At 57.0% G+C, this 106,526-nt stretch carries 99 protein-coding genes, 9 tRNA genes and 2 pseudogenes; 63 read left to right on the top strand and 47 right to left on the bottom strand.

Features of this window, described 5'->3' with window-relative positions:
- Positions 1-25: 25 nt before the first annotated feature.
- The 21 genes from KHQ26_RS24540 to sdhC form a co-directional block, all read right to left on the bottom strand.
- Positions 26-101, bottom strand: a tRNA-Val gene (locus KHQ26_RS24540).
- A 125-nt stretch (positions 102-226) separates the two neighbouring features.
- Positions 227-302, bottom strand: a tRNA-Lys gene (locus tag KHQ26_RS24535).
- Positions 303-463: 161 nt separating this feature from the next.
- On the bottom strand, positions 464-1,258 hold the full coding sequence (cpoB, locus tag KHQ26_RS24530; protein WP_020803665.1) for a cell division protein CpoB: 795 nt from the start codon (positions 1,256-1,258) through the stop codon (positions 464-466).
- Positions 1,259-1,267: 9 nt separating this feature from the next.
- Positions 1,268-1,792, bottom strand: a complete 525-nt coding sequence (pal, locus tag KHQ26_RS24525) for a peptidoglycan-associated lipoprotein Pal (RefSeq protein WP_002895068.1) — start codon at positions 1,790-1,792, stop codon at positions 1,268-1,270.
- Between the two features lie 34 nt (positions 1,793-1,826).
- Positions 1,827-3,119, bottom strand: a complete 1,293-nt coding sequence (gene tolB, locus KHQ26_RS24520) for a Tol-Pal system beta propeller repeat protein TolB (RefSeq protein ID WP_002895066.1) — start codon at positions 3,117-3,119, stop codon at positions 1,827-1,829.
- A gap of 129 nt (positions 3,120-3,248) precedes the next feature.
- Complete coding sequence (gene tolA, locus KHQ26_RS24515; RefSeq protein ID WP_029496982.1) at positions 3,249-4,586, bottom strand: cell envelope integrity protein TolA; 1,338 nt, start codon at positions 4,584-4,586, stop codon at positions 3,249-3,251.
- A gap of 99 nt (positions 4,587-4,685) precedes the next feature.
- Positions 4,686-5,114, bottom strand: a complete 429-nt coding sequence (tolR, locus tag KHQ26_RS24510) for a colicin uptake protein TolR (protein WP_002895061.1) — start codon at positions 5,112-5,114, stop codon at positions 4,686-4,688.
- A gap of 3 nt (positions 5,115-5,117) precedes the next feature.
- Positions 5,118-5,810, bottom strand: coding sequence for a Tol-Pal system protein TolQ (tolQ, locus tag KHQ26_RS24505; RefSeq protein ID WP_004152221.1), 693 nt, complete (start codon positions 5,808-5,810; stop codon positions 5,118-5,120).
- On the bottom strand, positions 5,807-6,211 hold the full coding sequence (gene ybgC, locus KHQ26_RS24500; protein ID WP_002895056.1) for a tol-pal system-associated acyl-CoA thioesterase: 405 nt from the start codon (positions 6,209-6,211) through the stop codon (positions 5,807-5,809). The genes tolQ and ybgC overlap by 4 nt, the downstream gene beginning before the upstream one ends.
- Before the next feature lie 149 nt (positions 6,212-6,360).
- On the bottom strand, positions 6,361-6,651 hold the full coding sequence (gene ybgE, locus KHQ26_RS24495; protein ID WP_002895053.1) for a cyd operon protein YbgE: 291 nt from the start codon (positions 6,649-6,651) through the stop codon (positions 6,361-6,363).
- On the bottom strand, positions 6,651-6,767 hold the full coding sequence (cydX, locus tag KHQ26_RS24490; RefSeq protein ID WP_002895051.1) for a cytochrome bd-I oxidase subunit CydX: 117 nt from the start codon (positions 6,765-6,767) through the stop codon (positions 6,651-6,653). The genes ybgE and cydX overlap by 1 nt, the downstream gene beginning before the upstream one ends.
- A 15-nt stretch (positions 6,768-6,782) precedes the next feature.
- On the bottom strand, positions 6,783-7,922 hold the full coding sequence (cydB, locus tag KHQ26_RS24485; protein WP_002895049.1) for a cytochrome d ubiquinol oxidase subunit II: 1,140 nt from the start codon (positions 7,920-7,922) through the stop codon (positions 6,783-6,785).
- A gap of 15 nt (positions 7,923-7,937) precedes the next feature.
- Positions 7,938-9,506 carry a cytochrome ubiquinol oxidase subunit I gene (gene cydA, locus KHQ26_RS24480; protein ID WP_002895047.1) on the bottom strand — a complete coding sequence of 523 codons (1,569 nt, stop codon included), beginning with the start codon at positions 9,504-9,506 and terminating at the stop codon, positions 7,938-7,940.
- An 825-nt stretch (positions 9,507-10,331) separates the two neighbouring features.
- Positions 10,332-11,201, bottom strand: coding sequence for a succinate--CoA ligase subunit alpha (gene sucD / locus KHQ26_RS24475; protein WP_002895043.1), 870 nt, complete (start codon positions 11,199-11,201; stop codon positions 10,332-10,334).
- Positions 11,201-12,367 (bottom strand): ADP-forming succinate--CoA ligase subunit beta, encoded by a 1,167-nt coding sequence (gene sucC / locus KHQ26_RS24470; RefSeq protein WP_002895039.1) that lies wholly within the window; start codon positions 12,365-12,367, stop codon positions 11,201-11,203. Before sucC ends, sucD begins: the two co-directional genes overlap by 1 nt.
- Before the next feature lie 103 nt (positions 12,368-12,470).
- Positions 12,471-13,697, bottom strand: coding sequence for a 2-oxoglutarate dehydrogenase complex dihydrolipoyllysine-residue succinyltransferase (odhB, locus tag KHQ26_RS24465; protein ID WP_004142209.1), 1,227 nt, complete (start codon positions 13,695-13,697; stop codon positions 12,471-12,473).
- A 14-nt stretch (positions 13,698-13,711) separates the two neighbouring features.
- Positions 13,712-16,519: a 2-oxoglutarate dehydrogenase E1 component gene (gene sucA, locus KHQ26_RS24460; protein ID WP_004147623.1), complete on the bottom strand. Its 2,808-nt coding sequence runs from the start codon at positions 16,517-16,519 to the stop codon at positions 13,712-13,714.
- A 381-nt stretch (positions 16,520-16,900) separates the two neighbouring features.
- Positions 16,901-17,617, bottom strand: coding sequence for a succinate dehydrogenase iron-sulfur subunit SdhB (gene sdhB, locus KHQ26_RS24455; protein WP_002894954.1), 717 nt, complete (start codon positions 17,615-17,617; stop codon positions 16,901-16,903).
- Positions 17,618-17,632: 15 nt separating this feature from the next.
- Positions 17,633-19,399 carry a succinate dehydrogenase flavoprotein subunit gene (sdhA, locus tag KHQ26_RS24450; protein ID WP_004179067.1) on the bottom strand — a complete coding sequence of 589 codons (1,767 nt, stop codon included), beginning with the start codon at positions 19,397-19,399 and terminating at the stop codon, positions 17,633-17,635.
- Positions 19,399-19,746, bottom strand: a complete 348-nt coding sequence (gene sdhD / locus KHQ26_RS24445) for a succinate dehydrogenase membrane anchor subunit (RefSeq protein WP_002894949.1) — start codon at positions 19,744-19,746, stop codon at positions 19,399-19,401. Before sdhD ends, sdhA begins: the two co-directional genes overlap by 1 nt.
- Entirely contained in the window at positions 19,740-20,144 is a 405-nt protein-coding gene (sdhC, locus tag KHQ26_RS24440) for a succinate dehydrogenase cytochrome b556 subunit (protein WP_004142216.1), read from the bottom strand. Before sdhC ends, sdhD begins: the two co-directional genes overlap by 7 nt.
- Positions 20,145-20,784: 640 nt before the next feature.
- On the opposite strand from sdhC, the gene gltA reads away from it, so the two are divergent.
- On the top strand, positions 20,785-22,068 hold the full coding sequence (gene gltA, locus KHQ26_RS24435) for a citrate synthase (RefSeq protein WP_002894943.1): 1,284 nt from the start codon (positions 20,785-20,787) through the stop codon (positions 22,066-22,068).
- A 90-nt stretch (positions 22,069-22,158) separates the two neighbouring features.
- Here gltA and nei read toward each other — a convergent pair whose 3' ends face one another.
- The 8 genes from nei to KHQ26_RS24395 form a co-directional block, all read right to left on the bottom strand.
- Entirely contained in the window at positions 22,159-22,950 is a 792-nt protein-coding gene (gene nei / locus KHQ26_RS24430; protein WP_020803670.1) for an endonuclease VIII, read from the bottom strand.
- A gap of 15 nt (positions 22,951-22,965) precedes the next feature.
- Positions 22,966-23,610 (bottom strand): pyroglutamyl-peptidase I, encoded by a 645-nt coding sequence (gene pcp, locus KHQ26_RS24425; protein WP_020803664.1) that lies wholly within the window; start codon positions 23,608-23,610, stop codon positions 22,966-22,968.
- Between the two features lie 9 nt (positions 23,611-23,619).
- Entirely contained in the window at positions 23,620-24,615 is a 996-nt protein-coding gene (locus tag KHQ26_RS24420; protein ID WP_004176855.1) for a DUF979 domain-containing protein, read from the bottom strand.
- Positions 24,612-25,337: a DUF969 domain-containing protein gene (locus KHQ26_RS24415; RefSeq protein ID WP_002894928.1), complete on the bottom strand. Its 726-nt coding sequence runs from the start codon at positions 25,335-25,337 to the stop codon at positions 24,612-24,614. The genes KHQ26_RS24420 and KHQ26_RS24415 overlap by 4 nt, the downstream gene beginning before the upstream one ends.
- An 81-nt stretch (positions 25,338-25,418) precedes the next feature.
- Positions 25,419-26,162 carry a 5-oxoprolinase subunit PxpA gene (gene pxpA, locus KHQ26_RS24410; RefSeq protein WP_004176856.1) on the bottom strand — a complete coding sequence of 248 codons (744 nt, stop codon included), beginning with the start codon at positions 26,160-26,162 and terminating at the stop codon, positions 25,419-25,421.
- The gene (gene pxpC / locus KHQ26_RS24405) at positions 26,152-27,084 is read right to left on the bottom strand and encodes a 5-oxoprolinase subunit PxpC (RefSeq protein WP_004214455.1); all 933 of its coding nucleotides are present in this window, start codon (positions 27,082-27,084) and stop codon (positions 26,152-26,154) included. Before pxpC ends, pxpA begins: the two co-directional genes overlap by 11 nt.
- Complete coding sequence (gene pxpB, locus KHQ26_RS24400) at positions 27,078-27,734, bottom strand: 5-oxoprolinase subunit PxpB (protein ID WP_004176857.1); 657 nt, start codon at positions 27,732-27,734, stop codon at positions 27,078-27,080. The genes pxpC and pxpB overlap by 7 nt, the downstream gene beginning before the upstream one ends.
- A 14-nt stretch (positions 27,735-27,748) precedes the next feature.
- The gene (locus tag KHQ26_RS24395; RefSeq protein ID WP_004176858.1) at positions 27,749-28,492 is read right to left on the bottom strand and encodes a type 2 GTP cyclohydrolase I; all 744 of its coding nucleotides are present in this window, start codon (positions 28,490-28,492) and stop codon (positions 27,749-27,751) included.
- 267 nt (positions 28,493-28,759) lie between these two features.
- Between KHQ26_RS24395 and dtpD the strand changes: the two genes are divergently transcribed.
- Positions 28,760-30,238 (top strand): dipeptide permease DtpD, encoded by a 1,479-nt coding sequence (dtpD, locus tag KHQ26_RS24390; protein WP_020803673.1) that lies wholly within the window; start codon positions 28,760-28,762, stop codon positions 30,236-30,238.
- On the opposite strand, the gene phrB is transcribed toward dtpD, so the two are convergent.
- Both phrB and KHQ26_RS24380 read right to left on the bottom strand, forming a co-directional pair.
- A complete protein-coding gene (gene phrB / locus KHQ26_RS24385; RefSeq protein ID WP_020803675.1) occupies positions 30,210-31,652 on the bottom strand; it encodes a deoxyribodipyrimidine photo-lyase in 1,443 nt (480 codons plus the stop codon). The two genes, dtpD and phrB, sit on opposite strands and share 29 nt — an antisense overlap.
- Before the next feature lie 183 nt (positions 31,653-31,835).
- Complete coding sequence (locus KHQ26_RS24380; RefSeq protein ID WP_004142243.1) at positions 31,836-32,045, bottom strand: DUF2517 family protein; 210 nt, start codon at positions 32,043-32,045, stop codon at positions 31,836-31,838.
- Positions 32,046-32,351: 306 nt separating this feature from the next.
- Between KHQ26_RS24380 and kdpF the strand changes: the two genes are divergently transcribed.
- From kdpF to kdpE, 6 genes are read left to right on the top strand one after another with little or no spacing between them, the layout of a single operon-like run.
- On the top strand, positions 32,352-32,441 hold the full coding sequence (kdpF, locus tag KHQ26_RS26255) for a K(+)-transporting ATPase subunit F (protein ID WP_020323459.1): 90 nt from the start codon (positions 32,352-32,354) through the stop codon (positions 32,439-32,441).
- The gene (gene kdpA / locus KHQ26_RS24370) at positions 32,441-34,120 is read left to right on the top strand and encodes a potassium-transporting ATPase subunit KdpA (RefSeq protein WP_029496978.1); all 1,680 of its coding nucleotides are present in this window, start codon (positions 32,441-32,443) and stop codon (positions 34,118-34,120) included. Before kdpF ends, kdpA begins: the two co-directional genes overlap by 1 nt.
- 20 nt (positions 34,121-34,140) lie before the next feature.
- Positions 34,141-36,189 carry a potassium-transporting ATPase subunit KdpB gene (gene kdpB, locus KHQ26_RS24365; protein WP_004147607.1) on the top strand — a complete coding sequence of 683 codons (2,049 nt, stop codon included), beginning with the start codon at positions 34,141-34,143 and terminating at the stop codon, positions 36,187-36,189.
- A gap of 10 nt (positions 36,190-36,199) precedes the next feature.
- A complete protein-coding gene (gene kdpC / locus KHQ26_RS24360) occupies positions 36,200-36,775 on the top strand; it encodes a potassium-transporting ATPase subunit KdpC (RefSeq protein ID WP_020803667.1) in 576 nt (191 codons plus the stop codon).
- Complete coding sequence (gene kdpD, locus KHQ26_RS24355; RefSeq protein WP_004176863.1) at positions 36,776-39,463, top strand: two-component system sensor histidine kinase KdpD; 2,688 nt, start codon at positions 36,776-36,778, stop codon at positions 39,461-39,463.
- Positions 39,460-40,137 carry a two-component system response regulator KdpE gene (gene kdpE / locus KHQ26_RS24350; protein WP_002894776.1) on the top strand — a complete coding sequence of 226 codons (678 nt, stop codon included), beginning with the start codon at positions 39,460-39,462 and terminating at the stop codon, positions 40,135-40,137. Before kdpD ends, kdpE begins: the two co-directional genes overlap by 4 nt.
- Here the strand turns inward: kdpE and KHQ26_RS24345 are convergent.
- Genes KHQ26_RS24345 through seqA form a run of 3 tightly spaced genes read right to left on the bottom strand, consistent with a single transcriptional unit; the run spans position 40,119 to position 42,832 of the window.
- A complete protein-coding gene (locus KHQ26_RS24345) occupies positions 40,119-40,556 on the bottom strand; it encodes a hypothetical protein (protein WP_004223677.1) in 438 nt (145 codons plus the stop codon). The genes kdpE and KHQ26_RS24345 overlap by 19 nt on opposite strands.
- 54 nt (positions 40,557-40,610) lie before the next feature.
- Positions 40,611-42,251, bottom strand: a complete 1,641-nt coding sequence (gene pgm / locus KHQ26_RS24340) for a phosphoglucomutase (alpha-D-glucose-1,6-bisphosphate-dependent) (RefSeq protein WP_020803672.1) — start codon at positions 42,249-42,251, stop codon at positions 40,611-40,613.
- 32 nt (positions 42,252-42,283) lie between these two features.
- Positions 42,284-42,832, bottom strand: coding sequence for a replication initiation negative regulator SeqA (gene seqA / locus KHQ26_RS24335; protein WP_002894771.1), 549 nt, complete (start codon positions 42,830-42,832; stop codon positions 42,284-42,286).
- A 183-nt stretch (positions 42,833-43,015) separates the two neighbouring features.
- On the opposite strand from seqA, the gene ybfF reads away from it, so the two are divergent.
- The 5 genes and pseudogenes from ybfF to KHQ26_RS24310 form a co-directional block, all read left to right on the top strand.
- On the top strand, positions 43,016-43,789 hold the full coding sequence (ybfF, locus tag KHQ26_RS24330; RefSeq protein ID WP_020803666.1) for an esterase: 774 nt from the start codon (positions 43,016-43,018) through the stop codon (positions 43,787-43,789).
- A 133-nt stretch (positions 43,790-43,922) separates the two neighbouring features.
- Positions 43,923-44,216, top strand: coding sequence for a LexA regulated protein (gene ybfE / locus KHQ26_RS24325; protein ID WP_002894767.1), 294 nt, complete (start codon positions 43,923-43,925; stop codon positions 44,214-44,216).
- Positions 44,217-44,367: 151 nt separating this feature from the next.
- Positions 44,368-44,898, top strand: a complete 531-nt coding sequence (gene fldA, locus KHQ26_RS24320; protein ID WP_002894765.1) for a flavodoxin FldA — start codon at positions 44,368-44,370, stop codon at positions 44,896-44,898.
- Positions 44,899-45,189: 291 nt separating this feature from the next.
- Positions 45,190-45,642 (top strand): ferric iron uptake transcriptional regulator, encoded by a 453-nt coding sequence (gene fur / locus KHQ26_RS24315; RefSeq protein WP_002894761.1) that lies wholly within the window; start codon positions 45,190-45,192, stop codon positions 45,640-45,642.
- A 133-nt stretch (positions 45,643-45,775) separates the two neighbouring features.
- Positions 45,776-46,201 (top strand): annotated as a pseudogene (locus tag KHQ26_RS24310) (MFS transporter); the annotation flags it as partial.
- Between the two features lie 57 nt (positions 46,202-46,258).
- Here the strand turns inward: KHQ26_RS24310 and chiQ are convergent.
- Positions 46,259-46,591 carry a ChiQ/YbfN family lipoprotein gene (gene chiQ, locus KHQ26_RS24305; protein WP_002894759.1) on the bottom strand — a complete coding sequence of 111 codons (333 nt, stop codon included), beginning with the start codon at positions 46,589-46,591 and terminating at the stop codon, positions 46,259-46,261.
- A gap of 47 nt (positions 46,592-46,638) precedes the next feature.
- A complete protein-coding gene (gene chiP, locus KHQ26_RS24300; RefSeq protein ID WP_004152230.1) occupies positions 46,639-48,042 on the bottom strand; it encodes a chitoporin ChiP in 1,404 nt (467 codons plus the stop codon).
- A 229-nt stretch (positions 48,043-48,271) separates the two neighbouring features.
- Here chiP and KHQ26_RS26360 point away from each other — a divergent pair, with 229 nt between their 5' ends.
- Positions 48,272-48,424 carry a hypothetical protein gene (locus KHQ26_RS26360; protein ID WP_410404544.1) on the top strand — a complete coding sequence of 51 codons (153 nt, stop codon included), beginning with the start codon at positions 48,272-48,274 and terminating at the stop codon, positions 48,422-48,424.
- Positions 48,425-48,477: 53 nt separating this feature from the next.
- Here KHQ26_RS26360 and glnS read toward each other — a convergent pair whose 3' ends face one another.
- Positions 48,478-50,145 (bottom strand): glutamine--tRNA ligase, encoded by a 1,668-nt coding sequence (gene glnS / locus KHQ26_RS24290; RefSeq protein WP_016529783.1) that lies wholly within the window; start codon positions 50,143-50,145, stop codon positions 48,478-48,480.
- A gap of 178 nt (positions 50,146-50,323) precedes the next feature.
- Positions 50,324-52,279: a PTS N-acetyl glucosamine transporter subunit IIABC gene (nagE, locus tag KHQ26_RS24285; RefSeq protein ID WP_029496977.1), complete on the bottom strand. Its 1,956-nt coding sequence runs from the start codon at positions 52,277-52,279 to the stop codon at positions 50,324-50,326.
- Between the two features lie 314 nt (positions 52,280-52,593).
- Here nagE and nagB point away from each other — a divergent pair, with 314 nt between their 5' ends.
- The 12 genes from nagB to KHQ26_RS24225 all read left to right on the top strand — a co-directional run bounded on the left by nagB (position 52,594) and on the right by KHQ26_RS24225 (position 59,685).
- Positions 52,594-53,394 carry a glucosamine-6-phosphate deaminase gene (gene nagB / locus KHQ26_RS24280; RefSeq protein ID WP_002894749.1) on the top strand — a complete coding sequence of 267 codons (801 nt, stop codon included), beginning with the start codon at positions 52,594-52,596 and terminating at the stop codon, positions 53,392-53,394.
- A 113-nt stretch (positions 53,395-53,507) separates the two neighbouring features.
- Positions 53,508-54,656, top strand: coding sequence for an N-acetylglucosamine-6-phosphate deacetylase (gene nagA / locus KHQ26_RS24275; protein ID WP_004223668.1), 1,149 nt, complete (start codon positions 53,508-53,510; stop codon positions 54,654-54,656).
- Between the two features lie 8 nt (positions 54,657-54,664).
- Positions 54,665-55,885 (top strand): DNA-binding transcriptional regulator NagC, encoded by a 1,221-nt coding sequence (nagC, locus tag KHQ26_RS24270; protein WP_002894742.1) that lies wholly within the window; start codon positions 54,665-54,667, stop codon positions 55,883-55,885.
- A 116-nt stretch (positions 55,886-56,001) separates the two neighbouring features.
- Positions 56,002-56,754 carry an HAD-IIA family hydrolase gene (locus tag KHQ26_RS24265; protein ID WP_002894738.1) on the top strand — a complete coding sequence of 251 codons (753 nt, stop codon included), beginning with the start codon at positions 56,002-56,004 and terminating at the stop codon, positions 56,752-56,754.
- Positions 56,755-57,032: 278 nt separating this feature from the next.
- The gene (asnB, locus tag KHQ26_RS24260; protein ID WP_002894734.1) at positions 57,033-58,697 is read left to right on the top strand and encodes an asparagine synthase B; all 1,665 of its coding nucleotides are present in this window, start codon (positions 57,033-57,035) and stop codon (positions 58,695-58,697) included.
- Between the two features lie 237 nt (positions 58,698-58,934).
- Positions 58,935-59,011, top strand: a tRNA-Met gene (locus tag KHQ26_RS24255).
- Between the two features lie 8 nt (positions 59,012-59,019).
- Positions 59,020-59,104 (top strand) — tRNA-Leu (locus KHQ26_RS24250).
- A gap of 23 nt (positions 59,105-59,127) precedes the next feature.
- Positions 59,128-59,202: transfer RNA gene (locus tag KHQ26_RS24245), tRNA-Gln, on the top strand.
- A gap of 36 nt (positions 59,203-59,238) precedes the next feature.
- A tRNA-Gln gene (locus tag KHQ26_RS24240) sits at positions 59,239-59,313 on the top strand.
- A gap of 23 nt (positions 59,314-59,336) precedes the next feature.
- Positions 59,337-59,413: transfer RNA gene (locus KHQ26_RS24235), tRNA-Met, on the top strand.
- Between the two features lie 47 nt (positions 59,414-59,460).
- Positions 59,461-59,535, top strand: a tRNA-Gln gene (locus KHQ26_RS24230).
- A gap of 75 nt (positions 59,536-59,610) precedes the next feature.
- Positions 59,611-59,685: transfer RNA gene (locus KHQ26_RS24225), tRNA-Gln, on the top strand.
- Between the two features lie 119 nt (positions 59,686-59,804).
- Here the strand turns inward: KHQ26_RS24225 and ubiF are convergent.
- Positions 59,805-60,980: a 3-demethoxyubiquinol 3-hydroxylase gene (gene ubiF, locus KHQ26_RS24220; protein WP_009308186.1), complete on the bottom strand. Its 1,176-nt coding sequence runs from the start codon at positions 60,978-60,980 to the stop codon at positions 59,805-59,807.
- 179 nt (positions 60,981-61,159) lie between these two features.
- Between ubiF and miaB the strand changes: the two genes are divergently transcribed.
- The 11 genes from miaB (at position 61,160) to KHQ26_RS24165 (ending at position 74,417) form a co-directional block, all read left to right on the top strand.
- Positions 61,160-62,584: a tRNA (N6-isopentenyl adenosine(37)-C2)-methylthiotransferase MiaB gene (gene miaB / locus KHQ26_RS24215; protein WP_002894730.1), complete on the top strand. Its 1,425-nt coding sequence runs from the start codon at positions 61,160-61,162 to the stop codon at positions 62,582-62,584.
- Positions 62,585-62,737: 153 nt separating this feature from the next.
- Positions 62,738-63,784, top strand: a complete 1,047-nt coding sequence (locus KHQ26_RS24210) for a PhoH family protein (RefSeq protein ID WP_004176871.1) — start codon at positions 62,738-62,740, stop codon at positions 63,782-63,784.
- The gene (gene ybeY, locus KHQ26_RS24205) at positions 63,781-64,254 is read left to right on the top strand and encodes an rRNA maturation RNase YbeY (protein WP_002894722.1); all 474 of its coding nucleotides are present in this window, start codon (positions 63,781-63,783) and stop codon (positions 64,252-64,254) included. The genes KHQ26_RS24210 and ybeY overlap by 4 nt, the downstream gene beginning before the upstream one ends.
- Positions 64,255-64,401: 147 nt before the next feature.
- Positions 64,402-65,280, top strand: a complete 879-nt coding sequence (corC, locus tag KHQ26_RS24200; protein ID WP_004197606.1) for a CNNM family magnesium/cobalt transport protein CorC — start codon at positions 64,402-64,404, stop codon at positions 65,278-65,280.
- A 125-nt stretch (positions 65,281-65,405) separates the two neighbouring features.
- Positions 65,406-66,944 (top strand): apolipoprotein N-acyltransferase, encoded by a 1,539-nt coding sequence (gene lnt, locus KHQ26_RS24195; protein ID WP_004179036.1) that lies wholly within the window; start codon positions 65,406-65,408, stop codon positions 66,942-66,944.
- Between the two features lie 354 nt (positions 66,945-67,298).
- Positions 67,299-68,210 carry an amino acid ABC transporter substrate-binding protein gene (locus KHQ26_RS24190; RefSeq protein ID WP_002894712.1) on the top strand — a complete coding sequence of 304 codons (912 nt, stop codon included), beginning with the start codon at positions 67,299-67,301 and terminating at the stop codon, positions 68,208-68,210.
- 164 nt (positions 68,211-68,374) lie between these two features.
- Entirely contained in the window at positions 68,375-69,115 is a 741-nt protein-coding gene (locus tag KHQ26_RS24185; RefSeq protein ID WP_002894709.1) for an amino acid ABC transporter permease, read from the top strand.
- The gene (gltK, locus tag KHQ26_RS24180) at positions 69,115-69,789 is read left to right on the top strand and encodes a glutamate/aspartate ABC transporter permease GltK (RefSeq protein ID WP_002894707.1); all 675 of its coding nucleotides are present in this window, start codon (positions 69,115-69,117) and stop codon (positions 69,787-69,789) included. Before KHQ26_RS24185 ends, gltK begins: the two co-directional genes overlap by 1 nt.
- Positions 69,789-70,514: an amino acid ABC transporter ATP-binding protein gene (locus tag KHQ26_RS24175; protein ID WP_002894706.1), complete on the top strand. Its 726-nt coding sequence runs from the start codon at positions 69,789-69,791 to the stop codon at positions 70,512-70,514. The genes gltK and KHQ26_RS24175 overlap by 1 nt, the downstream gene beginning before the upstream one ends.
- Positions 70,515-70,887: 373 nt before the next feature.
- Positions 70,888-72,558, top strand: coding sequence for a ShlB/FhaC/HecB family hemolysin secretion/activation protein (locus KHQ26_RS24170; protein ID WP_004176875.1), 1,671 nt, complete (start codon positions 70,888-70,890; stop codon positions 72,556-72,558).
- A gap of 65 nt (positions 72,559-72,623) precedes the next feature.
- Entirely contained in the window at positions 72,624-74,417 is a 1,794-nt protein-coding gene (locus tag KHQ26_RS24165; RefSeq protein ID WP_020803598.1) for a filamentous hemagglutinin N-terminal domain-containing protein, read from the top strand.
- Between the two features lie 45 nt (positions 74,418-74,462).
- Here KHQ26_RS24165 and KHQ26_RS24160 read toward each other — a convergent pair whose 3' ends face one another.
- The gene (locus tag KHQ26_RS24160; protein ID WP_002894699.1) at positions 74,463-74,945 is read right to left on the bottom strand and encodes a zinc ribbon-containing protein; all 483 of its coding nucleotides are present in this window, start codon (positions 74,943-74,945) and stop codon (positions 74,463-74,465) included.
- A 226-nt stretch (positions 74,946-75,171) separates the two neighbouring features.
- Here KHQ26_RS24160 and leuS point away from each other — a divergent pair, with 226 nt between their 5' ends.
- The 15 genes from leuS (at position 75,172) to lipA (ending at position 90,646) form a co-directional block, all read left to right on the top strand.
- Positions 75,172-77,754 (top strand): leucine--tRNA ligase, encoded by a 2,583-nt coding sequence (leuS, locus tag KHQ26_RS24155; RefSeq protein WP_020803600.1) that lies wholly within the window; start codon positions 75,172-75,174, stop codon positions 77,752-77,754.
- 14 nt (positions 77,755-77,768) lie between these two features.
- Entirely contained in the window at positions 77,769-78,359 is a 591-nt protein-coding gene (gene lptE, locus KHQ26_RS24150; protein WP_009308182.1) for an LPS assembly lipoprotein LptE, read from the top strand.
- The gene (gene holA, locus KHQ26_RS24145) at positions 78,359-79,390 is read left to right on the top strand and encodes a DNA polymerase III subunit delta (RefSeq protein ID WP_024264526.1); all 1,032 of its coding nucleotides are present in this window, start codon (positions 78,359-78,361) and stop codon (positions 79,388-79,390) included. The genes lptE and holA overlap by 1 nt, the downstream gene beginning before the upstream one ends.
- Entirely contained in the window at positions 79,383-80,033 is a 651-nt protein-coding gene (gene nadD, locus KHQ26_RS24140; RefSeq protein ID WP_004176879.1) for a nicotinate-nucleotide adenylyltransferase, read from the top strand. Before holA ends, nadD begins: the two co-directional genes overlap by 8 nt.
- Before the next feature lie 72 nt (positions 80,034-80,105).
- Complete coding sequence (locus KHQ26_RS24135) at positions 80,106-80,735, top strand: adenosylcobalamin/alpha-ribazole phosphatase (RefSeq protein ID WP_004151650.1); 630 nt, start codon at positions 80,106-80,108, stop codon at positions 80,733-80,735.
- 222 nt (positions 80,736-80,957) lie between these two features.
- A complete protein-coding gene (gene rsfS, locus KHQ26_RS24130; RefSeq protein ID WP_002894623.1) occupies positions 80,958-81,275 on the top strand; it encodes a ribosome silencing factor in 318 nt (105 codons plus the stop codon).
- 3 nt (positions 81,276-81,278) lie between these two features.
- The gene (gene rlmH / locus KHQ26_RS24125; protein ID WP_002894620.1) at positions 81,279-81,746 is read left to right on the top strand and encodes a 23S rRNA (pseudouridine(1915)-N(3))-methyltransferase RlmH; all 468 of its coding nucleotides are present in this window, start codon (positions 81,279-81,281) and stop codon (positions 81,744-81,746) included.
- A 27-nt stretch (positions 81,747-81,773) separates the two neighbouring features.
- Positions 81,774-83,675 carry a peptidoglycan DD-transpeptidase MrdA gene (gene mrdA, locus KHQ26_RS24120; RefSeq protein ID WP_002894617.1) on the top strand — a complete coding sequence of 634 codons (1,902 nt, stop codon included), beginning with the start codon at positions 81,774-81,776 and terminating at the stop codon, positions 83,673-83,675.
- A complete protein-coding gene (mrdB, locus tag KHQ26_RS24115) occupies positions 83,675-84,787 on the top strand; it encodes a peptidoglycan glycosyltransferase MrdB (RefSeq protein ID WP_002894613.1) in 1,113 nt (370 codons plus the stop codon). The genes mrdA and mrdB overlap by 1 nt, the downstream gene beginning before the upstream one ends.
- Positions 84,788-84,798: 11 nt before the next feature.
- The gene (rlpA, locus tag KHQ26_RS24110) at positions 84,799-85,947 is read left to right on the top strand and encodes an endolytic peptidoglycan transglycosylase RlpA (protein ID WP_004147579.1); all 1,149 of its coding nucleotides are present in this window, start codon (positions 84,799-84,801) and stop codon (positions 85,945-85,947) included.
- A gap of 138 nt (positions 85,948-86,085) precedes the next feature.
- Entirely contained in the window at positions 86,086-87,285 is a 1,200-nt protein-coding gene (gene dacA / locus KHQ26_RS24105; RefSeq protein ID WP_002894539.1) for a D-alanyl-D-alanine carboxypeptidase DacA, read from the top strand.
- Positions 87,286-87,397: 112 nt separating this feature from the next.
- Positions 87,398-87,661 carry a DUF493 family protein YbeD gene (gene ybeD / locus KHQ26_RS24100; RefSeq protein WP_002894474.1) on the top strand — a complete coding sequence of 88 codons (264 nt, stop codon included), beginning with the start codon at positions 87,398-87,400 and terminating at the stop codon, positions 87,659-87,661.
- 104 nt (positions 87,662-87,765) lie between these two features.
- Positions 87,766-88,410, top strand: coding sequence for a lipoyl(octanoyl) transferase LipB (gene lipB, locus KHQ26_RS24095; RefSeq protein WP_002894472.1), 645 nt, complete (start codon positions 87,766-87,768; stop codon positions 88,408-88,410).
- A gap of 130 nt (positions 88,411-88,540) precedes the next feature.
- The gene (locus KHQ26_RS24090) at positions 88,541-89,500 is read left to right on the top strand and encodes a YbeF family transcriptional regulator (protein ID WP_075204420.1); all 960 of its coding nucleotides are present in this window, start codon (positions 88,541-88,543) and stop codon (positions 89,498-89,500) included.
- A 180-nt stretch (positions 89,501-89,680) separates the two neighbouring features.
- On the top strand, positions 89,681-90,646 hold the full coding sequence (gene lipA / locus KHQ26_RS24085) for a lipoyl synthase (RefSeq protein WP_002894467.1): 966 nt from the start codon (positions 89,681-89,683) through the stop codon (positions 90,644-90,646).
- Between the two features lie 190 nt (positions 90,647-90,836).
- On the opposite strand, the gene tatE is transcribed toward lipA, so the two are convergent.
- The gene (gene tatE / locus KHQ26_RS24080; RefSeq protein ID WP_002894464.1) at positions 90,837-91,043 is read right to left on the bottom strand and encodes a twin-arginine translocase subunit TatE; all 207 of its coding nucleotides are present in this window, start codon (positions 91,041-91,043) and stop codon (positions 90,837-90,839) included.
- Between the two features lie 242 nt (positions 91,044-91,285).
- A complete protein-coding gene (locus KHQ26_RS24075; protein ID WP_020803596.1) occupies positions 91,286-92,074 on the bottom strand; it encodes a deaminated glutathione amidase in 789 nt (262 codons plus the stop codon).
- A gap of 89 nt (positions 92,075-92,163) precedes the next feature.
- Between KHQ26_RS24075 and crcB the strand changes: the two genes are divergently transcribed.
- Positions 92,164-92,547, top strand: coding sequence for a fluoride efflux transporter CrcB (gene crcB, locus KHQ26_RS24070; RefSeq protein ID WP_004223642.1), 384 nt, complete (start codon positions 92,164-92,166; stop codon positions 92,545-92,547).
- A gap of 67 nt (positions 92,548-92,614) precedes the next feature.
- Here the strand turns inward: crcB and cspE are convergent, their stop codons facing one another.
- The gene (gene cspE / locus KHQ26_RS24065; RefSeq protein WP_002439184.1) at positions 92,615-92,824 is read right to left on the bottom strand and encodes a transcription antiterminator/RNA stability regulator CspE; all 210 of its coding nucleotides are present in this window, start codon (positions 92,822-92,824) and stop codon (positions 92,615-92,617) included.
- A gap of 194 nt (positions 92,825-93,018) precedes the next feature.
- A complete protein-coding gene (pagP, locus tag KHQ26_RS24060) occupies positions 93,019-93,537 on the bottom strand; it encodes a lipid IV(A) palmitoyltransferase PagP (RefSeq protein WP_004183399.1) in 519 nt (172 codons plus the stop codon).
- Positions 93,538-93,875: 338 nt separating this feature from the next.
- On the opposite strand from pagP, the gene dcuC reads away from it, so the two are divergent.
- The 4 genes from dcuC to uspG all read left to right on the top strand — a co-directional run bounded on the left by dcuC (position 93,876) and on the right by uspG (position 97,343).
- On the top strand, positions 93,876-95,249 hold the full coding sequence (gene dcuC / locus KHQ26_RS24055; protein WP_004147571.1) for an anaerobic C4-dicarboxylate transporter DcuC: 1,374 nt from the start codon (positions 93,876-93,878) through the stop codon (positions 95,247-95,249).
- A gap of 92 nt (positions 95,250-95,341) precedes the next feature.
- Entirely contained in the window at positions 95,342-96,139 is a 798-nt protein-coding gene (gene rna / locus KHQ26_RS24050) for a ribonuclease I (RefSeq protein ID WP_020803599.1), read from the top strand.
- A 178-nt stretch (positions 96,140-96,317) separates the two neighbouring features.
- Positions 96,318-96,728: a nucleoside diphosphate kinase regulator gene (rnk, locus tag KHQ26_RS24045; RefSeq protein ID WP_002894404.1), complete on the top strand. Its 411-nt coding sequence runs from the start codon at positions 96,318-96,320 to the stop codon at positions 96,726-96,728.
- A 186-nt stretch (positions 96,729-96,914) separates the two neighbouring features.
- Complete coding sequence (uspG, locus tag KHQ26_RS24040; protein WP_002894401.1) at positions 96,915-97,343, top strand: universal stress protein UspG; 429 nt, start codon at positions 96,915-96,917, stop codon at positions 97,341-97,343.
- A 76-nt stretch (positions 97,344-97,419) separates the two neighbouring features.
- On the opposite strand, the gene ahpF is transcribed toward uspG, so the two are convergent.
- Together ahpF and ahpC are read right to left on the bottom strand one after the other, a co-directional pair.
- The gene (ahpF, locus tag KHQ26_RS24035) at positions 97,420-98,985 is read right to left on the bottom strand and encodes an alkyl hydroperoxide reductase subunit F (RefSeq protein ID WP_004142378.1); all 1,566 of its coding nucleotides are present in this window, start codon (positions 98,983-98,985) and stop codon (positions 97,420-97,422) included.
- Positions 98,986-99,172: 187 nt separating this feature from the next.
- Positions 99,173-99,736, bottom strand: coding sequence for an alkyl hydroperoxide reductase subunit C (gene ahpC, locus KHQ26_RS24030; protein WP_002894394.1), 564 nt, complete (start codon positions 99,734-99,736; stop codon positions 99,173-99,175).
- A 411-nt stretch (positions 99,737-100,147) separates the two neighbouring features.
- On the opposite strand from ahpC, the gene dsbG reads away from it, so the two are divergent.
- The 4 genes and pseudogenes from dsbG to KHQ26_RS24010 all read left to right on the top strand — a co-directional run bounded on the left by dsbG (position 100,148) and on the right by KHQ26_RS24010 (position 103,955).
- Complete coding sequence (gene dsbG / locus KHQ26_RS24025; protein ID WP_009485194.1) at positions 100,148-100,897, top strand: thiol:disulfide interchange protein DsbG; 750 nt, start codon at positions 100,148-100,150, stop codon at positions 100,895-100,897.
- Between the two features lie 180 nt (positions 100,898-101,077).
- A complete protein-coding gene (citR, locus tag KHQ26_RS24020) occupies positions 101,078-102,010 on the top strand; it encodes a DNA-binding transcriptional repressor CitR (protein WP_020802197.1) in 933 nt (310 codons plus the stop codon).
- Between the two features lie 110 nt (positions 102,011-102,120).
- Entirely contained in the window at positions 102,121-103,344 is a 1,224-nt protein-coding gene (locus tag KHQ26_RS24015; protein WP_002894369.1) for a phosphoadenosine phosphosulfate reductase, read from the top strand.
- Positions 103,329-103,955: pseudogene (locus tag KHQ26_RS24010) on the top strand (IbrB-like domain-containing protein). Before KHQ26_RS24015 ends, KHQ26_RS24010 begins: the two are co-directional and overlap by 16 nt.
- Here KHQ26_RS24010 and KHQ26_RS24005 read toward each other — a convergent pair.
- Positions 103,956-105,101, bottom strand: coding sequence for a pyridoxal phosphate-dependent aminotransferase (locus KHQ26_RS24005; protein ID WP_020802207.1), 1,146 nt, complete (start codon positions 105,099-105,101; stop codon positions 103,956-103,958).
- Positions 105,102-105,242: 141 nt separating this feature from the next.
- Between KHQ26_RS24005 and mtnC the strand changes: the two genes are divergently transcribed.
- Complete coding sequence (gene mtnC / locus KHQ26_RS24000) at positions 105,243-105,932, top strand: acireductone synthase (RefSeq protein WP_004179015.1); 690 nt, start codon at positions 105,243-105,245, stop codon at positions 105,930-105,932.
- On the top strand, positions 105,929-106,471 hold the full coding sequence (locus KHQ26_RS23995) for a 1,2-dihydroxy-3-keto-5-methylthiopentene dioxygenase (RefSeq protein WP_002894357.1): 543 nt from the start codon (positions 105,929-105,931) through the stop codon (positions 106,469-106,471). Before mtnC ends, KHQ26_RS23995 begins: the two co-directional genes overlap by 4 nt.
- The last annotated feature ends 55 nt before the right edge of the window (positions 106,472-106,526 follow it).

The following is a 106,526-nucleotide window of genomic DNA, read 5'->3' as shown; positions in this document are numbered from 1 at the left end:
TCTACCAACTGAGCTAACGACCCGGTGGTGGGTGATGACGGGATCGAACCGCCGACCCCCTCCTTGTAAGGGAGGTGCTCTCCCAGCTGAGCTAATCACCCGATACTACGCTGGATACTACTAAGCGGTGGGTCGTGCAGGATGACTCGGCTTCGCCTCGCCCTACGGGCCGTTGCTGACGCAACGTTATCCTTCACGTTTTACTATCGCGTTCCACCAGAACGATTGGTGGGTCGTGCAGGATTCGAACCTGCGACCAATTGATTAAAAGTCAACTGCTCTACCAACTGAGCTAACGACCCACTCTGGCATTGCTTTGGGCTTGTTTGATATCCCTTGGCAACGGCGGCATATATTACTGATTTCAGAATTCAGCGCAACTAAAATTTCGATAAAGATCACTTAACTGCTGGCGATTCAGGCGACAAGACCAGAAATAACGCGATTTCTGGTCATGCCGTAATCAACCAAGAGCATTAAGTCGTTTTTGCGCTTGTTTCGCACCGTCGGTGCCGGGGAATTTATTGATCACCTGCTGGTAAACCGCTTTCGCTTTCGCGGTATCACCTTTGTCCTGCATGATCACGCCGACTTTAAACATCGCGTCAGGCGCTTTTGGCGATTTCGGGTAGTTCTTCACCACCGAAGCGAAGTAAAACGCCGCGTCGTCTTTTCTCCCCTTATTGTAGTTCAACTGCCCGAGCCAGTAGTTAGCGTTTGGCTGGTAGGTTGAATCCGGGTACTTTTTGACGAAGTTTTGAAACGCCACCATCGCGTCATCCTGGCGTGAGGCATCCTTCACCAGGGCAATAGCGGCATTATAATCGGTGTTCGCATCGCCGGTCATCGCCGGGGCGCCTGAGGTGGCCGCTGGCGCTGCGCTGGTGGCAGCCGCGCTCTGATCGCCAGAAGACGACGGAGCCTGCGCACTTGATGCTGCGCCGCCACCGCTGCTTAGACTATCTATCTGCAGCAGAATCTGTTTCTGGCGCTCAACGATCTGATTCAGCTGGTACTGGTTCTCCTGGATCTGTCCGCGGAGAGAATCAATGTCAGTCTGGTTATCAGAGAGTTGTTGCTGGAGTTGGGTTAAAAGCTGGCTGTGAGCATTGGAAATACGCTCGAGTTGAGTGACGCGGTCTTCGACCGAGCCTGAGCCGACACTACTGATTGGCGCCTGAGCAAAAGCGGCCCAGGGGGCCGCTATGCCAACCAGTAACGACAGACTCAATAAATGATGTCTGAAGTTACTGCTCATGCAATTCTCTTAGTAAACCAGTACGGCGCGACGGTTTTTGGCATATGCCGCTTCGTCATGACCCAGTACTGCTGGTTTTTCTTTACCGTAAGAAACGATGGAGATCTGATCGGCAGAAACACCTTTGCCCTGCAGATACATCTTAACGGCGTTAGCACGACGCTCACCCAGAGCGATGTTGTATTCCGGCGTACCGCGCTCATCCGCGTGACCTTCTACAGTCACTTTGTAGGACGGGTTGCTGCGCAGGAAGTTAGCGTGCGCGTCCAGCATAGCAGCGAAGTCAGAACGGATATCGTACTTGTCGAGATCGAAGTAAACGATGTTGTTCTGCTGCAGCTGCTGCATCTGCAGACGAGCTTGCTCTTCAGAAGACATGTTGCCGCCGTTACCGTTAGCGTCCATACCAGTGCCGGCACCCAGCATGCCTTCACCGCTCTGGTCGTTGCTGGCGTTCTTGTTAGAAGAACATGCCGCGATTGCCATAACCGGCAGAGCGATCATCAGCCCTTTCAGCACTTTGTTCAGTTGCATTTCTTTGATTCCTTTAATAATCAATTATTTATTATCACAGATACGGCGACCAGGCAGGCGATTTTACCTGTCCATCAGTTGCCGGAAGACGCGCTTTGAAACGCCCATCTGTAGAAACCAGATTCAGCACGGATCCCATCCCCTGAGAAGAGCTGTAGATTACCATAGTGCCGTTAGGTGCCAGACTTGGCGTTTCGTCTAAAAACGTTGATGACAGAACCTGTACACCACCCGTTTCCAGATCTTGTTTGGCAATGTGCTGCTGACCGCCGGCCGAGCTGACCATTACCATGGTTTTACCATCCGCGCTCACGTCGGCGTCCTGGTTCTGAGAACCTTCCCAGGTGATACGCTGCGGCGTGCCGCCATTAATGTTGACTTTATATACCTGCGGACGACCTGCCTGGTCAGAAGTGAAGGCCAGATTCTGGCTGTCCGGGAACCAGCTTGGTTCGGTGTTGTTGCTGCGACCGTTGGTCACCTGACGAATCTGACCCGATCCCAGATCCATTACGTACAGGTTCAGGCTACCGGTTTTCGACAGCGCGAACGCCAGTTTAGAACCATCCGGTGAGAACGCCGGGGCGCCGTTGTGCTGCGGGAAGGAGGCGATCTGACGCACAGAGGCGTTCGCCAGGGTCTGAACCACCAGCGCAGAACGACCGCTTTCAAAGGTAACGTAGGCCAGTTTAGAACCGTCCGGAGACCAGGCCGGGGACATCAGCGGCTGGGAGGAACGGTGAACCAGGAACTGGTTGTAACCATCGTAGTCGGACACGCGCAGTTCGTAAGGGTACTGGCCGCCGTTTTTCTGCACCACGTAGGCGATACGGGTACGGAAGGCGCCCTTGATGCCGGTCAGCTTCTCAAATACCGCGTCGCTGGCCGCGTGCGCCGCATAGCGCAGGTACTGCTTAGTGACTTTAAAAGAACCTTGCGCCAGCGTTGTGCCCGGCGCTCCGCCGGTGTCCACCAGTTGATACGCAACCTGATAAGAACCATCCGGATTTTGCGTGACCTGGCCGACGACTACGGCGTCAATACCCAGCGCAGACCAGGCAGCAGGCTGCACTTCCTGGGCACTGGTCGGCTGCTGCGGCAGACGAGAGCGATCCAGCGGATTGAATTTACCGCTGTTGCGCAGGTCAGCTGCCACGATACCACCGACATCTTCCGGCGCAGCGCCCTGGCCGGCCCACTGGAACGGTACCACGCCGATAGGGCGCGCCGAGTCCACCCCCTGGGTGATCTCGATACGTACTTCTGCGTGCAGCACCGCCGCCCACAGCATTAAAAAACCAAATGCTACTCGTAATGCCTGCTTCATCATATCTCCCTTATCCGGGCGGAAAGCCCACGATAATTTAGCAGAATGTTAACAAACTCAAATATACAAAACTACCAAAACCCTGTGACTACCATAGATTGTTTTTCCCCGTTTGCACGGGGAAAAATGTCACTGAGGTTTGAAGTCCAGTGGCGCATTTTTGAAGACTTCATATACTGCCTGGCTAGGTGGTTTCGGAAACTTAGCCTGTCGGGCTGCGGCAAGAGCGGCCTGGCACAGAGCAGGATCACCACCTTCGGACTGTATATTTAACAACAGGCCGTCAGGAGCAAGTTTGATACGCAAGGTACATGTTTTGCCCGCATAGGACGATGCGTCATAAAACTTACTTTCAATCGCCGATTTTATCTGTCCGGCATAGTTGTTGATATCAGCCCCTGAGGCACTGTTTTTAGTATTACCACTCCCGGCAGCGGAGGCATTGTTTCCTTTGGCCCCACCGCCTGTTTTAGGCGCATTCTTACCAGAACTCAGATCGCCGAGCAGGTTGTCTACGCCGTCCGCTTCTTTCGCAGCCGCCGCTTTCTTCGCCGCCGCGGCTTTTGCTGCTGCCGCCTTGGCCGCTTTATCAGCTGCAGCCTTCTCTGCTGCAGCCGCTTTCGCTGCCGCCGCTTTTTCAGCGGCTGCGGCTTTCTCGGCGGCGGCCTTCTCAGCGGCCGCTTTTTGCGCGGCAGCTTTCTCAGCAGCCGCTTTTTCAGCTGCCGCCTGCTTAGCCGCTTCCTGCTGGGCTTTTTTCTCCGCTTCCTGTTGCGCTTTCTTCGCAGCCGCCGCTTCCGCTTTCTTCTGCGCCTCGGCCGCAGCTTTCGCCGCTTCAGCTTCCGCCTGTTTCTTCGCCTCGGCAGCGGCTTTCGCTGCAGCGGCTTCGGCCTGCTTCTTCGCGTCAGCAGCCGCCTTGGCCGCCGCCTGTTCTGCCGCTTTCGCCTGGGCATCCGCCTTCGCTTTCGCCTCGGCGGCCGCTTTGGCAGCGGCTTCCTGCGCTTCTTTTGCCTGTGCGTCCGCTTTGGCTTTTGCCTGTGCGTCCGCTTTGGCTTTTGCCGCCGCGGCGGCCTTGGCAGCCGCTTCTTCAGCCTGCTTCTGCTGCTCCTTCGCTTCTTTCGCCGCTTCCTGCGCCTGCAGCCGCTCCTGTTCGAGCTGTTTCAGCCGTTCCTGTTCCGCCGCCTGTTTCTCACGTAACTCTTCCGCCTGCTGCTGCGCCTGTTTTTCACGCTGTTCAGCGGCGCGACGTGCGCTGGCCTGCTGCTGTTGCTGACGGTTATAGTTATTTACCACCGCCCCCGGATCGACCATGACGGCATCAATCGACGATCCGCCGCCGCCGCCGGCAGAGGCATCCAGATGCTCGTCAAACGAACTCCAGATCAGCAGCGCGATCAGAATGATGTGCAGCGCGACTGAAATGATGATCGCTCGTTTAAGCTTGTCGTTTTGTTCGGTTGCCTTTGACACTATCGGTTCCCAAAAACTGTTCGCCTGTATCCGCGATGCGCACCGACGGCGAGCGATACCCGCCACCGGACGCCGCGCGGACGCACCTACCTGAAGCGATTAAATAGGTTTGGTCATCAAGCCGACCGATTTAACCCCTGCACTATGCAACAGGTTCAGCGCTTTAATAATTTCATCGTAAGGGACGTCTTTCGCACCGCCGATCAGGAATACCGTTTTTTCATTGGCTTCAAGACGACGCTTCGCTTCGGCAATCACCTGCTCCGGCGGCAGCTGGGACAGCGTCTCCTGCCCCACCTTCACGCTGTACTGCCCTACCCCGGAGACTTCCACAATCACCGGCGGATCGTCATTGCTTTTCACCGCTTGCGATTCCGTGGCGTCCGGCAGATCGACTTCCACGCTCTGCGTAATGATCGGCGCCGTTGCCATAAAGATCAGCAGCAGCACCAGCAGGACATCCAGCAGCGGAACGATGTTGATCTCGGACTTCAGTTCGCGACGTCCGCGTCCACGTGCTCTGGCCATGGCTTACCCCTTATTGCTTTCGCTGGTGGTAAAGGCCTGACGGTGCAGAATAGCGGTGAACTCTTCCATAAAGTTGTCGTAATTCAGTTCAAGCTTGTTCACGCGCTGGTTCAGGCGGTTATACGCCATGACCGCCGGGATCGCGGCGAACAGACCAATCGCGGTGGCGATCAGCGCTTCGGCGATACCTGGCGCCACCATCTGCAGGGTGGCCTGCTTCACCGCGCCAAGGGCGATAAAGGCGTGCATAATCCCCCAGACGGTACCAAACAGACCGATATACGGGCTGATCGAGCCTACGGTGCCGAGGAACGGAATATGGGTCTCCAGCGTTTCCAGTTCGCGGTTCATCGAAATACGCATCGCGCGCGATGCCCCTTCGACAATCGCTTCCGGCGCATGGCTGTTGGCGCGATGCAGGCGCGCAAACTCTTTGAAACCGCTGTAGAAGATTTGTTCCGAACCGGTCAGGTTATCGCGACGCCCCTGGCTCTCCTGGTACAGACGAGAGAGCTCGATCCCGGACCAGAATTTGTCCTCGAACGCTTCAGCTTCACGCGCGGCCGAGTTAAGGATACGCGTTCTCTGAATAATGATAGCCCAGGAAGCGATAGAAAAACCAATCAAAATCAACATGATAAGTTTTACCAGAAGGCTCGCCTTCAGGAACAAATCAAGGATATTCATGTCAGTCACTGCTTAAACTCCGCGACAATAGACTTGGGAAGCGCACGTGGCTTCATTAAGAGTGGATCAACGCACACAATGAGAACCTCAGCTTCGTTTAACACTGTATTCTCGGCGTTGACGATTCGCTGCGTGAAAACCAAAGAGGTGCCGCGCATCGAGGTAATTTCCGTCTGGACTTCGAGCATGTCGTCGAGTCTGGCGGGGGCAAAATACTCCAGCGTCATTTTGCGAACCACGAAGGCAACGCGTTCAGCCAACAGCACCTGTTGACTAAAGTGATGGTGGCGCAGCATCTCTGTGCGTGCTCTTTCATAAAAAGCGACGTAACTGGCGTGGTAAACCACACCACCGGCATCGGTATCTTCGTAGTAGACCCGAACCGGCCATCGAAACAGCGTTGTATTCACTTTACATCCCGGTAATGCAAAAAAAGGTTAGAGCTTTCAAACTTCGCTACTATACGCGCGGGAAAGGTGGTTTGGAATGGGGGAAAGTAAACGGGGCGTAAATTTTTATGGGCTTATGCAAGCCCATAGCATTAACAGAGATCTCTTATTCAAAAGAAGAAAAAGAAGAGACCTAAAGCGAGCACGATATCAGCGATAAGCGGACAAAAAATCCCCTGCCAGTGAACGGCACGCGGGCGAAAGCCCACGCCGTGAATAACGCCGCTGCAAACCGCCCACATCAGCAAGAAACCATGCCAGATTTCCAGCTCGCTGGTCTTCGCCGCAAAGCGCGACGGATCCCAGAAAATGCAGCCAGCCAGCAGCAGCGCCATCAATAAGGAAAGCGCCCGGAGCGGGCGCTTGTCCATTATCGCGTACAGAGTAGCGATAAATTTCATCAGATTTCTTCTTTCTTCCCGGCTTTGGTGGCTTCCACGTGCTCAAGCGCCAGCGCGGTAATGACCCCAAAAGCACAGGCAAGAAGCGTTCCCAAAATCCATGCGAAGTACCACATATATAGCTCCTTACCTTAGTACAGCGAGTGGGTATTCTTTTCGATGTCTTCGCGCGTGATGCGGCCAAACATCTTCCAGTAACACCAGCTGGTGTAGGCCAGAATGATCGGCACGAAAACAATCGCCACGTAGGTCATCAGGTTCAGCGTCCGCTGACTGGAGGTCGCGTCCCACATCGTCAGGCTGGCGTTCAGCATGGTGCTGGACGGCATGATGAACGGGAACATCGCGATACCGGCAGTCAGAATGATGCAGGCCAGGGTCAGCGAGGAGAACAGGAATGCCCAGGCACCTTTATCCGCTTTGGTCGAAACGACGGTCAGCAGCGGCAACACCACGCCCAGGGCAGGCACCGCCCACAGCGCTGGCATATTGTTAAAGTTCACCATCCACGCGCCAGCTTCCCGCACCACTTCCTTGGTCAGCGGGTTAGACGGGCCGGTATGGTCAATCACCGATTTCACCACATAGCCGTCGATGCCGTAGTAGACCCACACGCCCGCCAGCGCGAAGCAGACCAGCGTCACCAGCGCCGCCACCATGGAAACGGTGCGAGTACGCAGGTGCAGTTCGCCTACGGTACGCATCTGCAGGTAGGTGGCGCCCTGAGTCAGGATCATCGCCACGCTGACGATACCGGCCAGCAGACCAAACGGGTTCAGCAACTGGAAGAAGTTACCGGTATAGAACAGACGCAGGTATTCATCGACGTGGAACGGCACGCCCTGCAGCAGGTTGCCAAAGGCCACGCCAATCACCAGCGGCGGCACAAAGCTACCGATGAAGATGCCCCAGTCCCACATGTTGCGCCAGCGGGTGTCCTCGATCTTGGAACGGTAGTCAAAACCGACCGGACGGAAGAACAGCGAGGCCAGCACCAGAATCATCGCCACATAGAAGCCAGAGAACGCCGCGGCGTAAACCATCGGCCAGGCAGCGAACAGCGCGCCGCCGGCGGTGATAAGCCACACCTGGTTACCGTCCCAGTGCGGGGCGATGGCGTTGATCATAATCCGACGCTCGGTGTCGTTGCGGCCGAGGAAGCGGGTGAGCATGCCCACCCCCATGTCGAACCCGTCGGCGACGGCAAAACCAATCAGCAGAATGCCAATCAGCAGCCACCAGATAAAACGCAATACTTCATAATCGATCATTTGACGACTCCTGTCTTAGCGTGCCGACTGAATAGCCGCAGAGGACTGTTCAAAGTGATAGCGGCCGGTTTTCAGGCTGCTAGGTCCTTTGCGGGCAAACTTGAACATCAGGAACAGTTCAGCCACCAGGAACAGCGTGTACAGACCGCAGATCAGCAACATTGAGAAGATCAGATCGCCCGCGGTTAATGATGAGTTAGCCACCGCCGTCGGCAGGACCTCACCAATCGCCCACGGCTGACGGCCGTATTCGGCAACAAACCAGCCCGACTCCACGGCAATCCACGGCAGCGGCAGGCCGTAGAATGCGGCGCGCAGCAGCCATTTTTTCTCGCCGATGCGGTTACGGATCACGCTCCAGAAGGAGGCGCCTATAATCAGCAGCATCAGGATGCCGCACGCCACCATGATACGGAAGGCGAAGTACAGCGGTGCGACGCTTGGAATGGAGTCTTTGGTCGCTTTGGCGATCTGCTCTTCCGTGGCGTCAGCGACGTTCGGGGTATAGCGCTTCAACAGCAGGCCATAACCGAGGTCCTTCTTCACGTTATTGAACTGGTCACGCACGGCCTGATCGGTTGAACCGGCGCGCAGCTGTTCCAGCAGCGCGTAGGCTTTCATGCCGTTACGGATACGCTCTTCGTGCTGAACCATCAGATCCTTGAGGCCGATAACCGGCTTGTCCACCGAGCGGGTAGCAATGATGCCCAGCGCGTAGGGGATCTGGATCGCAAAGTGGTTGGTCTGCGCATTCTGATCGGGAATACCAAACAGGGTGAAGGCCGCTGGCGCAGGCTGGGTTTCCCACTCTGCTTCGATAGCCGCCAGTTTGGTTTTCTGCACGTCACCCATTTCGTAACCGGATTCGTCACCCAGCACAATAACGGAGAGGATCGCCGCCATACCGAAGCTGGCTGCGATGGCAAAGGAGCGCTTGGCAAAGGCGAAGTCGCGACCTTTCAGCATGTACCAGGAGCTAATCGCCAGGATGAACATCGCGCCGGTGACATAGCCCGACGCCACAGTGTGAACGAATTTCACCTGGGCGACCGGGTTGAGCACCAGTTCAGAGAAGCTGACCATCTCCATACGCATGGTTTCGAAGTTGAAGTCCGATGCGATAGGGTTCTGCATCCAGCCGTTGGCGACAAGGATCCACAGCGCGGAGAGGTTGGAACCCAGCGCAACCAGCCAGGTGACGGCCATGTGCTGAACTTTGCCCAGACGATCCCAACCGAAGAAGAACAGACCTACAAAGGTGGATTCGAGGAAGAAGGCCATCAGACCTTCAATGGCCAGCGGCGCACCAAAGATATCGCCCACGTAGTGTGAGTAATACGACCAGTTAGTCCCGAACTGGAACTCCATGGTCAGACCGGTCGCCACACCCAGCGCGAAGTTGATACCAAACAACTTGCCCCAGAATTTGGTCATATCTTTATAAATCTGTTTGCCGGAAAGGACGTAGACCGTTTCCATGATGGCCAGCAGGAACGCCATACCGAGCGTTAGCGGCACAAACAGGAAGTGGTACATCGCGGTCAAGGCAAACTGTAAGCGCGACAGTTCGACTATATCTAACATCATGACTCCTTGCTCATCGCATGAAGACTCCGAAAATGAACCGAGAAGCTCTGGCTCATACGCATGCCCCAATACAAATTTATTTGTCGCCCGTCCACAGCAGGTTTCAATCGAAGGTAAAACCATGCCAGGGTAAGGTTACAAATACGTTAACGAAAAACCCAATTGATTCCCCAATATATTACGCCGCAATAACCTTACAATAAATATGTTTTTATTGTTCCAGTTTTACATTTTTCGACGGTGATCAATATATAGTGAAGATGGCTGAATTCAGCCAATTTGACTTGAGACAATTTAACGTTTTTTGAGGGATTTTTCCAAGGATTAAGTATTGATATAAATCAATTTTTACTCTATGTGTTAATTATGTAGCCCAATAAAGAATATTGGTGAACTTAATGTTAATTAAGTGTTTAAACTATGGCTTTTCCAGTTACTAAAAAGAGAGATATGAGAATCATAGGTAATATTATTTAACGTCGTGGAAAAAAAACAAAAAAAAGGAACCGATCCGAATAATGTTAGACCGCTCACAGTATTTTATCTGCTTCCTTATCCCCTGCCCCACGCTTTTTCGCTGCCGCTTTTGTTTCCCTACGGTACACCCGGGGTATATTTTTTTAGCCACTACAGCGCATCGAAAATACTTATTAAATAATAAATTAAATCAATATGATAGATAGGGCTTTTCGCAGAAAATCAATTCGTTGTTGGCGCTGCGGTTCTGACGAGACGGGATAACGGTCACAAAAAAGGCCACCTGACGGTGGCCAACCATGTCGAAATCGGACAGATTTCTGCTTGCGGACAAGCAGAGAGGGTTTACTTGATAATAGCTTTCAGCGCTTCGCCGATGTCGGCCAGGCTGCGAACAGTTTTCACACCCGCCGCTTCCAGCGCTGCGAATTTCTCATCCGCTGTACCTTTACCGCCGGCGATGATAGCGCCCGCGTGGCCCATACGCTTGCCTTTCGGCGCGGTAACGCCCGCGATGTAGCCGACAACCGGCTTAGTGACATGATCTTTAATATAAGCAGCCGCTTCTTCTTCCGCGCTGCCGCCGATCTCACCGATCATGACGATCGCTTCGGTCTGCGGATCTTCCTCGAACATCTTCAGGATATCGATGAAGTTGGAGCCCGGGATCGGGTCGCCGCCGATACCGACGCAGGTAGACTGGCCGAAGCCGTAGTCGGTGGTCTGCTTAACCGCTTCATAGGTCAGGGTGCCGGAACGGGAAACGATGCCCACTTTACCCGGCTTGTGAATGTGACCCGGCATGATGCCGATTTTGCACTCGCCCGGAGTGATAACGCCCGGGCAGTTCGGGCCGATCATACGCACGCCCGCTTCGTCCAGCTTCACCTTCACGGTCAGCATATCCAGCGTTGGGATACCTTCGGTGATGGTGATGATAAGCTTAATGCCCGCGTCGATCGCTTCCAGGATGGAATCTTTGCAGAACGGCGCCGGAACGTAGATCACGGTCGCGGTCGCGCCGGTCGCTTCAACGGCTTCGCGCACGGTGTTGAACACCGGCAGGCCCAGGTGAGTGGTGCCGCCTTTGCCTGGCGTCACGCCGCCAACCATTTGCGTACCGTAAGCGATCGCTTGTTCAGAGTGGAAGGTCCCCTGGCTACCGGTGAAGCCCTGGCAGATAACCTTGGTATCTTTATTAATTAAAACTGACATTATTTCCCCTCCACTGCGGCAACAACCTGCTGTGCTGCGTCCGTCAGACTTTTCGCTGCAATAATATTCAGGCCGCTGTCAGCCAGTTTTTTCGCGCCCAGTTCGGCGTTGTTACCTTCCAGACGAACCACAACCGGAACGTTAACCCCTACTTCCGCTACCGCGCCGATGATGCCGTCAGCGATCAGGTCGCAACGCACGATGCCGCCGAAGATATTAACCAGCACCGCTTTAACGTTGTCGTCAGAGAGGATGATTTTGAACGCTTCGGTCACGCGCTCTTTGGTCGCGCCGCCGCCTACGTCGAGGAAGTTAGCCGGTTCGCCGCCGTGCAGCTTAACGATGTCCATGGTACCCATCGCCAGGCCTGCGCCGTTAACCATGCAGCCGATGTTGCCGTCCAGCGCGACGTAGTTCAGTTCCCACTGCGCCGCCTGCGCTTCACGTGGGTCTTCCTGAGACTGATCGCGCATTTCGCGCAGATCCGGCTGGCGGAACAGCGCGTTGCCGTCAGCGCCCAGTTTGCCGTCGAGGCAGATCAGGTCGCCCTGCTTGGTGATCACCAGCGGGTTGATCTCGATCAGCGCCAGGTCGCGCTCAAGGAAAATGGTCGCCAGACCCATGAAAATCTTGGTGAACTGCTGAACCTGTTTACCTTCCAGACCCAGTTTGAACGCCAGTTCACGACCCTGGTAAGGCATCGGGCCCGCCAGCGGATCGATGGCGATCTTGTGGATCAGGTGCGGGGTCTCTTCCGCCACTTTCTCGATTTCCACGCCGCCTTCGGTAGACGCCATGAACACCACGCGACGGGAGCTACGGTCAACAACCGCGCCCAGGTACAGCTCTTTGTCAATATCGGTCGCCGCTTCAACCAGGATCTGGTTAACCGGCTGGCCGTTCGCATCTGTTTGATAGGTCACCAGACGTTTGCCCAGCCAGTGCTCGGCAAATGCGCGGATCTCTTCTTTGCTCTTAACTACTTTCACACCGCCCGCTTTGCCGCGGCCACCAGCGTGAACCTGACATTTCACTACCCACGGACCCGCGCCGATTTTTGAAGCGGCTTCTTCTGCTTCACGCGGAGTAGTACAGGCATAACCCACCGGCGCCGGTAAGCCATAGCGGGCAAAAAGTTGTTTTGCCTGATATTCATGTAAGTTCATGTGTTCAGTCCATCCTTCAGGGTGTAATTATCTTTAAACCTGTAGGCCTGATAACGGCGCTAACGCGTGTTATCCGGCCTACGGTAGGTAATACGCTTGCTGACTACACGTCCAGCAGCAGACGGGTCGGATCTTCCAGCAGCTCTTTAATCGCCACCAGGAAGCCTACCGATTCACGTCCGTCGATCAGACGGTGGTCATAGGAGAGCGCCAGGTACATCATCGGCAGGATCTCTACCTTGCCATTGACCGCCATCGGACGGTCTTTAATGGCATGCATACCCAGAATAGCGCTCTGCGGTGGGTTGATGATCGGCGTGGACATCAGGGAGCCGAAGACGCCGCCGTTGGTAATAGTGAAGTTACCGCCGGTCAGGTCGTCTACGGTCAGCTTGCCGTCGCGGCCTTTCACTGCCAGCTCTTTGATATTCTTTTCGATATCCGCCATGCCCAGCAGGTCGACGTCACGCAGAACCGGGGTGACCAGACCGCGCGGAGTGGATACGGCCATGCTGACGTCGAAGTAGTTGTGGTACACCACGTCGTCGCCATCGATGGAAGCGTTCACTTCCGGATAGCGTTTCAGCGCTTCCACTACCGCTTTCACGTAGAAGGACATAAAGCCCAGGCGGATGCCATGACGTTTTTCGAACGCCTCACCGTACTGCTTACGCAGATCCATGATGGGCTTCATGTTGACTTCGTTAAAGGTCGTCAGCATGGCGGTAGAGTTTTTCGCTTCCAGCAGACGTTCGGCTACGCGTTTACGCAGGCGGGTCATCGGGACGCGTTTTTCCGAACGGTGGCCCAGCTGCGGCGCCGGCGCGGCTGCCGGGGCGGCGGCTGGCGCTTTGGCTTCTGCCGGCGCCGGGGCTTTCGCCAGATGTTTCTCAACGTCTTCGCGGGTCAGACGGCCGCCGACGCCAGTGCCTTTGATGGCCGCTGGGTCAAGGTTGTGTTCAGCCAGCAGGCGACGGATCGCCGGGCTCAGCGCGTCGTTGTTCTGCTCTTCCAGAGAGGCCTGCTGACGCTGCGCCGGAGTGGACGCTTTCGCATCGGCTTTCTCGCTGCTTTCTTTACCTGCGCTGTTGCCTTCGCGCAGGCGGCCAAGGATCTGGCGAGACAGGACGGTGGCGCCCTCGTCTTCCAGCACTGCATCCAGAATGCCGTCCGCTGATGCCGGTACTTCCAGTACCACTTTGTCAGTTTCGATTTCGACCAGAACTTCGTCACGGACGACCGCGTCGCCCGGTTTTTTGTGCCAGGTGGCGACGGTTGCGTCAGCTACGGACTCAGGCAGGTCGGGAACCAGAATATCTACGCTACTCATTGTGTATCCTTTAATTAATCGACGTTCAGCGCGTCATTGACCAGATCTTGTTGCTGTTTCTGGTGAACGGACATATACCCTACCGCCGGAGAGGCGGAGGCCGGGCGGCCTGCATAACGCAGAGAGGCCCCAAACGGAATCACTTCACGGAAGTGATGCTGGCTGCAGTACCATGCGCCCTGGTTGAGCGGCTCTTCCTGGCACCAGACAAAATCATGCACGTGCGCATACGCTTTCAGCGCTTCCTGCACCGCCTGATGCGGGAACGGATAGAGCTGCTCGATACGAACGATAGCGACATCTTTTTGCTCGTTTTTGCGGCGCTGTTCCAGCAGGTCGTAGTAAACCTTACCAGAGCACAGCACAACGCGCTTCACAGCCTGCGGATCAAGTTGATCGATTTCACCAATAGCCGGCAGGAAAGTGCCGTTCGCCAGCTCATCCATGCTGGAGACCGCCAGCGGATGACGCAGCAGCGACTTCGGCGACATCACCACCAGCGGACGACGCATACCGCGCAGCGCCTGGCGACGCAGCATGTGATAAACCTGTGCCGGCGTGGACGGCACGCAGACCTGCATGTTTTGTTCAGCGCACAGCTGCAGATAACGCTCCAGACGCGCGGAGGAGTGCTCCGGGCCCTGGCCTTCGTAACCGTGCGGCAGGAGCATCACCAGGCCGCACATCCTTCCCCACTTCTGCTCACCGGAGGAGATGAACTGGTCGATCACCACCTGCGCACCGTTGGCGAAGTCGCCAAACTGCGCTTCCCAGATGGTCAGAGTGCGCGGCTCGGCGGTGGCGTAACCATATTCGAACGCCAGCACCGCTTCTTCAGACAGTACCGAGTCCCAAACGCGGAACTGGCCCTGGCCGTTATGGACATGCTGCAGCGGCGTGTAGGTTGAACCATTGGTCTGGTTATGGATCACCGCATGACGGTGGAAGAAGGTGCCGCGGCCGGAGTCTTCGCCGGACAGACGAACCGGAATACCTTCGTCAACCAGCGTGGCGTAGGCCAGGTTTTCGGCACCGCCCCAGTCAAACAGCTTCTCGCCTGCCGCCATCGCCTGGCGGTCGGCGTAAATTTTCGCCACGCGGGACTGCATTTCGATACCTTCCGGTACCGTGCTGATGCGTTTGGCCAACTCCTGCAGACGTTTTGGCTCAACTTTATCCGGATAGCTCTCGTCCCACTCGTGGTTGAGGTACGGCGACCAGGTAAAGGAATGCATATTCATCGGACGCCATTCCTGCACCACGCATTCGCCGGCATCCAGCGCATCGCGATAGAGGTTAACCTGCTCGGTCGCATCTTCCAGAGTCGCCACCTTCTCCTGCTCCAGCTTGTCAGCATAGATTTTGCGCGGAGTCGGATGCTTTTTGATCTTCTGATACATCAGCGGCTGGGTTGCGCTCGGCTCATCGGCTTCGTTGTGGCCGTGACGGCGGTAGCACACCAGGTCAATGAAGACATCGCGTTTAAAGGTATTGCGGAAATCAAGCGCCAGACGGGTGACGAAGGCGACCGCTTCCGGATCGTCCGCATTGACGTGGAAAATCGGCGCCTGCACCATTTTACCGATGTCGGTGCAGTACGGCGTTGAGCGCGCATCCAGCGGGTTAGAGGTCGTGAAGCCCACCTGGTTGTTGATAACGATGCGCACGGTACCGCCCACTTCGTAACCGCGGGCTTTGGACATGTTCAGAGTTTCCTGAACCACGCCCTGGCCGGTGACGGCGGCGTCGCCGTGGATGGTAATAGGCAGAACTTTGTTGCTGCTTGGCTCGTCCAGACGATCCAGACGGGCGCGTACGGAACCGATAACCACCGGGCTGACGATCTCGAGGTGCGACGGGTTAAACGCCAGCGCCAGGTGCACCAGACCGCCTTCGGTTTCCATATCGGAAGAGAAGCCCATGTGGTACTTCACGTCGCCGGTGCCGAGGTGTTCTTTATGTTTGCCCGCGAACTCGTCGAACAGGTCCTGCGGTTTTTTACCCAGCACGTTGACCAGCACGTTCAGACGGCCGCGGTGCGCCATGCCCAGCACCACTTCGCGGGTGCCGCTTTTGCCTGCATGGCGGATCATCTCTTTGAGCATCGGGATCAGGGCGTCGCCACCCTCCAGCGAGAAGCGCTTCGCCCCCGGGAATTTGGCGCCGAGGTAGCGCTCCAGACCTTCCGCGGCGGTCAGTTCGCTGAGGAAGCGTTTTTTCTCTTCCGCGGTAAAGCTCGCTTTGCCAGCTACCGATTCAATGCGCTGCTGGATCCAGCGTTTTTCTTCGGTAGAGGTGATATGCATGTATTCCGCGCCGATGGAGCCGCAGTAGGTTTGCTTGAGGGCGGCAATCAGCTCGCCCAGCTTCATCGTGTCTTTACCGATGGCAAATGAACCTACGTTATAGCTTTCCTGGAAATCGGCCTCGGTCAGATCGTGGTAGGCCGGATCGAGATCCGCCACTCTCTCTTGCTTCCACAGCCCCAGCGGATCGAGATTCGCATGCTGGTGGCCACGGAAACGGTATGCGTTGATGAGCTGCAGGACTTTAACCTGCTTCACATTGGTGTCTGGGTCGGAAATCGAAGAAGTGTAACGTGAGGCATCCTTCGCCAGTCGACGGAAATAATCACGCGTTTTGGAATGAAATTGATCCGGTTTAACTCCGGTGCCAGGTAACTGCTGGAACATTGAACGCCAGTTGGCGTCAACAGAGTCAGGATCGGTTAAGAAGTCTTCATAGAGCTGTTCTATCCAGCTCTGGTTCGAACCAGAGAGGTAAGAAGAGTCCAGCCAGGCTTTCATTGCGCCGTTCTGCATCGTGATCCCTTAAGCATTCATATGCTTATTTCGCCGTAGAAACTACCACGCACACCGAGTGCACGTGCCGGGGTTCACTTGTTGCGGACGAGTTGTGGTTTCTATCCGCTAAGGAACCTTTAAAAACTGCCATTAATCTTCAGCGTTCAGGCTGCGGTTGCGTTGGCTGCCTTCGCTTACCCCGGTCACATAGTTCACTATGCTCCCGGGGATGCGCTCAGTTGCCGCCTTACCTCGCACTGAACGCCTCGATTACTGGTACATCTTGTGGCGGTTTTTAAAGATTTCCTGCTATATCCCCCGGCGGCGCTAACGCTTGCCGGGGCTACTGCTTTGGTAGCCCGGATAAGCGCTAGCGCCATCCGGGACAGACCGTGTTGCTTACGCGCTGCGCTGCAGCAGCATCGACTTAATATGGCCGATGGCGCGCGTCGGGTTCAGCCCCTTCGGACACACACTGACGCAGTTCATAATGCTGTGACAGCGGAATACGCTGAAAGCATCGCTCAGGCCGTCCAGGCGCTCGCTGGTTTCGGTATCGCGACTGTCGATCAGGAACCGATACGCGGCCAGCAGGCCAGCCGGGCCGATGAACTTGTCCGGGTTCCACCAGAACGACGGGCACGAGGTCGAACAGCAGGCGCACAGAATACACTCGTACAGCCCGTCGAGTTTCTCACGCTGCTCAGGCATCTGCAGATGCTCGCGAGCCGGAGGATTTTGCCCATTATTCAACAAGTAAGGCTTAATCTTCTCATATTGTGCATAGAATTGCCCCATGTCCACCACCAAATCACGGATAACCGGTAATCCTGGCAGCGGACGGATAACAATCTTCTTGCCCGGCTGATTCAGCGCGGAGATCGGCGTGATGCACGCCAAACCGTTTTTCCCGTTCATGTTCAGACCATCGGACCCGCAGACCCCTTCACGGCAGGAGCGGCGGAACGACAGCGACGGATCTTTTTCTTTCAGCTGGATCAGCGCATCCAGCAGCATCATGTCGCGACCTTCTTCCGCTTCAAGGGTGTAATCCTGCATGTGCGGAGCGTCGTCAACATCCGGGTTATAGCGATAAATTGAAAACTCGAGTTTCATTTTCCTGTCTCCGCATTAGTAAGTACGAATCTTCGGCGGGAATGCCGGACGCAGTTTCGGTTCCATATTGACGCTACGACGCGTCATGGATTCCGACTCTGGCAGGTACAGGGAATGGCACAGCCAGTTTTCATCATCACGATCCGGGAAGTCGAAGCGGCTGTGGGCGCCACGGCTCTCGGTACGGAAGTTAGCGGATACGGCGGTCGCGTAGGCGGTTTCCATCAGGTTATCCAGCTCCAGGCACTCAACGCGCTGGGTGTTGAACTCGCTGGAGGTATCGTCGAGACGGGCGTTTTTCAGGCGCTCGCGGATCACTTTCAGTTGCTCCAGACCTTTGTGCATCGCATCGCCTTCGCGGAACACCGAGAAGTTATGCTGCATACATTCCTGCAGCGCTTTACGAATCGCCACCGGATCTTCACCAGAGCGGGTGTTGTTCCAGCGGTTGAGGCGATCCAGCGAGCCTTCGATATCGGATTCGCTAGCGTCGCGCAGCGTGCCCTGCTCGGCAATGGATTCCTGCAGATGCAGGCCCGCCGCGCGGCCGAAGACCACCAGGTCGAGCAGCGAGTTGCCGCCCAGACGGTTGGCGCCGTGGACCGATACGCAGGCGATTTCGCCTACCGCGAACAGGCCCGGGATCACCACGTCTTCGCCCTTTTCATTCACGGTCAACGCCTGGCCGGTGACTTTGGTCGGGATACCGCCCATCATGTAGTGACAGGTTGGGATAACCGGGATCGGCTCTTTCACCGGATCGACGTGGGCAAAGGTACGGGAAAGTTCAAGGATACCCGGCAGACGAGATTCCAGAACCTCTTTACCGAGGTGATCCAGTTTCAGTTTCGCGTGCGGGCCCCACGGACCGTCGCAGCCGCGGCCTTCGCGGATTTCGATCATGATGGAACGCGCCACCACGTCACGGCCCGCAAGGTCTTTAGCGTTCGGGGCATAACGCTCCATAAAGCGTTCGCCGTGTTTGTTCAGCAGGTAACCGCCTTCGCCGCGGCAACCTTCGGTAACCAGAACCCCAGCCCCGGCGATACCGGTCGGGTGGAACTGCCACATTTCCATATCCTGCACCGGCACGCCGGCGCGGATGGCCATCCCGACGCCGTCACCCGTATTGATGTGGGCGTTGGTGGTGGACTGATAGATACGGCCTGCGCCGCCGGTCGCCAGCACGGTGGCGCGGGCTTTAAAGTAGACCACTTCGCCGGTCTCGATGCACAGGGCGGTACAACCGACTACCGCGCCGTCCTGGTTTTTCACCAGATCGAGGGCGTACCATTCGGAGAAGATAGTGGTGTGGTTTTTCAGGTTCTGCTGATACAGAGTGTGCAGCAGGGCGTGACCGGTACGGTCAGCCGCCGCAGCGGTACGCGCCGCCTGTTCGCCGCCGAAGTTCTTCGACTGGCCGCCAAACGGGCGCTGATAAATACGGCCATCGTCAAGACGAGAGAACGGCAGTCCCATGTGCTCCAGCTCAAGAATCGCTTCCGGGCCGGTCTTACACATGTATTCGATGGCGTCCTGGTCGCCGATATAGTCCGACCCTTTTACGGTGTCGTACATATGCCATTCCCAGTTATCTTCATGGGAGTTACCGAGCGCGACGGTGATGCCACCCTGCGCGGATACGGTATGGGAACGGGTAGGGAACACTTTGGAGAGCAGTGCACAAGTCTGTCCGCTCTGGGAAATTTGCAGCGCCGCGCGCATACCTGCGCCGCCGGCACCGATGACAACAGCATCAAACTCTCTGACTGGCAATTTCATTACACACCCCACACCACAACAAATCCATAAAGAACGTAAGCCACCAGCGCCACAACGATAGCCAGTTGCAGAACCAGGCGCAGAGCCAGTGGTTTAACGTAGTCTGTTAACACCTGCCACATCCCGATCCAGGCATGGATGAGAATGGAAACGAGAGCCAGCAGAGTGAAGACCTTAGTGAAGCCGGAGGCAAAGAATCCGGTCCACACTTCCCATGAGATTTCACCGGTGGTGGCGAAGAAGCCAACCATGTAGATGATGTAGAGGGTCAGAACGATGGCGGTAGCACGGACCAGGATAAAGTCATGTACGCCGTTGCGTCCCAGTGCTGAGGCGTTGCTTACCATACGAGGACTCCTGCGAGAAGTGAAAGCACGACAGTAATAACAAAAGAAATTTTGGCGGAACGTTTCCCTGCTTCGAGGGTTTCGTCCAGGTAGCCAAAGTCCATCATCAGATGGCGAATACCGACAACGACGTGATAGGCCAGCGCGGTGAGAATGCCCCACATGATGAACTTCACAAAGAAGCTATCCATGATGGAGGCCGCCGTCAGAAAACCTTCTGGGGAGGAAAGGCTGGTGCCCAGCAGCCAAAGCAGAATTCCGACCGCCACGAAGGTGATGACACCGGAAACGCGATGGAGAATGGACGCTATCGCCGTGATTGGGAACCGTATCGTTTGTAGATCCAGATTGACAGGTCTTTGTTTTTTCACATTTCTTACCATGAATAACGCCCACATGCTGTTCTTATTGTTTCCTTCCTCCGGTCTGCTTGCGGGTCAGACAGCGTCCTTTCTATAACCAGAAGTCATGTTAAAACGTCTTTTCAGGCATTAAAACATCACTAAACAACGCTGGGTGGCTCGGGATTGCAGGGTGTTCCGGAGACCTGGCCGCAGTATAGGCCGTTCACAAAATCATTACAATTAACCTACATATAGTTTGTTGGGTTTTCTCCGGAACAGTGATCAAGGTCACGATACCAACATTTTTTTAATTTTTAATCACCTGATTTGACAAATATTAAACATTCTTGTTACAACCATTACCAGTTAAATGCAATAATGCTCAAAAGTTATGGGGTCACTCTTTCACCTGAGAATAAGTTATGTAACAGTGTGTCAGTATTGACCGATGTAATCAGGACAGTTATTAGTGGTATATAGGTTTTAATATTCGGACTGCTAAAACGCTGATTTGCTGTTGTTTCACCGCAGCCCTGAAGGACGTGCCATCAAGCGCCGTTGCTCTGTACCCTGCCCTTTTCGCTGACGCAGAGCTGTGTGCAACATAACAAACTGGTAACGTATGCAGGCGCGGGCCGAAAGCAAATCCACCACCCGGCAGTCTTAAGCAATAAAGGCGCTAAGGAGACCATAAATGTCTGATGCTAAAGCAAAAATCACCCTGGGTGGTGACACTGCTATTGAACTGGATGTGCTAAAAGGCACGCTCGGTCAGGATGTTATTGATATTCGTAGTCTTGGTTCAAAAGGCGTATTTACCTTTGACCCAGGTTTCACATCAACGGCTTCTTGTGAATCTAAAATTACGTTTATCGATGGTGACGAGGGGATCCTGCTGCACCGCGGCTTCCCGATCGACCAGTTAGCGACCGAATCTAATTATCTTGAAGTCTGTTATATCCTGCTGTACGGCGAAAAGCCGACCCAGGCCGAATATGACGAATTCAAAACTACCGTCACCCGCCACACCATGATTCATGAGCAGATCACCCGTCTGTTCCACGCGTTCCGTCGCGATTCCCACCCGATGGCGGTGATGTGCGGGATCACCGGCGCGCTGGCGGCGTTCTATCATGATTCCCTCGACGTGAATAACCCGCGTCACCGCGAGATTGCCGCCTACCGTCTGCTGTCCAAAATGCCAACCATGGCAGCCATGTGTTACAAATATTCTATCGGCCAGCCGTTTGTTTATCCGCGCAACGACCTCTCCTACGCCGGCAACTTCCTGCGCATGATGTTTGCGACACCGTGCGAAGAGTATGAAGTCAATCCGGTGCTGGAGCGCGCGATGGATCGTATTCTGATCCTGCACGCCGATCACGAGCAGAACGCGTCGACCTCCACGGTACGTACCGCGGGCTCCTCCGGCGCTAACCCGTTCGCCTGTATCGCTGCGGGCATCGCCTCCCTGTGGGGACCGGCACACGGTGGCGCCAACGAAGCGGCGCTGAAAATGCTGGAAGAGATCAGCTCCGTTGAGCACATTCCGGAATTTGTTCGTCGTGCGAAAGACAAGAATGACTCTTTCCGCCTGATGGGCTTCGGCCATCGTGTTTACAAAAACTACGATCCGCGCGCCACCGTGATGCGTGAAACCTGCCATGAAGTGCTGAAAGAGCTGGGCACCAAAGACGACCTGCTGCAGGTGGCCATGGAGCTGGAGCATATCGCGCTGAACGACCCGTACTTCATCGAGAAGAAACTGTATCCGAACGTCGACTTCTACTCCGGTATCATCCTGAAAGCGATGGGTATTCCGTCCTCCATGTTTACCGTTATCTTCGCCATGGCGCGTACCGTGGGCTGGATTGCGCACTGGAACGAAATGCACAGCGATGGCATGAAGATCGCCCGTCCGCGTCAGCTGTATACCGGCTACGCCAAACGCGATTTCCAGTCCGACATTAAGCGTTAATCTCACTGTCCGGATCATAAAAACGCGCCTGCTGGCGCGTTTTTTTATGCCTGATAACGCGCTTCATGCTGAAATCGCCCGCCAGCCGGCTTAATGCTGGCATCCTGGACACCAGTAAAATGGCCGCGAGGAGAGCGTCGTCTTCTCAATGATTCCCCCACAGCGTTCGCACCTTTCCCCATCGCGATGGAAGACCTTAAAGCGAAACAGCGCGCCATGATGCTTGTTGTCATCCACCAGACCGCGAGTACGATAGGACAGCCGCGGGATATCGAGCAGCTCGCGCGCCAGCGCATCCAGCTGACTGTCGCTCAGTTCAGCGGCTTTACGCTTACCGCTTAATCCCACCTGCCAGAGAATTTCCACCCGCAGATAGTTTCCGAGCCCGGCAAGAAAAGCCTGATCCAGCAGCAGGCCGGAAAACTGACGATTGCGGAATTTGGCCGACAGCAGCCGCGCTTTCACCTGCTCCGCGGTTAACGTCATGTCCAGCACGTCCGGTCCGACGCGCAGCAAGAACGGATGGTTGGCAACCTGCTCCGCCGTGAGGATATCAATGTCCGACGCGCTGTAGAGCAAAATCGCCTTGCTGGCGGTCTGCAGCCTGACGCGCAGTACGCGGTTCGATTGCGGCTCAACGCCGGCATCCACCACACGCCAGACGCCGTACAGCTGGTTATGGCTATACAGGGTCAATCCGCCGGAGAAGTGGGTTAACAGGGCCTTGCCGCGGGTGGCGATATGGGTCACCCGCTGACCAGTTAGCTGAGTTTGATAGGGTTGCAACTGAGGAAAGGCGAACCAGACGTTGGTTAAGGGTTCGCCTTTGATTGCCGCCTCCAGTTTATCCGCCGCACGGCGGATCTCCGGACCTTCCGGCATACTGTCATCCTTCTGTTAATGGGTGGCGCCGCCGCCAATTTTGACATCGTCATCCTGTTCAAGGGCGACGGCAATCGCCGTTTCCAGCGCCTCGCGTACCGTCGCGACCGACATACTCGCCTCGCCGGGGTGGGCCGCCGCCTGTTCAGGCAGATACGGAATATGGATAAAACCGCCCTTCTGTCCGCGTTTTCCCTGCAGCTGATGCAGCAAACCATACATCACGTGATTGCAGACGAAGGTGCCCGCGGTTTGCGACACCGAGGCCGGGATCCCCTGCTGGCGCAGCGCGCTGACGATCGCTTTGATCGGTAGCGTACTGAAGCAGGCCGCAGGGCCATTAGCGACGATCGGCTCGTCGATCGGTTGCTGGCCTTTATTGTCGGGGATACGCGCATCATCGACATTGATCGCTACACGTTCGACGGTAATATCGACACGGCCGCCGGCCTGTCCGACGGCAATCGTCAGCCGCGGTTGATAGGTTTCCAGCGCCGCCTTCAGCACCGTCAGCGCTTCGCCGAATACGCAGGGTAATTGTTTAGCCACCACCTGCTGTCCGCGAATAATCATGCCATCCAGCTGCTTAACCACTTCCCATGAAGGGTTAACCGTTTCGCCGCCGAACGGCTCAAAACCGGTAATCAATACGCCAGCCATCATCCCTCCTTACAGGAACATCAGGAAATAGAGTAAGAATACATTGACGATAAGCAGCAGGATACCGGTCGGTATCTGGGCTTTAATCACCGCGTTTTTATCCGGCAGTTCCAGCAGCGCCGCCGGGACAATATTGAAGTTCGCCGCCATCGGCGTCATCAGCGTGCCGCAGTAGCCGGAAAACATACCAATCGCCGCCATTACCGCCGGATTGCCGCCGTGCTGCAGGACTAAAATCGGAATGCCAACTCCGGCGGTCACAATCGGGAAAGCGGCAAAGGCGTTGCCCATCACCATTGTCAGCACCGCCATGCCGATGGCATACACAGCCACGGCGATAAAGCGGTTATCGACCGCCAGATAGTGCTCGGTCAGCCATGAAATGCTGGTTCCGACGCCCGCTGCGGTAAACAGCAGCCCCAGCACCGCGAGGATTTGCGGCAGGATAAAGGCCCAGCCGACGGAATCAAGCAAACGGCGCGCTTCCTGCATTGGCTGCGCCACCGTTTCATGCGTCATACGAATCGCCATCGCCAGGCCAATCAGCGTACCGACAGTCATCGAGAACAGAGTAATCAGCGTCGCGTGGTTGCCCGGCCCGAAGAGCGCCACCTGCCATGAGGGCAGATTGTTAAACAGCAGTACGCCAATGACGGTGACGACCGGAATCGCCAGCGCCGGAAAGAAAAGTTTGTTGCCGAGGCGTTTCGCGCTGGCGGTTTTCTCTTCCTGGGTACGCTGATGGTAGCTGCCGAGGCGCACGCCGCCAAAACCGGCGATCAGCGCCAGGACGACCACCACCCCGCCGACAGCGATATTCACCGTACGCTTATCGCCCACCAGTTGATATGTCCAGTCGCCGAGCAAGAACACCAGCCCGTACAGGCCCCAGAACAGACCGGTTGTCAGACGCCGCGGATTGCTTTTGTCGCGCCAGGACATGATAGCCACGACCAGCAGTACCGCGCCGGCCAGCCAGTATAAATAGGTTTGCTGGAAATTCATGCCGCACCGCCTTTCGCCTGTCCGGCGTTTATCCGGTCCAGCTCGCGCTGGAGATGGCGATCGAGTCGCCACAGGCGCGCGGCGTGGATCAGAAAGGCGCAGATCGCCGTCGGGATCCCCCACAGGGCAATATGCAACGGTTCCGTCTGGATCCCACCCGACTCCAGCATAAAGTTGTGCATGAAGATGATCGCGCCGAAGGCGACAAAAATATCTTCGCCGAAGAACAGCCCGACGTTATCGGTTGCCGCCGACATCGCGCGCAGGCGGTAGCGTACATTGCCCGGCAGCGGGCCAAAGCGCTTTTCCGCCGCCCCCTCCGCCATCGGCGCCAGCAGCGGGCGCACCATTTGCGGATGTCCGCCGAGGCTGGTCAACCCCAGAGCGGCGGTGGCTTCGCGCACAAACAGATAGACGATCAGCAGACGTCCGGCGGTCGCGCTATGGATCTTCGCGATCCACGCCTGCGCCCGCTCTTTCAGACCATGGCGCTCCAGCAGCCCGATCACCGCCAGCGGCAGCAGCAGAATAAACGGCAGATTACGGGTATTCAGGAAGCCCTCGCCCAGTTTCTCCAGAATAGTGGCTATTGGCATATGCGCCGCCACGCCGGTGACGATCCCGGAGATAATCACCACCAGCACCGGGTTAAAGCGTAATACAAAACCGACCACAATCACGGCAATGCCGATTAGCGGCCAGAGGGATATCGCCTCTTGCATAATAACGTCCTGTTCAGTTGTGAGTATTGTGAGTGTTGTTAATTATTTGATTTAATTATTATTAATAACTTAGGCGGACTATTACTCGAGGTCCGCGCTGACGTCGATATTCCGCCCGGCAAACGCGGCGCGCAAGCGTCGGGCGAAATCGAGCGCGTGAGCGCCATCGCCATGCAGGCAGACCGTTTCCGCCTTAACATGCGCCCATTCGCCGCTCAGGCTGCGCACCCGATTGTGCTGCACCATTTCCAGCGTTTGCGCCAGCGCCTGCTCTTCGCTCTCAATCAGCGCGCCCGGTTGGCTGCGCGGCACCAGGCTGCCGTCGGCCTGATAGCCGCGATCGGCGAAGACTTCCTGGCGCGTCGTCAACTGATAATGCTGTCCGGCGCGGATAAGCTCGCTGCCCGCCAGCCCAACCAGCACCAGGTCGGCGTCGGCATCGCGCACCGCACGGGCGATAGCGTCGGCCAAAGGCGGCTCTTTCGCCGCCTGGTTGTACAACATGCCATGCGGTTTGACGTGCCGCAGCTCGCCCCCCTGGGCGTGTACGATTGCCGCCAGCGCGCCAATTTGATACAGCACCTGGGCGTAGACCGTCTCTGGCGGTAACTGCATCGCGGTTCGACCGAAATTTTCCCGGTCCGGGAAGCTCGGGTGTGCGCCAATAGCGACGCCGTTTTTCAGCGCCTCGCGCACGCATTGCTGCATAAGAACCGCATCGCCGGCGTGAAAGCCGCAGGCGATATTGGCGGAAGAGACCAGCTGCAGCAGCGCGCTATCGCTGGCGCAGCCTTCGCCGAGGTCGGCATTTAAATCAATTTTCATCGCTTAATCTCCAGGCCAGTTGTTCAAGGTAGCGCTGCTGGTCGGCGCGCGCTTTTAGCGCTTCCTCCAGCGAACAGGGGGTGAAATGGATCGGCTGACCTAGCGGAATTTGCGCCAGTTGGTACATATCGGCTTCAATAATGCAGGCTATACGCGGATAGCCGCCGGTGGTTTGCGCATCGTTCATCAACACAATCGGCTGGCCGTTATGCGGTACCTGTACCACGCCGGGCAGCAGGCCATGAGAGAGCATTTCCCGGTCGGTTGTGCGCCTGAGCGGCTGCCCCTGCAGGCGGTAGCCCATACGGTTGCTTTGCGGACTCAGCTTCCACGGCGAGCGCCAGAAAGACTCCTGCGACACGCTGTCGAATTCGTGATACTCCGGCCCCGGCAGCGCGCGAATAATATTGCCTATCGGCAGCTGTTTAACGCCGCGCGAGGCGCTAAAGCGGCGGGACGATTTCCCAATCTTCACTTGATCGCCATCCTGCAACCGGCGCCCTTCGATTCCGCCGATACCGACTTTCAGATCGGTAGAGCGGGAACCTAAAACTTCAGGGACATCAATACCGCCCGCGACCGCCAGATAGCTGCGGATCCCATGCTGAGGATTTTTCAGCACCAGCCGCTGCCCGGCCTTCGCCTCCATTCGCCAGCCCAACCAGACCGGCGCGCCGTCGAGCGTCGCTTCACAGGCGGCGCCGGTCAACGCGAACCAGCAGTGGCGGGTAAACTGCACATCGATCTGACCCAGCGTAATTTCCAGCGCCGCCGCCTCCGGCGCATTGCCCACCAGCAGATTGGCAATGGTCATCGCCGGTTTATCCAGCGCGCCGCAGCGGCTAATCCCCCACTGGCGCTGGCCTTCCCGGCCGCCATCCTGTACCGAGGTATACATGCCGGCGCGGATAAATTTCAACATACCCCCTCCTTCTGCGGCACAAAGCGCACGCGATCGCCGGAACGCAGCAGCACCGGCTCTTCACGTTTTGGATCGAATAATGCCAGCGGCGTGCGCCCCAGCAGCTGCCAGCCGCCCGGCGTCGCCAGCGGATAAATACCGGTTTGCGATCCGCCGATACCGACGGATCCCGCCGGTACCAGTACGCGCGGCTCGGCGCGACGCGGCATCGCCAGCTGCTCCGGCAGGCCGCCAAAATACGGAAACCCCGGCTGGAAACCCAGAAACCACACCATATACTCCACCGAAGAGTGCAGTTCGACCACCTGCTTTTCGCTCAAACCGCTATGGCGCGCGACGTCGCCAAGATCTGGTCCCGCCTCGCCGCCGTAGATAACCGGGATACTTATCTCACGGGATTCCGGCTCCAGCGCATCGCTCTCTTCCCACCAGCGCTGCAGCTTGTCAATCGCCTCCCACGCCATCTCCTGCGGACGACGCAGCACAACGGTGATGTTGTTCATCCCCGGGATCACTTCAACCACCTCTTCGCGATCGGTCAACCGCTGCGTCAGGCCCCAGATACGTTTTTGGCTCTCCAGGGTCACCGGAGGCTCAAGCTCCAGGACCACCGCCGTTTCACCTAACAGATAACAACGCGCTCGCTGCACTTTCTTCTCTCCCGTCAGGCAGGGTTAGGAATATCAATAAAGGTAACGTCCAGATCGGTCGTTTCCGTCAGCCATTCGCTGAGGGCGCGAATGCCGCCCCGCTCGGTGGCGTGGTGGCCGGCGGCATAAAAATGCAGGCCCTGCTCGCGGGCAGAGTGAATAGTTTGTTCCGACACCTCGCCGGTGATAAAGGCGTCCACGCCAAAGCGCGCCGCGGCGTCGATAAAGCTCTGGCCGCCGCCGGTACACCAGGCGACGCGGCTGACGGTGTCCGGCCCGGTATCGCCGCACCACAGCGGCTTGCGCCCCAGTCGCGCTTCGATCCACGAGGCCAGTTCGAGGCCGGAAACCGGCATCGACAGCTCGCCCCACGGCACCAGCGGTTCGATTTCGCCGAGCACGTTAATCCCCAGCAGATGCGCCAGCTGCGCGTTATTGCCCAGCTCCGGATGGGCATCCAGCGGCAGGTGCCAACCGTAGAGATTGATATCGTTGGCCAGCAGGGTTTTCAGGCGACGGCGCTTCATGCCGCGGATCACTGGCGATTCGTTTTTCCAGAAATAGCCGTGATGAACAATCACCGCATCCGCCTGCAGACGGACGGCCTCATCCAGCAGCGCCTGGCAGGCCGTCACTCCGGTGACGATCTTGTGCACCGTTTCGCGTCCTTCCACCTGCAGACCGTTAGGGGCGAAGTCACTGATGGCCGCACTATTGAGCTTGTCGTTAATCAGTTGTTCCAGTTCGCTATTTTTCATCGCCACTCCAGCAGATAATCAGGTTATACAAAGGCATAACATAACCATATCCATTCGGGTCGTCGATAGTCCGCTACCGTCACTGACCATGACTTTTTAACGAATCCCGCAATTTGTCTATTCATCCCGCCGCGCATTAGTGTATATTTATGCACTAATAAAGCATATTAAATAATCAGAAAGCCCCTCAAGCCATGAATATGACTGATAAATCGCTATTCATGCAGAACGATCGACTTTCGCTTTACGCCAGGAAACACACTTCATATGCAGACAACATCATCGCAACCGCGGGCGATCTACTACGTCGTGGCGCTGCAAATCTGGGAGTACTTTAGCTTTTACGGCATGCGCGCCCTGCTGATCCTCTATCTCACCAATCAGCTCAAATATGACGATAACCATGCCTACGCCCTGTTCAGCGCCTACTGTTCGCTGGTCTATGTGACGCCGATCCTCGGCGGCTATCTGGCCGATAAGCTGTTAGGCAACCGGATGGCGGTCATGCTCGGCGCGCTGCTGATGGCCATTGGCCATCTGGTGCTCGGGGCCAGCGAAACCGCTCCGGTTTTCCTGTACCTGTCGCTGGCGATCATCGTCTGCGGCTACGGGTTGTTTAAATCCAACGTCAGCTGTCTGCTGGGCGAGCTGTACGAACCCGCCGATCCGCGTCGCGATGGCGGCTTTTCGCTGATGTATGCCGCCGGCAATATCGGCTCGATTATCGCGCCGATCGCCTGCGGCTACGTACAGGAGGAGTATAGCTGGGCGATGGGCTTTGCCCTGGCGGCCATCGGCATGGTCGCGGGGCTGGTGATTTTCCTCTGCGGCAACCGTCATTTCCAGCATACCGCCGGCGTCAACCGCCAGGCGCTGTGCGCGCGCCGCTTCCTGTTGCCGAACTGGGGCTGGCTGCTGGTATTGCTGGTTACCGCCCCGCTGCTGATTGCGGTACTGTTCTGGCAGGAGTGGTCGGTGTATGCCCTGATCGTGGCCACGGCCATTGGCCTCGCGGTACTGGCGCGGATCTACCTGCGCGCCGAAACCGATAAACAGCGCAAGGATCTGCGCCTGATCGTCGTCCTGACCGCCTTCAGCCTGCTGTTCTGGGCCTTCGCCCAGCAGGGCGGGAGCTCCATCAGCCTGTATATTGACCGCTTCGTTAACCGCCATATCATGAGCTACGAAGTCCCTACCGCTATGTTCCAGTCAATCAACGCCTTCGCGGTGATGCTCTGCGGGATGGTGCTGGCGTGGCTGGTGAAAGAGAGCGTGAACGGCAATCGTACCGTGCGCATCTGGGGGAAATTTGCCCTCGGTCTGGGCCTGATGAGCGCCGGGTTCTGCATTTTGACCCTCAGCGCCCGCTGGTCGGCGGCCTATGGTCAGTCGTCCATGCCGCTGATGGTGCTGGGTCTGGCGGTGATGGGCTTTGCCGAACTGTTTATCGACCCGGTCGCCATGTCGCAGATCACCCGCATTGAGATCCCGGGTGTCACTGGGGTGCTGACCGGTATCTATATGCTGCTCTCAGGGGCCATCGCCAACTATCTGGCCGGCGTCATCGCCGACCAGACCTCGCAGGCGTCCTTCGACGCCGCCGGGGCGGTGAACTACTCCATTGACGCCTACATCAAGGTCTTCAGCCAGATCACCTGGGGCGCGCTGGCCTGTGTCGGCGTGGTGCTGGTCATCTGGCTGTATCACTCGCTGAAGGTCAGGACCGGCCGTCTGGCGGTGGAGTAATTCCTTTTCTGGCGGCCTCCCAGGCCGCCAGCGTCTCCTGCCGCGCCTGCTTGTGATCAACTATCGGGCGCGAATAGTCCAGCGTGATCCCTTGTTTATCCGCCCACGCCCACGGCTGATGCAGGGCCTTCTCCGGCACCTTTGCCAGCTCCGGCAGCCAGCGACGTATAAACACCCCCTGTTTATCAAACTTTTCGCCCTGGGTGGTGGGATTAAATATGCGGAAATAGGGCGCGGCGTCGGTGCCCGTTGAAGCCGCCCACTGCCAGCCGCCGTTATTCGCCGCCAGGTCGCCATCAATCAGCTGGCTCATGAAATAGCGCTCGCCCGCCCGCCAGTCGAGGCGCAAATCTTTCGTCAGGAAGCTGGCGACAATCATGCGCAACCGGTTATGCATCCAGCCGGTGGCGTTAAGCTGGCGCATGGCGGCATCGACTATCGGAAAACCGGTCTCCCCGCGCTGCCAGGCCTGCAGGGCGGCCTCCTCTGCGCGCCAGGCGACCTTATCTGTCCAGGCAGTAAATGGCCGCCCTTTACAGAGCTTCGGATAGTAGACCATCAGATGGCGGTAAAACTCGCGCCAGATCAGCTCGTTAAGCCAGGTGGCGCCGGCTCCGCCGTCCAGCGCGGCGGGATGTTCCGTCAGCAGACGATGCAGGCACTGGCGGGGGGACAGCACGCCGATGGCCAGGCAGGGCGACAGGCGACTGGTCCCTTCCACGGCCGGGAAGTCGCGCTGCCCCTCGTAATCCGCCGCCGCTTGCTGACAAAACGCGCGCAGACGCGCCAGCGCCGTTTTTTCATCCGCGGCAAACAGCAGCCCGTCGAACGGCGTTTGCGGGTAGTTAAGCTCAGGCAGCGGCGGCGCCTGGCAGGCAGGCGCCTGGCGCGGCTTCGGGGCCGCCACGCACGCCGGCAGTCCGTCCCGCAGACGGCGAATAAACGCATTTTTAAACGGGGTGAAGACTTTATACATTTCGCCGCCACCGGTCAGTACGCTGCCGGGCGGCAACAGGACGCTGTCGTCAAAGCCCTGGCAAATCACGTCGCGCAAGGTGTTCTCAACGGCGGCATCGCGCTGGCGTTCATTGAATTCGTACTGATAGTTGTAGAACAGGTGACTGACCTGATGCTGCTGGCAAAAATCGGCCAGCCGTTCGACGCTGGCGGTAAAATCGTCCGCCTCTTCTACCCACAGCGGTATGCCCCGTTCCGCCAGCGCGGCATGCAGACTCTGTAAATGGCTGGCGATAAAAGCGGCCTGCCGTGGCGCCAGGTGATGTTCACGCCACTGCCCCGGGGTGGCGATATACAGCGCCAGCACCTGCGCCTGCGGATCGCGGCAGGCGGCAGCCAGCGCCAGGTTATCGTGAATGCGTAAATCCGTGCGTAACCAGACCAGATGGGTGGCCATATCACTCCTTATTATCCGTCAGCAATACTCATCTTATGATCTAAGCCGGCAAAAATAGCGCGCTCCGGCAAAATACGCACCTGCCAATTCCAAGGCGGCGCATAAAAACGAGTGTAGACAAGCGGCGAAAAAAAACCGCCGGGGCAACCCGGCGGTCTTGTTATTTTCTTCGCAGCAGGAGGATTAATAGAAATCGTGAGCGGCTTTCTCCGCCTGCGCCATCCACACCGGCTGCTCGCTGGTTTTCGACCACACCCGGTGCAGCCAGCTGTAGTAGCGGGCGCGATCTTTCCAGAACAGCATCACCGGCAGCGCTGCGACGCCAGCCACGACGGCGAAAGCACGACGCAGCAAAATAATATGAGCAGGATAAGCTTTGTACAACGCCATCATTTCTCTCCCCTTTGTCAGGCCGGCAAGCAGCGCCGGTAAAATTAATCATGTTTGTCTGAGCAAAATAATACCGCTCTGCTTGTAATTTTACTACTCATCCGACCACTAAAAAGCACGTATTTATACTTAATTTACATTCGCCACGTAAATTAGTTACGAAAAAGTTAAATTAATACTAACCATCAGTTAATTTGTGCCTTTGTCATTTTTATACTTTTTTTACACCGCACCCGCGGATTTTTGCGAAATCTTTGCGCCGTAATTTCTATCCTCCAGGTAAATCGAAAACACACCCGGAGGTGGATTGTGACTGCAGGCGTACTCACTGGCGTTGGGCTGGTGTTCCTGTTACTGGCTTATCTGGTTTATGCCTTGATACATGCGGAGGCATTCTGATGGCTGCCCAGGGATTTTTATTATTAGCCAGCTATCTGCTGGTATTGCTGGTGCTGGCGCGCCCGCTGGGGATGTGTCTGGCAAGAATGGTGAATGACATCCCGCTTCCCGGCCTGGCCGGGGTCGAGCGCGTCCTGTGGCGCGTGGCCGGGATCCGCGCCGAAGAGATGGGCTGGCTGCAGTATTTGCTGGTGCTCCTGCTGTTTAACGCCCTCGGCGGCCTGGCGCTGTTTGCCCTGCTGATGCTCCAGGGCGTGCTGCCGTTTAACCCGCAGCACCTGCCGGGGCTGTCATGGGATCTGGCGCTCAATACCGCGATCAGCTTTGTCAGCAATACCAACTGGCAGGCTTACGCCGGCGAAAGCACCATGAGTTATCTCAGCCAGATGGTCGGCCTGACGGTGCAGAATTTCCTCTCCGCCGCCACCGGCATCGCCGTGGTCTTCGCCCTGACCCGCGCCTTCGCCCGGCAGAAAATGTCGACCCTCGGCAATGCCTGGGTCGACCTGACGCGCATTACCCTGTGGCTGCTGCTGCCGCTCTCTCTGCTGGTGGCCCTGTTCTTTATTCAGCAGGGCGTGCCGCAGAATCTGCAGGCCTACCAGCCCTTTACCACCCTCGAAGGGGTGCACCAGCTGCTGCCGATGGGGCCTGTCGCCTCACAGGAAGCGATTAAGCTGCTGGGCACTAACGGCGGCGGTTTCTTCAATGCCAACTCCGCCCATCCGTTTGAAAACCCGACCGCGCTGACCAATCTCGTGCAGATGCTGGCGATCTTCCTGATCCCGACGGCGCTGTGCTTCGCCTTCGGCGAGGTGGTAAGCGATCGGCGTCAGGGACGCGCCATCCTGTGGGCAATGACGCTGATCTTTATCCTCTGCGTCGCCGTGGTGATGTGGGCGGAGACCCGCGGCAATCCGCATCTGCTGACGCTGGGCGCTGACAGTAGCCTGAATATGGAAGGTAAAGAGAGTCGCTTCGGTATTCTCGCCAGCAGTCTGTTCGCGGTGATCACCACCGCCGCCTCCTGCGGCGCGGTCAATGCCATGCATGACTCCTTCACCGCGCTGGGCGGCATGGTGCCGATGTGGCTGATGCAGATTGGCGAAGTGGTGTTCGGCGGCGTCGGCTCGGGCCTGTACGGCATGCTGCTGTTCGTTATGCTGGCGGTATTTATCGCCGGGCTGATGGTCGGCCGCACCCCGGAGTACCTCGGGAAGAAAATCGATGTCCGGGAAATGAAAATGATCGCCCTCGCCATTCTGGTCACCCCGACGCTGGTGCTGCTTGGCACGGCGCTGGCGATGATGACCGACGCCGGCCGCGCCGGGATGTTCAACCCTGGACCGCACGGCTTTAGCGAAGTGCTATACGCCGTCACCTCGGCGGCCAATAACAACGGCAGCGCCTTCGCTGGCCTGGGTGCGGCGACGCCGTTCTGGAACCTGCTGCTGGCGTTCTGCATGCTGGTCGGCCGCTTCGCCGTCATCATTCCGGTGATGGCCATCGCCGGCTCGCTGGTGGCGAAGAAAATTCAACCGGCCAGCCCCGGCACCCTGGCCACTCACGACGCCCTGTTTATCGGTTTACTGATCGGCACCGTGCTGCTGGTGGGCGCCCTGACCTTTATTCCTGCGCTGGCGCTTGGCCCGCTGGCTGAACACTTTTCCTTACTTTGAGCGATGCGGAGCACCCTGTTATGAGTCGCAAACAATTAGCCCTGCTGGAGCCGACGCTGGTGCGCCAGGCGCTGCTGGATGCCGTGAAAAAACTCAGCCCGATGGTGCAATGGCGCAATCCGGTGATGTTTATCGTCTGGGTGGGCAGTCTGTTAACTACCCTGCTGGCGATCGCCATGGCTGGCGGCGCCCTGACCGGTAGCGCCACCTTTACCGCCGCCGTCAGTATCTGGCTGTGGTTTACCGTGCTGTTCGCCAACTTTGCCGAAGCGATGGCGGAAGGCCGCAGCAAAGCCCAGGCCAACAGCCTGAAAGGGGTGAAAAAAACGGCCTTCGCCCGCAAACTGCGCGCCCCGCAGCATGACGCGCCGGTCGACCACGTGCCGGCGGAAGATCTGCGCAAAGGCGACGTGGTGCTGGTGGAAGCCGGGGATATTATCCCCTGCGATGGCGAAGTCATCGAAGGCGGCGCCTCGGTGGATGAAAGCGCCATTACCGGCGAGTCTGCCCCGGTGATCCGTGAATCCGGTGGCGATTTTGCCTCGGTGACCGGCGGGACACGCATTCTCTCCGACTGGCTGGTGATCCGCTGCAGCGTGAACCCGGGAGAAACCTTCCTCGACCGGATGATCGCCATGGTGGAAGGCGCCCAGCGCCGTAAAACGCCGAACGAGATCGCCCTGACGATCCTGCTGATCGCCCTGACGCTGGTGTTCCTGCTGGCCACCGCCACCATCTGGCCCTTCTCGGCGTGGAGCGGCAATGCGGTCAGCGTTACCGTACTGGTCGCCCTGCTGGTGTGCCTGATCCCGACCACCATCGGCGGGCTGCTGTCGGCCATCGGCGTCGCCGGGATGAGCCGTATGCTCGGCGCCAACGTGATCGCCACCAGCGGCCGCGCGGTGGAAGCCGCTGGCGACGTCGATGTCCTGCTGCTGGATAAAACCGGGACCATTACCCTCGGCAACCGCCAGGCTTCCGCCTTCCTGCCGGCTCGCGGCGTGGAAGAGCGAACCCTCGCCGACGCCGCCCAGCTCTCCTCGCTGGCGGATGAAACCCCTGAGGGGCGCAGCATCGTGGTGCTGGCGAAACAGCGCTTTAATCTGCGCGAACGCGATCTGCAGTCGCTGCACGCCACCTTTGTCCCCTTTACCGCGCAAACGCGGATGAGCGGCATCAATATCGATCAGCGCATGATCCGCAAAGGGTCGGTGGACGCCATTCGCCGCCACGTGGAGGCCAACGGCGGCCACTTCCCTGCCGATGTCGATAAACAGGTGGAAGAGGTCGCCCGCCAGGGGGCCACGCCGCTGGTGGTCGCCGAAGGGGAAAAGGTGCTGGGGATTATTGCGCTCAAAGATATCGTCAAAGGCGGCATCAAAGAACGTTTCGCCCAGCTGCGCAAAATGGGCATTAAAACGGTGATGATCACCGGCGATAACCGCCTGACCGCCGCGGCGATCGCCGCCGAGGCCGGCGTCGATGATTTCCTCGCCGAAGCGACGCCGGAAGCCAAGCTGGCGCTGATCCGCCAGTACCAGTCGGAAGGTCGGCTGGTGGCGATGACCGGCGACGGCACCAACGACGCGCCCGCGCTGGCTCAGGCCGACGTGGCGGTAGCCATGAACTCCGGTACCCAGGCGGCGAAGGAAGCGGGCAACATGGTCGACCTGGATTCCAACCCCACCAAGCTGATTGAGGTGGTCCATATCGGCAAACAGATGTTAATGACGCGCGGTTCGCTGACCACCTTCAGTATTGCCAACGACGTGGCGAAATATTTCGCCATTATTCCGGCGGCGTTTGCCGCGGTCTATCCTCAGCTGGCCATGCTGAACGTGATGGGCCTGCATTCGCCCTCATCGGCGATCCTCAGCGCCGTTATCTTCAACGCGCTGATCATCGTCTTTCTGATCCCGCTGGCCCTGAAAGGCGTCAGCTATCGCCCGCTCTCCGCCTCGGCGATGCTGCGCCGCAACCTGTGGATCTACGGCCTCGGCGGTCTGCTGGTGCCCTTTATCGGTATTAAAGCCATCGACCTGCTGCTGACCCTGAGCGGTCTGGTGTGAGGAACAAACTATGTCATTGATTCGTCCGGCACTTGTGCTATTTATTCTGTTAACGCTGCTCACCGGCGGCGTCTATCCTCTGCTTACCACCAGCCTGGGACAATGGTGGTTTAACTCACAGGCCAACGGCTCGCTGATCCGCCTGAACGGTGAAGTGCGCGGCTCGGCGCTGATTGGCCAGAACTTCACCGCCGCAGGCTATTTTCAGGGCCGCCCGTCGGCCACCGCGGAGACGGCGGATAATCCCATGGCCTCTGGCGGCAGCAACCTCGCCGCCAGCAACCCGGCGCTGGATAAAGCGGTGAGCGAGCGCGTGCAGACCCTGCGCGCCGCCAACCCGGACGCCGACCCGCGGGTGCCGGTCGAACTGGTCACCACCTCGGCGAGCGGTCTCGATAACAACCTGACTCCGGCCGCCGCGCTGTGGCAGGTGCCCCGGGTGGCTCAAGCGCGCCAGCTGAGCGTTGAGCAGGTAACCCAGTTGGTGAATCAGGCCACACAAACCCCGCTGCTGAGCTTCCTTGGCCAGCCGGTGGTCAATATACTGCAACTCAATATGGCGCTGGATGCCCTGAAGGATAAGTAAATGAGTGACGAGCCGCTGCGCCCGGACCCTGACCGCCTGCTGCAGCACACCGCCGCCCCGCATCGCGGCAAACTGAAAGTGTTCTTTGGCGCCTGCGCCGGGGTGGGGAAAACCTGGGCGATGCTGGCGGAAGCGCAGCGGCTGCGCGCCCAGGGGCTGGATATTCTGATTGGCGTGGCGGAGACCCACGGCCGTAAAGAGACCGCCGCGATGCTGCAGGGCCTGAGCACTCTGCCGCCGCGGCGGCTTGCCCATCGCGGGCGGTACGTCTATGAGTTCGATCTCGACGCCGCCCTCGCCCGCCGTCCGGCGCTGATTCTGGTGGATGAGCTGGCGCACAGCAATGCGCCAGGCTCCCGCCATCCAAAGCGCTGGCAGGATGTGGATGAACTGCTGGAGGCCGGGATAGATGTTTTCACTACCGTTAACGTCCAGCATCTGGAAAGCCTGAATGACGTCGTCAGCGGGATCACCGGCGTGCAGGTGCGGGAAACGGTTCCCGATCCCTTCTTTGACGCCGCGGACGACGTGGTGCTGGTGGACCTCCCCCCTGACGATCTGCGCCAGCGGCTCAATGAGGGCAAAGTCTACATCGGCGGCCAGGCCGAGCGCGCTATCGAAAACTTTTTCCGCAAGGGCAATCTGATTGCGCTGCGCGAGCTGGCCCTGCGCCGCACCGCCGACCGCGTCGATGAGCAGATGCGCGCCTGGCGCGACCGTCAGGGCCAGGAGAAAGTCTGGCACACCCGCGATGCGATCCTGCTCTGTATCGGGCACAACACCGGCAGCGAAAAGCTGGTGCGCGCCGCCGCCCGGCTCGCCGCCCGCCTGGGCAGCGTCTGGCATGCGGTGTATGTCGAGACCCCTTCCCTGCACCGGCTGCCGGAAGGCCGGCGGCGGGCTATTCTCGCCGCGCTGCGTCTGGCCCAGGAGCTGGGGGCCGAAACCGCCACCCTCTCCGACCCGTCGGAAGAGAAAGCGGTCCTCCACTACGCCCGCGAACATAACCTCGGCAAAATCGTCATCGGCCGCCAAAGCAAGCGCCGCTGGTGGGATCGCAGCGGCTTCGCCGATCGTCTGGCTCGCCATGCGCCGGACCTCGATCTGGTGGTAATCGCCCTCGATGAGAAACCCTTCCCCCTTGCCGCACGCGCCAGCGACAGCCGTCCGGCGCTGGAGAAATGGCGCCTGCAGCTGCAGGGCTGCGCGGTGGCGGTGGCGCTATGCGCCATCATTACCCTGGTGGCCATGCAGTGGTTGATGGCCTTCGAAGCCGCCAACCTGGTGATGCTCTATCTGCTGGGGGTGGTGCTCATCGCCCTGGTCTATGGCCGCTGGCCGTCGGTGCTGGCGACGGTGATCAACGTCATCAGCTTCGATCTCTTTTTTGTCGCCCCGCGCGGGACGCTGGCGGTGTCGGATGTCCAGTATCTGCTCACCTTCGGCGTGATGCTCACCGTAGGCCTGCTTATCGGCAACCTCACCGCCGGCGTACGCTACCAGGCGCGGGTGGCGCGCTACCGTGAACGCCGTACCCGCCATCTGTATGAGATGTCTAAAGCGCTGGCGGTGGGTCGCAGCCAGCAGGATATCGCCACCACCAGCGAGCGGTTTATCGCCTCCACCTTTCAGGCCCGCAGCCAGCTGCTGCTCCCGGACGCCCAGGGAAAACTGCTGCCCTTAACCCACCAGCCAGGGCTGACCCCGTGGGATGATGCCATCGCCCGCTGGAGCTTTGATAAGGGCCAACCTGCCGGCGCCGGCACCGATACCCTGCCCGGCGTGCCGTATCAGATCTTGCCCCTGAAGAGCGCCGCCCGCACCTGGGGACTACTGGTGGTGGAACCGGAGAATCTGCGCCAATTGATGATCCCGGAGCAGCAGCGGCTGCTGGAGACCTTTACCCTGCTGGTGGCCAGCGCCCTGGAGCGCCTCACCCTGACCGCCAGCGAAGAGCAGGCCCGTCTGACCAGCGAGCGGGAAAGCCTGCGTAACTCGCTGCTCGCCGCCCTGTCGCACGATCTGCGTACTCCGCTGACCGTGCTGTTTGGCCAGGCGGAAATTCTGACCCTCGATCTGGCCAGCGAAGGTTCAAAACATGCCCCGCAGGCCAACGAAATCCGCCAGCATGTGCTCAACACCACCCGGCTGGTGAACAACCTGTTGGATATGGCGCGGATCCAGTCCGGCGGCTTTAATCTGCATAAGGAGTGGCTGACGCTGGAGGAAGTGGTCGGCAGCGCGCTGCGCATGCTCGAGCCAAGCCTCGGCGGCCAGCATATTCAGCTGGATTTACCCGATCCCCTCCAGCTGGTGCATGTCGACGGGCCGCTGTTCGAGCGGGTGCTGATCAACCTGCTGGAAAATGCCCATAAGTATGCCGGCGCCCGGGCGAGCATCGGCATTCGCGCCGAGGCGGACGCCCGGCAGCTGTCGCTGGAGGTATGGGATAACGGTCCTGGGATCCCGGCAGGCCAGGAGCAGACTATCTTTGATAAATTCGCCCGCGGCAACAAAGAGTCGGCGATCCCTGGCGTCGGGCTGGGCCTTGCCATCTGTCAGGCCATCGTCGACGTCCACGGCGGGACCATCTCCGCCAGCAACCGGCCCGAGGGCGGCGCCTCATTCCGTGTTACACTGCCGGGAGAAACGCCCCCTGAACTGGAAGAGCTACCTGAGGAATTGTGATTAACGTTCTGATTATCGAAGACGAACACGCTATCCGACGCTTTCTGCGCACCGCGCTGGAAGCCGACGGCATGCGCGTATTTGAAGCGGAAACCCTGCAGCGTGGGCTGATTGAAGCCGCCACCCGTAAGCCCGACCTCGCGATCCTCGATCTCGGCCTGCCGGATGGTGACGGCATTGATTTTATTCGCGACCTGCGTCAGTGGAGCCAGATGCCGATTATCGTCCTGTCAGCGCGTAGCGAAGAGCATGACAAAATTGCCGCCCTGGATGCCGGCGCCGATGACTACTTAAGTAAACCCTTTGGCATCGGCGAGCTGCAGGCCCGCCTGCGCGTCGCGCTGCGTCGCCACGGCGCGGCGCAGGCCGATGAGCCGGTGGTGCGCTTCGCTGACCTGGAGGTCAATATCCCCGCCCGCCGCATCCTGCGCGGCAGCGAAGAGATCCACCTGACGCCTATCGAGTTTCGCCTGCTGGCGGCGCTGTTGAATAATCCCGGCAAAGTGCTTACCCAGCGTCAGCTGCTGAATCAGGTGTGGGGGCCTAACGCCGTGGAGCACAGCCACTATCTGCGGATCTATATGGGTCATCTGCGACAAAAGCTGGAGGCCGATCCGGCACGGCCGCAGCATTTGCTGACCGAAACCGGGATTGGCTATCGCTTTATGCCCTGAATCCCGCCTCTGCAGTACCAGAGGCTGGCGATTTTCAGCCCTTCAGAGAGCAGCAGAAAGCCTGCCAGGATCGCTACATGCCTGATGCCGGCAGCCTGAATCAGCCACAGGCCCAGCGATAGCGAAGGCTGCATAAACAGCAGCCTGAGCGGCGCCTGCCCCCAGGCCAGCCACAGCGCATAGCGGCTCTGGCGGAAAAAAAAGATCATCGATAGCGGGATGCTGATAATCAGCAGAACATTCAGCGGGTACAGCCAGACCGCCGCGGAGCCCCAGGTGTGCAGCAGCTGGAGATAAGCCAGCAGATCGTCGTAAAAAGGGAGGCGGCGGTGGGCAATATTCCACCATAAGAATTGCAGGACGAAAAAGAGATCCATCCACGCCCAGAACAAAAACAGGGACTTCCGTTGTATTTTCATCGCTATCCTTGCGAAAAAAATCAGGCCCGCAAGGGGCCTGATGGTAGTGCGTTGTTAAGCGTTCTTCAGCACTTCGCTGACAATCTCTACCGCTTCTTTTTCAATCAGCTTGCGATGCTCTTCGCCGAGGAAGCTTTCGCAGTAGATCTTGTAGGCGTCTTCGGTGCCTGACGGACGCGCCGCGAACCAGCCGTTGTCGGTCATCACCTTGAGGCCGCCAATCGCCGCCCCGTTGCCCGGCGCCGCGGTCAGACGGGCAGTGATCGGATCCCCCGCCAGGGTGTCAGCGCTGACCATTTCCGGAGAGAGCTTGGACAGCGCCGCTTTCTGCGCGGAGGTCGCGGAAGCCTGCAGACGGTTGTAGCTCGGCGCACCGAAGCGTTCCGCCAGTTCGTTGTAATGCTCCTGCGGGTTTTTCCCGGTCACCGCGGTGATTTCCGCCGCCAGCAGGCACATGATGATGCCGTCTTTATCGGTGGACCACGGCGTGCCGTCGAAGCGCAGGAAGGAGGCCCCGGCGCTCTCTTCGCCGCCGAAGCCGAAGCTGCCGTCGAACAGGCCGTCGACAAACCACTTAAAGCCCACCGGCACTTCCACCAGCTTGCGGCCCAGATCGTTCACCACGCGGTCAATCATCGCGGAGGAGACCAGCGTTTTACCCACCGCCACCTCTTTGCCCCACTGCGGACGATGCTGGAACAGGTAGTTAATCGCTACCGCCAGGTAGTGGTTCGGGTTCATCAACCCCGCCGGGGTGACAATCCCGTGGCGGTCGTAATCCGGGTCGTTAGCAAACGCCAGATCGAACTTATCGCGCAGCGCCAGCAGGCCGGCCATCGCACACTCTGAGGAGCAATCCATGCGGATGGCGCCGTCTTTATCGAGGTGCATAAACCGGAAGGTCTGATCCACCTGATCGTTAACAATGGTCAGATTGAGCTTGTAGTGCTCGCCAATGCGTTTCCAGTATTCGATACCGGACCCGCCCAGCGGATCGACGCCCAGCGTCAGGCCGGCTTTCTGGATCGCGGCCATATCGACGATATCCGCCAGCCCTTCGATGAACGGCTGCACCAGATCCTGTTCTTTAACGTGGCCAGAAGCCAGCGCCGCGTCCAGAGAAATGCGTTTCACGCCCTGCAGGCCCGCGGCCAGCAGTTCGTTGGCGCGGTTTTCCACCACTTTGGTGACGTTGGTATCAGCCGGGCCGCCGTTTGGCGGATTGTACTTGATACCACCATCTTCCGGCGGGTTGTGTGACGGGGTGATCACAATGCCGTCCGCCAGCGGACCGCCTTTTTTGTTATGCACCAGAATCGCGTTGGAGACCGCCGGCGTCGGGGTGAAGCCGTTGTTTTTCTGCACGATCACGTCGACGCCGTTGGCGGTTAACACTTCCAGCACCGAAATAAACGCCGGCTCGGAGAGGGCGTGGGTATCTTTGCCGACATAGCACGGACCGGTGATCCCGTTTTTCGCACGATCTTCCGCAATGGCCTGGGCGATGGCCAGGATATGCGGTTCGTTGAAGTTGTGGCGCGCCGCGCTACCGCGATGGCCAGAGGTGCCGAATTTTACCGCATGCTCCGCATTACCGACTTCAGGCTTCAGCACGTAGTACTGAGCAGTCAGTTGGGCGACGTTAATCAAATCACTCTGTTGCGCAGGCTGCCCCGCACGTTTATCGATTGCCATTGCCTGATCCTTCTGGTGCAAATGTTAAAAAGCTAGATCGTGCCGCAAACCTTTTCAATCAGCTCCGCAGGGAACTGCATCGACTGCATGATGTGCTCAATCATGCTGCATTTACGGCCGGTATTGGTATTGGTGATCACCCACCACGGTGTACCAGGAACCTGTTTCGGTTTGGTCTGATTACCGCTTTTCAGCAGCGTACGCGCATCTTCCGCGAAGTAAACGCGCGTGCGGCCGTGCAGAGACTCGGTGGCCTCGGCAAATGCTTTACTGTCCAGGGAGTAGAGGGTCGTCAACACCAGCATAAAACGGTTCACCGCGCGCTTCTGCTCGGCGTATTCATCAGATAACAGCATCTCGCGCATGGCGCGGACTTTATCTTTCACCGGGTTAGCGGGTTTCACCTCAGCGACAGGCGCTGGCGCCAGCGTCGGCGCGGCTTTGCTGACCGGTGTAGCCGGTTGGGAAACGGCGGAAAATTTTAGCATACGCCGTAAAATGTCGGATGCGCTCTCGCCGATATGCAGAGTGTGGCTGGCAATATAGCGATAGAGTTCATCATCAACTTCAATTGTTTTCATCTTAATCCAGTGCGATATCTTTTCTGAATACAAATCGTTGGGATTATAAGTACAAATCCCAACCGCGGATAGCGTCAAACCAGGATGGCGGTAAAACTCAGAAAACTTCTGGGTCTTGCAGCCGGATGGCAGAATGTCCAACATAATACCCTAACCCGACGGAGCGAAAAAAAGAACTTTGCCATGAAATTAAATAGCCGAGCGCAATCTGCACAGAATCCGCACAACCACTCCCCGATCGTGCTGGTCCACGGTCTGTTTGGCAGCCTGGACAACCTGGGCATCCTCGCCCGCGACCTGATCGCCGACCATGATATTGTGCAGGTCGATATGCGCAACCACGGTTTGTCGCCGCGGTCGCCAGAGATGACCTACCCCACCATGGCGCAGGATCTGCTTGATACGCTCGACGCGCACCAGATCGAGCGCGCCACCTTTATCGGCCATTCGATGGGCGGGAAAGCGGTAATGGCGCTTACCGCCCTGGCGCCTGAACGCATCAGCGGTCTGGTGGCTATCGATATCGCGCCGGTGGATTATCACGTTCGCCGCCATGATGAGATCTTCGCCGCTATCCGCGCCGTCAGCGAATCCGCCGCCAGCACCCGCCAGCAGGCGGCGCAGGTGATGCGCGAGCACCTGCAGGAAGAAGGCGTGATTCAGTTCCTGCTGAAATCATTCGTCGACGGCGACTGGCGCTTCAACGTGCCGGTGCTGTGGGACCAGTATCCGCATATCGTCGGCTGGGAAACCATCCCGGCCTGGCCGCACCCGACGCAGTTTATTCCCGGCGGCAACTCGCCCTATGTGACCGACGCCTACCGCGACGCGCTGCTGGCCCAGTTCCCGCAGGCCCGGGCCCACGTCATCGCCGGCGCCGGACACTGGGTCCATGCCGAGAAACCCGAGGCGGTGTTACGCGCCATCCGCCGCTATCTGACGAGCATCGCCGCCTGATTGGCTAAAATATGCCCGACCGCGCCGCAGAATGCCCGCGGTCGTTGGCGCAGCCGTTCGCCTGATGTATGATGGCGCGCTATCTGCGCCGGCTAGAGCCCGGCAGCTTGTTTCCCCGAAGTCACTCAGAATCATGGCAAAAGAACAAACGGACCGTACGACATTAGATTTGTTCGCAAACGAGCGTCGCCCGGGAAGACCGAAAACCAATCCGCTGTCGCGCGATGAACAACTGCGCATCAACAAACGTAACCAGCTGAAACGCGATAAGGTTCGCGGGCTGAAGCGCGTGGAGTTAAAACTCAACGCCGATGCGGTCGATGCGCTCAACGAGCTGGCGGAAGCGCGTAATATGAGCCGCAGCGATCTCATTGAAGAGATGCTGATGACCCAGTTAACCGCCCTGCGCAGCCAGGGAAAAGTCTAACTTTCCGCGAAAAACCCGCATTCATGTAGCAGAGTGTGCAGTCGGGCGTGATTGCTGTTTCCGCGCCCTTGCCTGTTCTGCTATGATTGCCGTTATCTATGGGCATTGCGTCCCTACCACATCATTTAAGTTTCAAGAGGTTATTTTACTCATGGCGATCATCGGCATCTTTTTTGGCAGCGACACCGGCAACACCGAAAATATTGCAAAAATGATTCAAAAGCAGCTTGGTAAAGATGTTGCTGATGTTCATGACATTGCCAAAAGCAGCAAAGAAGACCTGGAAGCCCACGACATCCTGCTGCTCGGTATCCCGACCTGGTACTACGGTGAAGCGCAGTGTGACTGGGATGACTTCTTCCCGACGCTGGAAGAGATCGACTTCAATGGCAAACTGGTGGCGCTGTTCGGCTGCGGCGACCAGGAAGATTACGCAGAATACTTCTGCGACGCGCTGGGCACCATCCGCGACATCATTGAGCCGCGCGGCGCGACCATCGTCGGTCACTGGCCAACGGCGGGGTATCATTTTGAAGCTTCCAAAGGCCTGGCGGATGACGACCACTTCGTCGGCCTCGCCATCGATGAAGACCGCCAGCCGGAGCTGACCAACGAGCGCGTTGAGAAATGGGTGAAGCAGGTTGCCGAAGAGCTGCACCTCGAAGAAATCAAAAACGCCTGATGATTAAGCGGCGCAATCATTGAGTTGCGCCGCATTAATAGACAAAAGCAATCAAACTAATAGCTACAAGTTTTTAACTTTTAATCACATATCTGTACAATGTCCTCTGATTCTACGAGGCACGTGACGCAGTTTGTAGCTGGTGCCTCGTTTTTGACAGCAAACCAGGCCTGATGCTTGCAGTTTTCATTTACCAGTGGCAGTTCTATAATGAGACGCATTACGTCGGGTTAATTTCTGTATGACTTCCGTTGAAGGAAGTAGATCGTTTAGCAACAGGACAGATTCCGCATGACTGACAACAATACCGCATTAAAGAAGGCTGGCCTGAAAGTCACACTTCCTCGACTAAAAATCCTTGAAGTGCTGCAGGAACCGGATAACCATCATGTCAGTGCGGAAGACTTATATAAACGCCTGATCGACATGGGCGAAGAGATCGGTCTGGCGACCGTTTACCGCGTCCTCAACCAGTTTGATGACGCCGGCATCGTGACTCGTCATAATTTCGAAGGCGGAAAATCCGTTTTCGAACTGACCCAGCAGCATCACCACGATCACCTGATCTGCCTCGACTGCGGCAAAGTGATCGAATTCAGCGACGACTCGATCGAATTACGCCAGCGTGAAATTGCCTCCCGCCACGGCATCCGCCTGACCAACCACAGTTTATATCTGTACGGTCACTGTGCGGAAGGGGATTGCCGCGAGGACGAACACGCCCACGACGCGGTGGAAAAATAATTCCCCGTTTCGCTGAGACTGAAAAGCCAACCTGCCGGTTGGCTTTTTTATGGGCGCCTCTGGCACCCTTCCCGCACACGCCCCTGGGGTGACTTTCCTCATCCCCGCTTTGTCCGGAGAGTTGATATGGAACTTCGCCAGCGGGGCGATCTCTGATCGGATCGGTCGTCGTCCGGTGCTGATGGGCATTACCGTGCTGGCGCTGCTCACCACCTGGCGGGTGATGCACTGGCTCACCGTCGCGCCCGATTTCACCCGTATGACGCTGGTCCTGCTATGGTTCTCGTTCTTCTTTGGCATGTATAACGGCGCGATGGTCGCGGCGCTTACCGAAGTGATGCCGGTACACGTCCGCACCGTGGGCTTTTCGCTGGCCTTTAGTCTCGCTACTGCCATTTTCGGCGACCTGACGCCAGCTATTTCCACCGCCCTGGTCGAGCTCACCGGCGATAAAAGCCCGCCGGGCTGGTGGCTAATGTGCGCCGCGCTGTGCGGATTCATTGCCACCGCGCTACTGTTCGTGCGGCTGAGCCGCGGCTATCAGCCGGCGGAGAGTCAGCGCAAAAAAAACAAACGGGCGGAGATATGCCCCGCCCGTTTGCCGCTGTCGTCTGATTTAATGGGTCGTATTATTGCTGCGGATCTCCTTCCAGATCTGATCGCAGCGCGCTTTCACCGCCTGATCGTTGCCGGTGCGGGTGGCCTGAATACACTGTTGGTAATCCAGGACGCGAACGCTCTCCTGGTTGGCGAACTGCTGGTGCTGTTTATCCTTTTTCAGCACATTCAGTACGCTCTGGCAGGCTTCAATCTTGTCCGGATTCCCTTCCGCCGTATTAATACAGGCGCTATAGGCATCTTTCAGTTTGGTGTCTTCTTTCGGCGCCGGCGACGTGGTGCAGGCCACCAGGCCCGCTGCCATCATGGCAATAAGCAGCATTTTTTTCATTGTCGTTCTCCCAGAGGTGCGGCAGGCTCACGCCCGCCGCGCAGGCATCAGAAAATAGTGAACGGGGCGATAACCATGAACTTCACGTCGCGCTCATCCTGGAAGATGTTGCCGTAGCCGCCGCTCCAGCTCGGAATATCGGAATGGTTGTCGTATTGGGTAAAGTGCAGTTTGAACAGGGTGCCCTTCGCCCGCCCTTCCTGTACGGTATACATTGCATCCAGGCTATAGGCCGACTCTTTCAGGCGATAGTCAGGGTCATAGTACGCATCCGGAGAGGACATTCGGCCCGGCTTCGCATCCCAGGCGTAGACATAAGACGCGCCGAACGCCCAGCCCGGCATATCCCAGTTTTTCATGTCATACATCGCGCCAAAGAAGACCGCTTTTTCGCCGTTGGCGTTAAAGTCGGAGCGGTTATCCCACCAGATATCGAGACGACCATTGGAAGAGGCGTAGGTCGGGGTCATACGCTGCAGGAAGTAGCCCTGCTGGCCATCAGCCTTCACCCAGGTTCCCTCGAGACGCAGATCCAGGACATCCGCCACCTTATAACCAAAGGTTAACGCCTGCAGCCATGCGGTGCCATCATAGATGTCGTTGACCCCGCCGTTGCTGACCTTATCGCGGGTGCCGTAGAACTGGTAGCTGGTGCTCAGCGGCGCGCCGGCGACGTCAAACTTGTAGCTGGCTTTAGCAAAGTACTGATCGATATAGCCCTGAGCCTGACCAAATGCCGCCTCCAGCACCAGGTCATTTTTGAAATCATATTTAGCGCCGACGGAGTGGAGATAATCGACTTTGGTCTTCTTATCGTTCTGATAGAAATCGTCCATCTCGATATGCCATGGCGCTTTATACTCGTTCGTCCACATATAGGAGAAACTTAACGCGCCCGCCGTGCCATAGTCGAAGTTAGCCCCGGCCTCCGCCCCCTGATAGGTACCTGGCATAAAACTCCAGTGCGGGGCCAGCAGAGTCTGGCCGGTTGGCTGGATATAGCCCGCACGTGCCCACGCCGGACCATATTTGAATTTCGCTGCGGCTTTATACAGGCTGATGCCGCTCTTATCGCCGGAATAGTCTTCGTCATAGGCTTTGTTACGTGACGAGAAGGCAATTTCGTTCGGGTGGCCGCTATCGCCGTTCTCCGCCATTTCAATCGCGGTAAACGCGGCAATATCAAGGCCAAACATATCGGCGGCATAGCCGGACTGGAAGTCCAGGTTGGCGTTCCAGGTGGAGTGGGAAAGGTTGGTTTTGTATTTGTCGCCGTCGGTCACATCTTTACGGTCACGCTCACGCTGCCAGTAATAGATACCGCCGGTTAAGGTTGAATCATCGATAAAGCCTGCTGCGCTGGCCTGTGGAGCCACAACCCAGCCCGACATCGCGGTGACGGCGGCAATAGCCAGCGCCAGCGTACTACGTTTGCCACTAAACGTACGCATGTGCATATCCTCTTTGACGTTTTAAAAGGCGAAGACCAGCGGTCAATCGCTAAAAAATAAATAAAACTGCAAAATGTGGGGCGGTAAAAAAGACCGCGAAACCACTGTAGATAGACTATTTTTCGTGACGCGAATTATCAATGTTTTTCGTGAGGCAAAGCTTAAGATTATGACAAAGCGCACATATTTTATGTCGTTTTGTTACAGTCTTATCTCTGATGATTTTGTTATGGAAGTCATTGCAAAATCAGGGAAAAACGCAATCATTGAAAGCGATTACATTGGTTTTTTGTATGTGACAGGAAACATCAGAAGCGCTATTTATTACCGCGCAGAAACAGAATTAATTCGCATCGCGAAAATGAAAAGTTTAATTAGCTGATTCTGAAACAAAAAAAGCGCCGCTGGGAGCGACGCTTTGACAGAAAAGAAATGTTATTCGCCCGCTTTCGCCCAGGTATCACGCAGCCCGACGGTGCGGTTGAACACCAGACTGGTTGCGGTTGCATAGCGGCTGTCGAGGCAGAAATAGCCTTCACGCTCAAACTGGTAAGCTTTACCGGCTTCGGCCTGCGCCAGGCTCGGCTCCGCGTACCCCTGTTTGATCACCAGCGATTCCGGGTTGATCACTGCGAGGAAATCTTCCGCCGCGCCCGGGTTGGGCACGCTGAACAGACGATCGTAGAGACGGATCTCTACCGGCAGCGCATGCGCCGCGCTTACCCAATGGATCACGCCTTTGACCTTGCGGCCGTCGGCCGGGTCTTTGCTCAGGGTGTCGGCATCGTAGGTGCAGAAGATGGTGGTAATATTGCCTTCGGCATCTTTCTCCACGCGTTCCGCTTTGATGACGTAGGCGTTGCGCAGACGCACTTCTTTACCCAGCACCAGACGCTTGTACTGTTTGTTGGCTTCTTCGCGGAAGTCCGCGCGATCGATCCAGATTTCGGCGCTGAACGGCACTTCACGACTGCCCATTTCCGGCTTGTTCGGATGGTTCGGCATCACCACCATTTCGCTTTCGCCCTGCGGATAGTTCTCGATAACCAGTTTCACCGGATCGATCACCGCCATCGCGCGCGGGGCGTTTTCGTTCAGATCTTCACGAATGCAGGACTCCAGCGACGCCATCTCGATGGTATTGTCCTGCTTGGTCACGCCGATGCGCTTGCAGAACTCACGGATGGATTCGGCGGTGTAGCCGCGACGACGCAGACCGGAGATGGTCGGCATACGCGGGTCGTCCCAGCCTTCCACGTGCTTCTCAGTCACCAGCTGGTTCAACTTACGCTTGGACATCACGGTGTATTCGAGATTCAGGCGCGAGAATTCGTACTGACGCGGATGCACCGGGATGCTGATGTTGTCCAGCACCCAATCGTACAGGCGGCGGTTGTCCTGGAACTCCAGGGTACACAGCGAGTGGGTAATGCCTTCCAGCGCATCGCTGATGCAGTGGGTGAAGTCGTACATCGGGTAGATGCACCACTTGTTGCCAGTCTGATGATGCTCAGCGAACTTAATGCGGTACAGCACCGGATCGCGCATCACGATAAACGGCGACGCCATATCGATCTTCGCGCGCAGGCAGGCTTTGCCTTCTTCGAAGCCGCCGCTGCGCATTTTTTCAAACAGCGCCAGGTTCTCTTCCACGCTGCGGTCGCGATACGGGCTGTTTTTACCCGGCGCTTTCAGGGTGCCGCGGTATTCGCGAATTTCATCAGGAGAGAGTTCATCAACATAGGCCAGACCTTTGTTGATCAGCTCAACCGCATACTGATGCAGCTGATCGAAATAATCAGACGAGTAGCATACGTCCCCGGACCAGTGGAAACCTAACCACTGCACGTCGTTTTTAATCGACTCAACGTATTCGATATCTTCTTTCACCGGGTTGGTGTCATCGAAACGCAGGTTGCATTGGCCCTGATAATCCTGGGCGATGCCGAAGTTCAGGCAGATGGATTTTGCATGGCCAATGTGCAGATAACCGTTCGGCTCCGGCGGGAAGCGAGTGTGAACGGTGGTATGTTTACCGGTAGCCAGATCTTCATCAATAATCTGACGGATAAAGTTAGTCGGGCGGGCTTCTGCCTCACTCATCACGGGTTCCTCAAAGCGTAAACAACGTATAACGGCACATGATCTTACAAGCAGGGCGTAGTGACAACTATTAGTTACGTAAAATAGGTATCAGAAGAGGATTATGGGGCCGATTGCTGGAAAAAAAAGCGGCGAAGGTTTCCCTTCGCCGCTGAGGCAAAAACTCGACTCAGGAGCCTTACTTGCCTTTAATCTCATACAGCGGCGTCTGGCCAGCAACGACCTTACCGCTCGCCAGTATCACCAGCGCGCTGTAGTCATCGCTGTTGCTGCAGACGACCGGACTGATCATTGAGCGCGCGTTGGCGTTGAGGAAGTCCAGATCCATTTCCAGAATCGGCTCACCCGCCTTCACGTCCGTGCCCTCTTCAACCAGACGTTTGAAGCCCTTGCCTTCCAGCGCCACGGTGTCGATACCCATGTGAACGACGATTTCCGCACCGTTGTTGGTTTCGAGGCAGAACGCGTGGTTAGTGTTGAAAATTTTCACCACGGTACCGGCGGCCGGGGCCACCACGATGTTGCTGGTCGGTTTCACCGCGATCCCGTCGCCAACGGCTTTGCTGGCGAAGGCTTCGTCCGGCACCTGCTCAAGGGTCACCACGTCACCGGTAATCGGCGAAACCAGCGACTCAACGGTCTTCGCGTTCGCTACCGCCTGCGGTTTAGCCGCGGGCGCTGCGGTGGCGACGTTGCCAGCCGGTGCGGCTGCCGCTGCCGCTACCGGGCCGCGGGTAACCACTTTTTTCATCTCATCGCCGATAGACTCTGCTTTCGCACCGACGATAACCTGGATGGTTTGCTTATTCAGTTTCACCACCCCGGACGCGCCGAGACGTTTACAGGCGGCGTCGTTCACCTTCGCCGAATCGCCCACGGTCAGACGCAGACGGGTGATACAGGCGTCAATGGCTTTCAGGTTGTCCGTTCCGCCCACCGCGGCGATATAGCTGGTCGCCAGCTGGGTCAGCCCCTCTTCAGTGTTGCTGTTGGCTTCTTCCGTTACCACGTCAGCGGCTTTGTCTTCACGACCCGGCGTTTTCAGGTTGAACATGCGGATCACCGCGCTGAACAGCAGGAAGTAGACGAAGAAGAACACCACGCCCATCACCAGCAGCATCCAGACGTTTTTGCTGGCGGCCGGCAGGCTGTACATCAGCACGTAGTCAATTGCACCTGCGGAGAAGGAGAAGCCCGCATGGATCCCGAGCGCCGTTGCGATGAACAGGCTGATACCGGTCAGCACCGCATGCAGGAGGTACAGCAGCGGAGCCAGGAACATGAACAGGAATTCCAGCGGCTCGGTTACCCCGGTCAGGAACGCGGTGATGGCCACGGACAGCAGCATACCGCCTACCATCGGACGACGCGCTTTCGGCGCCGCCAGATACATCGCCAGCGCCGCACCCGGCAGACCAAACATCATGATTGGGAAGAAGCCGGACATGAACATCCCCGCGGTGCCGTCGCCGGCGTAGAAGCGGTTGATGTCGCCGTGGAACACAGCGCCAGCGGCGTTAGTGAACTCACCAATCTGGAACCAGGCGATGGTGTTCAGCACCTGATGCAGACCGGTTGGGATCAGCAGACGGTTGATGAAACCAAAGATACCGGAACCCAGCGCCCCTGCGGAGACGATCCATTCGCCGCCAGAGTGGATAGCGTGCTGCACCGGCGGCCAGACGTAGCCGAAGATCGCCGCGAGGATCAGACAGAAGAAGCCGGTGGCGATCGGCACGAAGCGTTTGCCGCCGAAGAAGCTCAGGAAGTCCGGCAGCTTGATGCCGGCCCAGCGGTTGTATACCGCCCCTGCCACCAGACCGGTAATGATACCGGCCAGCACGCCCATATTGATTTCCGGATTGATGGTGACCATCGCTTTGGTCATCACGAAATACCCTACCGCACCGGCCAGCGCCGCAGAACCGGCGTTATCCTTAGACCAGCTTGATGCCACACCAATTGCGAAGATCAGCGCCAGATTATCGAAGATCGCCCCACCCGCTTGCGCGATGAAGGGTACATTTAACAGGTCTGGTTGCCCGAAACGCAGCAGCAATGCCGCGACCGGCAGCACTGCGATAGGGAGCTGCAACGCCCTACCCAGTCGCTGAAAGAAACCTAAAATATTCATCTTATTCCCCCTATGAGACCCCGATGAGGCTCATTTCAAAGCCACTTTTTTATTGTGTAACAAGGTCGGTTTTATCACTTACCGGCAAAGTGTGTGAAAAATTAATTCGTATCGCAAATTAAACGGGTATTTTTTGTGATAATTATCACCAAATATCGTATTCCCTCCTCCCTTGCACTGGCTAACAACGAAAACTTATTTTATCATTCAAAAAATCAACACGGATTGACCCCGGTCGGCGCAGTTGCTGCAATACTCTCCTTAGAGTGCTGGCGCCAATCCGCCAGAATCTACTTTGACTATAGAGGTGAAGAATGAGACTGATTCCCCTGGTAACCGCTGAGCAGGTCGGTAAATGGGCTGCCCGCCATATCGTTAACCGCATTAATGCATTTAAACCAACCGCGGACCGTCCGTTCGTCCTGGGTCTGCCAACCGGTGGTACCCCGCTGACCGCCTACAAGGCGCTGGTTGAAATGCATAAAGCAGGCCAGGTTAGCTTCAAGCACGTCGTCACCTTTAACATGGATGAATACGTTGGCCTGCCGAAAGAGCATCCGGAAAGCTATCATAGCTTTATGCACCGTAATTTCTTTGACCACGTTGATATTCCGGCAGAAAATATCAACCTGCTGAATGGTAACGCGCCGGACATCGATGCGGAATGCCGTCGCTATGAAGAAAAAATTCGTTCCTACGGTAAAATCCACCTGTTCATGGGCGGCGTGGGCAACGATGGTCATATCGCGTTTAACGAACCGGCCTCTTCTCTGGCGTCCCGCACCCGTATTAAGACCCTGACCCATGAAACCCGCGTAGCGAACTCCCGCTTCTTCGACGGCGATGTGGATCTGGTGCCGAAATATGCGCTGACCGTCGGCGTGGGCACCCTGCTGGACGCAGAAGAAGTGATGATTCTGGTGCTGGGTCATCAGAAAGCGCTGGCGCTGCAGGCGGCGGTAGAAGGTAACGTCAACCACATGTGGACCATTACCTGTCTGCAGCTGCATCCGAAGGCGGTGATCGTCTGCGACGAACCGTCCACCATGGAGCTGAAAGTGAAGACGCTGAAATATTTCAACGAATTAGAAGCTGAAAATATTAAAGGTCTGTAATGTAGTCCTTCCCGCGCCCTGGCGCGGGATCATCTTTTTCTTTGTACGCACCATCATGCCGGCGGCAAACGAACGAACGCTGACCTGATGAGGCGTATATACCGGGGGTCGTAATGTATGCATTAACCCAGGGCCGGGTTTATACCGGTCATGAAATTCTCGATGACCATGCGGTTGTTATCGCTGATGGCTTTATCGAACGTCTTTGTCCGCTGGCAGATTTGCCGTCTGACATCGAGCAGCGCTCAGTCAACGGCGCAATAATCGCCCCCGGTTTTATCGACGTCCAGCTCAACGGCTGCGGTGGCGTGCAGTTTAACGACAGCCCAGAGGCGGTCACTGTCGAAACGCTGGAGATCATGCAGAAGGCCAACGAACGCTCAGGCTGCACCAGCTTCCTGCCGACGCTGATTACCTCCAGCGACGATCTGATGAAGCAAGGCGTGCGCGTGATGCGCGAATATCTGCAAAAACATCCGAACCAGGCGCTGGGCCTGCATCTCGAAGGGCCGTGGCTGAATATCGTTAAGAAAGGCACCCACAATCCGGACTACGTGCGTAAACCGGACGCGGCGCTGGTCGATTTCCTGTGCGACAACGCCGATGTGATCACCAAAGTGACCCTCGCCCCTGAGCGCGTTGAGCCAGAAGTGATCCGCAAACTGGTCGCCGCCGGGATCGTTGTCTCCGCGGGCCACTCCAACGCTACGCTGAAAGAGGCGAAAGTCGGCTTCCGCGCGGGCATTACCTTCGCCACCCACCTGTATAATGCGATGCCGTACATTACCGGCCGCGAACCGGGTCTTGCCGGGGCGATTTTTGACGAGCCGGATGTCTACTGCGGTATCATCGTCGACGGGATGCACGTCGATTACGCCAACGTGCGCAACGCCAAGCGCCTGAAAGGCGACAAGCTGTGCCTGGTCACCGACGCCACCGCGCCGGCGGGGGCGAATATTGACCAGTTCATTTTTGCCGGGAAAACAATATACTACCGCAATGGGCTGTGCGTAGATGAAAACGGCACCCTCAGCGGATCTTCGCTGACCATGATTGAAGGGGTGCGTAATCTGGTTGAGCATTGCGGCGTGGCACTGGACGAAGTATTGCGCATGGCGACGCTCTATCCTGCGCGCGCTATCGGCGTGGACAAGCAGCTCGGCAGCATTGCGCCGGGCATGGTCGCTAACCTGACCGCCTTTACACGCGATTATAAAATCACCAAGACCATCGTTAATGGTAACGAGGTCGTCACTGAGTAAGTAAAAGTATGACAGCAGGCGGACAAGCTCAAATTGGTAACGTTGACCTCGTAAAACAACTGAACAGCGCGGCCGTGTACCGCCTGATTGACCAGCATGGGCCCATCTCGCGCATTCAGATAGCCGAACAAAGCCAGCTTGCCCCTGCCAGCGTGACCAAAATCACGCGTCAGCTTATTGAGCGCGGCCTGATCAAAGAAGTCGATCAGCAGGCCTCCACCGGTGGCCGCCGCGCTATCTCTATCATCGCAGAAACTCGCAACTTCAACGCCATCGGCGTGCGGCTTGGCCGCTATGACGCCACTCTGACCCTGTATGATTTAAGCAGCAAGACCCTGGAAGAGGAGCACTTCCCGCTGCCCGAGCGCACCCAGGAAACGCTGGAACACGCCCTGCTGAATATCATCGCCACCTTTATCGAAAACTGTCAGCGCAAAATTCGCGAGCTGATCGCTATCTCAGTGATCCTGCCGGGCCTCGTCGACCCGGAAAGCGGCGTGATCCGCTATATGCCGCACATTGCGGTGGAAAACTGGGGCCTGGTCGGGGCGCTGGAGAAACGCTTCAATGTTACCTGCTTTGTTGGCCACGATATCCGCAGCCTGGCGCTGGCCGAGCACTATTTTGGCGCAAGCCAGGATTGCGAAGACTCCATTCTGGTGCGCGTGCACCGCGGTACCGGGGCGGGGATTATCTCCAACGGGCGCATTTTTATCGGCCGCAACGGCAACGTCGGCGAAATTGGCCATATTCAGGTCGACCCGCTGGGCGAACGCTGCCACTGCGGCAACTTCGGCTGTCTGGAGACCGTCGCGGCCAATGCCGCCATTGAACAGCGGGTTCGCCACCTGCTGGAGCAGGGCTACCAGAGCCGTCTGACGCCGGATGACTGCACGATCAAAACTATCTGCAAAGCGGCCAACAAGGGCGATGCCCTGGCCTGCGAGGTGATTGAGTACGTGGGGCGCCACCTCGGGAAAACGATCGCCATCGCCATTAACCTGTTCAACCCACAAAAAATCGTCGTCGCCGGCGAAATAGTGGAAGCTGAAAAGGTCCTTCTTCCGGCCATCGAAGGCTGCATTAACGCCCAGGCGCTTAAGGCGTTTCGTAAGAACCTGCCGGTGGTGCGCTCCACCCTCGATCACCGCTCTGCAATCGGCGCCTTCGCGCTGGTCAAACGCGCCATGCTCAATGGCACGCTGCTGCAGCGTTTGCTTGAGAGCTAATCGCCCCTTTTCTGATAGCGCGTCACCTTGATACGGGCGGGCCTCGCCCGTCAGAGGTGTGAAACCTCATCGATGACGCGTATAGTTTCGTCTTTGTTAATGATTCTGGACCCACCATGACCATTCAAAACATAATTTGTGATATTGACGGCGTACTGATGCACGATAACGTCGCCGTTCCCGGCGCAGCCGAGTTTATCAAGCGCATCCTCGATAAAGGCATGCCGCTGGTAATGCTGACCAACTACCCGTCGCAAACCGGCCAGGATCTGGCGAACCGTTTCGCCACCGCTGGAATTGATGTTCCGGATAGCGCCTTTTACACCTCAGCGATGGCCACCGCCGATTTTCTGCGTCGCCAGGAAGGCAAAAAAGCCTACGTGGTGGGAGAAGGGGCGCTGATCCACGAGCTGTACAAAGCCGGCTTTACCATTACCGATGTGAACCCGGATTTTGTCATCGTCGGAGAAACTCGCTCCTTTAACTGGGAAATGATGCATAAGGCCGCCTTCTTCGTCGCCAACGGCGCCCGCTTCATTGCCACTAACCCGGATACGCACGGTCGCGGCTTCTACCCTGCCTGCGGCGCGCTGTGCGCCGGGATCGAGAAGATCTCCGGCCGTAAGCCGTTTTACGTCGGCAAACCCAGCCCGTGGATCATCCGTTCAGCGCTGAATAAAATGCAGGCTCACTCCGAGCAGACGGTGATCGTCGGCGATAACCTGCGCACCGATATACTGGCCGGTTTCCAGGCGGGGCTGGAGACTATTTTGGTGCTCTCCGGCGTCTCCACCCTCGACGACATCGACAGCATGCCGTTCCGCCCGTCGTGGATTTACCCTTCCGTCGCGGAAATCGATATTTTCTGATGCCAACCACGTCGCAGGACGTGGTTTTTCATTTCTAGCGGCCATCAGAATTACCCCATCTAATAAAAACGGCCTATAAATACGAATTCCTCAATAAAGCCGTTCAAAAGATACTCTTTTTTCACTGTTCAACAATCACGGTTGCGTTTTTTCTTTTTCCGGCCGCAAAACCCTTGCGCCTGCTCCCCCTTTACGGCATTTTCTTAAGCACACACTCAGGCTTCGCCACGAGACGAAGCCAGCACAACATCAAACACGACAGGGTAATGGAGAAGGCTATGTGTTCTATTTTTGGCGTACTGGATATTAAAACTGACGCAGGCGAGCTGCGTAAAAAGGCGCTGGAGCTTTCCCGCCTGATGCGCCACCGCGGTCCGGACTGGTCTGGCGTATATGCCAGCGACAAAGCGATTCTGGCGCACGAGCGCCTGTCGATTGTCGACGTCAACGCCGGGGCCCAGCCGCTGTACAACGCCGAAAAAACCCATGCGCTGGCCGTTAACGGCGAGATCTACAACCACCAGGCGCTGCGCGCGGAGTATGGCGATCGCTACCAGTTCCAGACCGGTTCCGACTGCGAAGTGATCCTCGCGCTGTATCAGGAAAAAGGCCCGGAGTTCCTCGACGATCTGCAGGGAATGTTCGCCTTCGCCCTGTACGACAGCGAAAAAGACGCGTACTTAATTGGCCGCGACCATATCGGCATTATCCCGCTGTATATGGGCCATGACGAACACGGCAACTTCTATGTCGCCTCCGAAATGAAAGCCCTGGTGCCGGTATGCCGCACCATTAAAGAGTTCCCGGCGGGCAGCTACCTGTGGAGCAAAGACGGCGAAATTCGCCAGTACTATCAGCGCGACTGGTTTGATTACGACGCGGTGAAAGACAACGTTACCGATAAGAACGAGCTGCGCCAGGCGCTGGAAGAGTCGGTGAAAAGCCACCTGATGTCCGACGTGCCTTACGGCGTGCTGCTCTCCGGCGGTCTTGATTCATCGGTCATCTCGGCTATCACCAAGAAATTCGCCGCCCGTCGCGTCGAAGATCAGGAGCGTAGCGAAGCCTGGTGGCCGCAGCTGCACTCTTTCGCGGTCGGTCTGGAAGGCTCTCCTGACCTGAAAGCGGCGCAGGAGGTGGCCAACCACCTCGGCACCGTGCACCACGAAATTCACTTTACCGTCCAGGAAGGGCTGGATGCCATCCGCGACGTTATCTATCACATCGAAACCTACGATGTGACCACTATTCGCGCCTCGACGCCGATGTACCTGATGTCGCGGAAAATTAAAGCCATGGGCATCAAAATGGTGCTTTCCGGCGAAGGTTCGGACGAAGTGTTCGGCGGCTACCTCTACTTCCATAAGGCGCCGAACGCCAAAGAACTGCACGAAGAGACGGTGCGTAAGCTGCAGGCGCTGCATATGTTTGACTGCGCCCGCGCCAACAAAGCGATGTCCGCCTGGGGCGTGGAGGCCCGCGTGCCGTTCCTCGACAAGAAGTTCCTCGACGTCGCGATGCGCATTAACCCGCAGGATAAGATGTGCGGCAACGGCAAAATGGAAAAACACATTCTGCGCGAATGCTTTGAATCCTACCTGCCGGCCAGCGTCGCCTGGCGCCAGAAGGAGCAGTTCTCTGACGGCGTCGGCTACAGCTGGATCGATACCCTGAAAGAAGTGGCCGCCAAACAGATCAGCGACCAGCAACTGGAAACCGCAAGCTTCCGCTTCCCGTACAACACGCCGACCTCCAAAGAAGGCTATCTGTACCGAGAGATCTTCGAAGAGCTGTTCCCGCTGCCGAGCGCGGCGGAGTGCGTCCCTGGCGGTCCGTCGGTGGCCTGCTCTTCAGCGAAAGCCATTGAGTGGGATGAAGCGTTCAAAACCATGAACGATCCATCAGGCCGCGCGGTCGGTGTCCACCAGTCGGCCTACAAATAAGCCCAGACGGGCGGTGAAACGCAAAACGGACCCTCCGGGGTCCGTTTTCTTTTTGCCGGATTTATACCGCTGAAAAACGATAAATAACCAATAATTGCCGAATATTCCAGCGAGCTGTTCGCAACCTAACCAAACAGTCACATTACAACGATTTTCCTTGAAAAAGAGGTTGACGCTCGCAGGCCCAATACGCATAATGCGCCCCGCAACGCCGATAAGGTTACGCGAAAAAAAGATGGCTACGTAGCTCAGCTGGTTAGAGCACATCACTCATAATGATGGGGTCACAGGTTCGAATCCCGTCGTAGCCACCATCTTTTTTGCGGGAGTGGCGAAATTGGTAGACGCACCAGATTTAGGTTCTGGCGCCGCAAGGTGTGCGAGTTCAAGTCTCGCCTCCCGCACCATTCACCAGTTAGCGTTGTACGGATGGGGTATCGCCAAGCGGTAAGGCACCGGTTTTTGATACCGGCATTCCCTGGTTCGAATCCAGGTACCCCAGCCATATTTCTTCGATATTTGCGGTTCACCGCGACGGTATTGGGGTATCGCCAAGCGGTAAGGCACCGGTTTTTGATACCGGCATTCCCTGGTTCGAATCCAGGTACCCCAGCCATCGAAGAAGCAGTAAGACAATTAGGCTACGTAGCTCAGCTGGTTAGAGCACATCACTCATAATGATGGGGTCACAGGTTCGAATCCCGTCGTAGCCACCAAATTCTGGACGTATCGATACGCATCGATAAATCCGCAAACAATTTGTTGGGGTATCGCCAAGCGGTAAGGCACCGGATTCTGATTCCGGCATTCCGAGGTTCGAATCCTCGTACCCCAGCCAAATTTAAAAGTCGTTCAGCAGTGAACGCACTGTTGCCCTCAACCGGCGTAGTTACGGTCAAGCGCAACAGACAATTGGGGTATCGCCAAGCGGTAAGGCACCGGATTCTGATTCCGGCATTCCGAGGTTCGAATCCTCGTACCCCAGCCACTTCAATGCAAAAAAGCTCACTTCGGTGGGCTTTTTTGCTATTGGCGTCCTGACATGCTTACTCCGTCCTGACTGCCGGGCAGGCGCTCTCCGCTACGCCCCTGCCCGGGAAGCCGGTTTTACAAGCCTAAGGCATACTTCAGCGCCTGACGCTTCAGCCCCCCGGCGCGTTCAGCCGCCATCAGGCCAATATTACGCAGCATCCGCACCGGCGCCAGGTCATTGCTGAATCCGGCATAAAAGAGGTCCATCCCCGACTGCATGATAAAATTATCCGCTCGCCGCCGCGCCTGGTAGCGCTTCAGCACCGGCAGGCTGGCCCAGTCTTCGCCGCGGCCGCGCGCTTCCGCCAGGATCTCCAGCAGAGCATCGACATCACGATAGCCAAGGTTAACCCCCTGCCCCGCCAGAGGATGAATGGTGTGCGCCGCATCGCCCACCAGCGCCAGGCCGGGCTGAACATACTGCAGCGCATGACGCCGGGTGAGCGGGAAGGCGCCGGCCGCCTGCGGCGTCACCCGTCCCAGCCGCGCCGGAAAGTGACTGGCGATCTCCTGCTGGAGCTGCGCCATGGTCATGCTTTGCAGCTGACGGATCCGCGCCGGGGCGTCGTACCAGACCAGCGAGGCCCAGTGGTCGAACAGCGGCAGGAAGGCGCGTGGGCCGCTGGGAGTAAACTGCTGCCAGGTGCTGTCGCCGGGATCGTCGGCGCATTCGACGCTGATCAGCATACAGGACTGCTGATATTGCCAGGCGTGCACGCCGATGCCGGCCATCTCCCGCACCTGGGAGTTAGCGCCGTCGGCGCCGATAACCAGCCGGGCGTGGATCGTCTCCCCCTCGCGCAAATGCAACGCCGTCTGCGTCTCGCCGCGCTGCATCGTTTTCAGTTCGCTACCGACGCGCAGGGTAACCGCCTCATGCGCCGCCAGCGCTTGCCACAGGCCCCATTGCAGAACCTTGTTCTCGACCATATAGCCCAGCTCCGGCAGCTTGAGCTCCGCGGCGTCGAAGGCGACGTGCGCGCTCTCCCACTCCCAGGTCTCCAGACGGCGATAAGCATGGACGCGCATCGCCCGTATGGCATCCCAGACGCCGAGACTCTTCAGCAGGCCGACCGAAGCCGCGCTGATCGCCGAGATCCGCACATCCGGGGCGGATGCCGGATCGAACGCCGGTGGCGCCGCTTTCTCAAGCACCGTCACGGTAAATCCCTGTTGCGCCAGCCCTAACGCCAGGGCGCCGCCGACCATGCCGCCGCCCACGATGGCGACATCTGTTACGTGAATTGTCATGGCTATTATCCTTAAAGCAGAATCCGTTAAGTTTACCGGATTTTTCGCCCTCTTGCGGCGATAACGCTCGCACTGGTCAGGGGGCGACCAAAGCATTACAATACGCGCCCTGGAATGCGAAATTCACCCTGTATATATCCCCGCGTTTTGGATATCTATTACTGAGCATGAGCAAGTCAATGACAAAAAAACTCCATATTAAAACCTGGGGCTGTCAGATGAACGAGTATGATTCATCAAAGATGGCCGATCTGCTGGATGCGACACATGGGTATCAACTGACCGAAGTGGCGGAAGAAGCAGATGTGCTGTTGCTCAATACCTGCTCAATTCGTGAGAAGGCCCAGGAAAAAGTTTTCCATCAGCTTGGCCGCTGGAAGCTGCTGAAAGAGAAGAACCCGGACCTGATTATTGGCGTCGGCGGCTGCGTGGCTTCCCAGGAAGGCGACCATATTCGCCAGCGCGCGCACTATGTCGATATTATTTTCGGGCCGCAAACCCTGCACCGCCTGCCGGAGATGATTAACTCCGTGCGCGGCAACCGCAGTCCGGTAGTTGATATCAGCTTCCCGGAAATTGAAAAATTCGATCGCCTGCCAGAGCCGCGCGCCGAAGGGCCGACCGCCTTTGTCTCGATTATGGAAGGTTGCAATAAATACTGCACCTACTGCGTGGTGCCGTATACCCGCGGAGAAGAAGTTAGCCGTCCGTGCGACGATATCCTGTTTGAAATCGCCCAGCTGGCGGCGCAGGGCGTGCGTGAGGTCAATCTGCTGGGGCAGAACGTTAACGCCTGGCGCGGTGAGAATTACGACGGCACCACCGGCAGCTTTGCCGACCTGCTGCGCCTGGTCGCCGCCATCGACGGCATCGACCGCATTCGCTTCACCACCAGCCACCCGATCGAATTTACCGACGATATCATCGACGTTTATCGCGATACGCCGGAGCTGGTGAGCTTCCTGCACCTGCCGGTGCAGAGTGGCTCCGACCGTGTGCTGAACCTGATGGGACGCACCCATACCGCGCTGGAGTATAAAGCGATTATTCGCAAGCTGCGTGAAGCGCGCCCGGATATTCAGATAAGCTCCGACTTTATCGTCGGCTTCCCCGGCGAAACCACGGAAGATTTCGAAAAGACCATGAAGCTCATCGCCGACGTCAATTTCGATATGAGCTACAGCTTTATCTTCTCCGCTCGCCCGGGCACCCCGGCGGCCGATATGGTCGACGACGTGCCGGAGGCGGACAAAAAACAGCGTCTGTATATCCTGCAGGAACGCATTAACCAGCAGGCGATGGCCTGGAGCCGTCGCATGCTCGGCACGGTACAGCGCATCCTGGTGGAAGGCACCTCGCGTAAGAACATCATGGAGCTTTCCGGACGTACGGAGAATAACCGGGTGGTCAACTTCGAAGGTACCCCGGACCTCGTCGGTAAGTTTGTCGATGTCGAAATCGTCGATGTATATACCAACTCGCTGCGCGGTAAAATCGTGCGCACCGAAGCGGAGATGGGTCTGCGTATCGCTGAATCACCCGAATCAGTGATTGCCCGCACCCGTAAAGAGAACGATCTTGGCGTGGGAATTTACCAGCCATGATCCCTTCAGGCCTGTCGGTTCCGGCAGGCCTTGTAATTCCTCTCTCCGTCCCTATATCTACAGCAATGCTTGCGCCATTTTCCTGTGACGTAAATAATTTCCTGATTAGCCGGCCACGCGCCGCGTCCGGCCACCTGCGTAAAGAGGAATAGTTTGAACATAGACACTCGTGAGATTACCCTGGAGCCAGCGGATAACGCACGCCTGTTAGCCCTGTGCGGCCCGTTTGACGACAACATTAAACAGCTGGAGCGTCGGTTAGGCATTGAGATCAACCGCCGTGACAATCACTTTAAGCTGACCGGTCGCGCCCTGTGCGTGCACGCTGCCGCCGATATTCTGCGCAGCCTGTATGTCGACACAGCGCCAATGCGCGGTCAGATTCAGGATATTGAACCAGAGCAGATCCACCTGGCGATCAAGGAAGCGCGCGTACTGGAGCAGAGCGCCGAAAGCGTGCCTGAGTACGGTAAAGCCGTCAATATCAAGACCAAGCGCGGGGTAATCAAACCGCGTACGCCGAACCAGGCGCAGTACATCGCCAATATCCTCGATCACGACATCACTTTCGGCGTGGGTCCGGCGGGTACGGGTAAAACCTATCTGGCGGTGGCGGCGGCGGTCGATGCGCTGGAGCGCCAGGAGATCCGCCGTATTCTGCTGACCCGTCCGGCCGTCGAGGCAGGCGAAAAGCTCGGCTTCCTGCCCGGCGATCTGAGCCAGAAGGTCGACCCGTATCTGCGCCCGCTGTATGACGCGCTGTTTGAGATGCTCGGCTTTGAGAAAGTGGAGAAGCTGATTGAGCGTAACGTCATCGAAGTGGCCCCGCTGGCCTATATGCGCGGACGGACGCTGAATGACGCCTTTATCATTCTTGATGAAAGCCAGAACACCACCATCGAACAGATGAAGATGTTCCTGACCCGCATCGGCTTTAACTCCAAGGCGGTGATCACCGGCGACATCACGCAGATTGACCTGCCACGCAGCACCAAATCCGGTCTGCGCCATGCCATCGAAGTACTGGCGGAAGTCGATGAGATCAGCTTTAACTTCTTCCATAGCGAAGACGTGGTGCGCCATCCGGTGGTCGCCCGCATCGTGAACGCCTATGAGGCATGGGAAGCCGCAGATCAGAAACGTAAAGCAGAGCTGGCCGCCGAGCGCAAACGCGAAGCCCAGGAACAGGAGCAAAAATGAGTCAGGTGATCCTCGATTTACAGCTGGCCTGCGAAGAGACCAGCGGCCTGCCGGACGAAGCCCTTTTCCAACGCTGGGTCGACGCCGTCATTCCGCCGTTTCAGGAGGAGTCAGAGTTAACGATTCGTCTGGTCGACGTTGCAGAAAGCCATGAGCTGAACCTGACCTATCGCGGCAAGGATAAGCCGACCAACGTCCTCTCCTTCCCGTTTGAAGCACCGCCGGGAATTGAAATGCCGCTGCTCGGCGATCTGATCATCTGCCGTCAGGTGGTAGAGCAGGAAGCCAGCGAGCAAGGTAAGCCGCTGGAGGCGCACTGGGCGCATATGGTGGTGCACGGTAGCCTGCATCTGCTGGGCTACGATCATATCGAAGACGACGAAGCGGAAGAGATGGAAGGCCTTGAAACAGAGATAATGCTTGCTCTGGGCTATGAGGACCCGTACATTTCCGAGAAGATTGCGGAATAGCGCCCAGCCGGATGGCGGTGCTTGCGCCTCATCCGGCCGCTGTTTCTGCGTTTTACCTGCCAGAAAGTCAGGCAACCCATGCCGTCCGGCGCTGAGTCTACGCGCGACGAGCGACAGTTAAATCAACATGAGAACCCAAACGACGCCATGAGCGACGACAATTCACACAGTAGTGACACAGTAAACAGCAAAAAGGGATTTTTCTCCCTGTTACTCAGCCAGCTTTTTCACGGGGAACCGAAAAACCGCGATGAACTGCTGGCGCTGATCCGTGATTCCGGGCAGAACGATCTTATCGATGAAGATACGCGTGACATGCTCGAAGGGGTAATGGACATTGCCGACCAGCGGGTCCGCGACATTATGATCCCCCGTTCACAAATGATAACCCTGAAACGTAACCAGACGCTGGACGAGTGCCTGGATGTCATCATCGAATCCGCCCACTCGCGTTTCCCGGTCATCAGTGAAGATAAAGATCACATCGAAGGGATTCTGATGGCCAAGGATCTGCTGCCGTTTATGCGCAGCGACGCCGAAGCCTTCAGCATGGAAAAAGTGTTACGGCCGGCGGTTGTCGTCCCGGAAAGCAAGCGGGTCGACCGCATGCTGAAAGAGTTTCGCTCACAGCGCTATCATATGGCGATCGTTATTGACGAATTCGGCGGCGTCTCTGGCCTGGTGACCATCGAGGATATCCTTGAGCTCATCGTCGGGGAAATTGAAGACGAGTACGACGAAGAAGAAGATATCGATTTCCGCCAGCTGAGCCGCCACACCTGGACGGTGCGCGCCCTGGCCTCCATCGAAGACTTCAACGACGCCTTCGACACGCACTTTAGCGATGAAGAAGTGGATACCATTGGCGGGCTGGTGATGCAGGCCTTCGGCCATCTGCCGGCCCGCGGCGAATCTATCGACATTGATGGTTACCAATTCAAGGTAGCAATGGCAGATAGTCGTCGTATCATTCAGGTGCATGTAAAGCTGCCCGATGACGCTCCCCAGCCGAAGCTGGAAGAGTAAGCGGTAGCGCTGAAATGGCCAGCCGGGAGACCGCGAGTCATACACGGTTGTAGGAGCCCCGCGTCCGGCTGGCAAAAAGAATAGCCTGTAGCAGCAGGCGTTAATTAACGGGACGATTAACCTAAATGGTATTTGCCTCTCTTCTTGAACGCCAGCGCGTACGTCTGTTGCTGGCGCTGTTGTTTGGAGCCAGCGGAACGCTGGCTTTTTCACCTTATGACTTCTGGCCAGCGGCTATCGTTTCGCTGATCGGTCTGCAGGCGTTAACCCTCAACCGACGCCCGCTGCAAAGCGCCGGGATCGGCTATTTCTGGGGACTCGGGCTGTTCGGCACGGGTATCAACTGGGTCTATGTCAGCATCGCGCAGTTTGGCGGAATGCCCGGCCCGGTTAACGTCTTCCTCGTCGTTCTGCTGGCGGCCTATCTCTCGCTCTACACCGGCCTGTTTGCCGGCCTGCTCGCCCGTCTGTGGCCTAAAACTAACTGGATACGGATGGCTATCGCTGCCCCTGTCGTCTGGCAAATCACCGAGTTCCTGCGCGGCTGGGTGCTGACCGGCTTTCCGTGGCTACAGTTCGGCTACAGCCAGATTGACGGCCCGCTGAAAGGCCTCGCGCCGGTGATGGGCGTCGAGGCGATTAACTTCCTGCTGATGGTAGTCAGCGGCCTGCTGGCCCTGGCCCTCGTCCAGCGCAACTGGAAGCCGCTGGCGATTGCCGCGCTGCTGTTCGCCCTGCCGTTCCCGCTGCGCTATATCCAGTGGTATCAGCTGCTGCCGGCGCGCGCGACCCAGGTCTCGCTGGTGCAAGGCGATATCCCACAGGCCATGAAATGGGACGAAAAGCAGCTGGTCAATACCCTGAAAACCTACCTGGCGCTGACCCAGCCGCATATCGGCCACTCGCAGCTGATTATCTGGCCTGAATCGGCGATCCCGGATCTGGAGATCAACCAGCAGCAGTTCCTCAGCATGATGGACGATCTGCTGCGCGCAAAAGACAGCTCGCTGATCACCGGCATTGTCGATGCGCGTCTCAACAAGCAGAACCGTTACGATACCTACAACACCATCATTACTCTCGGCAAAGATAACCCGTACCGCTACGACTCGACCAACCGCTACAACAAGAACCATCTGGTGCCGTTCGGCGAGTTTGTACCGCTGGAGTCGATTCTGCGTCCGCTGGCGCCGTTCTTTGACCTGCCGATGTCCTCCTTCAGCCGCGGCCCCTACGTGCAGCCGCAGCTGATGGCGCATAACCTGAAGCTGACCGCGGCCATCTGCTACGAGATAATCCTCGGTGAACAGGTGCGGGATAACTTCCGGCCGGACACCGACTTCCTGCTGACCATCTCCAACGACGCCTGGTTCGGCAAGTCCATCGGCCCGTGGCAACACTTCCAGATGGCGCGAATGCGCGCCCTGGAGCTGGCCCGCCCGCTGCTGCGCAGCACCAACAACGGCATTACTGCGGTGATCGGCCCGCGCGGCGAGATCCAGAAGATGATCCCACAGTTTACCCGCGAGGTGTTGACCACCACCGTGACCCCCGCCAGCGGCTTAACCCCTTACGCCCGCACCGGCAACTGGCCGCTATGGGCGCTGACGGCGCTGTTTGGTTTCGCCGCGCTGCTGATGAGCCTGCGCCAGCGTCGCCGATAAGTTTCTCCGCCGGCGACGCCCGTCGCCGGCTTTTTCTTCCCATCATCTGCCACTCTGGCACAGTCATTGCTTTATTTAACCTGGTAGCGGCATCGTCCGACCCAGTGCAACCAGGTTGCACCAGAAACGATCGGTGGTCGCGCTATTTTGGTGCAATGGAAGATATTTGCCTCCGATTGGTGCGGAGCGCTTCGCAAAAATAAACAATAAAGCAGCAAAATCTTTACATTAAGCCAAACTAAATGCTAACAAACACATACAAATGCGGCACGTGGACGCGTGCCCCCAATAACAACACACACAATCACAATGGGTATCAATAGCGTCGCTGACGCTGCGGATAAGGAGTTGGATATGCAATTACGTAAACTGGCCACGGCAATGCTGGTAATGGGAATGACCGCTGGTCTGGCGCAGGCGGAAGATGCTGCCCCGGCGGCTGGCCAGAACACCCTGGATAAGATCGCCAAAAACGGGGTTATCGTTGTCGGCCATCGTGAATCTTCGGTCCCGTTCTCTTACTACGATAACCAGCAGAAGGTTGTGGGCTACTCTCAGGATTATTCCAACGCCATCGTCGATGCCATCAAGAAAAAACTGAACAAACCCGATCTGCAGGTCAAACTGATCCCGGTCACCTCGCAGAACCGTATCCCGTTGCTGCAGAATGGCACCTTTGATTTCGAGTGCGGCTCAACCACCAACAACCTTGAGCGCCAGAAACAGGCGGCCTTCTCCGATACCATCTTCGTGGTCGGTACCCGTCTGCTGGTGAAGAAAGGCGGTCCGATCAAAGATTTCCCGGACCTGAAGGATAAAGCGGTCGTCGTCACCTCCGGAACCACCTCGGAGATCCTGCTGCATAAGCTGAACGATGAGAAAAAAATGAATATGCGCATTATCAGCGCCAAAGATCATGGCGACTCTTTCCGCACCCTGGAGAGCGGACGCGCCGTGGCCTTTATGATGGATGATGCCCTGCTGGCTGGCGAACGCGCCAAGGCGAAGAAACCGGATAACTGGGAAATCGTCGGCACCCCGCAGTCGAAGGAAGCCTATGGCTGCATGCTGCGGAAGGACGATCCGACGTTCAAGGCGCTGGTTGATGAAACCGTCGCCCAGGCTCAGACCTCTGGCGAAGCGGAGAAGTGGTTTGACAAATGGTTCAAAAACCCGATTCCGCCAAAAAATCTTAACCTCAACTTCGAGCTGTCGGACGACATGAAAGCGCTGTTCAAATCACCTAACGACAAAGCACTGAACTAATTATAACAACCAGGGGCGGGATATCCTGCCCTCCCGATGATTGTCACAGCACGGACAGACTATACGGTGGCTGGTCGTTCCCCAGCCGCCGCGAATACCGAAACAAGCTGGACAACCGTCTTCGAGGGTAGCACTGGCTACCCTTTTTTTTCCAGGAGTCATGTATGTCAATAGACTGGAACTGGGGGATATTCCTGCAACAGGCCCCCTTCGGCAACACTACCTACCTGGGCTGGCTGTGGAGCGGTTTTCAAATCACCGTCGCCCTCTCCATCTCGGCCTGGATCATCGCTTTTCTCGTCGGCTCACTGTTCGGCATTTTACGCACGGTACCCAATCGCTTCCTCTCGGGCATTGGCACCTGCTATGTCGAACTGTTTCGCAACGTGCCGCTGATCGTGCAGTTCTTTACCTGGTACCTGGTGGTGCCGGAGTTCCTGCCGGAAAATATCGGCATGTGGTTTAAATCGGAGCTGGACCCAAACATTCAATTCTTTGTCTCCTCCATGCTGTGCCTGGGGCTGTTTACCGCCGCTCGCGTCTGCGAGCAGGTACGCGCCGCCATCCAGTCGCTGCCGCGCGGGCAGAAGAACGCCGGCCTGGCGATGGGCCTGACCCTGCCGCAAACCTACCGCTACGTGCTACTGCCGAACGCCTACCGCGTTATTGTGCCGCCGATGACCTCGGAGATGATGAACCTGGTGAAAAACTCGGCCATCGCCTCCACCATCGGTCTGGCCGATATGGCCGCGCAGGCGGGCAAACTGCTGGACTACTCCGCTCATGCCTGGGAGTCTTTTACCGCCATCACCCTGGCCTATGTTTTCATCAACGCGGTGATTATGCTGATTATGTATGTGGTCGAGCGTAAGGTTCGCCTGCCTGGCAATATGGGAGGCAAATAATGTACGATTTTGACTGGAGTTCGATCGTTCCCTCCATGCCCTATCTGCTGGCAGGGCTGGTGATCACCCTGAAGATTACGGTGATCGCCATCGTGGTCGGCATTGTCTGGGGCACCCTGCTGGCGGTTATGCGCCTGTCCAGCTTTCTGCCGCTGGCCTGGTTTGCTAAATCCTACGTCAACGTATTCCGCTCAATCCCACTGGTGATGGTCCTGCTGTGGTTCTACCTGATTGTCCCGGGCTTCCTGCAGAACGTGCTGGGACTGTCGCCGAAAACGGATATTCGCCTGATCTCGGCGATGGTGGCGTTTTCGATGTTCGAAGCCGCCTACTATTCAGAGATTATCCGCGCCGGCATTCAAAGCATCTCCCGCGGCCAGTCCAGCGCCGCGCTGGCGTTGGGGATGACCCACTGGCAGTCAATGCGGCTGGTGATCCTGCCGCAGGCCTTCCGCGCCATGGTGCCGCTGCTGCTAACCCAGGGGATCGTCCTGTTCCAGGATACCTCGCTGGTGTATGTATTGAGTCTCGCCGACTTCTTCCGTACCGCCTCCACCATTGGCGAGCGTGACGGAACCCAGGTCGAAATGATCCTGTTCGCAGGCGGCGTCTATTTTGTGATTAGCCTCAGCGCCTCGCTGTTGGTCAGCTGGTTGAAGAAAAGGACTGTGTAATGATTACCCTGAAAAACGTTTCAAAATGGTATGGTCACTTTCAGGTGCTGACCGATTGCTCCACGGAAGTGAAAAAAGGCGAAGTCGTGGTGGTCTGCGGGCCGTCAGGCTCCGGTAAATCCACGCTGATTAAGACTGTGAACGGCCTTGAGCCGGTACAGCAGGGGCAGATTATTGTCGATGGCACCGTGGTTAACGATAAAAAGACCAACCTGGCTAAACTGCGCTCGCACGTCGGCATGGTGTTTCAGCATTTTGAACTGTTCCCGCATCTGTCGATTATCGACAACCTGACGCTGGCGCAGGTCAAAGTGCTTAACCGCGATAAAGCCTCAGCGCGCAAGAAAGGCCTCAAGTTGCTGGAGCGCGTTGGCCTGGCGGCGCATGCGGAAAAATACCCGGCGCAGCTCTCCGGCGGCCAGCAGCAGCGCGTGGCCATTGCCCGAGCCCTGTGTATGGACCCGATCGCCATGCTGTTTGATGAGCCCACCTCAGCGCTTGACCCGGAGATGATTAACGAGGTGCTGGACGTTATGGTCGAACTGGCCAACGAGGGGATGACCATGATGGTCGTGACCCATGAGATGGGCTTTGCCCGCAAGGTGGCGAACCGGGTGATCTTTATGGATGAAGGGAAGATTGTCGAGGATGCCGATAAAGAGGCCTTCTTTGCCAATCCGCAATCCGAGCGTGCCAAAGATTTCCTCGCCAAAATACTTCATTAATGTTTTTTCTCTGCGCATACCGCCCGGTATGCGCAGTTAATCTTTTCCGCCATATTATTCGCCAATGTTATTTATGCGGCAGATTATCGCTACTATCATTTACGTACCCAATAAACCTCGCCGATAAAAGCTGAACTTATTTATTAAATCGATCAATTCATAAAGAATTCAATAATGAATTCGTGGACCGGCATTGCCACCGCCGCTAGCATATAACGCCTCGTAACAGGTTCGTCGCATGATTATTTTATTAATTGAATATAATATTCTTGCCTGACCTCGCCTGCGCCGAAATAAAGGCCATCAATATTCTCTGCAGCTCGCAGAATAATGGATGCGCCACCAAACCAATGAAACAAATGGATATTGCTTCATGTTAATTCGATCTCGCACGCTCACCGGACTGCTGTTTATCACGCTGGCGGGCACCTCAGCCGCCGGGGCCGCGCCATTGGCCTCTTCTACTCACCAGACGGAGCAGGATAAAGCCCGCCAGGAGGCGCTGGCGCCGCAGCAACAGGATTTTCAGTCTTCACAACAGCGCGTGGCGCCGCAGGGGATCCCTTTTCCTGAGGAAACGCATTGCAAATTGATCAACCGGGTCGATATCGACTCCGATAACCAGGCGCTCACCCGGAAATTACTGGCGAAAACCGCGCGGCAGGCGCAGGGACGCTGCCTGGGCAGCGAAGGCATTCGCCTGCTGGCCTATACCTTGCAAAATGAGCTGATCGCGCAAGGCTACATCACCTCGCTGATTGATGTGCCCTCCCAGTCGCTGGAGCACGGCATACTCAGGTTCACGCTGCACTATGGCAAAGTGGGCGCTATCGACTATGCCGACGGCTCGGACACCACCCGCCTGTGGAATTCCCTACCCACCTCTTCTGGTACTATCCTGCGCTTAAGCGACCTTGAGCAAGGGATGGCCAACCTGCAGCGTCTGCCCGGCGCCACCGCGCACATGAAACTGCTGCCGGGCCAACACGAGGGAGAAAGCGATATCCAGATCGCCCGCAGCCTGGCGAAAAAATGGCAGCTTGGCGCCTGGCTTGACGACGCCGGCAGCAAAGCCAGCGGACGCTACCAGGCCGGCGGGGCCCTCTATCTCTATGACCTGACCACCCTCAACGATATCCTGTACCTTTCCGGCGGGGGCGATATTGAATTCAATCAGCATAACGACGGCAACCACAACGGCAGCCTGTATTACTCCATTCCCTTTGGCTACTGGACACTAAGCGCCTACGGGGCATACAGCCAGTATCGTCAGCAGTTTAACGGCAACTGGTCGACGATGGATTATAAGAGTAAAAATCGCTACTACAGCGCCACGCTGAGTCGTCTGCTCTCCCACACCCGGCAGCAAAAAACCACCGCTGACCTGCGGATCGCCAAGAGCACCTCGCATTATTACTTCGGCGGCAGTGAGCTACTGGTGATGCGCAAGCAGAACCCCTCATGGGAATTCACCCTCAACCACCAGCACTACTTTAACAAAAAGATTGTTGATGCCAGCATCGGCATCCAGCGCAGCCTGCCGTGGCTCAGCTCGACAGCAACGCCGGAAGAGCAGGCCGGGCTGTATAGCCCGCTGTCGCGGATTGTGCATGGTAATCTGCAGGCAATGATGAAATTTGACGCCACCGGCGACAAATTTACCTGGGCTCCCCGCCTCAGCGCCCAGTTCAGCCCGGACAAACTCGCTTCCGATAATAAATTCAATATTGGTAGTCGCTGGAGCGTGCGCGGTTTTGACGGTGAAAACAGCCTGTCCGGCAATCAGGGATGGTACTGGCGCAACGATTTTATCTGGGATCTGGCCACCCACGAGCGGCAATTCTATTTGGGCGCGGATATAGGCCGCCTTATCGGCGCCGATCTATATCAAAAAGGCAAAGTGCTCTCCGGCGCCGTCAGCGGGCTGCGCGGTCAGCTATGGTCAACGCAGTACGATCTGTTTATTAGTACCCCGCTGAGTAAACCGGATAAGTTTCATAGCGACGCCCTGAATATGGGCTTTTCATTACAGTGGAGGTATTAATTCGCACATTATTGACTCGTCATATTTACATTATTTATTAATCATTATTTAAAGGAATAAAGAAAATGTTTAAGTTTAAGGCTTCTTATGTCGCACTGGCGGCAGTATTAACCTCGTCGGTAGTTTATGCCGACCCCACAAGCTATACGCACTCTTCCGGCGCCACGGTTATCGATATTGAAAAGCCGAACGCCGCCGGTGTCTCCCATAACCTGTACCGCGACTTCAACGTCGGCACCAATGGCACCATCCTTAATAACAGCGGCGATGATGTCAGCCACAGCACATTTGGCAATATCGCCCGCAACAATAATCTGACCGCCGGCAGCGCTTCGGTGATTTTGAACGAGGTGACCTCCAAAAACGCCAGTAGCCTGAAGGGCTTTATCGAAGTCAACGGTCAGAAAGCGGATGTGGTAATCGCCAACCCGAACGGCATCACCTGTTCCGGCTGTAGCTTTGTTAATACCAACAAGGCTATCCTGACCACCGGCAAGGTTAATATGACCGACGATGGCGCCATCGGCAGCTATACCGTAACGGGCGGCACCCTCACCATCGGCGAAAATGGCATGAACGCCGCCAACGGCTACGCGGTTCTGCTCGCCGACGCGATTAAGATTAACGGTAAAGTGCAGGCCAACAACGCCCTGGTCAGCGCGGGCAACTTCACCATGGATAACAGCTCTGGCTCGGTGACCTCCGCCGGTAAAAAGGCCACCCTGATCCAGATGACGGTTAACCCGCAGTACAGCATCGACGTCAGCAGCCTTGGCGGCATTGAGGCCAACAGCATCAGCATGGTCGGCAATAACATCGGCTTTGGCGTACGTAATAAGGGTTCTATTATCTCCAACGGCACGCTGATGCTCACCAGCAACGGTAATTTACTGAACAAAGGGTCAATAACGGGCAAAGGTTTGCTGAGCCAGGTTTCCACCGTCACGGGCATCACCAATGACGGTAGCATCGCCGGCGCCTATTATTTAATGCTCTCCAGTGGCGATTATATCGTTAACACCGGTTCTCTCTCCGGCGGCCAGCTGATTGCCACCGCTAACGGCAACATCACCAACGGCGACTCAGGCACGATGACCGGCACCAGTGGATTAAGCCTGACCAGCGGCGGGAAAATCCGCAACGAAGAAAAAGCCTCCCTGCTGTCAAATAACCAGATTGCCGCCACGGCAATCGGTGATTTCCTCAATGAAGGCAAAATCAGCGCCAAACACACCAGCCTGACGTTTGTCGGCGACAGCTTTAAAAACACCGGCAATATTAACTCTACTGGCCAAACCACCATTCAGTCGCTTACACAGGACGGCACCGCCAATACGGGCGAGATCTATAACCTCGGCAATATCACCGGCGAAAATATCAATCTGCAGACCAATGGCACGCTGGCGCAAAGCAGCAGTGGTCGTATTGAGGCAACCAACGCCATTACCGCCCACAGCTACTGGCTGAACCAAAATGGTTATATGAATGCCGCCGATATCACCACCGATCACGGCGTAGTGAATAATTATGGCAATATTACTGCCAAAAATATTTCAATCACGACCTACTCAGATATCACCAACGAAGGGCAGATCAGCAGCACCGGCGACCTGACCTTAAATACCAAAAATAAAGGCGCGATCTACAATTATTCAACCCTCAGCGCGGGCGGCAACATGACGTTAACCGCCACCAAAGTGGTCAATGGTGGTAAAAGTTGCGGCATACTGGGCCTGGCGAAATGCGGCGTCGGGACGTTAACTGCTGACAAGCTGGTACTGAACTCATCGCAGAAATATGTTAGCGACATGGGTGGAAAACAGTATTTCAAGAGCACCGAAGTCAACACGGTGAAATAAGACAAACCACGATGCGCGAAGCCTCGCGCATCGTTTTTCGCACGCTTAGGGCTCGAAGGGCCGACGCTGGAACTGATCGTGGCCACATTTTGGACAGCGCGGCAGCACGTCCGGGGTGTATACCGCCAGGTGATAGTGGCACTTCTCGCAGACCAGGTTGCCCAGACCGACCACTTCGCCGCTGTGGTACACGCCGTGATGATTCAGATCCTGAAAGACTTCCCGCCACTCGAGCTGGGTTTTGTCGGTGATATCAGCCAGCTCCTGCCACAGGCTCTCTTTGATCACCCGCATAAACACGCTGTCGCTCTCGTCTTCGTGACTCTCTTCGTAGCTGCGGGCAAACTCCTCGAGGTCGCGTTTGACCGCCGCAATCACCGACTCGATCTCGCTCTGCGTCAGATCGCCGGCGCGGACGATTTTTTCCCGCGCCTGCGTCACCAGCGCGTCGATATCGCGCTCTCCATGGCGGAGCCGTTCGCTGAGCGAGGAGACCAGTTCACGGTAATATTGAGCAACCTTGTTCATCATTTCGCCTCCGGTGGGGTTAACGTCTTCTGATAATAGACCTTATTCCTCTCCCGCTGTGTCTGACAAGCCACAGAGTCGCGAAATAATCTGCGCAGCTTTTGCCGATGTTGATGTGCGAAAAGCTGTTTTGACGTGGGCGTTTGGGCTATGCTATGCCGATCTGAAATAACACATCCATTGGCTACACTTTGTAGCTGTATTGAAAACAGGACCACTGGCTGCCATGCAAGAGCAATACCGCCCGGAAGAGATAGAATCGAAAGTCCAGCTTCACTGGGACGAAAATCGTACATTTGAAGTAACTGAAGACGAGAGCAAAGAGAAGTATTACTGCCTGTCGATGCTTCCTTATCCTTCTGGTCGACTACACATGGGTCACGTGCGTAACTACACCATCGGCGACGTGATTGCCCGCTACCAGCGCATGCTGGGCAAAAACGTCCTGCAGCCGATCGGCTGGGATGCGTTCGGTCTGCCGGCAGAAGGGGCGGCGGTGAAAAACAACACCGCGCCAGCGCCGTGGACCTACGACAACATCGCCTACATGAAAAACCAGCTCAAAATGCTGGGCTTCGGCTATGACTGGAGCCGCGAGCTGGCGACCTGCACCCCGGAATACTACCGCTGGGAGCAGAAGTTCTTCACCGAGCTGTACAAAAAAGGCCTGGTGTACAAAAAAACCTCCGCAGTGAACTGGTGCCCGAATGACCAGACCGTGCTGGCCAACGAACAGGTTATCGACGGCTGCTGCTGGCGCTGCGATACCAAGGTCGAGCGTAAAGAGATCCCGCAGTGGTTTATTAAAATCACCGCCTACGCCGATGAACTGCTGAACGATCTGGATAAGCTGGACCACTGGCCGGACACCGTGAAGACCATGCAGCGCAACTGGATCGGCCGTTCGGAAGGGGTAGAAATCTCCTTTGACGTCAACGACTACGCTGACAAACTGACTGTCTACACCACCCGTCCGGACACCTTTATGGGTTGTACCTACCTGGCCGTCGCGGCGGGTCACCCGCTGGCGCAGCAGGCTGCGGCGAACAATCCGGCGCTGGCCACCTTTATCGACGAGTGCCGCAATACCAAAGTGGCCGAAGCCGACATGGCGACGATGGAGAAAAAAGGCGTCGATACCGGCTTTAAAGCCATTCATCCGCTGACCGGTGAAGAAATTCCGGTCTGGGCGGCAAACTTTGTGCTGATGGAATACGGCACCGGCGCGGTAATGGCCGTTCCGGGTCACGACCAGCGCGACTACGAGTTCGCCAGCAAGTACGGTCTGAACATTAAGCCGGTTATCCTCGCTGCCGACGGCTCCGAGCCGGATCTCTCCGAGCAGGCGCTGACCGAGAAAGGCGTCCTGTTTAACTCCGGCGAGTTCAGCGGTCTTGATTATGAAGCGGGCTTCAACGCCATTGCCGACAAACTGGCTGCTATGGGCGTGGGCGAGCGTAAAGTTAACTACCGTCTGCGCGACTGGGGCGTATCCCGTCAGCGCTACTGGGGCGCGCCGATCCCGATGGTGACCCTGGAAGATGGCACCGTGCTGCCGACCCCGGAAGATCAGCTGCCGGTGATCCTGCCGGAAGACGTGGTCATGGACGGCATCACCAGCCCGATCAAAGCCGATCCTGAATGGGCCAAGACCACCGTCAACGGCCAGCCGGCGCTGCGCGAAACCGACACCTTTGATACCTTTATGGAATCCTCCTGGTACTATGCGCGCTACACCTGCCCGCAGTATCAGGAAGGAATGCTGGATTCGAAAGCGGCCAACTACTGGCTGCCGGTAGATATCTACATCGGCGGTATCGAACACGCCATCATGCACCTGCTCTACTTCCGCTTCTTCCATAAGCTGATGCGCGACGCGGGCATGGTGAACTCCGATGAGCCGGCGAAACAGCTGCTGTGCCAGGGCATGGTGCTGGCTGACGCGTTCTACTATGTGGGCGAAAACGGCGAACGTAACTGGGTTTCCCCGGTTGACGCCATCGTTGAGCGCGACGAAAAAGGCCGCATCGTGAAGGCCAAAGACGCGGCGGGCCACGAGCTGGTGTACACCGGCATGAGCAAGATGTCCAAGTCGAAAAACAACGGCATCGACCCGCAGGTGATGGTTGAGCGCTACGGCGCGGATACCGTGCGTCTGTTCATGATGTTTGCGTCCCCGGCGGATATGACCCTCGAATGGCAGGAATCTGGCGTTGAAGGGGCGAACCGCTTCCTGAAACGCGTCTGGAAACTGGTCTACGAGCACACCACTAAAGGAGAGGTTGCGGCACTGAACGTGGCGGCTCTGAGCGAAGATCAGAAAGCGCTGCGTCGCGATATCCACAAAACCATCGCCAAAGTGACCGATGACATCGGCCGTCGTCAGACCTTCAACACCGCCATCGCGGCAATCATGGAGCTGATGAACAAGCTGGCGAAAGCGCCGCAGGAAGATGAGCAGGATCGTGCGCTGATGCAGGAAGCTCTGCTGGCGGTGGTGCGTATGCTCAACCCGTTCACGCCGCACGCCAGCTTCACCCTGTGGCGTGAGCTGAACGGCGAAGGCGATATCGACAACGCGCAGTGGCCGGTAGCGGATGAGAGCGCGATGGTGGAAGACAGCACCCTCGTCGTCGTCCAGGTCAATGGCAAAGTTCGTGGTAAAATTACCGTTGCGGTAGATGCAACTGAAGAGCAGGTTCGCGAGCGCGCCGGCCAGGAACATCTGGTGGCGAAATATCTCGACGGTAAAACCGTGCGTAAAGTGATTTACGTTCCCGGTAAACTGCTCAATCTGGTCGTTGGCTAAGCGCGGGAGGAAGCGTGCGATATCTGGTAACAATGTTGTTATCTCTGGCGGTGCTCGTCACCGCCGGCTGTGGCTGGCATTTGCGTAGCACTACCAAGGTGCCCGCCACCATGAAAACCATGATTTTCCAGTCGAGCGATCCGAACGGCCCGTTAAGCCGCGCGGTACGTAATCAGCTGCGTCTTAACGGCGTGGAACTGATCGACGCCAGCACGCTGCGTAAAGATGTCCCTTCTCTGCGCCTCGATGGCTCGTCGATTCAGAAAGATACCGCATCGGTGTTCCAGGATGGTCGTACGGCGGAGTATCAGATGGTCATGACCGTTCATGCCAGCGTCCTGATCCCGGGTCACGATATCTATCCGATTACCACCAAGGTCTATCGGTCGTTCTTTGATAACCCGCAGGCGGCATTAGCGAAAGACGCCGAGCAGGATATGATTATCCAGGAAATGTACGACAAAGCGGCGGAACAGCTGATTCGTAAGCTGCCAAGCGTTCAGGTAGCGGATGTTGAAGCAACCCAGCAGGAAGAGAAACCGGTCGCCAGCAGCGCGGCGCCGTCTTCCTCGGGTAACCGCGTCTCCACCACGCTGGGTCAATGATGATTCGGTTGTACCCGGAACAGCTCCGCGCGCAGCTCACTGAAGGGCTGCGCGCGGCCTATCTGCTGCTTGGCAACGATCCCCTGCTGTTGCAGGAAAGCCAGGACGCCATTCGCGAAGCTGCTGCCGCGCAGGGCTTTACCGAGCACCATACTTTTTCAATCGACAACAGCACCGACTGGCAGGCGATTTTCGCCTTAAGCCAGGCGATGAGCCTGTTTTCCAGCCGGCAAACCCTGCTGTTGATCCTACCGGAAAACGGCCCCAACGCGGCGATCAATGAACAGCTCGCCACGCTGGTTGGCCTGCTGCACGACGACCTGCTGCTGATAGTTCGCGGAAATAAGCTGACCAAAGCCCAGGAGAATGCCGCATGGCTCACCGCCCTGGCTCAGCGCGCAGTCCAGGTCAGTTGCCAGACGCCGGAATACGCGCAGCTGCCGCGCTGGCTGGCCGCCCGTGCCAAACAGCATCAGCTGCAGCTCGACGACGCGGCCAGTCAGCTGCTGTGCTACTGTTACGAAGGCAATCTGCTGGCGCTGGCGCAGGCGCTGGAGCGTCTGGCGCTGCTCTGGCCGGACGGTAAGCTAACCCTGCCCCGCGTTGAGCAAGCGGTAAACGATGCCGCGCACTTTACGCCTTATCATTGGGTCGATGCCCTACTGGCAGGCAAAAGTAAGCGCGTGCTGCACGTCCTGCAGCAGTTACGCCTTGAAGGCTGCGAGCCGGCGATCCTGCTGCGTACTCTGCAGCGGGAGCTGCTGCTGCTGGTTACCCTCAAGCGCCAGGCGACGCACACGCCGCTGCGCTCGCTGTTTGATAAACATCGGGTCTGGCAAAACCGCCGTCAGCTGCTCAGCGACGCCCTCACGCGCCTGAGCGGGGAACAGCTGCGCCAGGCGGTGACCCTTCTGACCCGCGCGGAGCTCACCTTTAAACAGGATTACGGGCACGACGTCTGGCCCGAACTGGAAAGTCTTTCGTTGTTGCTCTGCCACAAAGCCCTGGCGGACGTTTTTATTGATGGTTGATATGACTCAGTTACAGGCAATCTATGGCGGCACCTTCGATCCGGTGCATTACGGTCACCTCAAGCCGGTTGAGATCCTGGCGAATCAGATTGGCCTGAGCAAGGTCATCATCATGCCTAACAACGTCCCGCCGCACCGGCCGCAGCCGGAAGCCACCAGCGCCCAGCGCGTGCACATGCTGAAGCTGGCGATTGCCGATAAACCGCTGTTCACGCTCGATGAACGCGAACTACGGCGCGATACCCCCTCCTGGACGGCGCAAACGCTGCAGGAGTGGCGCCAGGAGCAGGGGCCGCGCAAACCGCTGGCGTTTATCATTGGCCAGGATTCGCTACTGACCTTTCCCACCTGGCACAACTATGAAACCATTCTCGACAATGTCCACCTGATTGTTTGCCGCCGCCCGGGTTACCCGCTGACCATGGCGCAGGAAGCGGATCAGCGCTGGCTGGATCGCCATTTAACCCACGACGTGGAGTCTCTGCATAACCGCCCTTCCGGCGTGATCTACCTGGCTGAGACGCCGTGGTTCGATATTTCCGCGACGATCATCCGCCAGCGCCTTGAGCGCGGCGAGTCCTGCGCCGAGATGCTGCCCGCCGCCGTGCTGGATTACATCCGCGAGCAGGGACTCTATTGCTGACCCCAGGCTGGGCCTGGCGCGAAAAAAGCGCTATCGTAACGCCATCTCTTCATCGCCTGTCAGAGCCTGTTCATGAAATTGTGGTTAGTTCGCCATGGCGAAACCGAAGCCAACGTTGCCGGATTATACAGCGGCCATGCCCCAACACCCCTGACGCCGCGCGGCGTCGCTCAGGCGCGCGCGCTCGGCGAACGGCTGCGCCTGGCGCCTTTCGATAAAGTATTCTGTAGCGAGCTGGCGCGGACCGGGACAACGGCCGATCTGCTGCTTGGCGACCGCGCTATTCCGCGTGAGCGCCATCCCGCGCTCAATGAGATGTTTTTCGGCGACTGGGAGATGCGTCATCATCGCGACCTCCAGCGAGAAGATGCGGAAAACTATGCCGCCTGGTGTGCCGACTGGCAGCATGCGGCCCCCACCAACGGCGAAAGCTTTCAGAATTTTGCCCGCCGCGTCAGCGAGTTTATCCCAACGCTGACCGACTGCCGCCATCTTGACCATCTGCTGATCGTCGGCCATCAGGGCGTCCTGAGCCTGCTGACCGCCCTGCTGTTGCAGATGCCTGCGGCGGCGATGTGGCACTTTCCCATTGCCCATGGCGCCTGGAGCCTCCTCGAAATCCGCGACGATTTCACCACCCTGCGGGTATTAAATAGCCAGGCCGTCTGGCGGCCGCAAGAAGAATTCCCGCCAGACCATTGACAGGCCAGAGCAGGCTGTTATTCTCCGCTGCCAGGCAGCATCCGCCAAAGCCGGTTTGCAGAAATTGTTTTACAAAAATGGCGATGCAATCCGCGGCGAGGGATGGGATGATAGCCCGCCACGAACGCCTGCCGACAGACATTTCACCCGACTTTTTCATCAGTTCAGGTATACTGTCAGGCTCTTTATGATTATCAATCTTCACGCACCCAGGGGGAACACTTGCAGGGTAAAGCACTCCAGGATTTTGTTATCGACAAAATTGATGACCTGAAAGGTCAGGACATCGTTGCCATTGATGTACATGGCAAATCCAGCATCACCGATTGCATGATTATCTGCACCGGCACCTCCACGCGTCATGTGATGTCTATCGCCGACCACGTGGTTCAGGAGTCCCGCGCCGCCGGCATGCTGCCGCTGGGCGTTGAAGGGGAAGCCGCCGCCGACTGGATCGTCGTCGACCTCGGCGACGTGATGGTCCACGTCATGCAGGAAGAGAGCCGTCGTCTGTACGAGCTGGAAAAACTCTGGAGTTAATGCGTGAAGTTGCAGCTGGTGGCCGTTGGCACCAAAATGCCGGACTGGGTACAGACCGGCTTTAGCGAGTATCTGCGCCGTTTTCCCAAAGATATGCCGTTCGAGCTGGTGGAGATCCCTGCCGGTAAGCGCGGTAAGAACGCTGATATCAAACGCATCCTCGAAAAAGAGGGCGAGATGATGTTAGCCGCTGCCGGTAAGAACCGCATCGTGACCCTGGATATTCCGGGTAAACCATGGGATACACCGCAGCTGGCGCGCGAACTGGAACGCTGGAAACAGGACGGGCGCGACGTCAGTTTACTGGTAGGCGGTCCGGAAGGTCTCTCTCCCGCCTGTAAAGCAGCGGCGGAACAGAGTTGGTCGCTCTCCACCCTCACCTTACCTCACCCGCTGGTGCGCGTACTGGTGGCCGAGAGTCTGTACCGGGCGTGGAGCATCACCACCAACCACCCGTACCACCGTGAGTAATGATGATCAGGGTAGACTAAGCAGCGAATGAAATTACAGAATTCTTTCCGCGACTATACGGCTGAATCCTCGCTGTTCGTGCGCCGGGCGCTGGTCGCTTTTTTGGGGATTTTGCTGCTTACCGGCGTTCTGATCGCCAACCTGTACAATGTGCAAATCGTTCGCTTCGACGACTATCAGACGCGCTCGAACGAAAACCGCATCAAGCTGGTGCCGATCCCGCCGAGCCGCGGCATTATTTACGATCGCAACGGCACCCCGCTGGCGCTTAACCGCACCATTTACCAGCTGGAGATGATGCCGGAGAAAGTCGATAACGTACAGCAGACGCTGGATGCGCTACGCGACGTCGTCGATTTAACTGACGATGACATCGCCGGTTTCAAAAAGGAGCGCGCCCGCTCCCATCGTTTTACCTCGATTCCGGTAAAGGTCAACCTCAGCGAAGTGCAGGTGGCCCGCTTTGCCGTCAACCAGTACCGCTTTCCCGGCGTGGAAGTCAAAGGCTACAAGCGTCGTTATTACCCCTATAATTCGGCGCTGACTCACGTCATTGGCTATGTCTCAAAAATTAACGATAAAGACGTCGACCGCCTGGATAAAGAGGGCAAGCTGGCCAACTACGCCTCGACGCACGACATTGGGAAGCTGGGTATAGAGCGTTATTACGAGGACGTTCTGCACGGTCAGACCGGCTACGAAGAGGTTGAAGTGAACAACCGCGGCCGCGTCATTCGTCAGCTGAAAGAGGTGCCTCCGCAGGCCGGACGCGACATCTACCTCACCCTCGACCTCAAGCTGCAGCAGTATATTGAAACGCTGCTGGCCGGCAGCCGCGCCGCCGTGGTGGTGACCGACCCGCGTACCGGCGCTATTCTGGCGCTGGTTTCAACCCCGAGCTATGACCCGAACCTGTTCGTCGACGGCATCTCCAGCAAAGATTACTCCGCGCTGCTCAACGACCCGAACACACCGCTGGTCAACCGAGCAACGCAGGGGGTCTATCCGCCGGCGTCGACGGTCAAACCGTACGTCGCCGTCTCGGCGCTGAGCGCCGGGGTGATCACCCGCAACACCAGCCTCTTCGACCCCGGCTGGTGGCAGTTGCCTGGCTCAGAGAAACGCTATCGTGACTGGAAAAAGTGGGGCCACGGCCATCTGAACGTCACCAAAGCGCTCGAGGAGTCTGCAGATACCTATTTCTACCAGGTCGCCTATGACATGGGCATCGACCGTCTCTCAGAGTGGATGAGCAAGTTTGGCTACGGCCACTACACCGGTATCGACCTCTCCGAGGAGCGCTCTGGCAACATGCCGACCCGCGAATGGAAGCTCAAGCGCTTTAAGAAACCCTGGTACCAGGGGGACACCATTCCGGTGGGCATCGGCCAGGGTTACTGGACCGCCACGCCGATCCAGATGAACAAAGCGCTGATGATCCTGATTAACGACGGCGTGGTGAAGGTGCCTCATCTGCTGCAGAGCACCGTGGAAGACGGCAAGCCCGTACCCTGGGTCCAGCCCCATGAGCCGCCGGTAGGCGATATCCATTCCGGCTATTGGGAAATCGCCAAAGACGGCATGTACGGCGTGGCCAACCGCGGCAACGGCACCGCGCACAAATACTTCGCCAGCGCGCCGTATAAAATCGCGGCCAAGTCAGGTACCGCTCAGGTGTTCGGCCTGAAGGCCAACGAAACCTATAACGCGCACCGGATCTCCGAGCGCTTGCGCGACCATAAACTGATGACGGCGTTTGCGCCTTATAACAACCCGCAGGTTGCCGTGGCGATGATTCTGGAAAACGGCGGCGCCGGCCCGGCGGTCGGTACGATTATGCGCCAGATCCTCGATCACATCATGCTGGGCGATAACAACACTACGCTGCCAAGCGAAAACCCGGCGGTAACCGCAGGGGAGGATCAATAATGACGGATAATCCGAACAAAAAATCGCTATGGGATAAAATCCATCTTGACCCCACCATGCTGCTTATCCTGCTGGCGCTGCTGACCTACAGCGCGCTGGTTATCTGGAGCGCCAGCGGTCAGGATGTCGGCATGATGGAGCGTAAAATCGGCCAGATCGCCATGGGCGTGGTGATCATGATCGTCATGGCGCAGATCCCGCCGCGGGTCTATGAAGGCTGGGCGCCCTACCTCTATATTTTCTGTATCATCCTGCTGGTAGCCGTTGACGCCTTCGGCGCCATCTCCAAAGGGGCGCAGCGCTGGCTGGATCTCGGTATTGTGCGCTTTCAGCCGTCGGAGATCGCCAAAATAGCCGTGCCGCTGATGGTGGCGCGGTTTATTAACCGCGATGTCTGTCCACCGTCGCTGAAGAACACCGGCATTGCCCTGGTGCTAATCTTCCTGCCGACGCTGCTGGTGGCGGCGCAGCCTGACCTCGGGACCTCGATCCTGATCGCCCTATCCGGGCTGTTTGTGCTGTTCCTCTCCGGCCTCAGCTGGCGCCTGATTGGTATCGCCGTGGTGCTGGTCGCCGCCTTTATTCCGATCCTGTGGTTCTTCCTGATGCACGACTATCAGCGTCAGCGCGTGATGATGCTCCTCGATCCGGAAACCGACCCGCTGGGCGCCGGCTATCACATTATTCAGTCTAAAATTGCCATTGGCTCCGGCGGTCTGCGCGGCAAAGGCTGGCTGCACGGCACCCAGTCGCAGCTGGAGTTTCTGCCGGAACGCCACACCGACTTTATCTTCGCCGTCCTCGCCGAAGAGCTGGGCCTGATTGGCGTACTGATCCTGCTAGCGCTTTATATTCTGCTGATTATGCGCGGACTGTGGATCGCCGCCCAGGCGCAAACCACCTTTGGCCGGGTCATGGCCGGTGGTTTAATGTTGATTTTATTCGTTTATGTCTTCGTAAATATTGGTATGGTGAGTGGTATTTTACCGGTGGTGGGCGTACCGTTGCCGCTGGTGAGCTACGGGGGCTCCGCCCTGATCGTACTGATGGCCGGGTTTGGTATCGTAATGTCGATCCATACCCACAGAAAAATGTTGTCGAAAAGCGTTTAAAGGGGTTAGCAATGCGTAAGCAATGGCTGGGGATCTGCATAGCAGCGGGGCTGCTGGCGGCATGTTCGAGTGATGACGTGCAACAAAAAACGGTCAGTACTCCACAGCCGGCCGTCTGTAATGGCCCGACGGTTGAGATCAGCGGCGCCGATCCGCAGTATGAAACGCCGAACGCCACGGCGAATCAGGATTATGAGCGCGACGGTAAAAGCTACAAAATCGTTCAGGATCCGGCCAACTTTACTCAGGCCGGTTTCGCGGCGATCTATGACGCAGAACCCAACAGCAACCTGACCGCCAGCGGCGAAGCCTTCGATCCGACTCAGTTGACCGCAGCGCACCCGACGCTGCCGATCCCGAGCTACGCGCGGATCACTAACCTTGCCAACGGACGGATGATCGTCGTGCGGATTAACGATCGCGGTCCCTATGGCAACGATCGGGTCATCTCGCTTTCCCGCGCATCCGCTGACCGCCTGAACACCTCCAACAACACCAAAGTGCGCATCGACCCCATCATCGTCGCGCCTGACGGTTCGCTTTCCGGCCCGGGGATGGCCTGTACCACCGTCGCCAAACAGACTTACGCCCTGCCCGCCCGTCCGAATCTGGACGGTGGGGACGCCGCTGGCATGAGCCAACCCGCACCCACTGACGTTCGCCCGATCAGCAACAGCACGCTGACGCCGGCAGACAGCGTGGGCGCGCCGGTGAACAGCGGCGGTTTCCTCGGCGCGCCGACGCCCCTGAACAACGGCGTGCTGGAGAGTAGCGAACCAGCGGCAGCCGCCGCGACGGCTCCTGCCGCCGGCGCCACGCCAACAGCGCCAGTGACCGCGCCTGGCTCCATTCAGGGTAATGTGGCGCCCGCTGCGGCCACCGCCGCAGCCGCTGGCGCCGTGGCGGCCTCGTCCTCCGCGACCTCCAGCGCCAGCGGTAATTTTGTTGTCCAGGTGGGCGCAGTAAGCGACCAGACGCGGGCGCAGCAGTATCAGCAGCGCCTGAGCCAGCAGTTTTCTGTGCCAGGCCGGGTCATGCAAAACGGCGCGGTCTGGCGTATTCAGCTGGGTCCCTTTGCTGATAAAGCACAGGCCAGCGCCGTGCAGCAGCGCCTGCAAAGCGAAGCGCAGCTGCAGTCCTTTATTACTCGCGCCAACTAAACGCCGCGGGCCGCCCGTTCACCTCGCGCATGTAAAAGTCATTAACAAACTCATGCGCAATGTCGGATGCTGGCCCGCAGAGCATTTGCTATAGTAAGGCACTTTTTTAACTCCATCACGGATGCCGTTGTTCTGACCATGAAGACCTCTTTCACCGCTCGTTTACTCATTACGGCGCTCTCCGTTGCAGCGCTCTCCTCCGCTGCCCGCGCCGATGACCTGAATATCAAAACGATGATCCCAGGCGCCCCGCAGATTGACGCCGAATCCTGGATCCTTATCGATTACAACTCTGGCAAGGTACTGGCTGAAAACAATGCCGACTCCCGCCGCGACCCGGCCAGTCTGACCAAAATGATGACCAGCTATGTTATCGGTCAGGCGATGAAAGCGGGCAAATTCAAAGAGTCCGATCTGGTCACCGTCGGCAACGATGCCTGGGCCACCGGCAACCCGGTTTTCAAAGGCTCTTCTCTGATGTTCCTCAAGCCGGGCATGCAGGTGCCGGTTTCTCAGCTGATCCGTGGTATTAACCTGCAGTCCGGTAACGATGCCTGCGTGGCGATGGCCGACTACGTCGCCGGCAGCCAGGACGCCTTCGTCAGCCTGATGAACAACTACGTCAACGCTCTGGGCCTGAAAAACACCCATTTCCAGACCGTTCACGGTCTTGATGCTGACGGACAGTACAGCTCCGCGCGCGACATGGCGCTGATTGGCCAGGCGCTGATCCGCGACGTACCGAACGAGTACTCCATCTATCGTGAGAAAGAGTTCACCTTCAACGGCATCCGCCAGCTGAACCGTAACGGCCTGCTGTGGGATAACAGCCTGAACGTCGACGGCATCAAAACCGGCCATACCGACAAAGCGGGTTACAACCTCGTCGCTTCCGCCACCGAAGGCCAGATGCGCCTGATCTCCGCGGTAATGGGCGGCCGGACGTTCAAAGGCCGTGAGTCAGAAAGCAAAAAACTGCTTACCTGGGGCTTCCGCTTCTTCGAAACCGTCAACCCGATTAAAGCTGGCAAAGAGTTTGCCTCCGAACCGGCCTGGTTCGGCGACAGCGATCGCGCTTCGCTGGGGGTGGATAAAGACGTATACCTGACCATTCCGCGCGGCCGAATGAAAGATCTGAAAGCCAGCTACGTGCTGAATAACACTGAGCTGCACGCCCCGCTGCAGAAAAACCAGGTTGTCGGCACCATTAACTTCCAGTTGGATGGTAAAACCATCGACCAGCGTCCGCTGGTGGTCCTGCAGGAAATTCCGGAAGGTAATTTCTTCGGCAAAATTATTGATTACATTAAATTAATGTTCCACCACTGGTTTGGTTAAAAATCGAACACTTGAAAGTGTGATTTCCATCCCCATATACTATTCATCCAAGTAACCTGATAACTCCCGCCCTTGGTGGGAGTTATTATTTTGTCGTAACACCGGAGCTGACATGAAAACCAAACTTAACGAACTGCTTGAATTCCCTACGCCATTTACTTACAAAGTAATGGGGCAGGCGTTGCCGGAGCTGGTTGATCAGGTGGTGGAAGTGGTACAGCGCCATGCGCCTGGTGATTACTCGCCGTCAGTAAAACCGAGCAGCAAAGGTAACTACCACTCGGTCTCCATCACCATCAACGCCACCCACATTGAACAAGTGGAAACGCTGTACGAAGAGTTAGGCAATATCGATATCGTTCGGATGGTGCTGTAACCTTTTCCCTGACCCGGCCGCCGTGCCGGGTCTTCTCAATCCCTTCTGCACGGCTGTGATATACTCCCCAACCTGAATTCTCTCTTCCCGGCGGAGATGTTGTTTTGCAGCACAATAAAATTCTTATCCGGCAGCTTGGCCTGCAACCTTACGAACCCGTCTCGCAGGCGATGCATGAATTTACCGACGCCCGTGATGAAGATACCCTCGACGAGATCTGGCTGGTGGAACATCACCCCGTATTCACCCAGGGTCAGGCCGGCAAAGCGGAACACGTGCTGGTGCCCGGCGATATTCCGGTGATCCAGAGCGATCGCGGCGGCCAGGTCACCTATCACGGTCCGGGACAGCAGGTGATGTACGTCCTGTTGGACCTCAAGCGCCGTAAGCTGGGCGTGCGGGAGCTGGTGACGCTGCTGGAGCAAACGGTCGTCAATACCCTGGCTGAATATAGTATCGAGTCGCACCCCCGCGCCGACGCTCCTGGCGTCTATGTCGGCGAACGCAAAATCTGCTCCCTGGGATTGCGGATCCGTAAAGGTTGTTCTTTCCACGGTCTGGCGCTTAATATCGCCATGGATCTCACACCGTTTCTGCGTATCAACCCCTGCGGCTATGCCGGTATGGAGATGACGCAAATGCGCCAGTGGCAGCCGGCAGCCTCCCCGGAGACGGTCGCTCCGCGGCTGGTCGCCAATCTGCTGGCGCTGCTAAATCATCCACCACACGAATATCTTCCCCGGGATTAAGCGGCAGGCCAACGTCCCGCTGTCAGCGGGGCGCTAAACGAGTAACACGTTATTTTTGCAATCAATTGTCACGCACGGCAACGCGGTGGGCCGCTATACTTGGCCTATCATTCCCAACCGGACTCATCGCGTGCCAGAGAATACGCCTCCGTCAGAATCTCCTGACAGACAGGATGAACGTTACGATCGTCAAATGTTTCGCATCCTGCGTAATATTGACCTCAATCTGTTGACGATCTTTGAAGCGGTATACGTGCATAAAGGTATCGTCAACGCCGCGAAGATACTCAATATCACACCGTCGGCGATTAGCCAGTCAATTAACAAACTGCGGGCGCTGTTCCCCGATCCGCTATTTATCCGCAAAGGACAGGGCGTCACCCCCACCGCCTATGCCACCCATCTTCATCAATACATCAGCCGCGGCATGGAAGCTTTCCTCAGCGCGCTGGATATCACCGGTAGCCCGCACCAGCAGCGGGTGATCACTATCGCCACTACGCCAGCGATGGGAGCGCTGCTGATGCCTGGCCTGGCCAGCGCGCTGAAGCCGACCTTTCCGCAGATCCTGTTGCACAATATCGCCATCGTCGACGCCGCGCGGCAGCTTGACCAGCGCCAGGTGGAGCTGCTCATTGATACCCACCTGCACAGCGGCCAGGCGATAAGCCATCATGTGCTGTATCAGGATCGGGTACAGATGTACTGCCGCGCAGGGCATCCCGCGCTGGACGGTCCGCAGGATGAAACGACCCTCGCGGAGTACGAATTTGCGCTGCTGCTGCCGGAAGGCCAGCGCTACCCCACCCTCCATCGCCGGCTACAGGAAGAGATGGGCGAGCGCCGCTGCGGCTTTAGCACCTTTAACCTGATGACCCAGGCGGCGATGATCGCCGGGAGCGATATGCTGGGTCTGACCACCGAACGCCTGTTCGCCATGGTGTCCCGTCTCTGGCCGCTGCAGACCCTGGATTTCCCTTCCCTGGGTGGAGAGCAGATTGACGTTGCGCTGCACTTTAATAAGCTGAGCGGGAAAGAGCCATTGCTGAAAGAGATCATCGAGACGGTGATCCGCTCGTTTAAGGCGTAGCGCACGGAAGGGAAAAGGATAAAACAACAACTATTTTACAATTTGCCGGGCAGGCAGGCTGCTTTCTGCCCCTTTTCAATGGTATACTGCCTGCTCTTGATTCAAAAATAGTTGATAATTGCAACATTTCATTGAATTAATTCGCTTTCCTTCGTGACTCGCAACTGGAACACGCACGCTATGAGTAAACCCATTGTGATGGAACGCGGTGTTAAGTACCGCGACGCCGATAAAATGGCCCTTATCCCGGTGAAAAACGTGGCAACTGAGCGTGAAGCTCTGCTCAGAAAACCGGAATGGATGAAAATCAAACTTCCGGCAGACTCGTCCCGTATCCAGGGAATCAAAGCAGCGATGCGTAAGAACGGCCTGCACTCTGTGTGCGAAGAGGCCTCCTGCCCGAACCTTGCAGAATGCTTCAACCACGGTACCGCGACCTTTATGATCCTCGGCGCGATCTGTACCCGCCGTTGCCCGTTCTGCGACGTCGCGCATGGACGCCCGGTCGCGCCAGATGCAAACGAGCCACAAAAGCTGGCGCAAACTATCGCCGATATGGGTCTGCGCTATGTCGTAGTCACCTCGGTAGACCGTGACGACCTGCGTGATGGCGGCGCACAGCATTTTGCCGACTGCATCAGCGCCATTCGCGAGAAAAACCCGTCGATTAAGATCGAAACGCTGGTTCCGGATTTCCGCGGCCGCATGGATCGCGCACTTGATATTCTGACGGTGACCCCGCCGGATGTCTTCAACCATAACCTCGAAAACGTGCCCCGTCTTTATCGTCAGGTACGTCCGGGCGCGGATTACAACTGGTCGCTGAAGCTGCTGGAGCGTTTTAAAGAAGCGCACCCGGAGATCCCGACGAAATCCGGCCTGATGGTAGGTCTGGGCGAAACCAACGACGAGATCATCGAAGTGATGCGCGACCTGCGTCGCCATGGCGTCACCATGCTGACGTTAGGCCAGTATCTGCAGCCGAGCCGTCACCACCTGCCGGTGCAGCGCTACGTCAGCCCGGAAGAGTTTGAAGAGATGAAAGCGGAAGCGATGGCGATGGGCTTCACCCACGCCGCCTGCGGTCCCTTCGTCCGCTCTTCCTATCATGCCGACCTGCAGGCTAAAGGGATGGAAGTTAAATAACCCACCGCTTCCGCCGCTGCGCGCCTTTTCGGCGCAGCGGCTCTCTCCGCTTCATCCGTTTCGCCTGTCCGTAACAGTTAGTTGCATCTTTTCTCCGCGGCGTCGACAAAAACGACAAAGGCCGCAACGATAAACGTCGCGGCCTCTTCGCCGTACCGCCAGCATCCCGTCAGGAGACGCAGCCGGAGAATTACTCTTTATGAGAGAGCTTCTGCGCCGGCGCTTCTTCTTCTGCGGTGGTTTTCTTCGCGCTATCGTCATCTTCGTTCATGGCTTTTTTAAAGCCCTTGATAGCCGACCCCAGGTCGCCGCCCAGCGTACGTAATTTCTTGGTACCAAACACTAAGATAATCAGTGCTGCGACTACCAGCAGTTTGGTAATACTAATCTCACCCATAGCTAACCTTCTTCTCTATACAAGCTGCGAATACGCCATCATACACTCATTTATCCGTCCTATTGTAATCCACCTGTGCGTGGGCTGCGTGTTTCGGCCCATAGCCTCCCCTCCGGGAGTGAGCGCTGAGATGTCCATCCTGACGTGCACAGCGAATTATTGGGATAAACAATACGGGTATTTGACGCGCGGACACAATAGCAATCTGTAACAAGGTGAATCAAGCCTTGTTTAAAAAAACGTCATAATAATTGCGGTGGCGCAAATCGTCGGTTCCGCAGCACTGGCAAACGCTCGCGAACGCGCGCAAGGTCATCCGCTGAGAGATCGGCAAAGATCAGCTGCGGCTCGCTCCCGGCCCCCGCCAGAGTGGTCCCCAGCGGATCGACGATGCGGCTCAGCCCGATATTGCGCGTTCCGCATTCGCCTGCCGCCACGATATAGCAGGTAGTATCGAGAGCGCGTGCCGCCAGCAGCGTCGCCCAGTGATACTCTTTCTGCGGCCCTTTCACCCATGCAGCGGGCAGCACCAGCAGCTGTGCCCCATTCAGGGCCAACGAAAGCGCCAGTTCCGGAAAGCGAAGATCGTAGCAGGTCATCAGGCCAACGCGTAATCCCGCCACCTCAATCACCGGCGGGATCTGCTGACCGGGATCCACCCGCCGGGACTCCTGCATCGCGAAGGCGTCATATAGATGAAGTTTGTGATAATGGGCGATCACTGCGCCTTCCCGCAATACCACCAAGGTGTTGGTCGCTCTCCCCTCCCCTGACGGCACATGGAGCGTCAGGACCGTGGTCAGGCTGTTACGCCTGCTCTCGGCCAACAGCGGCTGCAAAAATGCGCCATCCAGCGGCTGGGCCGATTTAACTGACAGATCCGGGTCGTTGTCATCCCGCGCCAGCAACGCCTCCGGCAGCACCAGCAGCGCCGCCCCTTCTCGCTCCGCCTGCTGCATCATCGCCACACAGGTTTGCGCATTCGTCCGCCATACTGGCGTGACGGCAAATTGTCCTGCCGCTACCCGCATGTTCTTCTCCCGTCAGGTTATGGATAGCCAATCGCGCCCGATGCGCGCTACACTTGACACTCTCTTACATCAAATAGCAGGAAACGACCGTGTTTCAACTTCTTTGCGCCGTTTTTATTGGCGGCGGCACCGGCAGCGTATTGCGCTGGTGGCTCGGCATGAAGCTCAATCCTGTGCATCATGCTATCCCGATTGGGACTCTAACGGCCAACCTGTTAGGCGCCTTTGTGATTGGCGCCGGGCTGGCGTGGTTTAATCGTCTGACCGGTATTGACCCGATGTGGAAACTGCTGATTACCACCGGTTTCTGCGGCGGCCTGACCACGTTCTCCACCTTTTCTGCGGAAGTGGTGTTTCTCCTGCAGCAGGGCCGGGTAAGCTGGGCGCTGCTCAACGTCGCGGTGAATTTGCTGGGTTCGTTTGCGATGACGGCGCTCGCCTTCTGGCTTTTCTCGCAGGCGGCCAGCCGCTAAAAGCGAAGGAGACAGGCAAAAAAAAACCCGCTTATTAGCGGGTTTTTATATTCTACTGACGCGTTGCTTACAGAGCGATGACGTTTGCAGCAGAAGGGCCTTTGGCACCGTTAGTGATTTCGAACTCTACGCGCTGACCTTCAGCCAGAGTTTTGAAACCGTTGGACTGGATTGCAGAGAAGTGTACGAATACATCTTTGCTGCCATCTTCCGGAGTAATGAAACCGAATCCTTTGGACTCATTAAACCACTTAACGTTACCTTTAATCTTAGACATCAAAATTACCTTTATATGAAAAATCGACACTAATGCTGTGTCGGGTATCAGTACACCAATTGTGGTACCTTTTGTCCAGTGCAACTTTGCTAAAAAGTGATAAAAGTCGCTATCTTTTTTAGTGGGTAACGCTTTAGTCCTTGTTTTTGCACAAGACCTTCCGCTTATCTCATTTATTGCTAAGATTTAGCGAATTAAAACTGGAAGCGCGCCCAGGCGAAGTAAACGTTACCGTTATTGTAGGTGCCGGGAATATAGGTCATCTGGAAAGTTGCCGGACCGTAACCTATTGACGCCAATGGCAAGATCACCGGAATCGGGATGTAGTTCCAGTTATCGCGCGCCGTGACGCCGAGGGTATAGCCAAGGCCGAGGTGGAAATTCTGGTCCGTCAGCGGGCGCCAGGTTTTCTCCCACCCGTAGCCGCCGATGGGCTCCCACTTATTAAAAGAGTCTTTAAACGCCATCAGGTACAGGCCATGCCAGTTCCCTTTCTCATCCCAGCGCGAGACGCCGAAACCTGCCCCCCACGGACGTTCGTTATACTTATCGGTTTTTTCCTTGTCATAGGCAAAGCGCGCATGCCAGGTGATGGCTGGAACGTACAAATCATAGTGCTCCGGCTCATTCCAGGTCTGCGCTACGTTATTACTTAAGGTATGGTAACCTTCGCTAAGGGTCGATGAAAACGACGCGCTGGCGTTTCCGGACACCAATAACCATCCTAAAAAACCAAGAGAAAACAATGAAAAACGACGTAACATCAACACTTTTCTATTACCACTTTGATTTAAAAGCCACCTAAAATAGCAAAGATAATCTCAATACAGGTTGAACGAAATAAGGCAAACTCCTGATTTTCGCCCGCTGTCCATCAGAACGGCTTAACTATCCATCTGGTGATTATATCCAGGCGTGACGGGGGACGTGTAGTTCTTATCGCTTTATTGATTTGCATCAGCGAGTTTTGTCCGTTTTTTCGGCACATTCGCACATTAAAATTTGGTGTGGTGCTTTTTATCTACATATTCTTTGGGTTTAGGGGTAATAAATGCTGACGTTTATTGAGATCCTGATAGGGATTGTGGTCATTGTGGGCGTAGCCCGCTATATCATTAAAGGCTTCTCGGCCACCGGGGTGCTGTTCGTCGGAGGCTTAATCTTACTGATCGTCAGCGCCCTGCTGGGACATAAAGTGTTACCGGGTAATACCGCGAGCACCGGCTATTCCGCTACCGATATTATTGAATACATTAAGATTCTACTCATGAGCCGCGGCGGCGATCTGGGCATGATGATCATGATGCTGTGCGGCTTCGCCACCTATATGACCCATATTGGCGCCAATGATATGGTGGTCAAATTAGCGTCGAAGCCGTTGCGCTATATTAATTCGCCCTATCTGCTGATGATTGCCGCCTATTTTGTCGCCTGCCTGATGTCGCTGGCCGTCTCCTCCGCGACCGGCCTTGGCGTACTGCTGATGGCGACGCTGTTCCCGGTAATGGTGAATGTCGGTATCAGCCGCGGGGCCGCCGCCGCCATCTGCGCCTCACCGGCGGCGATTATCCTCTCGCCAACCTCGGGTGACGTCGTCCTGGCGGCCAAAGCCGCTGAAATGCCGCTGATCGACTTTGCTTTTAAAACCACGCTGCCGATCTCCATCGCGGCCATTATCTGCATGGCGATCGCCCACTTTTTCTGGCAGCGCTATCTGGATAAAAAAGAGCACATTTCTCACGAGATGCTCGATGTCAACGACATCACCACCACCGCCCCGGCGCTGTATGCCATTCTGCCGTTTACCCCGATCATCGGCGTGCTGATCTTTGACGGTAAATGGGGGCCGGAGCTGCACATTATCACCATCCTCGTTGGCTGCATGCTGCTGGCGGCGATCCTCGAGTTCCTGCGCGGTTTCAACACCAAAAACGTCTTTAGCGGGCTGGAAGTCGCCTACCGTGGAATGGCCGACGCCTTCGCCGGCGTAGTGATGCTGTTGGTTGCCGCCGGCGTCTTTGCCCAGGGGTTAAGCACTATCGGCTTTATCAACGGTCTGATCTCAATCGCTACCTCCTTCGGCTCGGCCAGCATTATTCTGATGCTGGTGCTGGTGATCCTGACCATGCTGGCGGCGATGACCACCGGTTCCGGTAATGCCCCGTTCTACGCCTTCGTTGAGATGATCCCCAAGCTGGCGCACTCCTCCGGCATCAATCCGGCCTACCTGTCGATTCCGATGCTGCAGGCTTCTAACCTCGGCCGCACGATATCGCCCGTCTCCGGGGTGGTGGTCGCCGTTGCCGGGATGGCGAAGATTTCCCCATTCGAAGTGGTCAAGCGCACCTCAGTGCCGGTGCTCGTTGGCCTGCTGGTGGTGATCGTTGCTACTGAAATCCTGGTGCCCGGCAGCGCGCTCCACTAATGGTCTAACCACGCGAAAAGGCGCCAGCGGGCGCCTTTTTTATGCTTTAATAACTCCCCGTTATCTTTTGCCATCCATAATCAGGAATAAAAATGTTCAGGAAGGATTTCGCCGCGATTGCCCTTGTGCTTACCGCCACTCAGGCCGGTGCTGAACCGCTCACCGCGATGCGATACGCTGATTTTGACCGCTACGTCCTTGCCCTCTCCTGGCAAACCGGATTCTGTCAGAGCATGTATGACCGCAATCGCAACGAACCGGAAGAGTGTCGCCTGCAGCAGGACACCGCGAATAAAGCCGACTTTCTGACCGTGCATGGCCTGTGGCCCGGGCTGCCAAAGTCCATTGCCGCGCGCGGAGTGGATGAACGTCGCTGGATGCGCTACGGCTGCGCCACGCGTCCGGTGCCCAACATGCCGGAGGTAAAAGCGAACCGCAAATGCCAGGCGGCGGAGACCGGACTGTCGCTGGAGATGGCCAATAAACTTAATAATGTGATGCCGGGATCGGGCGGCACCTCCTGCCTGGAACGCTACGAATATGCCAAACATGGCGTCTGCTTCGGCTTCGATCCCGACAGCTACTTTGGCGCCATGGTGCGACTAAACGGTGAAATTAAGCGCAGCCCGGTGGGGGATTTTCTCGCGAAGCACTATGGCCAAACGGTCAGCCGCGCCGACTTCGACGCCGCCGTGGCCCGCGCCTGGGGTCCGCAGAGCGTAAAGGCGTTTAAGCTAACCTGCAACGGTAGTCCGGCCTATCTGACGGAGATGCAAATCTCGCTCAACGCCGCGACCATCAACGCCCCGCTGGCCACTTCCGCTTTTCTGCCCCAGCCTCACCCGGGTAACTGCGGCGCACAGTTTATCCTCGATAAGGTTGGCCACTAGCGCAAAGCGGGATGCTGATTGGAAAACACCGTCTGCCGGATGGTGTTGCACGCTGAATGTGCGTTTCATCACTTCAAACTGCCGGCAACTCTCAGTATGATGGTAGGACCTTAACCCTTGCCCCTTTCGGCGAGGGTTTTCTTTTACGGACAGGTTCCTGGATAACATGGAGTATGCAATGACCAGACCCGCAATCATCATTAATGAACTGGATGCCGAACGTATCGACAGGCTGCTGGAGCAGCCGGCTTTCGCCAACTCACCGGTTGCCGATGCCCTGAATGAGGAACTCGACCGCGCGCAAATGCTGGCCCCGGAAGCGATGCCGCATGATGTCGTCACCATGAATAGCAGGGTAAAATTCCGCGATTTAACCAGCGGCGAAGAGCGCGTGCGGACGCTGGTGTTTCCGTCACAGGTGACCGACAGCGCCAGCCAGCTCTCCGTCCTCGCGCCGGTGGGCGCCGCGCTGCTGGGCCTGAAAGTCGGCAGCACCATTCACTGGGAGCTGCCGGGCGGCGCATCGACGCACCTGGAAGTGCTGGAGCTATTGTACCAGCCGGAAGCCGCTGGCGAATTCCACCGCTAATCCCGCTGCCTGAGGCGTTTCGCGCTTTATTCAGAGGATGTCCGCACATCCTCTTTCTGCTGTTTTCCCGCCGCTTACCCTTTTTTACGCTTTGCGCCTGCCTGGCTGACAGTTTTGCGACCTGAATGACACAATATCCGCATATAATATGTTGATATAGACGCAAACGAACAAGGAGGATTGCATATGTATAAGACTATCATTATGCCGGTTGATGTCTTTGAGATGGCGCTGAGCGATAAAGCCGTCCGGCACGCGGAGTTTCTGGCCCAGCAGGACGGGGTGATCCATCTGCTCCACGTCTTACCGGGTTCCGCGAGCTTTACCATGAGCCGTTTTACCGCCGACCTGCGGCGGTTTGAGGAACATCTGCAGCATGAGGCGGAGACTCGCCTGCAGACGATGGTCAGCCACTTCAGCATTGACCCGTCTCGTATCAAGCTACATGTCCGTTTTGGCAGCGTGCGCGATATGGTCAACGAGCTGGCCAGCGAAATTAACGCCGACGTGGTAGTTATTGGCTCACGCAATCCCTCCATCAGTACCCACCTGCTCGGCTCCAATGCCTCAAGCGTGATCCGCCATGCCCATATCCCGGTAATGGTCGTCAGGTAAGAATGACGAAAAGAGTATAAAAAAAGAGGCTACCCCTGGGTAGCCTCTTTGTTATGCAGGTCTATTGTCTGACTTGTTATGCGGTTTTCGTGCGGATCAGGTAGTCGAAAGCGCTCAGCGACGCTTTTGCCCCTTCCCCTGCCGCGATAATAATCTGTTTGTACGGCACGGTGGTGCAATCGCCCGCGGCGAACACGCCTTTGACGTTGGTTTCGCACTTCGCATCGATGATGATCTCACCCATGCGGTTGCGCTCAACGGCGCCTTCCAGCCAGGTGGTGTTAGGCAGCAGGCCAATCTGGACGAAGATCCCCGCCAGCGCGACATGATGCTCATCGCCGCTCACCCGGTCACGATACTGCAGACCGGTGACTTTGCTGCCATCGCCTTTCACTTCCGTGGTCTGCGCATTAAGAATGATGTCGACATTCTTCAGGCTGCGGACTTTATCCTGCAACACCTGGTCGGCTTTCATCTCTGGGGCAAACTCCAGCAGGGTTACGTGCTCTACGACGCCCGCCAGGTCAATGGCGGCTTCCACGCCGGAGTTCCCGCCGCCGATTACCGCTACGCGTTTGCCCTTAAACAGCGGACCATCGCAGTGAGGGCAGTAGGTCACGCCCTTGGTGCGATACTGTTCTTCGCCCGGCACGTTCATATTGCGCCATTTCGCCCCGGTGGCGATGATGACGCTACGCGCCTTGAGCACCGCGCCGGAGGCGGTTTCGATCTGATGCAGGCCGCCCTCTGTCGCCGCCGGCGTCAGTTTGGTCGCACTCTGGGAGTCGATCACGTCGACGTTATAGTCATTGACGTGCGCTTTCAGCGCGCCTGCCAGCTTCTGGCCTTCAGTTTTCGGCACCGAAATATAGTTTTCGATATCCACGGTATCCAGCACCTGACCGCCGAAGCGTTCGCCCATCAGGCCGGTACGAATCCCTTTACGTGCAGAGTAGACCGCCGCCGCCGCGCCGGACGGGCCGGAGCCAACGATCAGTACATCGTAAGCGTCACGCTGATTCAGCTCTTCCGCTGCGCGTTTTTCCGCACCAGTATCCACTTTGGCGACGATTTCTGTCAGCGTCATCCGTCCCTGACCAAACTCCTGACCGTTCATGAACACCGCTGGCACGCCCATGACGTTACGCTCGGTGATCTCATTCTGGAAGGTCCCGCCGTCAATCGCCGTGTGTTTGATGCGCGGGTTGAGCACCGCCATCAGGTTCAGGGCCTGGACCACGTCCGGGCAGTTATGACAGGAGAGCGAATAGTAGGTTTCGAATTCGAAATCGCCATCAATATCGCGGATCTGCTCCAGCAGCGACTGGGCCTCTTTCGACGGATGACCGCCGGTCCACAGCAGCGCCAGCACCAGCGAGGTAAACTCGTGGCCCAGCGGCGAGCCCGCAAAACGCGGCCCCTGGTCGGAACCTGGGTTAGTAATCAGGAACGAGGGCTTACGTACCGCGAGCGTGTTGTCTTCTTTAAAGGTGACTTTGTCTGACAGTTCAGCGATTTCAGCCAACAGTTCCTTGATTTCTGCCGATTTAGCGCTGTCATCCAGCGTGGCAATCAGCTCAACAGGCTTGGTCAGCTTCTCAAGGTAGGCCTTGAGCTGGGTTTTCATGTTGGTGTCGAGCATTGTTATCTCCTGGGCTTAAAACATCATCATGCAAGCGGCCTCGTCAGGCTGCCTGAATGCGCTTGCATCATGGTGTTGGAATAAAATGGGCGCGAAAGCGCCCATTGATTGCCGGGTGGCACGCCGTTTACCCGACCTACGATCTTGTAGGCCCGTGCAAGCGTAGCGCCGCCGGGCACAAACAGACTTAGATCTTACCAACCAGATCTAAAGAAGGAGCCAGCGTCGCTTCGCCTTCTTTCCATTTCGCCGGGCAGACTTCGCCTGGGTGAGAAGCAACGTACTGCGCCGCTTTGATTTTACGCAGCAGGTCAGACGCATCACGGCCGATACCTTCAGCGGTAACTTCGATCGCCTGGATGATACCCTGCGGGTCAACGACGAAGGTAGCGCGGTCAGCCAGACCTTCATCTTCACGCATGTTGTCGAAGTTACGGGTCAGGGCGCCAGTCGGGTCGCCGATCATCGCATATTTGATTTTGGCGATGGTTTCAGAGCTGCTGTGCCACGCTTTGTGGGTGAAGTGGGTATCGGTAGACACAGAGTAAACGTCTACGCCCAGCTTCTGCAGTTCTTCGTAATGGTCAGCCACGTCGCCCAGTTCGGTCGGGCAGACGAAGGTGAAGTCAGCCGGATAGAAGAAGAAGACGCTCCAGCGGCCTTCGGTGTCTTTCTCGGTGACTTCGATGAATTCACCATTTTTGAATGCCTGGTTTTTGAACGGTTTGATTTTGGTGTTAATTAAGGACATCTATACTTCCTCCGTGTTTTCGTTGAGGTCTAAGTTAACGAATTTTTCCTGACCCGACCAATGCGTTTACATTATCGAATCAATAAGCGTTATCTAACAACCGGAACAAGACAACTCTGTGAACCTGTCGACGCGTTCAGCGCTAATCGCTGTTTTTCGCATCATTTGCCGCGACAAAAGTAAAAAGGCCACCTTTTCAGGCGGCCCCGTTACCTGAAATACCCGAGGGTAGGTTCAGCGCCAGTCAGACTGGCTATGTGTTGCGCTCTACATTACCTTAATGTAACAGCATCCAAGATTACATCACCCACGCCAGCAAAGGGCAATCCGTCATTCTGCTGATCTTGCCTATGACTGTGATAGGTTCGACAATCGTTTTGCCCTTTCCTGCTGATTTTACAAGGAATACTTATGTTAAAGCGTCTGCTGTTACTCAGCCTTTTGCCGTTATGCAGCCATGCGGAGGAACTCCCCGCTCCGGTAAAAGCGATTGAAAAACAGGGCATTACCATTATAAAACCCTTTGAGGCGCCGGGGGGAATGAAAGGCTGGCTGGGCAAATACCAGGACATGGGGGTCGCCATCTACCTAACGCCGGATGGTAAACACGCGATCTCCGGCTATATGTATGATGAGAACGGCAGCAACCTCAGCGAGCAGCTGTTTCAGAAAGAACTCTATACCCCGGCGGGACAAGAGATGTGGAAGAAGATGGCCAGCGCCCACTGGCTGCAGGATGGTCGCAAGGACGCCCCTATCGTGCTGTATGTCTTTGCCGATCCCTTCTGTCCCTACTGCAAACAGTTCTGGCAGCAATCCCGCCCCTGGGTAGAGGCCGGTAAAGTGCAGATCCGCACTCTGCTGGTGGGGGTGATCAAGCCGGAGAGCCCGGCCACCGCCGCGGCGATTCTCGCCAGCAACGATCCGGCGAAAACCTGGCATGATTACGAGCAATCGAATGGGAAAATGGCTCTGACGATCCCGAAAGTTATTCCGCCGGAGAAAATGAAAATGCTCAACGTCAACCAGCAGCTGATGGACGATCTGGGAGCCAACGTGACGCCGGCGATTTATTATATGAATAAAGATAATATGCTGCAGCAGGTGGTCGGCCTACCGGATAAAGAGAAACTGCATATTATGATGGGTGAAAAAGAGTAATTCCATCCCGCAATGGCGCCTGGCGGAAGCGACCGCTGGCGCCACTGTCGACGATAAGATATATTAAGCAGAACTTAACTGTATTTGCCAATAGTTAAATTCACACCGCAAATATTAAGCCACAAAACATTATCATTAAGAATATTATAATCCGCACCGGTAATAAACAGGACTGCATTAATGGCAAATCTTTACGATCTGAAAAAGTTCGATTTGAATTTATTGGTTATTTTCGAATGTATCTATCAACATTTGAGCATCAGCAAAGCGGCGGCGATGTTATTTATCACCCCCTCAGCGGTGAGTCAGTCGTTGCAGCGTCTGCGCCAGCAGTTAAACGATCCGCTATTTGTTCGTGTTGGCAAAGGAATGACGCCCACCACCGCCTGCGTCAATCTTCATTATCATCTACAGCAAAATCTGGAGCAGCTGGAAAAAACCATCAATCTTAATAATCGCTCAGAACTGCGTAAACGTATTGTGATATATGGCCCCCCGCTGTTCTGTTCAGTCAATAGCCACGTTATGATTAACCAGCTCTGTCATCAGGCGAACTTGCAAATTGAGCACCATAACCTGACCACCACCGAATCGGCTGAGGAGCTGCTGGCGTATCGCCAGGCGGACCTGGTGTTCACCCGCATGCCCATTACCAACCGCACCACGATCTGTCAGCCCTATCAGACGGTGCAGACGCTGGCGGTTTGCCGGGCGGGCCATCCGCGACGCGAAACGCTTACCTCGGTAGAGTCACTGGCGCAGGAGTTTTTCACTCACTATATTACCAACGATCCCGTTATTCAGCGCGTGCAGCAAAGCAGCATCGCCTGGCTGAATCCGCGCAATATTGCCTTTCGCAGCGACTCTTTTATGACCATTCTTAACATGATTAATAAAACCGACTTAATTGGCTTTTTGCCTTCCTATTTATATGACTTTATCTCACCCACTATGCAGCTTCACGCCATCAACATAGATAATCTTTTTCCGGATATCACGATCTACATTAATTACCACCATGCATCTTCGCAAAATCATTTTTTAACTGAATTAATCACCATATTAATGAATGATCGAGAGGCATCACGGCCCAAATTTAATCACAGCGAATAACGCCCTTCTGTTCCCCCGCTGCCAGAAACAATAATCGATCATTAATTTCCTACCCCTCATCGTTTATACTGAGCTAACGGGAATTTTCTACTATTAAAGGATTAATGGTCATGTCGTTTATTAAATATCCCTTACCGGAATCGGTGCTGCAGGCAACTGAGCAGCGGATCCAGTGGGTCATGGATAATTTTTCGCGCATCTGTGTCTCTTTTTCCGGGGGAAAAGACTCCACCGTTATGCTGCATTTAACCGCCCAGGCGGCGCGGTTACAGGGGAAAAAAATCTGCGTGTTGTTTATTGACTGGGAAGCGCAGTTCTCCTGCACCATCGCCCACTGTGAAAAACTGCGTGCGCTGTATGCGGATGTTATCGAAACCTTTTACTGGGTCGCCCTGCCGCTCACCACCCAAAATGCCCTGACGCAGTATAAGCCGCAATGGCAATGCTGGGAGCCCGGAACCGAGTGGGTACGCCAGCCGCCGCCCTGGGCCATTACCCACCCGGGCTATTTTTCATTTTATCAACCCGGAATGAGCTTTGAAGCCTTCGTCAGCCACTTCGCCGAGTGGTTTTCGCAGCGTCGTCCCGCCGCCGTGCTGGTGGGCATTCGCGCCGACGAATCGCTAAATCGCTTTATGACGATTTCTTCACAGCGTAAACAGCGCTTCGCCGACGATAAACCATGGACCACTTCAGCGCCGGGCGGCCATGCCTGGTACATCTACCCGCTCTATGACTGGAAAACCGCCGATATCTGGACCTGGTTTGCCAAAAGCGGCGAGCCCTATAACCCGTTGTACGATCTGATGTATCAGGCCGGGGTGCCGCTGCGCTATATGCGCATTTGCGAACCGTTTGGTCCCGAGCAGCGCCAGGGGCTGTGGCTGTATCACGTGCTGGAACCTGAGCGCTGGGCCGCGATGTGCCAGCGAGTGAGCGGCGCGCACAGCGGCGGGGTCTATGCCGGGCATGATAATCAGTTCTACGGTCATCGGAAAATCGACAAGCCCGACCACCTGACGTGGAAAAGCTACGCCCTGTTCCTGCTCGACAGCATGCCGGAAACCACCGCCGAGCACTACCGCAATAAAATCGCCGTCTACCTGCGCTGGTACCAGAAAAAAGGTATGGAGGATATTCCGGATACCCAACCTGCGGACATTGGCACCAAAGATATCCCATCCTGGCGGCGAGTCTGCAAAGTACTGCTCAATAACGATTACTGGTGCCGTCAGCTTTCGTTTAGCCCAACCAAAAGCAGCCACTATCAGCGCTACCGTAAACGCATGGAAAAACATCGCCAACAATGGGGGATATTATGCAACAACAACTGACGCAGGCGCTGGAAGCTTACCTGCAAAAGCTGGATGACGAGGCGCGCATTGAGGCTATCAACGCGTTTCGCCAGGTGCTCCACCACTACAGCCCCTTCCGCTCGCAGCCCGTCGACTGCGTGCTGTGGGTCAAACAGGAGCTGGTCGCCCCCAACGATTACAACCCGAATAACGTGGCGCCGCCGGAGAAGCGTCTGCTGCAAACGTCGCTGGAGGCCGACGGCTTTACCCAGCCGGTCGTCGTCATCCAGCAACGCCCACAGGCGTATACGATTGTCGATGGTTTTCACCGCCATGAGCTGGCCTGCAGCAAAGCCGCGCTGAAAAAAACGCTAAAAGGCTATTTGCCGGTGACCTGCCTGACGAGTGAAGCTGCCTCGCGTGACGGGCTGATGGCAGCGACCATACGCCATAACCGGGCGCGCGGTCGCCACTAAATCCACGCCATGTCAGAGATCGTCCGCGAGCTGACCCAGCTCGGCTGGACGCCGCAGAAAATCGGCAAAGAGCTGGGGATGGATGCCGATGAAGTGCTGCGTCTGAAGCAAATTAGCGGCCTGACAGAAATGTTCGCCGGCCGCCAGTTCTCCCAGGCGTGGACGATTAAGTAACTACAGCTGGCACAAACGCGCCGCCGCAGCCAGCAGAGTCGCCGGCTGTTTGGCGAAGCACAAGCGGATCAGCTTGTGCGGGAACGGATCGGCGCAGAAGACGGAGAGCGGGATCGCCGCCACGCCGATCTCAGTGGTCAACCAGCGGCAGAAGCTGACATCGTCAAGATCGGAGATGGCGCTGTAGTCCGCCAGCAGGAAATAGGTCCCTTCACAGGGCAGGATTTCCAGCCGGCTTGGGCGCAGCGCTTCAATAAACAGATCGCGACGTTCCCGATAAAACGCCGGCAGCTCACGATAATGCTCCGGCGCTTCGCGCAGCATGTCGGCGATCGCCAGCTGCGCCGGGGTATTCACCGAGAAGGTCAGATACTGGTGCACCTTGCGCAGTTCGGCGCTGATGGCCGCCGGGGCCACGCAGTAGCCGACCTTCCAGCCGGTCATATGAAAGGTTTTGCCAAACGAAGAGACCGCCACCGCCCGCTCGCGCAGCTGTGGATGCGCCAGTACGCTGGCGTGGCCGCCCTCAGCAAAGCAGATATGCTCATAGACTTCATCGCTCAGGACATAGATCTCGCGTTCGGCGATCGCCTGCCACAGGGCGGCAAAATCCTCGCGCTGCCAGACGGTGGCCGAAGGGTTGTGCGGGGTGTTGAGGATCACCAGCCGGGTTTTCTCGCTCAGGGCGGCGGCAAATTGCCGCCAGTCGACGCGAAAATGCGGCGGCTGCAGCGCAATACGACGTAACTCGCCGCCGGCCAGCGCCACCGCGGGGGCGTAGCTGTCATAGCTGGGATCGAAACAGATCACCTCGTCGCCGCGGCGCACCAGGGCGGTGATCGCCGCATACAGGGCCTCCGTCGCGCCGGCGGTGACCGTGATCTCGCTGTTAACGTCGGGCTGGTAACCATACAGCTCCGCCGTCTTCCCGGCGATCGCCTCGCGCAGCGCCGGCACGCCGGTCATCGGGGCGTACTGATTCGCCCCCTGCGCCACGTGGTACGCCAGACGCTCCTGAAGATAGCGCGGGCCGTCAAAATCGGGAAAGCCCTGGGACAGGTTTATGGCCTGATGCTGCTGGGCCAGGGCGCTCATCTGGGTAAAAATCGTGGTGCCGAGCGCAGGAAGTTTACTCTCTGGAATCAAGGGGTTATTGTTCATTCTTTTTATACCGATTGTAATGCTGTTGTTGAAGCCACTATAACACGATGTTAATATTTGGCAATCAAGACGCTTAGACGTCTAAATGCTAATGTTATTCCACGCTACGCCCACTCTGGAGAAACCATGATCCGCGCCATCGTGACCGACATAGAAGGCACCACCAGCGATATCCGCTTCGTGCATAACGTGCTGTTCCCCTACGCCCGCGAACGACTGGCCGGCTTTGTGACCGCTCAGCAGCACGCTGAACCGGTTAAAACCATTCTCGACAACCTGCGCCGCGAAACAGACGCCCCCGCCGCCAGCACCGCCGACCTTATCACTACCCTCTTCGCCTTTATGGATGAAGACCGTAAATCCACGGCGCTGAAGGCGCTGCAGGGGATCATCTGGCGCGACGGCTATCTCAACGGCGACTTTACCGGCCATCTCTACCCGGACGTACTGCCGGCGCTGGAGCAATGGAAAGCGCAGGGTATTGATCTGTATGTATATTCCTCAGGCTCGGTGGCTGCGCAGAAATTGTTATTTGGCTACAGCGATGAAGGTGATATTACTCATCTGTTCACGGGCTATTTCGATACCCTGGTAGGCGCCAAACGTGAGGTGCAGTCCTACCGTAACATTGCTGAACACCTGGGCCATGCCCCTGGCACCATCCTGTTTCTGTCGGATATCCATCAGGAACTTGATGCCGCCGAGGCCGCGGGTTTGCGCACTGTGCAGCTGGTTCGCGGCGACCGCGACCCGGCGAGCCATCACCCTCAGGTTCAGCGTTTTGACGACATTCATCCGGAGCAGATCCCAGCATGAGCGCATTAACTCTTTTTTCCGTGACCGATCCGCAAACGCCGGTCTGGCACAGCACCGACGCCAAAGCGATTCAGGATCAACTTAACGCCAAAGGCGTCCGTTTCGAGCGCTGGCAGGCCGACCGCGACCTCGGCGCAAATCCCAGCCCGGAAACGGTGATTGCCGCCTATCAGCATGCGATTGATAAACTGGTCGCCGAAAAGGGCTACCAGAGCTGGGACGTCATCAGCCTGCGCGCCGATAACCCGCAAAAAGAGGCGCTGCGGGAAAAGTTCCTGAACGAGCACACCCATGGCGAAGACGAGGTGCGGTTTTTTGTCGAGGGCGCTGGCCTGTTTTGCCTGCACATTGGCGACGAGGTGTTCCAGGTGCTGTGCGAAAAGAACGATCTGATTTCGGTTCCCGCCCACACTCCGCACTGGTTTGATATGGGTTCAGAACCGAACTTCACCGCCATCCGCATTTTTGATAACCCGGAAGGCTGGATCGCTCAGTTTACCGGCGACGATATCGCCAGCGCCTACCCGCGGCTGGCGTAACGTCAAACTGTCGTCAGTCTAAAACCGCCAGGCGCGGGTAGGCGCTGGCGATATC

Source organism: Klebsiella sp. 10 (assembly GCF_018223925.1).
GTDB lineage: Bacteria > Pseudomonadota > Gammaproteobacteria > Enterobacterales > Enterobacteriaceae > Klebsiella > Klebsiella pneumoniae.
The sequence above is the reverse complement of the archived record's forward strand: the minus strand, read 5'-3'. Positions and strand labels throughout refer to the sequence as shown.

What these genes read in the sequence shown, in the direction of transcription:
- cpoB (WP_020803665.1), bottom strand. Translation starts at nt 1,258, where the DNA reads ATGAGCAGTAACTTCAGACATCATTTATTGAGTCTGTCGTTACTGGTT.
- pal (WP_002895068.1), bottom strand. Translation starts at nt 1,792, where the DNA reads ATGCAACTGAACAAAGTGCTGAAAGGGCTGATGATCGCTCTGCCGGTT.
- tolB (WP_002895066.1), bottom strand. Translation starts at nt 3,119, where the DNA reads ATGAAGCAGGCATTACGAGTAGCATTTGGTTTTTTAATGCTGTGGGCG.
- tolR (WP_002895061.1), bottom strand. Translation starts at nt 5,114, where the DNA reads ATGGCCAGAGCACGTGGACGCGGACGTCGCGAACTGAAGTCCGAGATC.
- ybgE (WP_002895053.1), bottom strand. Translation starts at nt 6,651, where the DNA reads ATGAAATTTATCGCTACTCTGTACGCGATAATGGACAAGCGCCCGCTC.
- cydX (WP_002895051.1), bottom strand. Translation starts at nt 6,767, where the DNA reads ATGTGGTACTTCGCATGGATTTTGGGAACGCTTCTTGCCTGTGCTTTT.
- cydB (WP_002895049.1), bottom strand. Translation starts at nt 7,922, where the DNA reads ATGATCGATTATGAAGTATTGCGTTTTATCTGGTGGCTGCTGATTGGC.
- cydA (WP_002895047.1), bottom strand. Translation starts at nt 9,506, where the DNA reads ATGTTAGATATAGTCGAACTGTCGCGCTTACAGTTTGCCTTGACCGCG.
- sucD (WP_002895043.1), bottom strand. Translation starts at nt 11,201, where the DNA reads ATGTCAGTTTTAATTAATAAAGATACCAAGGTTATCTGCCAGGGCTTC.
- sucC (WP_002895039.1), bottom strand. Translation starts at nt 12,367, where the DNA reads ATGAACTTACATGAATATCAGGCAAAACAACTTTTTGCCCGCTATGGC.
- odhB (WP_004142209.1), bottom strand. Translation starts at nt 13,697, where the DNA reads ATGAGTAGCGTAGATATTCTGGTTCCCGACCTGCCTGAGTCCGTAGCT.
- sucA (WP_004147623.1), bottom strand. Translation starts at nt 16,519, where the DNA reads ATGCAGAACGGCGCAATGAAAGCCTGGCTGGACTCTTCTTACCTCTCT.
- sdhB (WP_002894954.1), bottom strand. Translation starts at nt 17,617, where the DNA reads ATGAAACTCGAGTTTTCAATTTATCGCTATAACCCGGATGTTGACGAC.
- sdhA (WP_004179067.1), bottom strand. Translation starts at nt 19,399, where the DNA reads ATGAAATTGCCAGTCAGAGAGTTTGATGCTGTTGTCATCGGTGCCGGC.
- sdhD (WP_002894949.1), bottom strand. Translation starts at nt 19,746, where the DNA reads ATGGTAAGCAACGCCTCAGCACTGGGACGCAACGGCGTACATGACTTT.
- sdhC (WP_004142216.1), bottom strand. Translation starts at nt 20,144, where the DNA reads ATGTGGGCGTTATTCATGGTAAGAAATGTGAAAAAACAAAGACCTGTC.
- gltA (WP_002894943.1), top strand. Translation starts at nt 20,785, where the DNA reads ATGTCTGATGCTAAAGCAAAAATCACCCTGGGTGGTGACACTGCTATT.
- nei (WP_020803670.1), bottom strand. Translation starts at nt 22,950, where the DNA reads ATGCCGGAAGGTCCGGAGATCCGCCGTGCGGCGGATAAACTGGAGGCG.
- pcp (WP_020803664.1), bottom strand. Translation starts at nt 23,610, where the DNA reads ATGGCTGGCGTATTGATTACCGGTTTTGAGCCGTTCGGCGGCGAAACG.
- KHQ26_RS24420 (WP_004176855.1), bottom strand. Translation starts at nt 24,615, where the DNA reads ATGAATTTCCAGCAAACCTATTTATACTGGCTGGCCGGCGCGGTACTG.
- KHQ26_RS24415 (WP_002894928.1), bottom strand. Translation starts at nt 25,337, where the DNA reads ATGCAAGAGGCGATATCCCTCTGGCCGCTAATCGGCATTGCCGTGATT.
- pxpA (WP_004176856.1), bottom strand. Translation starts at nt 26,162, where the DNA reads ATGAAAATTGATTTAAATGCCGACCTCGGCGAAGGCTGCGCCAGCGAT.
- pxpC (WP_004214455.1), bottom strand. Translation starts at nt 27,084, where the DNA reads ATGTTGAAATTTATCCGCGCCGGCATGTATACCTCGGTACAGGATGGC.
- KHQ26_RS24395 (WP_004176858.1), bottom strand. Translation starts at nt 28,492, where the DNA reads ATGAAAAATAGCGAACTGGAACAACTGATTAACGACAAGCTCAATAGT.
- dtpD (WP_020803673.1), top strand. Translation starts at nt 28,760, where the DNA reads ATGCAGACAACATCATCGCAACCGCGGGCGATCTACTACGTCGTGGCG.
- phrB (WP_020803675.1), bottom strand. Translation starts at nt 31,652, where the DNA reads ATGGCCACCCATCTGGTCTGGTTACGCACGGATTTACGCATTCACGAT.
- KHQ26_RS24380 (WP_004142243.1), bottom strand. Translation starts at nt 32,045, where the DNA reads ATGATGGCGTTGTACAAAGCTTATCCTGCTCATATTATTTTGCTGCGT.
- kdpA (WP_029496978.1), top strand. Translation starts at nt 32,441, where the DNA reads ATGGCTGCCCAGGGATTTTTATTATTAGCCAGCTATCTGCTGGTATTG.
- kdpB (WP_004147607.1), top strand. Translation starts at nt 34,141, where the DNA reads ATGAGTCGCAAACAATTAGCCCTGCTGGAGCCGACGCTGGTGCGCCAG.
- kdpC (WP_020803667.1), top strand. Translation starts at nt 36,200, where the DNA reads ATGTCATTGATTCGTCCGGCACTTGTGCTATTTATTCTGTTAACGCTG.
- kdpD (WP_004176863.1), top strand. Translation starts at nt 36,776, where the DNA reads ATGAGTGACGAGCCGCTGCGCCCGGACCCTGACCGCCTGCTGCAGCAC.
- KHQ26_RS24345 (WP_004223677.1), bottom strand. Translation starts at nt 40,556, where the DNA reads ATGAAAATACAACGGAAGTCCCTGTTTTTGTTCTGGGCGTGGATGGAT.
- pgm (WP_020803672.1), bottom strand. Translation starts at nt 42,251, where the DNA reads ATGGCAATCGATAAACGTGCGGGGCAGCCTGCGCAACAGAGTGATTTG.
- seqA (WP_002894771.1), bottom strand. Translation starts at nt 42,832, where the DNA reads ATGAAAACAATTGAAGTTGATGATGAACTCTATCGCTATATTGCCAGC.
- ybfF (WP_020803666.1), top strand. Translation starts at nt 43,016, where the DNA reads ATGAAATTAAATAGCCGAGCGCAATCTGCACAGAATCCGCACAACCAC.
- ybfE (WP_002894767.1), top strand. Translation starts at nt 43,923, where the DNA reads ATGGCAAAAGAACAAACGGACCGTACGACATTAGATTTGTTCGCAAAC.
- fldA (WP_002894765.1), top strand. Translation starts at nt 44,368, where the DNA reads ATGGCGATCATCGGCATCTTTTTTGGCAGCGACACCGGCAACACCGAA.
- fur (WP_002894761.1), top strand. Translation starts at nt 45,190, where the DNA reads ATGACTGACAACAATACCGCATTAAAGAAGGCTGGCCTGAAAGTCACA.
- chiQ (WP_002894759.1), bottom strand. Translation starts at nt 46,591, where the DNA reads ATGAAAAAAATGCTGCTTATTGCCATGATGGCAGCGGGCCTGGTGGCC.
- chiP (WP_004152230.1), bottom strand. Translation starts at nt 48,042, where the DNA reads ATGCGTACGTTTAGTGGCAAACGTAGTACGCTGGCGCTGGCTATTGCC.
- KHQ26_RS26360 (WP_410404544.1), top strand. Translation starts at nt 48,272, where the DNA reads ATGGAAGTCATTGCAAAATCAGGGAAAAACGCAATCATTGAAAGCGAT.
- glnS (WP_016529783.1), bottom strand. Translation starts at nt 50,145, where the DNA reads ATGAGTGAGGCAGAAGCCCGCCCGACTAACTTTATCCGTCAGATTATT.
- nagE (WP_029496977.1), bottom strand. Translation starts at nt 52,279, where the DNA reads ATGAATATTTTAGGTTTCTTTCAGCGACTGGGTAGGGCGTTGCAGCTC.
- nagB (WP_002894749.1), top strand. Translation starts at nt 52,594, where the DNA reads ATGAGACTGATTCCCCTGGTAACCGCTGAGCAGGTCGGTAAATGGGCT.
- nagA (WP_004223668.1), top strand. Translation starts at nt 53,508, where the DNA reads ATGTATGCATTAACCCAGGGCCGGGTTTATACCGGTCATGAAATTCTC.
- nagC (WP_002894742.1), top strand. Translation starts at nt 54,665, where the DNA reads ATGACAGCAGGCGGACAAGCTCAAATTGGTAACGTTGACCTCGTAAAA.
- KHQ26_RS24265 (WP_002894738.1), top strand. Translation starts at nt 56,002, where the DNA reads ATGACCATTCAAAACATAATTTGTGATATTGACGGCGTACTGATGCAC.
- asnB (WP_002894734.1), top strand. Translation starts at nt 57,033, where the DNA reads ATGTGTTCTATTTTTGGCGTACTGGATATTAAAACTGACGCAGGCGAG.
- ubiF (WP_009308186.1), bottom strand. Translation starts at nt 60,980, where the DNA reads ATGACAATTCACGTAACAGATGTCGCCATCGTGGGCGGCGGCATGGTC.
- miaB (WP_002894730.1), top strand. Translation starts at nt 61,160, where the DNA reads ATGACAAAAAAACTCCATATTAAAACCTGGGGCTGTCAGATGAACGAG.
- ybeY (WP_002894722.1), top strand. Translation starts at nt 63,781, where the DNA reads ATGAGTCAGGTGATCCTCGATTTACAGCTGGCCTGCGAAGAGACCAGC.
- corC (WP_004197606.1), top strand. Translation starts at nt 64,402, where the DNA reads ATGAGCGACGACAATTCACACAGTAGTGACACAGTAAACAGCAAAAAG.
- lnt (WP_004179036.1), top strand. Translation starts at nt 65,406, where the DNA reads ATGGTATTTGCCTCTCTTCTTGAACGCCAGCGCGTACGTCTGTTGCTG.
- KHQ26_RS24190 (WP_002894712.1), top strand. Translation starts at nt 67,299, where the DNA reads ATGCAATTACGTAAACTGGCCACGGCAATGCTGGTAATGGGAATGACC.
- KHQ26_RS24185 (WP_002894709.1), top strand. Translation starts at nt 68,375, where the DNA reads ATGTCAATAGACTGGAACTGGGGGATATTCCTGCAACAGGCCCCCTTC.
- gltK (WP_002894707.1), top strand. Translation starts at nt 69,115, where the DNA reads ATGTACGATTTTGACTGGAGTTCGATCGTTCCCTCCATGCCCTATCTG.
- KHQ26_RS24175 (WP_002894706.1), top strand. Translation starts at nt 69,789, where the DNA reads ATGATTACCCTGAAAAACGTTTCAAAATGGTATGGTCACTTTCAGGTG.
- KHQ26_RS24170 (WP_004176875.1), top strand. Translation starts at nt 70,888, where the DNA reads ATGTTAATTCGATCTCGCACGCTCACCGGACTGCTGTTTATCACGCTG.
- KHQ26_RS24165 (WP_020803598.1), top strand. Translation starts at nt 72,624, where the DNA reads ATGTTTAAGTTTAAGGCTTCTTATGTCGCACTGGCGGCAGTATTAACC.
- KHQ26_RS24160 (WP_002894699.1), bottom strand. Translation starts at nt 74,945, where the DNA reads ATGAACAAGGTTGCTCAATATTACCGTGAACTGGTCTCCTCGCTCAGC.
- leuS (WP_020803600.1), top strand. Translation starts at nt 75,172, where the DNA reads ATGCAAGAGCAATACCGCCCGGAAGAGATAGAATCGAAAGTCCAGCTT.
- holA (WP_024264526.1), top strand. Translation starts at nt 78,359, where the DNA reads ATGATTCGGTTGTACCCGGAACAGCTCCGCGCGCAGCTCACTGAAGGG.
- nadD (WP_004176879.1), top strand. Translation starts at nt 79,383, where the DNA reads ATGGTTGATATGACTCAGTTACAGGCAATCTATGGCGGCACCTTCGAT.
- KHQ26_RS24135 (WP_004151650.1), top strand. Translation starts at nt 80,106, where the DNA reads ATGAAATTGTGGTTAGTTCGCCATGGCGAAACCGAAGCCAACGTTGCC.
- mrdA (WP_002894617.1), top strand. Translation starts at nt 81,774, where the DNA reads ATGAAATTACAGAATTCTTTCCGCGACTATACGGCTGAATCCTCGCTG.
- mrdB (WP_002894613.1), top strand. Translation starts at nt 83,675, where the DNA reads ATGACGGATAATCCGAACAAAAAATCGCTATGGGATAAAATCCATCTT.
- rlpA (WP_004147579.1), top strand. Translation starts at nt 84,799, where the DNA reads ATGCGTAAGCAATGGCTGGGGATCTGCATAGCAGCGGGGCTGCTGGCG.
- dacA (WP_002894539.1), top strand. Translation starts at nt 86,086, where the DNA reads ATGAAGACCTCTTTCACCGCTCGTTTACTCATTACGGCGCTCTCCGTT.
- ybeD (WP_002894474.1), top strand. Translation starts at nt 87,398, where the DNA reads ATGAAAACCAAACTTAACGAACTGCTTGAATTCCCTACGCCATTTACT.
- lipA (WP_002894467.1), top strand. Translation starts at nt 89,681, where the DNA reads ATGAGTAAACCCATTGTGATGGAACGCGGTGTTAAGTACCGCGACGCC.
- tatE (WP_002894464.1), bottom strand. Translation starts at nt 91,043, where the DNA reads ATGGGTGAGATTAGTATTACCAAACTGCTGGTAGTCGCAGCACTGATT.
- KHQ26_RS24075 (WP_020803596.1), bottom strand. Translation starts at nt 92,074, where the DNA reads ATGCGGGTAGCGGCAGGACAATTTGCCGTCACGCCAGTATGGCGGACG.
- cspE (WP_002439184.1), bottom strand. Translation starts at nt 92,824, where the DNA reads ATGTCTAAGATTAAAGGTAACGTTAAGTGGTTTAATGAGTCCAAAGGA.
- dcuC (WP_004147571.1), top strand. Translation starts at nt 93,876, where the DNA reads ATGCTGACGTTTATTGAGATCCTGATAGGGATTGTGGTCATTGTGGGC.
- rna (WP_020803599.1), top strand. Translation starts at nt 95,342, where the DNA reads ATGTTCAGGAAGGATTTCGCCGCGATTGCCCTTGTGCTTACCGCCACT.
- rnk (WP_002894404.1), top strand. Translation starts at nt 96,318, where the DNA reads ATGACCAGACCCGCAATCATCATTAATGAACTGGATGCCGAACGTATC.
- uspG (WP_002894401.1), top strand. Translation starts at nt 96,915, where the DNA reads ATGTATAAGACTATCATTATGCCGGTTGATGTCTTTGAGATGGCGCTG.
- ahpF (WP_004142378.1), bottom strand. Translation starts at nt 98,985, where the DNA reads ATGCTCGACACCAACATGAAAACCCAGCTCAAGGCCTACCTTGAGAAG.
- ahpC (WP_002894394.1), bottom strand. Translation starts at nt 99,736, where the DNA reads ATGTCCTTAATTAACACCAAAATCAAACCGTTCAAAAACCAGGCATTC.
- dsbG (WP_009485194.1), top strand. Translation starts at nt 100,148, where the DNA reads ATGTTAAAGCGTCTGCTGTTACTCAGCCTTTTGCCGTTATGCAGCCAT.
- citR (WP_020802197.1), top strand. Translation starts at nt 101,078, where the DNA reads ATGGCAAATCTTTACGATCTGAAAAAGTTCGATTTGAATTTATTGGTT.
- KHQ26_RS24015 (WP_002894369.1), top strand. Translation starts at nt 102,121, where the DNA reads ATGTCGTTTATTAAATATCCCTTACCGGAATCGGTGCTGCAGGCAACT.
- mtnC (WP_004179015.1), top strand. Translation starts at nt 105,243, where the DNA reads ATGATCCGCGCCATCGTGACCGACATAGAAGGCACCACCAGCGATATC.
- KHQ26_RS23995 (WP_002894357.1), top strand. Translation starts at nt 105,929, where the DNA reads ATGAGCGCATTAACTCTTTTTTCCGTGACCGATCCGCAAACGCCGGTC.